Source organism: Pseudoalteromonas porphyrae (assembly GCF_001298125.1).
GTDB classification, from domain to species: domain Bacteria; phylum Pseudomonadota; class Gammaproteobacteria; order Enterobacterales; family Alteromonadaceae; genus Pseudoalteromonas; species Pseudoalteromonas neustonica.
Genome location: NZ_LHPH01000020.1, coordinates 1 through 90,814, shown reverse-complemented (window position 1 = coordinate 90,814; position 90,814 = coordinate 1). Strand labels below are relative to the sequence as shown.

The 90,814-nt window shown below is 39.5% G+C and carries 82 protein-coding genes; 60 read left to right on the top strand and 22 right to left on the bottom strand.

What is annotated here, in order from left to right; translation table 11 throughout:
• Nucleotides 1-51: 51 nt before the first annotated feature.
• The 4 genes from ADS77_RS15835 (at nucleotide 52) to ADS77_RS15820 (ending at nucleotide 3,180) form a co-directional block, all read left to right on the top strand.
• Nucleotides 52-1,026 (top strand): hypothetical protein, encoded by a 975-nt coding sequence (locus tag ADS77_RS15835; RefSeq protein WP_054455304.1) that lies wholly within the window; start codon nucleotides 52-54, stop codon nucleotides 1,024-1,026.
• Between the two features lie 231 nt (nucleotides 1,027-1,257).
• Complete coding sequence (locus ADS77_RS15830) at nucleotides 1,258-1,731, top strand: DUF4410 domain-containing protein (RefSeq protein ID WP_054455302.1); 474 nt, start codon at nucleotides 1,258-1,260, stop codon at nucleotides 1,729-1,731.
• A 112-nt stretch (nucleotides 1,732-1,843) separates the two neighbouring features.
• Nucleotides 1,844-2,656 carry a helix-turn-helix transcriptional regulator gene (locus tag ADS77_RS15825; protein ID WP_054206214.1) on the top strand — a complete coding sequence of 271 codons (813 nt, stop codon included), beginning with the start codon at nucleotides 1,844-1,846 and terminating at the stop codon, nucleotides 2,654-2,656.
• 155 nt (nucleotides 2,657-2,811) lie between these two features.
• Complete coding sequence (locus ADS77_RS15820; protein ID WP_054206213.1) at nucleotides 2,812-3,180, top strand: VOC family protein; 369 nt, start codon at nucleotides 2,812-2,814, stop codon at nucleotides 3,178-3,180.
• 250 nt (nucleotides 3,181-3,430) lie between these two features.
• Here the strand turns inward: ADS77_RS15820 and ADS77_RS15815 are convergent, their stop codons facing one another.
• The gene (locus tag ADS77_RS15815; RefSeq protein ID WP_054455300.1) at nucleotides 3,431-3,982 is read right to left on the bottom strand and encodes a YkvA family protein; all 552 of its coding nucleotides are present in this window, start codon (nucleotides 3,980-3,982) and stop codon (nucleotides 3,431-3,433) included.
• A gap of 217 nt (nucleotides 3,983-4,199) precedes the next feature.
• On the opposite strand from ADS77_RS15815, the gene ADS77_RS15810 reads away from it, so the two are divergent.
• Nucleotides 4,200-5,429, top strand: a complete 1,230-nt coding sequence (locus ADS77_RS15810; protein WP_082355704.1) for a DUF3667 domain-containing protein — start codon at nucleotides 4,200-4,202, stop codon at nucleotides 5,427-5,429.
• Between the two features lie 186 nt (nucleotides 5,430-5,615).
• On the opposite strand, the gene ADS77_RS15805 is transcribed toward ADS77_RS15810, so the two are convergent.
• Genes ADS77_RS15805 through ADS77_RS15795 form a run of 3 tightly spaced genes read right to left on the bottom strand, consistent with a single transcriptional unit; the run spans nucleotide 5,616 to nucleotide 9,809 of the window.
• A complete protein-coding gene (locus ADS77_RS15805) occupies nucleotides 5,616-8,042 on the bottom strand; it encodes an ABC transporter permease (RefSeq protein WP_054455296.1) in 2,427 nt (808 codons plus the stop codon).
• On the bottom strand, nucleotides 8,035-8,724 hold the full coding sequence (locus ADS77_RS15800) for an ABC transporter ATP-binding protein (protein ID WP_054206209.1): 690 nt from the start codon (nucleotides 8,722-8,724) through the stop codon (nucleotides 8,035-8,037). Before ADS77_RS15800 ends, ADS77_RS15805 begins: the two co-directional genes overlap by 8 nt.
• Before the next feature lie 11 nt (nucleotides 8,725-8,735).
• Nucleotides 8,736-9,809: an efflux RND transporter periplasmic adaptor subunit gene (locus ADS77_RS15795; protein ID WP_235575794.1), complete on the bottom strand. Its 1,074-nt coding sequence runs from the start codon at nucleotides 9,807-9,809 to the stop codon at nucleotides 8,736-8,738.
• A 347-nt stretch (nucleotides 9,810-10,156) separates the two neighbouring features.
• Here ADS77_RS15795 and ADS77_RS15790 point away from each other — a divergent pair, with 347 nt between their 5' ends.
• The 8 genes from ADS77_RS15790 (at nucleotide 10,157) to ADS77_RS15755 (ending at nucleotide 17,308) form a co-directional block, all read left to right on the top strand.
• On the top strand, nucleotides 10,157-11,527 hold the full coding sequence (locus tag ADS77_RS15790) for a sigma-54-dependent transcriptional regulator (RefSeq protein ID WP_054455294.1): 1,371 nt from the start codon (nucleotides 10,157-10,159) through the stop codon (nucleotides 11,525-11,527).
• Nucleotides 11,520-12,821 carry a sensor histidine kinase gene (locus ADS77_RS15785; RefSeq protein ID WP_054206206.1) on the top strand — a complete coding sequence of 434 codons (1,302 nt, stop codon included), beginning with the start codon at nucleotides 11,520-11,522 and terminating at the stop codon, nucleotides 12,819-12,821. The genes ADS77_RS15790 and ADS77_RS15785 overlap by 8 nt, the downstream gene beginning before the upstream one ends.
• 346 nt (nucleotides 12,822-13,167) lie before the next feature.
• Nucleotides 13,168-13,419, top strand: coding sequence for a hypothetical protein (locus ADS77_RS15780; RefSeq protein WP_054455292.1), 252 nt, complete (start codon nucleotides 13,168-13,170; stop codon nucleotides 13,417-13,419).
• 199 nt (nucleotides 13,420-13,618) lie between these two features.
• Entirely contained in the window at nucleotides 13,619-14,086 is a 468-nt protein-coding gene (locus ADS77_RS15775) for a GNAT family N-acetyltransferase (protein ID WP_054455290.1), read from the top strand.
• Between the two features lie 272 nt (nucleotides 14,087-14,358).
• Nucleotides 14,359-15,018, top strand: a complete 660-nt coding sequence (locus ADS77_RS15770) for an outer membrane beta-barrel protein (RefSeq protein WP_054206203.1) — start codon at nucleotides 14,359-14,361, stop codon at nucleotides 15,016-15,018.
• A 565-nt stretch (nucleotides 15,019-15,583) separates the two neighbouring features.
• The gene (locus ADS77_RS15765; protein ID WP_054455288.1) at nucleotides 15,584-16,585 is read left to right on the top strand and encodes a fatty acid desaturase; all 1,002 of its coding nucleotides are present in this window, start codon (nucleotides 15,584-15,586) and stop codon (nucleotides 16,583-16,585) included.
• A gap of 74 nt (nucleotides 16,586-16,659) precedes the next feature.
• Nucleotides 16,660-16,911, top strand: a complete 252-nt coding sequence (locus ADS77_RS15760; protein WP_054206201.1) for a TIGR03643 family protein — start codon at nucleotides 16,660-16,662, stop codon at nucleotides 16,909-16,911.
• 169 nt (nucleotides 16,912-17,080) lie between these two features.
• Nucleotides 17,081-17,308 carry a hypothetical protein gene (locus ADS77_RS15755; RefSeq protein WP_054455286.1) on the top strand — a complete coding sequence of 76 codons (228 nt, stop codon included), beginning with the start codon at nucleotides 17,081-17,083 and terminating at the stop codon, nucleotides 17,306-17,308.
• Here the strand turns inward: ADS77_RS15755 and ADS77_RS15750 are convergent.
• Nucleotides 17,286-18,491: an MFS transporter gene (locus ADS77_RS15750; protein WP_231659080.1), complete on the bottom strand. Its 1,206-nt coding sequence runs from the start codon at nucleotides 18,489-18,491 to the stop codon at nucleotides 17,286-17,288. The two genes, ADS77_RS15755 and ADS77_RS15750, sit on opposite strands and share 23 nt — an antisense overlap.
• A 184-nt stretch (nucleotides 18,492-18,675) precedes the next feature.
• Here ADS77_RS15750 and ADS77_RS15745 point away from each other — a divergent pair, with 184 nt between their 5' ends.
• The 8 genes from ADS77_RS15745 (at nucleotide 18,676) to ADS77_RS15715 (ending at nucleotide 25,143) form a co-directional block, all read left to right on the top strand.
• Nucleotides 18,676-20,430 (top strand): vWA domain-containing protein, encoded by a 1,755-nt coding sequence (locus tag ADS77_RS15745; protein WP_054455284.1) that lies wholly within the window; start codon nucleotides 18,676-18,678, stop codon nucleotides 20,428-20,430.
• A 327-nt stretch (nucleotides 20,431-20,757) separates the two neighbouring features.
• Nucleotides 20,758-21,390, top strand: a complete 633-nt coding sequence (locus ADS77_RS15740; RefSeq protein ID WP_054455281.1) for a sigma-70 family RNA polymerase sigma factor — start codon at nucleotides 20,758-20,760, stop codon at nucleotides 21,388-21,390.
• Nucleotides 21,383-21,958, top strand: a complete 576-nt coding sequence (locus ADS77_RS15735; protein WP_054455279.1) for a hypothetical protein — start codon at nucleotides 21,383-21,385, stop codon at nucleotides 21,956-21,958. Before ADS77_RS15740 ends, ADS77_RS15735 begins: the two co-directional genes overlap by 8 nt.
• A 268-nt stretch (nucleotides 21,959-22,226) precedes the next feature.
• Nucleotides 22,227-22,853 (top strand): hypothetical protein, encoded by a 627-nt coding sequence (locus ADS77_RS15730; protein WP_235575792.1) that lies wholly within the window; start codon nucleotides 22,227-22,229, stop codon nucleotides 22,851-22,853.
• Entirely contained in the window at nucleotides 22,846-23,568 is a 723-nt protein-coding gene (locus ADS77_RS15725) for an SDR family NAD(P)-dependent oxidoreductase (RefSeq protein WP_054206195.1), read from the top strand. The genes ADS77_RS15730 and ADS77_RS15725 overlap by 8 nt, the downstream gene beginning before the upstream one ends.
• Nucleotides 23,569-23,579: 11 nt before the next feature.
• Nucleotides 23,580-24,155, top strand: coding sequence for a hypothetical protein (locus tag ADS77_RS15720; RefSeq protein ID WP_054455276.1), 576 nt, complete (start codon nucleotides 23,580-23,582; stop codon nucleotides 24,153-24,155).
• 28 nt (nucleotides 24,156-24,183) lie between these two features.
• Nucleotides 24,184-24,369 carry a hypothetical protein gene (locus ADS77_RS22520; RefSeq protein WP_200909653.1) on the top strand — a complete coding sequence of 62 codons (186 nt, stop codon included), beginning with the start codon at nucleotides 24,184-24,186 and terminating at the stop codon, nucleotides 24,367-24,369.
• Nucleotides 24,370-24,405: 36 nt separating this feature from the next.
• Nucleotides 24,406-25,143: a helix-turn-helix domain-containing protein gene (locus ADS77_RS15715; RefSeq protein ID WP_200909652.1), complete on the top strand. Its 738-nt coding sequence runs from the start codon at nucleotides 24,406-24,408 to the stop codon at nucleotides 25,141-25,143.
• Between the two features lie 10 nt (nucleotides 25,144-25,153).
• On the opposite strand, the gene ADS77_RS15710 is transcribed toward ADS77_RS15715, so the two are convergent.
• On the bottom strand, nucleotides 25,154-25,822 hold the full coding sequence (locus ADS77_RS15710; protein ID WP_054455274.1) for a hypothetical protein: 669 nt from the start codon (nucleotides 25,820-25,822) through the stop codon (nucleotides 25,154-25,156).
• 396 nt (nucleotides 25,823-26,218) lie between these two features.
• Here ADS77_RS15710 and ADS77_RS15705 point away from each other — a divergent pair, with 396 nt between their 5' ends.
• Nucleotides 26,219-27,358, top strand: coding sequence for a Na/Pi symporter (locus ADS77_RS15705; RefSeq protein WP_054455272.1), 1,140 nt, complete (start codon nucleotides 26,219-26,221; stop codon nucleotides 27,356-27,358).
• Between the two features lie 123 nt (nucleotides 27,359-27,481).
• On the opposite strand, the gene ADS77_RS15700 is transcribed toward ADS77_RS15705, so the two are convergent.
• From ADS77_RS15700 to ADS77_RS15690, 3 genes are all read right to left on the bottom strand, one after another.
• Nucleotides 27,482-29,536: a TonB-dependent receptor gene (locus ADS77_RS15700; protein ID WP_054455270.1), complete on the bottom strand. Its 2,055-nt coding sequence runs from the start codon at nucleotides 29,534-29,536 to the stop codon at nucleotides 27,482-27,484.
• A gap of 65 nt (nucleotides 29,537-29,601) precedes the next feature.
• The gene (gene rhlP, locus ADS77_RS15695; protein WP_054455267.1) at nucleotides 29,602-30,438 is read right to left on the bottom strand and encodes a rhombotarget lipoprotein; all 837 of its coding nucleotides are present in this window, start codon (nucleotides 30,436-30,438) and stop codon (nucleotides 29,602-29,604) included.
• Nucleotides 30,439-30,549: 111 nt separating this feature from the next.
• Nucleotides 30,550-32,145, bottom strand: coding sequence for an ATP-binding cassette domain-containing protein (locus ADS77_RS15690; RefSeq protein WP_054455265.1), 1,596 nt, complete (start codon nucleotides 32,143-32,145; stop codon nucleotides 30,550-30,552).
• Nucleotides 32,146-32,528: 383 nt separating this feature from the next.
• Between ADS77_RS15690 and ADS77_RS15685 the strand changes: the two genes are divergently transcribed.
• The 3 genes from ADS77_RS15685 (at nucleotide 32,529) to ADS77_RS15675 (ending at nucleotide 34,974) form a co-directional block, all read left to right on the top strand.
• Nucleotides 32,529-33,053 (top strand): DUF2867 domain-containing protein, encoded by a 525-nt coding sequence (locus ADS77_RS15685; RefSeq protein WP_054206188.1) that lies wholly within the window; start codon nucleotides 32,529-32,531, stop codon nucleotides 33,051-33,053.
• 43 nt (nucleotides 33,054-33,096) lie between these two features.
• Nucleotides 33,097-33,480, top strand: coding sequence for a hypothetical protein (locus ADS77_RS15680; RefSeq protein WP_054455263.1), 384 nt, complete (start codon nucleotides 33,097-33,099; stop codon nucleotides 33,478-33,480).
• Nucleotides 33,481-33,900: 420 nt separating this feature from the next.
• Entirely contained in the window at nucleotides 33,901-34,974 is a 1,074-nt protein-coding gene (locus tag ADS77_RS15675; RefSeq protein WP_054455262.1) for an endonuclease/exonuclease/phosphatase family protein, read from the top strand.
• A gap of 150 nt (nucleotides 34,975-35,124) precedes the next feature.
• Here ADS77_RS15675 and ADS77_RS15670 read toward each other — a convergent pair whose 3' ends face one another.
• Nucleotides 35,125-36,498, bottom strand: coding sequence for an NAD-dependent succinate-semialdehyde dehydrogenase (locus tag ADS77_RS15670; protein ID WP_054455260.1), 1,374 nt, complete (start codon nucleotides 36,496-36,498; stop codon nucleotides 35,125-35,127).
• A 192-nt stretch (nucleotides 36,499-36,690) separates the two neighbouring features.
• Between ADS77_RS15670 and ADS77_RS15665 the strand changes: the two genes are divergently transcribed.
• Genes ADS77_RS15665 through ADS77_RS15655 form a run of 3 tightly spaced genes read left to right on the top strand, consistent with a single transcriptional unit; the run spans nucleotide 36,691 to nucleotide 38,854 of the window.
• Nucleotides 36,691-37,731, top strand: a complete 1,041-nt coding sequence (locus tag ADS77_RS15665; protein WP_054455258.1) for an NAD(P)H-dependent flavin oxidoreductase — start codon at nucleotides 36,691-36,693, stop codon at nucleotides 37,729-37,731.
• Nucleotides 37,732-38,298 (top strand): Crp/Fnr family transcriptional regulator, encoded by a 567-nt coding sequence (locus tag ADS77_RS15660; RefSeq protein WP_054455255.1) that lies wholly within the window; start codon nucleotides 37,732-37,734, stop codon nucleotides 38,296-38,298.
• A gap of 49 nt (nucleotides 38,299-38,347) precedes the next feature.
• Nucleotides 38,348-38,854 carry a YgjV family protein gene (locus ADS77_RS15655; protein ID WP_054206182.1) on the top strand — a complete coding sequence of 169 codons (507 nt, stop codon included), beginning with the start codon at nucleotides 38,348-38,350 and terminating at the stop codon, nucleotides 38,852-38,854.
• 24 nt (nucleotides 38,855-38,878) lie between these two features.
• Here the strand turns inward: ADS77_RS15655 and ADS77_RS15650 are convergent, their stop codons facing one another.
• On the bottom strand, nucleotides 38,879-39,391 hold the full coding sequence (locus ADS77_RS15650) for an NUDIX hydrolase (RefSeq protein WP_054206181.1): 513 nt from the start codon (nucleotides 39,389-39,391) through the stop codon (nucleotides 38,879-38,881).
• A gap of 167 nt (nucleotides 39,392-39,558) precedes the next feature.
• Here ADS77_RS15650 and ADS77_RS15645 point away from each other — a divergent pair, with 167 nt between their 5' ends.
• The 6 genes from ADS77_RS15645 (at nucleotide 39,559) to ADS77_RS15620 (ending at nucleotide 45,809) form a co-directional block, all read left to right on the top strand.
• The gene (locus tag ADS77_RS15645; protein ID WP_054206180.1) at nucleotides 39,559-40,899 is read left to right on the top strand and encodes a sigma-54-dependent transcriptional regulator; all 1,341 of its coding nucleotides are present in this window, start codon (nucleotides 39,559-39,561) and stop codon (nucleotides 40,897-40,899) included.
• Nucleotides 40,900-40,922: 23 nt separating this feature from the next.
• Nucleotides 40,923-41,123: a hypothetical protein gene (locus ADS77_RS15640; protein WP_054206179.1), complete on the top strand. Its 201-nt coding sequence runs from the start codon at nucleotides 40,923-40,925 to the stop codon at nucleotides 41,121-41,123.
• Between the two features lie 22 nt (nucleotides 41,124-41,145).
• Nucleotides 41,146-42,624, top strand: a complete 1,479-nt coding sequence (locus ADS77_RS15635; protein WP_082355702.1) for a sensor histidine kinase — start codon at nucleotides 41,146-41,148, stop codon at nucleotides 42,622-42,624.
• The gene (locus tag ADS77_RS15630; protein ID WP_054206177.1) at nucleotides 42,625-43,086 is read left to right on the top strand and encodes a response regulator; all 462 of its coding nucleotides are present in this window, start codon (nucleotides 42,625-42,627) and stop codon (nucleotides 43,084-43,086) included.
• Between the two features lie 128 nt (nucleotides 43,087-43,214).
• Nucleotides 43,215-45,176: a response regulator gene (locus ADS77_RS15625; RefSeq protein ID WP_054206176.1), complete on the top strand. Its 1,962-nt coding sequence runs from the start codon at nucleotides 43,215-43,217 to the stop codon at nucleotides 45,174-45,176.
• Between the two features lie 18 nt (nucleotides 45,177-45,194).
• A complete protein-coding gene (locus tag ADS77_RS15620; protein ID WP_054206175.1) occupies nucleotides 45,195-45,809 on the top strand; it encodes a fumarylacetoacetate hydrolase family protein in 615 nt (204 codons plus the stop codon).
• 77 nt (nucleotides 45,810-45,886) lie between these two features.
• On the opposite strand, the gene ADS77_RS15615 is transcribed toward ADS77_RS15620, so the two are convergent.
• Together ADS77_RS15615 and ADS77_RS15610 are read right to left on the bottom strand one after the other, a co-directional pair.
• The gene (locus ADS77_RS15615; RefSeq protein WP_054455251.1) at nucleotides 45,887-46,939 is read right to left on the bottom strand and encodes an aldo/keto reductase; all 1,053 of its coding nucleotides are present in this window, start codon (nucleotides 46,937-46,939) and stop codon (nucleotides 45,887-45,889) included.
• 20 nt (nucleotides 46,940-46,959) lie between these two features.
• Complete coding sequence (locus ADS77_RS15610) at nucleotides 46,960-47,388, bottom strand: acyl-CoA thioesterase (protein ID WP_054206173.1); 429 nt, start codon at nucleotides 47,386-47,388, stop codon at nucleotides 46,960-46,962.
• Nucleotides 47,389-47,531: 143 nt separating this feature from the next.
• Between ADS77_RS15610 and ADS77_RS15605 the strand changes: the two genes are divergently transcribed.
• From ADS77_RS15605 to ADS77_RS15590, 4 genes are all read left to right on the top strand, one after another.
• Nucleotides 47,532-47,738, top strand: a complete 207-nt coding sequence (locus tag ADS77_RS15605; protein WP_054206172.1) for a hypothetical protein — start codon at nucleotides 47,532-47,534, stop codon at nucleotides 47,736-47,738.
• A gap of 64 nt (nucleotides 47,739-47,802) precedes the next feature.
• Nucleotides 47,803-48,855, top strand: a complete 1,053-nt coding sequence (gene dinB, locus ADS77_RS15600) for a DNA polymerase IV (RefSeq protein WP_054206171.1) — start codon at nucleotides 47,803-47,805, stop codon at nucleotides 48,853-48,855.
• A gap of 127 nt (nucleotides 48,856-48,982) precedes the next feature.
• The gene (locus tag ADS77_RS15595; protein WP_054455249.1) at nucleotides 48,983-50,665 is read left to right on the top strand and encodes a carbon starvation protein A; all 1,683 of its coding nucleotides are present in this window, start codon (nucleotides 48,983-48,985) and stop codon (nucleotides 50,663-50,665) included.
• Between the two features lie 123 nt (nucleotides 50,666-50,788).
• The gene (locus ADS77_RS15590) at nucleotides 50,789-52,312 is read left to right on the top strand and encodes a M17 family metallopeptidase (protein WP_054206169.1); all 1,524 of its coding nucleotides are present in this window, start codon (nucleotides 50,789-50,791) and stop codon (nucleotides 52,310-52,312) included.
• 93 nt (nucleotides 52,313-52,405) lie between these two features.
• Here the strand turns inward: ADS77_RS15590 and ADS77_RS15585 are convergent, their stop codons facing one another.
• Both ADS77_RS15585 and ADS77_RS15580 read right to left on the bottom strand, forming a co-directional pair.
• Nucleotides 52,406-54,043 carry a methyl-accepting chemotaxis protein gene (locus ADS77_RS15585; RefSeq protein ID WP_054206168.1) on the bottom strand — a complete coding sequence of 546 codons (1,638 nt, stop codon included), beginning with the start codon at nucleotides 54,041-54,043 and terminating at the stop codon, nucleotides 52,406-52,408.
• 180 nt (nucleotides 54,044-54,223) lie between these two features.
• Complete coding sequence (locus ADS77_RS15580; protein WP_054455248.1) at nucleotides 54,224-56,449, bottom strand: S9 family peptidase; 2,226 nt, start codon at nucleotides 56,447-56,449, stop codon at nucleotides 54,224-54,226.
• Between the two features lie 116 nt (nucleotides 56,450-56,565).
• Here ADS77_RS15580 and ADS77_RS15575 point away from each other — a divergent pair, with 116 nt between their 5' ends.
• Together ADS77_RS15575 and ADS77_RS15570 are read left to right on the top strand one after the other, a co-directional pair.
• Nucleotides 56,566-56,961 (top strand): HIT domain-containing protein, encoded by a 396-nt coding sequence (locus ADS77_RS15575; RefSeq protein WP_054455245.1) that lies wholly within the window; start codon nucleotides 56,566-56,568, stop codon nucleotides 56,959-56,961.
• Nucleotides 56,962-56,969: 8 nt separating this feature from the next.
• The gene (locus tag ADS77_RS15570) at nucleotides 56,970-57,203 is read left to right on the top strand and encodes a hypothetical protein (RefSeq protein WP_054206165.1); all 234 of its coding nucleotides are present in this window, start codon (nucleotides 56,970-56,972) and stop codon (nucleotides 57,201-57,203) included.
• 111 nt (nucleotides 57,204-57,314) lie between these two features.
• Here the strand turns inward: ADS77_RS15570 and ADS77_RS15565 are convergent, their stop codons facing one another.
• Nucleotides 57,315-59,003, bottom strand: a complete 1,689-nt coding sequence (locus tag ADS77_RS15565) for a dipeptidyl-peptidase 3 family protein (RefSeq protein ID WP_054455243.1) — start codon at nucleotides 59,001-59,003, stop codon at nucleotides 57,315-57,317.
• Nucleotides 59,004-59,286: 283 nt separating this feature from the next.
• Between ADS77_RS15565 and ADS77_RS15560 the strand changes: the two genes are divergently transcribed.
• Nucleotides 59,287-60,126 carry an HDOD domain-containing protein gene (locus ADS77_RS15560; RefSeq protein ID WP_054206163.1) on the top strand — a complete coding sequence of 280 codons (840 nt, stop codon included), beginning with the start codon at nucleotides 59,287-59,289 and terminating at the stop codon, nucleotides 60,124-60,126.
• Between the two features lie 45 nt (nucleotides 60,127-60,171).
• Here ADS77_RS15560 and rdgC read toward each other — a convergent pair whose 3' ends face one another.
• On the bottom strand, nucleotides 60,172-61,083 hold the full coding sequence (gene rdgC / locus ADS77_RS15555) for a recombination-associated protein RdgC (protein ID WP_054206162.1): 912 nt from the start codon (nucleotides 61,081-61,083) through the stop codon (nucleotides 60,172-60,174).
• A 451-nt stretch (nucleotides 61,084-61,534) separates the two neighbouring features.
• The gene (locus tag ADS77_RS15550) at nucleotides 61,535-63,298 is read right to left on the bottom strand and encodes a sensor histidine kinase (protein ID WP_054206161.1); all 1,764 of its coding nucleotides are present in this window, start codon (nucleotides 63,296-63,298) and stop codon (nucleotides 61,535-61,537) included.
• A gap of 269 nt (nucleotides 63,299-63,567) precedes the next feature.
• Between ADS77_RS15550 and ADS77_RS15545 the strand changes: the two genes are divergently transcribed.
• The 14 genes from ADS77_RS15545 (at nucleotide 63,568) to ADS77_RS15480 (ending at nucleotide 80,125) form a co-directional block, all read left to right on the top strand.
• Nucleotides 63,568-63,933, top strand: coding sequence for a response regulator (locus ADS77_RS15545; protein ID WP_054206160.1), 366 nt, complete (start codon nucleotides 63,568-63,570; stop codon nucleotides 63,931-63,933).
• A 228-nt stretch (nucleotides 63,934-64,161) separates the two neighbouring features.
• The gene (gene thrA / locus ADS77_RS15540) at nucleotides 64,162-66,579 is read left to right on the top strand and encodes a bifunctional aspartate kinase/homoserine dehydrogenase I (protein WP_054455242.1); all 2,418 of its coding nucleotides are present in this window, start codon (nucleotides 64,162-64,164) and stop codon (nucleotides 66,577-66,579) included.
• 9 nt (nucleotides 66,580-66,588) lie between these two features.
• Nucleotides 66,589-67,515: a homoserine kinase gene (thrB, locus tag ADS77_RS15535; RefSeq protein WP_054206158.1), complete on the top strand. Its 927-nt coding sequence runs from the start codon at nucleotides 66,589-66,591 to the stop codon at nucleotides 67,513-67,515.
• An 18-nt stretch (nucleotides 67,516-67,533) separates the two neighbouring features.
• The gene (thrC, locus tag ADS77_RS15530) at nucleotides 67,534-68,817 is read left to right on the top strand and encodes a threonine synthase (RefSeq protein ID WP_054455240.1); all 1,284 of its coding nucleotides are present in this window, start codon (nucleotides 67,534-67,536) and stop codon (nucleotides 68,815-68,817) included.
• 720 nt (nucleotides 68,818-69,537) lie between these two features.
• Entirely contained in the window at nucleotides 69,538-70,794 is a 1,257-nt protein-coding gene (glyA, locus tag ADS77_RS15525) for a serine hydroxymethyltransferase (RefSeq protein WP_054206156.1), read from the top strand.
• A 102-nt stretch (nucleotides 70,795-70,896) separates the two neighbouring features.
• The gene (gene nrdR / locus ADS77_RS15520; protein WP_016708083.1) at nucleotides 70,897-71,346 is read left to right on the top strand and encodes a transcriptional regulator NrdR; all 450 of its coding nucleotides are present in this window, start codon (nucleotides 70,897-70,899) and stop codon (nucleotides 71,344-71,346) included.
• A 1-nt stretch (nucleotide 71,347) separates the two neighbouring features.
• Nucleotides 71,348-72,484, top strand: coding sequence for a bifunctional diaminohydroxyphosphoribosylaminopyrimidine deaminase/5-amino-6-(5-phosphoribosylamino)uracil reductase RibD (ribD, locus tag ADS77_RS15515; protein WP_054206155.1), 1,137 nt, complete (start codon nucleotides 71,348-71,350; stop codon nucleotides 72,482-72,484).
• 22 nt (nucleotides 72,485-72,506) lie between these two features.
• Nucleotides 72,507-73,160 (top strand): riboflavin synthase, encoded by a 654-nt coding sequence (locus tag ADS77_RS15510; RefSeq protein WP_054206154.1) that lies wholly within the window; start codon nucleotides 72,507-72,509, stop codon nucleotides 73,158-73,160.
• A 30-nt stretch (nucleotides 73,161-73,190) separates the two neighbouring features.
• Nucleotides 73,191-74,303: a bifunctional 3,4-dihydroxy-2-butanone-4-phosphate synthase/GTP cyclohydrolase II gene (gene ribBA / locus ADS77_RS15505; protein WP_054206153.1), complete on the top strand. Its 1,113-nt coding sequence runs from the start codon at nucleotides 73,191-73,193 to the stop codon at nucleotides 74,301-74,303.
• A 146-nt stretch (nucleotides 74,304-74,449) separates the two neighbouring features.
• Entirely contained in the window at nucleotides 74,450-74,914 is a 465-nt protein-coding gene (gene ribE / locus ADS77_RS15500; RefSeq protein WP_016708079.1) for a 6,7-dimethyl-8-ribityllumazine synthase, read from the top strand.
• 15 nt (nucleotides 74,915-74,929) lie between these two features.
• Nucleotides 74,930-75,340, top strand: coding sequence for a transcription antitermination factor NusB (gene nusB, locus ADS77_RS15495; RefSeq protein ID WP_054206152.1), 411 nt, complete (start codon nucleotides 74,930-74,932; stop codon nucleotides 75,338-75,340).
• Between the two features lie 45 nt (nucleotides 75,341-75,385).
• Nucleotides 75,386-76,360, top strand: coding sequence for a thiamine-phosphate kinase (thiL, locus tag ADS77_RS15490; RefSeq protein WP_054206151.1), 975 nt, complete (start codon nucleotides 75,386-75,388; stop codon nucleotides 76,358-76,360).
• On the top strand, nucleotides 76,357-76,842 hold the full coding sequence (locus ADS77_RS15485; RefSeq protein WP_054206150.1) for a phosphatidylglycerophosphatase A: 486 nt from the start codon (nucleotides 76,357-76,359) through the stop codon (nucleotides 76,840-76,842). Before thiL ends, ADS77_RS15485 begins: the two co-directional genes overlap by 4 nt.
• 196 nt (nucleotides 76,843-77,038) lie before the next feature.
• Nucleotides 77,039-80,125: a ligand-binding sensor domain-containing diguanylate cyclase gene (locus ADS77_RS15480; protein WP_054455238.1), complete on the top strand. Its 3,087-nt coding sequence runs from the start codon at nucleotides 77,039-77,041 to the stop codon at nucleotides 80,123-80,125.
• Nucleotides 80,126-80,200: 75 nt separating this feature from the next.
• On the opposite strand, the gene dxs is transcribed toward ADS77_RS15480, so the two are convergent.
• From dxs to ADS77_RS15465, 3 genes are all read right to left on the bottom strand, one after another.
• Nucleotides 80,201-82,063 (bottom strand): 1-deoxy-D-xylulose-5-phosphate synthase, encoded by a 1,863-nt coding sequence (dxs, locus tag ADS77_RS15475; protein WP_054455237.1) that lies wholly within the window; start codon nucleotides 82,061-82,063, stop codon nucleotides 80,201-80,203.
• A gap of 104 nt (nucleotides 82,064-82,167) precedes the next feature.
• Complete coding sequence (gene ispA / locus ADS77_RS15470) at nucleotides 82,168-83,055, bottom strand: (2E,6E)-farnesyl diphosphate synthase (protein ID WP_054206147.1); 888 nt, start codon at nucleotides 83,053-83,055, stop codon at nucleotides 82,168-82,170.
• Nucleotides 83,056-83,058: 3 nt separating this feature from the next.
• The gene (locus ADS77_RS15465) at nucleotides 83,059-83,301 is read right to left on the bottom strand and encodes an exodeoxyribonuclease VII small subunit (RefSeq protein ID WP_054455235.1); all 243 of its coding nucleotides are present in this window, start codon (nucleotides 83,299-83,301) and stop codon (nucleotides 83,059-83,061) included.
• A gap of 302 nt (nucleotides 83,302-83,603) precedes the next feature.
• On the opposite strand from ADS77_RS15465, the gene pomA reads away from it, so the two are divergent.
• From pomA to ADS77_RS15445, 4 genes are all read left to right on the top strand, one after another.
• Nucleotides 83,604-84,371, top strand: a complete 768-nt coding sequence (pomA, locus tag ADS77_RS15460) for a flagellar motor protein PomA (protein ID WP_054206145.1) — start codon at nucleotides 83,604-83,606, stop codon at nucleotides 84,369-84,371.
• Nucleotides 84,372-84,373: 2 nt separating this feature from the next.
• Nucleotides 84,374-85,294: a flagellar motor protein MotB gene (locus tag ADS77_RS15455; protein WP_054206144.1), complete on the top strand. Its 921-nt coding sequence runs from the start codon at nucleotides 84,374-84,376 to the stop codon at nucleotides 85,292-85,294.
• Between the two features lie 154 nt (nucleotides 85,295-85,448).
• Nucleotides 85,449-85,937 carry a hypothetical protein gene (locus tag ADS77_RS15450; RefSeq protein ID WP_054206143.1) on the top strand — a complete coding sequence of 163 codons (489 nt, stop codon included), beginning with the start codon at nucleotides 85,449-85,451 and terminating at the stop codon, nucleotides 85,935-85,937.
• 67 nt (nucleotides 85,938-86,004) lie between these two features.
• A complete protein-coding gene (locus ADS77_RS15445; protein WP_054455233.1) occupies nucleotides 86,005-87,915 on the top strand; it encodes a DNA topoisomerase III in 1,911 nt (636 codons plus the stop codon).
• Nucleotides 87,916-87,917: 2 nt separating this feature from the next.
• Here the strand turns inward: ADS77_RS15445 and ADS77_RS15440 are convergent, their stop codons facing one another.
• Nucleotides 87,918-89,228 carry a M20 family metallopeptidase gene (locus tag ADS77_RS15440; protein ID WP_054206141.1) on the bottom strand — a complete coding sequence of 437 codons (1,311 nt, stop codon included), beginning with the start codon at nucleotides 89,226-89,228 and terminating at the stop codon, nucleotides 87,918-87,920.
• 86 nt (nucleotides 89,229-89,314) lie between these two features.
• Between ADS77_RS15440 and ADS77_RS15435 the strand changes: the two genes are divergently transcribed.
• Nucleotides 89,315-90,172, top strand: coding sequence for a tetratricopeptide repeat protein (locus tag ADS77_RS15435; RefSeq protein ID WP_054206140.1), 858 nt, complete (start codon nucleotides 89,315-89,317; stop codon nucleotides 90,170-90,172).
• Nucleotides 90,173-90,814: the final 642 nt, after the last annotated feature.

The window sequence follows — 90,814 nt, the reverse complement described above, 5'->3', positions numbered from 1 at the left end:
CTATATTTTGCACTAACTTTTAATTAGTGCAAAAAACAAACAGGGTGTAATATGGCAATCGCAAGAAAGCGTCAAATAAGTTTGGTTGATACAAAATACTATCATTGTATTTCTCGCTGTGTACGCCAAGCATTTTTATGCGGTGAAGACTGTTTTACAGGGAAGTCTTATGAGCACCGCAGAGGGTGGGTTGAAGAGAAGCTACTGAGTCTAGCCAAGGTATTTTGTATTGATGTGTGTGCTTATGCAGTAATGAGTAACCACACGCACTTAGTGCTCTATGTTGATGATAAAAAAGCAAAGAGGCTGAATGATAAAGCCATTATTATCCGCTGGCATAAACTCTGTAAGGGCACTTTGCTTACTCAAAAATACATGCAAGGTGAAAAGCTAAGTAAAACAGAGAGCATGTTTTTTAACCAAACGGTTGAGCAATATCGAGAGCGCTTAGCAAGCATCAGTTGGTTTATGCGACTATTAAATGAAGACATTGCGCGTAAAGCTAATAAAGAAGATGGTTGTACAGGCCGATTCTGGGAGGGAAGATTCAAATCACACGCATTATTAGATGAAGCCGCCATAGCTGCTTGCATGGCTTATGTCGATCTAAACCCCATCAGAGCCAAAATGGCGAATATCCCTGAAGAGTCAGCCCGCACCAGCGTACAAAAACGCATTGAAAGTGCAAAGGAAGGCAAACAATCCAAACAACTACTGCGCTTTGCAGGCATGCCCAGACAACAAATGGCAAAAGGATTACCGTTTGAGTTAAAATCTTATCTTGAATTAGTAGAGCTCACAGGGCGATGCTTGCGTGAAGATAAGCGCGGCCACATTGAAGAGGCAAACTTACCACTTTTAGATCGCATCAATATCTCCCCAGAAAACTGGTTAAAACTCACTACACACTTTACCCGCGTATTTCATGGTGCAGTTGGTAGACCGTCATCACACACAAGTTACTGTGAAAATTTAAACAGAAAACGACGCAGCAACCTCAGCAACTGCGAAAAACTTCTGGCGTAGTGTTCACACTCATTTAAAACTTAAAATTGCTCTTCAAGGGAAAAGCGTATGTGCCCGCAATGTAGACTCCTGCATTTTTGAATTTAGTCAAATTCATTGAAACTGTGTTTAAATCGTGATTATGTCGAAAATGTTCACTTACTAATGACTTCAAGCGATGTGTTTATTGTTTTGCTTCCAATAAATAATTAAGATGGGTGTCAACTTAAGTTCTGTTTACCATGAGAAATTATGAAAAACGTTAGATTTTTAGTGACTATATTAAGCTTTGTTGTATTAACAGGTTGTTCAAGTACAAAATTAATAGTTGAACGTAGTTACACCTACCAATTGTCAGATGTATTTACTCAAGAGGTTATTGATGAAGCGAGCGTTCCAGAAAAAGGGATGTCTCTATTCAAAGCAAGGCTAGAAGCACAAATGAGTCAATTTGGACTAAGCACTAGTAATGATGCTAATAAGAAAATTGAAATTACCTTCATTGATTATAAAATGAGGCATGGCGCAGCCAGAGCGTTAGGCGGTTTCATGGCTGGCACAGATAATATTTCAACGATAGTTGTTATTAAGGATGTAAAAAGCGATGAAACTATCGCTAGGTTAAAGGTTACGTCAAGAAATAAAGCTGCGGTAGGGACATCAAAGGGACTTATTGAGGATCATGCAGATAAAATCGTAACATATATTAAAACAGGGAAGTATTAAGTCGGAGGTCTTTTTATATGTTGTGTAAAAACATTAAAAGTCACCAGAAAGATCTGATACATATGGCATGTTAGTATACTCAGTGTAAATTTCGTACTGATTTGGATGGCTTATGGATTACAAAACATTTTTACCAAGTAAAGATATAGCCTCTTTTGTTAATTTTTTCTGGACACTCGAGGTCTCTCCAGAAGAAAATTCAGAAAAGCAGAGAATTGTACCTGATGGAAGTATTGAATTGGCTTTCATTTTAGGTGATGACATTAAAAGGTACACTTCAGGTAATCATTATATAATTCAACCACGTGCAATGGTACTTGGGCAAACCGTTTCCCCTTTTTATATTCAACCGACAGGTTATGTTCATACCTTTGCTGCCAGCTTTTTACCTTATGCTTTTTCTAATTTCGTTTCTGAACCCATCAATAATCTAAAAAATAAAGAAACATCAATTTATGAATTGTTTGAAAGCAATGAATCAGAGGAGCTAGAAAAAAGTATTATTAAAGCTCTAAACACAAGTGAAAGAATTGAAATACTTGAAGCATTTCTTTTTTCAAAACTTAGTAATCCGCGAACTATTGAAAATGTTGTAAAAGCAACCGTTGAGATTCTCTTTTCGAACAATGGCAATATACCCATTAACAAAATTATAAATTCAGATCCCAATCAAAAACGACAATTAGAAAGAAAATTTTTAGATATAGTTGGAGTTAGCCCTAAGAAGTTGAGTAAGCTTATTCGCTTACAAACTGCTTTGAAGTTATTAATTAATCATGACGAAAGCCTTACTAATATAGCGTACAAATGCAATTACTATGATCAATCTCATTTTATTAAAGACTTTAAAGAGTTTACAGGGGTAAAGCCGCGTAACTTTCTTGGTGACAAAAGTATGGCTCTTTCTTTGCTTTTCTATAAATAAACGGCCCTGTCGTTTTTTTACAATTTATTATGCTTTCCTATGCCTATATTGAAAATGTGGTCGTTCGAAGAAATACGAGTGAGAACGTTCCCATCAATAATAGTGTTAGTGACTCGGTTTACTGACTGTAAAACGTAAATAATAAGGAGAGTGAAATGCAAAGTTTGGCATCGATTTTTGAGATCCCTGCGACCGATTTAGATCGCGCTGTAAAATTTTATAGCAACATTTTTACTTTAACCATCGAAACTATGGATATTCCAGGAATGAAGATGGGGTTATTTCCATATAAGGATCAATCTACGGTTGGTATCATTATTCAAGGAGAAGGTTATTTACCCTCTACTGCTGGCCTTACATTGTATTTAAATGCAGGTGAAGACCTACAAGTCGTTCTATCTAAGGTTGAAGTGTATGGCGGGAAAGTACTTGTATCCAAAACATCCCATGCGGACGAAAGTGGCTTTTTCGCATTGTTTATAGATACCGAAGGAAATAGACTTGGTTTACATTCACCTAACTAAGTAGCTCATATTTTAGACTGTTTAAATTTGATAAGGGCATTAAGAAGATGACGTTAAGAAAGTGGAGCAAAAAAGCCTCCCACTTTTAATGCTGTAAATTTAGATATTTAATTCGGGGAATGGCTTTATGCTGTGTGTACAAAGCGTATCTATTATCAATAAATATTAGGGCTGGGTGCGTTACTATAATTGGAATTAAAGGCAATAAAAGAGCTTAAATCACCTTTTATTGCCTTGTAGTTGGTCGTGCTTAAAACACTGAGCGAAATGAAGAGCGTCCAGATGAGCGACGCTCATTGCGACGACTACGCATGCGGCTGTGTAGTTCGCGACGTTTTGCGTCTAGCCATTCATCACGAGTAACGTTTGCGTTACCATTGCGGCTTTCTTCACGGCTACGATAAGCGCAAAACTCTTCAAATGCTTCAACATCGTCACTAAACTCGCCAGCAACCAGTTCAATCATAATCGCGTCATCTAAAAAGCCTAGTACGGGAATATGATCAGGCACTAAATCTTCAGGATCACTAAAGTAAGCCAAGGCACTTAATATTTCTACGCGTTCTTCTTCAGGGATTTGCCATTCAGTATCTTCAATCATTGCGACAAATGTTTCTAATTTTTGGATGCGAAGGCGAACAAACTCAGGCACATTGTCTATTATATTTGAGCTGATTTTTTTAGCATTATTAATTATTACCTGCTCACTTAGTAATTTAGCGCCCTGTTGTGCTTTACGCATTACATCGCGAAAGTGCTCTAAATCGGTATCTGATAATTCAAACTTAACTTCAAACGCCATTATAATTCTCCTGTATTGGCTATATGGTCACAGTAAATAATCGCTATGACAGACAACATTAACATTAGCTTATTGTCATTGTTGAATTTAGCAGATCCTTTGGCAGGCAGCACGTTTAATAGTTGGTTTTTTATAAATTATTTGTAATTTACATGTTACATCGTGCTATTGTTTTATGTATTACTTAATTGATAGTTTAAATAGTCATAGTGAGCTTATGTCTCAAGAAAATCAGGTAGTGAATATAAATAGTTCACTTTCTTCACAAGAAGAAGTCTCCGTTATTAATGATAGTGAGGCGGTGGCTCAAACGCTTTGTGATAATTGCCACCAATCAGTTGAGGGGGCATTTTGCTCTAACTGCGGGCAGTCGCTCGACTCCACGTTAAAGTATTTTTGGGTGGTTATTTTACATTTACTCGATGATATTTTTAGCTTTGACTCCCGTGCCAGTCGTACTTTATGGCCGTTAATATTTCGCCCCGGTTTTTTAACTAATGAGTATTTTGCTGGTAGGCGAGTGCATTACGTGCCGCCACTGCGCTTATATTTATTCATTAGTATTGTGTTTTTTTTAACTCTAAAATTAACTGTTTCTGGAGAAGACCAACAAACGATTGAAATGAATAATAACAAAGCTGCTATTACTCAAGTTACAGAGCATATTAAAACGCTTAATGAAAAAAAATTACAAGCTCAGCCGACACCAGATAATAAAAATATAGCGAGCATTGATGCCGATTTAGCGAGGTTTAATCGCTACCTTGATGATTTAAAGCTTGATATTTCTATTGCTGAAAATGCCAAACTGGTGAGTACGACTCGACAGCTTGCTACCATAGAACTTGAGCGCGTTAAGTTAGGCACAGATGACAAAAGCAATAGTATTACTATTTCAAATAGTGCTGATGGTAGTTTGTCATTTGATTTTTTATCAGATGAAAGTAATAAGAAGCTTGATGATTCTGCTAAAAAACTAGCAGAAAAAGCGAAGAAAACGTTTACCACGGATACTAATCGTTTAATCAATGAAGTATTAGGAAAACTACCACAATTAATGTTTGTACTTTTGCCTATATTTGCGCTGTTACTTAAGGTGATTTTTATCTTCTCAAAGCGTCTTTATATGGAGCACTTAACTGTGGCACTGCATAGTCATAGCTTTATTTTTGTCAGTTCATTATCAATTGATCTGTTAGATGTAGCACATGATCATGTTAAGGCGCTGGGTGGCGGGTTTGCTACTGTTGCGGCGAGTATTTTAGGGTTCATTGGATTTGCTTTGCTGATATGGATACCTATTTACTTGTTTATAATGCAAAAACGTATTTACAAACAAGGTTATATATTAGCTTTTTTCACTTATGGTTTTGTCGGTATTATCTACTTTATATTAATGGCATTAACGACGGTTGTGGCAATTGTTTGGGGTTTAACCGAAATTTAGACTTTAAAATAAATAATAAAAAGAACCGGTGTAATCTTTGTGCACTTAGTATTATTAACCCTAATACCACTTAATTGCGCGTGTTTTAGGCGAGCAATCAGTGGTAAAGGTAAATACACACAAGCTTTAGCTATCTTAGAAAGTAACTTGTAGCCTCGAAATATGGCTAATTTTTATAACCTTATATTACTCATATCGCAGTGCGTTAATTGGTCTTTCCTTAGCTGCAATGGCTGATAGCGAGCCAACTGTTACCCATGCAATCACGAATGCTAATAATGCTGCTAACACAAACGGGAATATCGACAAATCAACACGGTATACAAAATTATTTAACCATTGCTGCATGATGAGGTAAGCGATAGGCCAAGCTATAACGTTGGCGATTAATACCTGCTTTGAAAACTCTTTATTAATCAGCATTACAATATCAAATACCGAGGCGCCTAATACTTTACGAATGCCAATTTCTTTAGTCCTACGCTGGGTTGTAAAAGACGCCAGACCAAACAACCCTAAACACGCAATAAATATGGCGAGTAATGAGAACAGGTTAAATACAATAAATTCTTTGTCTTCTTGTTGGTACATTTGTTCGAATGTCTCTTCTAAATAAGCAAGTGATATAGGTTGCTCAGGGATTAAAGTTGCCCACGTTTGCTCAATAAAGTCGCGAACTTGAGTTGCATTTTTGTCGTACTTAATTGACATTGAATAGCCCGCGTCGCTATTTAATAAATGATAAGTGGGGCTAATCTCAGTTTTTAGCGATGAGAAGTAATAATCAGTTGATACACCCACAATCGTTGCAATACTTTCCTTGCCGTGGCGTCCGGCGAGTACTTTAAATTGCTTACCTACCGCTTCTTGCGCACTAAATCCTAAACTTTTTGCCGCCATTTGGTTTACTACTACAGAAAAGGCGGGGGTTGGATTTTCGTCACTTGGTTGCTGGTATTTATCTGCAGGAAAATCAAGACTAAAGCTGCGACCGCTTATAATATTGATGTTGTAACCAGTAAAGTAATCTTCATCTACCGATAATACTGGCATCATCTGAAATACATTTGTGATTGGGTTTATAAGACCAAAAGAGTCGGTTAATGTGCCTGTAGGAAAACGTGAGCTGGCAGTTACATTAATAATGTTGGGGTGTGATTGCAGCTGAGTTTTTAATGCATCACGTTTACTGCTCGCTTCGTTAGTATATAAACCTCTTATTACAAAGGTGTTCGACTTATCATAGCCAAGCTCGATGTTACGTGCGTAGTTTAGCTGTGAACTGGCAACTGTGGTCGCAACAATTAAAATAATTGCCACACTAAACTGAAATACTACTAGCCCTTGGCGAAGGAGTGCCCCAGCTTTACCTTGAGTTACTTCGCCTTTGAGTACCTTTGCAGGTTTAAACGCACTTAAATAAAATGCGGGGTAGGCGCCAGAAATAACTCCAATCACAAGACCCAATAATAATAAAGTGAGTAGGAGTGTGCCATCTAAATAATTAAAGCTCAGTGTTTTGCCAATAAAGCTCGCAAACATGGGTAAGCTTGCTTCAACTAACGCCATTGCAATAAATAGCGCAATATAACAAAGCATGATTGCTTCAATCATAAACTGCGCAACCAGGCTATATTTTTTAGCGCCTAAGGTTTTACGAACCCCGACTTCTTTGGCGCGTTTGGTTGCGGTTGCAGTAGAGAGGTTCATAAAATTAACGCAGGCAATTAATAGGATCAGTGCCGCGATAATACTGAACGAATAGACGATATTTATATCACCATTGTTTTTAAGTTCAGAATACAAATTTGATTTTAGGTAAATATCAGTCACAGGTATTAAGGTGTAATGCAAAGAGTCACTGGTGTTAGCCCGAATGTGATTGTCTAAAAAATCAGGGATTTTTGCTTCAAGTGCTGCTACATCAGTAAGTGGCGCTAACTTAAAATAGGTCGAATAGTTAAAGCTTGGGTTTTGATCCCAGTTTGGATTATTCAAAAATGCAGGCGCTGTGCTCATACTAATGAGTGCAAATACATCTAAGTGGGTACGTTTAGGTAAATCCTTGATAACACCCGTTACTTTAAGTGAAATACGGTTTGCTAATATTAATGTCTCACCTACCGCATTTTGATTTGAAAAATGTTTCTGGGCGGCAGATTCAGTTAGAACAATTGAATTAGGTGCGCTTAATGCTGTAGCACTGTCCCCTTGGAGTAATTCTAATGAGAAAAAATCAAGGGTATTACTATCAGCCAGTAGTATGCCGTCATCGCTAAAGTGCTGGGTGCCGTAACCTAAGGTTGCACCTATTTCGCGAAGGCGAGCAGCTTCAATTATCTCATCAAAATAAGCACTAAAACGCTCAGCGTTATACACAGAGCCCGGAGCAAAATTTTGCTCTGGGGAGCCCGGTACGGTTAATTTTAACGAAGTACGGTAAATGTTGTTATGATCTTCAATAAAGGTGTCGTAGCCAAGCTCCGACTCCACAAAAATAGCCATGCTAATACAAATAGCAAGGCCGATTGCTAAACCTAAAATATTAATACTTGAATATAGCTTTTGTTTTAAAAGGCTTCGATAAGCGATGGTTAAGTAATTACTAAGCACTACGCGCCTCCTGCATATTCTGAGATACAATATGGCCGTCTAATACGTTGATCACGCGGTGTGCATAATTAGCATGATGATCTGAGTGAGTGACCATGACGATGGTGACTCCTTCACGGTTTAATTGCGCTAAAAGTTGCATCACTTCTTCGCCGTTTTTAGAGTCTAAATTGCCAGTTGGCTCATCGGCAAGCAGCATTTTTTGCTCAGCAACTATCGCTCGTCCTACTGCAACTCTTTGTTGTTGTCCCCCTGATAACTGCTGCGGGTAATGATCTTTACGATGGGCAATATTTACTTTTTCTAAAATAGCTAATACGCGTTGTTCGCGTTCTTTTTTGCTAATTCTTTGGTAGACCAAAGGGAGTTCAACATTTTCAAATACGGTAAGTTCGTCAATTAAGTTAAAACTTTGGAAGATAAAGCCAATGTTGTCTTTGCGAATATCAGCTAATTTGTTTTCGGTAAACCCACTGATGTCCTTGTCGTCAAAAATATACTCACCTTGGTCTATGTGGTCTAACATACCGACAATGTTCAGTAAGGTTGATTTACCCGAACCAGACTGGCCCATAATAGCTACAAACTCACCGCGTTCAACGGTTAAAGATACACTGTCTAGGGCGTAGGTTTCGACCGATTCCGTTCTAAATATTTTGCTGATGTTGTTAAGGTTGATCATGGCAATTGCCCTTAATTTGTTAATTTGATTGATTCTATGTTTTTATAATTGCTGTAGCTTGAGGTGATCACGCGATCTCCTACATTTAAGCCCGACAGCACTTCAATGAATTTATTATTTATTTGGCCAAATTTTACCTGTTTTTTAACAGCCACTTGGCCACCTTCTTCAATGACAAATACCCACTTGCCCGCAGTATCTTGGTAAAAACCACCATTTGAAAGCATTGTGGCAGGCTTTGCATCAGCGAGTAATAACTCCATTTGCAAGCTTTGCCCTCGACGAATACGCTGTGGTAATAAGTCATTAAAAGTTAAATCTACTTCAAAGCGACCATTTGATACTTCAGCGTAAACCTTGCTCAGGGTTAAGGTATAGGCTTGTCCAAGATGAGTAAGCGTGGCAGTTTGCCCCGCAAAAACTCTGCCAAGGTAGAATTCATCAATAAAAGCGGTGACTTTATATTCATTCATAATGTCGACTTGGCCAAGGCGTGAACCGCGTGCTTTAGATTCTCCTAATTCGGCATTAAACGAGGTCAGTTGGCCATCAATAGGGGCTTTGATTATCAAGTTTTCAAGGTTTTTACGTGCAAAGCGTAGATTTTTATTTAGCTGGCTCACACTGTCTTCAAGTTGTGCTATTTGCGTCGTTCTTATTATTTCATCCTGATCTTGTTGTTCTACCACAAGCGTACGGCGATCTTTTAAATACAGTGTTCTATCAATCACTGTTTTTAGCTCATCTTGTGAAACAAGGTTGTTTGCTACCAGTTTTTTGTGTTGCGCCATTTTTCGCTCGCTTTGCTTAATTTCAAAGTCTAGTTCTAACAAATTACGCTTTAGGTTTAGCCTATTTTGGTCAATAGCTAATCGGGTATTGTGCAAGTTGTTTAGCTGCTCTGAGATTTGTGCTTCACGGGAAATTACATCTAGCTGTAAACCTGTGTTACTCAAAGCGAGGAGCTTATCGCCTTTTTTAACGATTGCTCCTTCTTCAACAAAGCGTTGCTCTACACGGCCGCCTTCAATGGCATCAAGAAAAACTGATTTACTGGGGGTGATATTACCCCGTAATGGGATCATATCGCTAAATTCGCCTTTTATCACAGTGCTAACTTTTACCTTGTCGCTTGCAACGTTATACCGACTACCACTGCCACTGACTGTATTGCTTAACAGGAAGTAGCTAATTGCCACTGCTGGTAAGGCTAACTACCAGAGTTTAAAAGTGCGCTTTTTTGTAATCAACTTATCCATAACTATCCATCTAAAACTCAACGTTGGTATAGATATAACAAGTTGTGTGCCAAAAAATATAACTCTTATAAAACATGTTGTTACTGTTTTTTTTACTAATTTAAAAAATAAAGGTGTAAAAAAATTAAACACTTGATGTACGATATCGTACAGTTCGATTGAAGGAATAACCCATGAGCCTCTCAGATAAAGCAATTTTAGTGGTAGACGATAATGCCGAAATTTTAATAGCTACTAAAATGCTATTAAAACAGCACTATAAAAAAGTAATGACGCTGGATAACCCTCACGATATTGCGCAAGCTTTTGCCAAACAGTCTTTTTCTTTGGTTCTGCTTGATATGAACTTCACCCGTGACTCAACCTCAGGCGCAGAAGGCTTTTACTGGTTGAAACAAATTAAAGCGCTTGATGAAGATGCCGTGGTTGTGCTGTTTACCGCCTTTGGAGATATGTCGATGGCAGTTGAGGCTATTAAGCTAGGCGCTAGTGACTTTGTACTTAAGCCTTGGCAAAATGAAAAGTTACTGGCGACGGTGGCCAATTGTATTGACTTAAGTACACAGCGACAAAAAACTAAAAAGCTTAATCAAATAGCCCAATTGTCGCTTGCAGCACAGAATCGCCCATTTGAAAACCTGATTGCAGCAAGTCCCGCTATGGAGCAGGTTTTTACAACCATCGAAAAAGCAGCAAAAACAGATGCTAACGTATTGATTTTAGGTGAAAGCGGCACAGGTAAAGAGGTGATTGCACGGGAGTTTCATAAACATTCATTGAGAGCAAAAGACACATTTTTATCAGTTGATATGGGGACTATCGCAAGCTCGCTTTTTGAGAGTGAGTTGTTTGGGCATACCAAGGGGGCTTTCACTGACGCCAAAGAGAACAAACAAGGGCGATTTGAATTGGCCGATATGGGGACTTTGTTTTTAGATGAAATAGCTAACACTCCCTTAGAATTACAAGGCAAACTGTTAACAGCCATTCAAAATAGAGTGATCACTCCCGTTGGTGGCAGTAAACAAATAGAGATAGATATTAGGCTTATTACTGCCACTAACGTGAACCTTTACGATAGGGTGCGCGAAGGTAGCTTTCGACAAGATTTGCTCTATCGAATCAATACCGTTGAGATCACACTTCCGCCACTGAGAGATAGGCCACAAGACATTCCATTGCTGGTTGAGTTTTATACTCACTTATATAGTGAAAAATATAAGCTTCCTGTAAAGAGTATTAGTGATAACACCTTAGATGAATTATTTACCTATGCATGGCCTGGTAACATTCGAGAGTTGCAACATTTAGTTGAGCGGGCGGTTATTTTATCAGATGGTAATCAATTACATTTTCAGCTTGCAAATACACAACACAGCGAAGCAATAGCACTTAAACCGATTACTTATAATTTAGCGGAGATTGAACAAATAACTATCGAGCAGGCGCTTGCTGATTTTAAAGGCAACATCAGTCATACAGCTAAAGCACTGGGGATCACCCGTCCTTCTTTATATCGAAAAATGGAGAAGTACGGTGTTTAATAAAACCAGCTATCATGTATTAACACTATTTATTGTTGCATTAATATTCAGTTGCTTAGGTTTGTATGGTGTGTTTTTTAGTCATGCAATATTACTCAGTACCATCTCCTTTATGGCTGCGTTAATTTGTGTGGGCTTGACCTTAAAAATATTTTATAAACAACAGGCGCAATTTAATGAAGTTATCAATGCGCTTAAGTATCAAGATAGCAGTTTTAGACTGAGTGCAGAGCATACACTGGGCGCTAAAGAGCAAGCAATTTGCAACGATCTCATTCAGCGTGTTCAAGCCGATAAATTCCAACAAGCCGAACAAGTCGCGCTTTTTGAGACCATGCTGCAACACGTTGATGCAGGTGTTATCCTCACTAAAAATCAGCGCGATATAGTGGTGTGTAATAATAGTGCAAAGCAAGCATTGGACATTCGTAATACCAACACGGTCAACGAACTTATGGCATCACTGCCTGTTCTCGAGCTGGCAAAGCAGGGAGAGAGTGTTGCAAATGATATGTTGTTTAAATACCTTGCCTTTACCTATCATAATAACCAATATGAATTATGGCTGTTTACGGCCATTTCTCAACAAATAGAAAGTACCCAAATAGACGCTTGGCAAAAGCTGATTCGCGTTCTTATTCATGAAATAGGTAATTCAGTTGCACCAATACATTCATTAGCAAACACGCTTGTCACTATCACTGAGCAGCAGCTCGTCCATGAATTGGCAGATAAAGATTTAGTAGATGACTATCTACAAAGCCTTAATGCGATTGGTATTCGTAGCCAATCTTTGTTGGGTTTTGTGGAAGACTACCGGAAGTTGACCCATGTACCGCATTTAGATTTACAGCCAATATTGGTTCAGGACCTTTTTGACGATTTGCAGCCTTTGATTAATGCTCAGTTATTCGACTGTGATATTACATGCAACTTTGAAATTGAACCTAAGCAGCTTAGTATCTCGGTTGATAAAAAAATGTTAGAGCAAGTGCTTATTAACCTGCTAAGTAACGCAGTAGAGGCCCTAAAGCTGAGTTGTAAGCCTGAAAAAACAATATCGATTTCGGCAAAAATTAATCGCTATGGCAAAAGTGAGATTAAAATTAACGATAATGGCGATGGCATAGAATCAAGTGCATTAGAGAAAATTTTTATCCCCTTTTTCACCACCAAAAAAAAAGGCTCAGGAATTGGGTTGGCGTTGAGCCAACAAATAATCCATCGTCATAAAGGACGGATAAAGGTCGAGTCTGAAGTTGGTTTGGGGGCTAGTTTTACGTTGATTTTATAATGGGGGATTATACCCAAAACGCATCTTGAGGTGGCTTGGTATATAGGTCGATCATTTAGATGACGATCATTGAGATAGTAACCATCTCAGATGCTGTAATAGTGATAAGTATTGAATCTGCACTCTTCAAATAAAAAGCTTACCTAAAACATTCAAGCGACAGCTTTTTTAACCTCAAAAACTAACGCTTATAGTGCGATAAGGCAATTCTCAACGGCGATAATGACTATAAAAGTAGAAAACGACTAAACGATTGAACCAAAATAGGAACTCGGCTATGGTTGATGCATCAATAAAAATAAATTTAAAAACGAGCAACTTCATTGGCTCGTTATTGGTACATTAAATGAAAACGGTCGATAAAAAGTCACGTCTTATAGCGCGCATTTTTGGTTTAGCTTTTAGTTTTCTTTTATATAATTTATTAGTTGTTGGTGCGCTTTCTTACAACTCTATGGGGCGTGAAATTACAATCACAGCAAGTAGCAACCCCGTCAAATTTTACTTTGGTATAGTTTGGTGTTTCGTTATGGTTTTGGTATATGTTTATTTCGGTATTATTGCAAAATTAAAAACCGAAGAGTCATGTAGTAAATAGTTATAGGTGGTGTATCTAGTATTGAAGCGTCTTGAACCTAATGTTATAAACGTTGCTTTATTTATGATAAACAGTCATCTAAGCGCTAGAATTCAAGTTTGAATGGATTGTACATAGGCACAACCACAGTTAAGAATTTAAAACACCTGAATGGATTGTTGTATTTAACTAAAGTAAGTGGCAATAGGGATTTAAGTAAATGATTGCAAAGTTAGATAGCGCCAATGATGCAGTGGCAAAGCAAATTTATACTATTTTTCAACGTTCTTATACAATTGAAGCGCAGCTAATCGGGTCGCTTAACTTTCCTCCATTATCTCGCACCGTTAATAATATAAAAAATTCGACAACAGTTTTTTATGGTTATTTTGCAGAAGAGTGCCTTGCGGGTGTAATTGAACTAGCGATAACGAGTAAGCAGTTAGAAATAAATAGTTTAACGGTAGGCCCCGATCATTTTAGAAAGGGTATCGCAGATAAATTAATAGACTATGTGTTAAACAGCTTTGTAGCCCCAACCAACATAACAACCGCAGTCGTTGAAACTGCCGTGCTGAATGGGCCTGCTATTAAGCTGTGTAAAAAACATGGCTTTGTTGAGTTTAAAAGGTGGATGCCAGATCACGGTATAGAAAAGTTAGCAATGCTGGCAGAAAACCTGAATTAATAACCTGAAACCTCAATAATAAGTTTAATAAAAATAGTTATTTCATTATTCAAGTACTTGAATTTAAATATTACTTTTTATTTAAAGTGTAACGTTTTTTTAGTTACAAAAACCAGAATCCAATCTTGACGCGGGGCTGTACTAGGTAATTGAATTATGTCACAAGTAAAGTAATGCTGTTTTATTAATCGGAACTAAATTGTCCGGTAGTCTGGTTTATTTTATGTTAAGTGTTTATTATATTTAACAATTACATTAACTTTGAGACTTAAATGAAAAAAATTATAATAGGAGGAGCTCTTTGTGTACTTCCTTTATTCTCTCACGCAGAAACAAAAATAATAACAGAAGTTTTAATTGGTAAATCGAGTAACGATATTTACTCTTTAACGGAATCAGAAAGCGCTAAAAAGCATTACTCATCCAAGCAAAATACGAATTCTACCGGTTTTAGGGTAGGTTTAAATTTTACAGATTACTTAACCGTTGAATTATCGAAACATAAACATGGTAGTAGTGATAATATCGCTACAGTAATTATGCCTGAGCAACATGGTTTTTTAGAGCACCGTTTCGAGGCTGAGATTCCAATAGATATAGAATCGATACGATTTGGTGTCAAAGGCGAGCTTGAATTATTTGATGATTTTTCAGTTAACGGGCGGTTTGGCCTTGCTCATTGGAATTATACTGGGAGCACCCCTTTAAAACTTTCTCATCCTTCATCGCATTATGATATTGGCAAAAGTGGTAACGCTCCATATGCTTCACTTGGGTTTGATTACAAATTAACAAAAAATTTGTATGTAGGTTTAGAGTATTCACTATTTAAAGCGAAAGACAAAGCAGAGGTAACTGACCTTGGTGTTGCCACTCATTCATATGAACATAAAGTAAAAGACTTATTATTAGTTGTTGGTTGGAAGTTTTAATTACTATACCAAAGCCACCTCAAGATGCAGAATTCAGCGTTTCACAGGGGCTTAATATCAAGGCGTTACTTTGCAAGAATGGCCATCCCTTTTAAGAAGTAACAACGCTGATAGTAAGTGCCTGTGAAACGCCCAACGGGTTGGTTTAAAAGCGATTTATACTGCGTTACTCTTATAAGGGATTGATTTTAACAATAGAACCACTATTATTTGCAATCAATGCCTTGCCTAAATCGCTTTTAATTCCAACTGAAACTCGCATTTTGAGGTGGTTTGGGTAGAAAGCAAGATAACTTGATTTCAAAAACAACCCATTTGAAGCGCAAGATAACTTGATTTCAAAAACAACCCATTTGAAGCGCAAAATGGGTTGTTTCTTACTTTTTTCTTTTAGGCATTAATACATCGGATTAAATAGCTTCTCTTCATATTTTGCTGAACTATTAATACTTTTAAGTGCAGTGCTTATTTCATCAGGGGCGGGGGCACGTATCCGCTGATCACTATGGAAGGTTTATCTTGATTCGGGTATCATCTGTGCAACTTTGATTCTCAGTTGCTATTTATGACCACGTTAAGTGCCAAGGAAAACATTCAAGCCATTGTTAAGGCTATTAAAAGTGAAGAAGCACGGCTTCGTCAAAAACACCCACTGTTAACCCACCAAAATACCTTAGGGTTAATTATTTTGCTCTTATCGCTTAGTGCATTTATTGGTGTGGGGACTTTATATTACTTTGCAATCATCCCTGCGTGGTTGTGTATTATTTTAGCTGCTATTGCCGCGTCGATTTCGCATGAGCTAGAACACGATCTTATTCATAAGCAATATTTTAGTAATCAGCCATTTATGCATAATTTTATGATGCTGACAGTATGGCTTATGCGACCTAATACGGTTAACCCGTGGTATCGCCGTAAAATGCACTTACATCATCATAAGGTGTCCGGCACAGAGCAAGACCTCGAAGAGCGTTTAGTCGGTAATGGTATTAAAAACCCATTCTTACGCGTATTAGTGATTGTTGATGGGTTACTTGGATTATTAATTAACGCTAAGCGCTTTAGTAAAGAAATCAAAGGCTTTAGTTTCTTAAACGTATTTAATGCAGGTTTTCCTGTCACAACGGTGTATTTTGCTATTTTATACAGTGTGATTGTGTTTCATGGGGTTAACGTATTTATGCCGCTTGAACAAAGTTCACCGGTGTGGCTTTTGGATATTATGGCTGTGTTTGAGTTTTTAATGGTGGTATTAATCGTGCCTAACATTATTCGCTCAAGCTCACTTAACTTTGTTACCTCATCAATGCATTACTACGGGGGAGTGAATAACATGCTTGAACAAACACATGTGTTAACTAGTCGTGTGTTTATGCCATTTAACCTGTTTTGTTTTAACTTTGGTCATACCCATACTATTCATCACTTTGTGCCTAATCAGCCGTTTTATTTACGCCAAATGATCAGCAAAAAAATCCTTGAAGTAATGAAGCATCACGGTGTGCGATTCAATGATTTTGCTAGTATAAAGCAAGCTAATCTGTACCAAGCAAATAATACGTAAGGCGTTCGTATTTCTTTAGCACTTTATTGCACCGAAATTGACGCTACTGCGTATAAAATCAATTTAGGTGCAATATGCAGTTCAGTGATAGTCAAAAATCTCGAATTATTGAAATGGCGTGGGAAGATCGCACGCCATTTGAAGCGATAGAAAACCTATATAGTTTAAATCACTCCCAGTTAGTTGGCTTTATGCGCAGCAATGTATCTGCGGGTTCGTTTAAAGTATGGCGTAAACGCCATGCAGGGCGAACAACAAAGCATCTTAAGTTACGCGATCCCGCCATTATGCGAAGCCATTGCAAAACACAATATAAAAATCGTTAAAGCTTTTGTTGCTTGAATTCAAGTATTAAGTAACACTAAATCACACAGCGCTAAAAGAGCTGAGACTGTTTTGCTCATTATCAAATCGTTATTTTAATGATGCTTGAAATAAAAACACATCACGCCATGTCTTCTATATAAGTAATGCGAGTTATTTGGAGATAATAATATGTGTTCATCAGTGAAAAGTAGCCGAGCAGTAAAAAAATCGCAGATAAACTTTGATAACGAATTAAGTGATCAGCAGCGACTAAGCTTTGCCGCTAAAGCTAACTTGGCGCAAGTGCGCCGTGAGCAGCGTGAGGCTATTAATAAAAAGTGGGCGCAAAAGCATGCTGTAAAATCGCCCACTCATTTTAGTGTACTACAATGGTTTAAACGTTATTTGGCATGGTGACATTACGTCCACCGAGGTAGCCAAATATGGCACATAAGCCGCTGGCGAGCGCGCATAACCACAACGTGGTTGACCAGCTACCAAAGTGGCTATGTAACGAGCCAGCTAAAATAGGCCCTGATGCGGCAAGTAAGTAACCAAAACATTGCGCCATACCTGAGAGCGAAGTCGCTTGGCGAGAATCATGCGTGCGTAAACTTATAAACGACAGCCCCAAAATAAAGCATGCCCCAGAGCAAAACCCTAATGTGATTGACCAAATAGATGCAAACTCAGGCAAGTATAGTAGCCCCAGTGAGCAGCAAGCTGCTAATAATGCCAATATACAGGTAAGTAAGCGTTGATCTTTTAATTTTGCCAATAAAGGAATTAGTATGATACCTGGTATCGCTGATGCTACCTGAAAGCTCCCTTGCAGTGCCCCAGCTTGCTGTGCACAGTGGCCACCTTCAATTAAAATACTGGGTAACCAACCAATCATTATGTAAGTAAAAAACGAATTTAACCCGAGTAGTAAAGTAATTTGCCACGCCAGCGGCTGACGCCATACTTTTATGCTGTTGGTATTATTGAGTAGTGCTTTATCAGGTTTTGTATGTAGCTTTAATTGCGGCAACCAAATGACAAGACTTACAATCGTGAGTAAGCCATAGCAGGCTAGCGCCAGTTGCCATCCCATATTTTTGTAGTCGGCCAAAGGGATAATTAATGCTGAATAACTGCCACCAAAAATACCCATGGCAAGTACGTAAGAAGAGGTCATCACAGCGACTTTATGAGGAAAATCACGTTTAATTAAGCTTGGTAAGAGTACATTGCCAATGGCTATACCCACTCCAATAATCGCTGTACCGAAGTAAAGAGCGGAAGCAGAGTCAATTAATCGAGAGCTAAGGCCTGCACCAATAAGTAAAAGCGCAATAAAAAGAGAGATTTCAAGCCCTTGCTTTTTGGCTAAGCTTGCTGCCATTGGGCTGGCTAAAGCGAATGCAATTAAAGGTAACGTGGTGAGCATACCGGCTTGTGTTGGCGTTAAGCTAAACGCCAAAATGATTTGATCAAGTACCGGTGCAATTCCTGTGACAGGTGCGCGTAAATTGGCGGCAATAAAAAAAATACCAAGAATTAAAATAGCAGAAGAAAATAAAGTGCGATTAGCTGGAGTGGAATACAAAACTAACATCATCAATTATGAAAAACGTAGCCCTATGGTAACTAATCGTCAGAGAACTTGGTAATAAATGAGGTGAAAGTAATAAATTTGGAGGAATAAAATATTATTTAATTTATTAGTTAAAAATTTAACCCCACTTCTAAAGGTCATCCGTTAATAGCATTAGTAGCAGTGTATTAAACAAGGTGACTCTATGAACAACTCTTCAAAAAAAATTAATGGTATAAAATGTAACTATCGTTTAGCAACAATTAGCTTTAGTGTTTTGTTAGGGCTAACGGCCTGTAACCAAAGCTCAAATAAAATGAGCGAAAAGGCAAATGATGAGAAAAAACAGCAGTCTGAGGCAATTGTAATAATTCAAAGCAAACAAGAAACTAATGCACGAGTCAATGATGCAATACAAGCAGATGTGCAAACAAGGCGACGTCTGGCTCCTGTTAGTTATGCCGCGCAGTCACAAGGGTTAATGCTTTCAAACGTTATGATAGAAAAACGCCCTGATCCAAGTAATCATATTGTATTTTCGACAGAGCAAGATCGTGAAAAATACATAAAGTCACAACAAAACCCCGTTAAACAGGCTGCTATTGAGCCTGTTTCTACTTTTTCGGTGGATGTGGATACAGGCAGTTACAGTAATGTTCGTCGTATACTAAATGCAGGTAAGTTACCACCAGTTGATGCAGTGCGAGAAGAAGCGTTTATTAATTATTTTAGCTACGATTACAGCGCGCCTACAAGTATAGACACGCCCTTTAACGTGCATACTGAACTGGGTATTGCACCGTGGGATGAACGTAGGCAGCTTGTAAAAATTGGTATTAAAGGATTTGAAATTGAAAAAGCAGATTTAAAAGCTGCTAATTTGGTTTTTTTATTGGATGTATCGGGTTCAATGAATACGCCAGACAAACTGCCTTTATTAAAAACCAGTTTAGCCATGTTGACTAAACAACTCGATGAAAATGACTCCGTGGCAATCGTTGTATATGCCGGCGCAGCTGGTGTTGTGTTGCCTGCCACTAAAGGTAATGATCATCAGGCAATAACCACCGCGCTAAAACAATTAGCTGCGGGAGGCTCAACCAATGGTGAGCAAGGCATTGAGCTTGCGTATCAAATAGCACAGCAAAACTTTAAAAAAGAAGGTGTGAACCGAGTGATTTTAGCCACCGATGGCGATTTTAACGTCGGCTTACAATCGACCGAGGCGCTTAAAGCGCTGGTGGCCGACAAACGTAAAACAGGGATTGCGTTAACTACGCTGGGTTTTGGTCAAGGCAACTATAACGATGGTTTGATGGAACAATTAGCCAACATTGGCAATGGACAACATGCTTACATTGATAACATTAACGAGGCACGTAAAGTACTGGTTGATGAGCTAAGTAGTACGATGCAAATTATTGCCAAAGACGTAAAAATTCAGGTGGAATTTAACCCGCAGCAGGTGGCTGAATATCGCTTGATTGGCTACCAAAATAGGCTACTTGCAATGGAAGACTTTAATAACGATAAAGTTGATGCAGCAGAGCTTGGCGCGGGGCACACGGTAACAGCCCTTTATGAAATTACACTTGCAAACTCGCCTAATAAACGTATTGATGACTTACGTTATAAAACCACACAGCACAAAAGCAACGATAGCCAAGAGCTTGCGTTTGTTAAAGTGCGTTATAAACAACCAAATAGTGAGCGCAGTGAATTAATCAGCACTCCAGTATTTATGCCAAAAAACGATAGTGACTGGTTAGATACAAGTACAGATTTTAAATTTGCGACTGCGGTTGCTGGGTTTGCTCAGTTACTTAAAGGTGCAAAATACACCAGCGACTGGCACTATGAAGATTGCACTAAATTAGCGATAAAAAATAAGGGGAATGACCCGTTTGGCTATCGTAGTGAGTTTATTCAGCTGGTAAAAACTGCTGATGTCCTTCACTAAAATATAAAGTACTAGGGCGTGTTGACCTTTGTGGATTGAAATTTGTTCAACCTAGGGGCGATTTAATCGCGGCGCGAGGTTTGTAACCTAGCGGGCTAAGTAAAAACCGAGCAACAAAGAGTCAATCGCCCCTAGGAAGAACCCTTTGGGCAGCGCATGTTTGGCATTTATACTGCGTTATCGCCTATTTATGGGGAACAACCACACAGCATAGGCGCTGCCTTGCCTAAATACCAAACATGCTGCTGCAAAATTAATCACGAAAGGTCAACACGCCCTAATGTAAGAGGCTAATATATAAAAATCAGCCATTCATAAAGGGGCGCCATGAAAGACGAGAAAAACGTAGCAGATGAAACGCTAATGCTTAAATATGGCCAAGGTGATGTGCAAGCATTTACACTTTTGTACACACGGCACAAAAGCAGCCTTTATCGCTATTTTGTTCGTCAGTGCTCATCGGTAGCGCTAGCCGAAGAGCTCTTTCAGGAGGTGTGGAATAAACTGATTAAAGCGCGTTCAAATTATCAAGTCAGCGCAAAGTTTACGACTTGGTTGTATCGGATCGCCCATAATGAGCTTGTCGATTATTACCGCCGTAATGCCACCCATAGTAAGGTAATCGCAGCGAATGATGACTACAGTATTGATGATAAATCAGTGAGTAGTTTGGAGTATATCCCAAGTGAATGTGTGTCGAGTGAGCATGCAAGTATTCAGCGTGAGCATGATGAAGCGCTTTATTTATCGCAACAAGCACATTACTTAAAAGCATGCTTAGCTCAATTACCACGCCAGCAAAAAGAGGCCTTTTTATTAAAGCATGAAGCAAGTTTTACATTAGATGAAATTGCTGAGTTGGTAGGGGAGTCCGCTCATAATATTAAAAGTAGGATACGTTATGGATTGGCCAAACTAAAACAGTGCATCATGCATAAAATGGTGGGAATAGATGACTGATAAATTCACTAGTAATAAGATTGCTTCGCTTTATCGTGATGGTGCAACAGAGCAACCAAGTTCAGCGCTGGATCAACAAATATTGCAAAACGCAGTGAATGCAGTGCAGCCCAAAGTAAAATCAAAACGTTTTTATCAAACGTGGTATGGGCGGCTATCAACAGCAGCATCGTTAATGTTAGTTAGTTTGCTGTATTGGCAAAATACAGATCAATTTACCTCTGTAAATGACTTGCCAGCTCTCGAACCTGACGCGAACATTAATTCAACGCCATTCATTAAGCGAAGTGAGCGTGCAGCCCCAGCCTCGTTACTCGCAGAACCAATGGCTGATGAGCTAAAGCTTGAAGTGCAAACAGAGTTACTGCGTAGTCGTAGCATGAAAAAGCAAGCACCTGCGAATGACTTTGCTGTTACGTTAAAGCAGGTTGATATGTTTCTTGCTAAAGGCCAGCCTGAAGAGGCCAAGTTATTGCTAATTGAGTTATTGGAAAAATACCCCGAACAAAAAGTACAGTTAGCGCCTAAATATAAAGAACTGCTTGGCAATAATATGGGTTTAAAATAATAAATAGCAGATAACTTAAAGGCTACTTATACCCAAACCACCTCAGTTTGGGTATAGCTTCACAATTGTGATAAATGTGGCGTAAATATTCAATAATAACGTTAGCTCAACAGGTAATGTGACTGCATATATTTTATGTATTTACCTATTGATAAAGTGAGACGTTATTTTGAATTTAGCAAATCAGCCCCAAGCTCTTTCTACCACGGCAAAGGTGTTTAATCTTAAACACCAAAGTACACGAGTTACATTTGAATATGAGATCTCAATGCAGTTGCGCAAAGATGGCTTATTTGAAGCTAAACGAGTGTGGCAGGGGAATACGTTACCATGTGAAAAGTCACCTTATATTGCCATGGAAACAGCACTTTGGAGCCCTGAAGCAGGACTGCTACAGGCTACAATGCATCAACCACACCTTGATGAATCGGCTAGTTTAGACATTAATCACGATAGCAGCACCAGTGTGCTAAACAGCAAAAAAACGAACTATCAACAAAACATCAAGCAACTAACTTTTACACGCCGACCATGCACTTTACTGAGTATATTATTTGAAATTACACATCATTGGACGCCGCTTTTAGCGGGGGAGGTTGTGTCATTTGATTATGCTGTACTAAAAGTTCAAGCACATACGGGGGTTAGCCTTCGTATGCAAAAACAAGGAGCTTACCGTGTAGTGAGTGTGACTCCCAATAACTGGTTTTGGCGTATGTTATTTGGCTCAACCAACTATTATTTTCAAGGCGATGTCCCTGCACTTGTTAAAATAGAGGGCTTGCTTGAGCCTAGGGATCGTAATTTGCGCGGTAAATATGTGGAGTATTTAGGCCGATCAATTTTTGATAATCCCGTCGACCTTTCTATTTTTAAGGAGTACGGCAATGAATAAAACAGTGTTGATCACCGGCGGAACGAGAGGCATTGGTCGAGCTTTAGTTAAGCAGTATTTAGCGGCGGGTTACAGCGTTTATGCAACGGGTAGTAATGAAAACAGTGTGGCTAAAAGTAACCTAGAACTTCCTGATGTGCAGTGGCTAGTATGTAATCTAATGAGTGTTAAAAGCATAGAAAACTTAGCGTCTTCTATTATTAATAGGTCGTTTGATGTTGTGATCCATAATGCCGCAGTGCAGCAAAAAAGAGATTTATTTACGGCTAATAACGAACTTATTAGTATTGAAAACGAAACCATGATTAATTTTACCGCGCCCATTTTATTAACTCGTTTATTATTTTCAAACGTGCAGAAAGTGGCGGGTACGTGGGTATTTATTACAACTGGCTTGGCTGTATCGCCTAAGCAAAGTTCGCCAATATATTGTGCGAACAAAGCCGGTATTCGAGCGTTTTGTAAATCATTTAATGGTCAGGTTACACGCCATAAAAGCGGTATAACCGTGTGTGAAGCAATATTGCCTATGGTTGAAACTGACATGACAAATGGCTATGGCCGAGGAAAAATAAGTCCTGCACAAGCAGCGCGCGAAATCATAAAAGGTGCAGCAAAGGGCCAAAAAGAGATTCATGTTGGTAAGGTGCGTATATTAATGAAAGTACGGGCTTTATTTCCTAATTTGATCGAAAACGTTATGATTAAGCTATAAAAGGGACGAACATGAAAAAGCAGCAGTCCGTTTCAAGAAGAGTTATAGCATGGATAGGTAAAAATGGTGCTAAGCCTAATGCGATCCCTACATTGGCATTTGTCTCCGTAGGTGATTTTTTTATACCTGCATTACCGACGCAAACATCCGTTATATTACTGGCATGGCTACAACCTAAAAAGGCGGCGTTGACAGCACTGGCGTTTGCCAGTGCTGCTGCAGTTGGGGCGTGCATTTTACTGTTTTTAGTAACGGTTTTAGATAGTTACTTACAATTAATTGTTCCAACGCAAGATAGCAAAATGTATTCACGGTGGGTGGAATTGCAAGGTTATATAAAAGAGTATGGCTTTATTGCATTGGCAGCTATGTCGTTATTGCCCACTCCGCCACGATTGATGGTGGTACTGAGTTTTTTAAGTGGTTTAGGTGTACCTACCATTATAAGCACTGTTTTTATTGGTAAGTTGGTTTGGTTTTTCAGTGTTGTAAGCGTCATAAAAATAGCACCAAATTGGTTAATGAAACTTCCTATAATAGGAAAGAAAATAGAAAAGCTGATTAGCCCCAAATTACAGAGCGATTAAGTTTATATAAAATAGGGAACGATTAAGTATGGTGGCGATGCTCATTAATGAAAAAAGTAATTCAAACGCGTTTGCTAGCAAAGCCATGCTTAATATTTTATGTGCTGGGTTGGACATATTATTGGAAAAAGCGAATGAGCACCCACCACTACAATCCAATGCACATATCCCCTTAGCGACTAAGCGGGCGTTTATAAATGCAGTGAGTGAGTAATATGGGCTTGCTGCGTTATTAAAGATAGGCGCAGGGGTGACTAAATTTGTAGATTCGCCCATAGGGCAAGCGCTACTGCATGATAAGGACCCGTTGCTGCTTTTAAAGAAGTGGCAGCGGCTGGAGCGTTATGTTCATAGCCAGCATTTTGTTGAATTCGAATTTTTTGAAAACTGTGTACAGGTAAAGCACAAATCCACAGCAATAGAGCAACCTAGCCTTGAGGAAGACTTAGTTGTTTTAGGTGTGTTATGTGCATTGTTGCATGAAACCTCGGCGCACACTGTTTACTTAAGTCGCAGCGAGTCAGTAAATACAGGAATGTTTAGCTATCCTGCATTAGCATGTGACCAAGCTGAATTAAATTCAGATGAGCCTTGGTATATTCACTGGAGTACATCAATAAATACGAGTGTTACGAGCCATGTTGCACAGGGAAAGCAGGCATCATCTCAGGCTATTGTTGATAACACTAAACAGGCAATCATCGCACTGGGTCTGTTAGATATTGAGTTAGATAAAGTGGCACGTTATTTAGCACTCTCACAGCGCTCGTTACAGCGACATTTAAGTGCTCAAGGCCATAGCTTTGCTAAGTTATTGCAAGAAGTTAGGGTAAATAGCGCTAGCCACTATTTACTAGAACAGTCATCGTGCGCAGCTGAAATTGGCTTTATTTGTGGTTTTGCTGATCAGGCGCATTTTTCGAGAATATTTAAGTTATGGACGGGCATGACACCAAAGCAGTATGCCCAACTTTCTATGCAAAAATAACATTAAGCCTTTACCATAAAATAGTGTTTTCAATTTTTGCTATCGGGTAACTTACTTTAGAAGAGGCTGTCATATTTAAGTAGCTCATTTTACCCGATAGGGATGAGGGGGCTGGTGTAATGCCTTTATAAGCTAATACATAAGTAGCATCGTTATTTAAAATCAATTCAATATTATCCATAAAAAACCACATACCAAAAGACCCTGGACCAATATTAACAATTAGTTGTTCTGGGGTTTGTGATAACAAAGTTACTTTGAAAGGCGCTAGTTTTTTAGCTTTTAAAACAGGACCTACACAGGTAATGGATTGCTCTTTTTTAAGTTCGGTTAAATTAGCGCGAATAAACTCAGCAAAAAGCTCAGGTAAACACACTTTATTATCTAACCTATCATCTTGCCAAAGCGGCTCACCTAACTCATTAAAAGCACTGACCGAATTGCGATTTATAACTATTTTACCGCGCTGAGTTTGATGTCCAACGCTAACGTTAAGTACAACATCGGATGCACTCCACTGTGTATTAGCATGATAAAGTAAATGGTCGTTTTTTATAATTTTAAGCTGGTGGCTATTAGGTTTAACTAATGTATTTATGGTCACGCTATTACTTGCTGTTGTAACAAAGCTAATACTGAACAGTGCAAACAAACTGAGCGATTTTAATTGTGGATTCATAGTGCTGCTTTTCGTGTATTGGATTTGGATATAAGCATAATGTTTTGTAATGAACAAAAATTGTAGATTCACGCCATTTAATATTTATTTTGATTCGCTAAATCATATTGCTGTAATGAGGTTGAGATAATCGTTATAGCGTCTATTTTGACTGTAAACGAATGTAAAACACTCTGTATGATCTATTTATCTTTAGTGTTTTTTAATTCATTGAATTTGATTGCTTTTTTGATGATGTAAAATTTCATCCAGTATTTTCATTGTTTATTAAACGTGATTAATCTGCGTGTTAATCTGACTGAAATATTTCTGTAATATTTGAGTGTTCTAATGCGTCGTGAAACAAAAACGTCATCAAAATGCCATAATTGGTAAGACAAAAACCGAGATTTAAACATGAGTGAATCAAACCAGAACACGCTATTAATGAAAACGCTTAATTGGGCTGCCATTGCCTTTTTAGTTTATTTAGTACTTGTTGCAGTGGGTAGTGTAAGTGGTGGTTTTAAACTAGCGTCGGGCGGTACACAGGGCGCACAAGAAATTTTTGCTTTTGCAACTAACCCATTTGTGGCGCTGTTACTTGGCGCACTAGCAACCGCATTAGTGCAATCATCTTCAACGGTTACGTCGGTTATTGTGGGTTTGGTCGCAGGTGGTTTACCGCTTAGTATTGCAATTCCAATGGTAATGGGTGCAAATATTGGTACCACGATTACCAACACTCTCGTATCGATTGGTCATATTCGCTCTAAAGAAGAGTTTCAGCGTGCATTTGCAGCGTCTACAGTACATGATTTTTTTAACTTACTCGCGGTTGCTATATTTTTACCGTTAGAAATCATGTTTGGTTTATTACAAAAGATGTCGGCGAGTCTATCGCACTTATTTGTTGGCGATGCTGATTTGTCATTAAAGAGCTATAACTTTATCAAGCCACTTGTAAAGCCTGCAGTGGGCTTGATTAAAGATGCGTTTAGTTTTTTAGACACTAAAATGCTTGGTGTAGCCATGGTACTGGCTGGTATCGGTTTGATTTTATTTGCAGTAACAGCATTGGGTAAGTTACTGAAAAAAGCACTTGTTGGTAAAGCTAAAAACATATTACATGGCGCTATTGGTCGCGGTCCTATCGCGGGTATTACCTCTGGTGCGGCAATGACAGTCATGGTGCAATCATCGTCAACAACAACCAGTTTAATGATTCCACTGGCCGGCAGCGGTGTATTCACGACACGTCAAATTTATCCATTTACGCTAGGTGCTAACATTGGTACAACAATAACAGCATTACTTGCTGCAACCTCAATTACAGGTCCAATGGCTGAAGTGGCGCTAACAATTGCTTTGGTGCATGTCATGTTTAACGTATTTGCAGTGGCATTAATTTACGGCACACCCGTATTAAGAGAAATTCCAATTACGCTTGCTGAAAAATTAGCTAAAGTGGGTGCAAATAATAAGTCTGCGGCGCTGGGTTATGTATTAGGATCTTTCTTTATAGTACCAGGATTAATCATGTTAGCGGTACGTTAGTCAATATCATTTGAGCGAATATAATAATTAAAAAGCGCTATTTTGAATTTTCAAAATAGCGCTTTTTAATACCCAAACAATATGCGAGCGTCGTTGGAATTAAAAGCAGCATCAATGGCGTTATTACCACGTATAACTAGCTGAGAGCATAAAGCTGCGAGGTTTTCCTGGAAAATAACGCTCACCACTAAAGCTCGTGTAGTCAGCTCGTTCTGCGTAAGCTTTGTTGGTAAGGTTAGTAATGCGTGCTGCGAGAGTTAGTTGTGGTGTTAGCTGCCAAGCACTTCGCAAATTGAATAGATGATGACCCGTATATTCATGACGATTTTCAGGATCAGTAAAATAACGGCTGACATGATGCCATTCTAAAGCGAGTTGTGTTGTATCCGTTGGCTGGTAGTTTATTTGCATGTTAGCGAGGGTACGCGGTGCGGTGTCTATATCATTCCCGTTAATATTAATGTCGTTTAAAATTTGGTTATAGCTGTAACTGTGTTTAGCATGTGTGGCAGCAAGAGCCAATTGTATCGATTTACTGAGTGCGTAATTAAGTTCGACCTCGACTCCCCTATGGTGTGACTTGCCGTCATTCACAGTAAAAAAATCACTGTCACGAAATATACTGTGTTGTTTGTTCATCGCATATGCTGAAAGCACATAATGCAACTGTTGATAGTGGCCTTTTAGCCCAAGCTCTAAGTTATCAGCGGTTTCTGATTTTAGTTCAGCTATTTCTTGATCTCGTTGTAATTGATATAACTCTGCGGCTTGCGGTGCGCGGTAACCTTGTGACACGTTCGCGTAGATATAGTGATTGTTATTTAATTGATAACTTAGCCCCAGTTTAGGCGATAAATTGCTAAAGCTATTTTTGCTGCTCGCAGGACGGGAGTAACGACAGCCACCTTTTTCGCATACTGTGCCATCATCACGAGTGCGGCCAGCTAGCATGTTATTGTCGTAATCATAACGTATATGTTCAAAGCGAGCGCCTGCGCTTATGGTAAGCGCCTTAACGTGCCAATTAACACTAATAAAAGGCGCGTAAAGCGTGCTATTTACATCGTAATCATAATGCTTGCCTTGGGGGACTGTTGCGACTAAGAACGCAGATCCTTGTGTTGGCTCGTTCTGGTTTTGTAAAAAATCAGCCGCGGTGTATTCAGTATCAAAACCAAGGTGAATACGAATGTCGTTATTGTAGTTATGCTGCCATAAAGACTGAATACCAAAGCCTGTTTGTGCATTTTTTTCAAGCGGTGTGCCGGGTAAAAAATGTTTTAAAAAGTCCATACTTTGATTACGAAAATAGGGCGTAATAGTGACGATATTATTACTTGATTGCCACTGTGCTTTTGACCAAGCACGAAATGAACGCGCTTTACGAAATGCGTCTGGGTTGAGGTTAGCTTGTGCAAGGTTTTGATCTTTGTAGCTTTCAAAGCCAGTAATAAACCCAGCAGTTTGCTGGTCTAAATGAGTGTAAGTAAGCCCAGAGGTGAGTAGCAGATCGTTACTCTCAAAGCGATAACGAAGGTTGAGTTTTTCTTGATTTACACTTTCATCATCTCTATAACCACTATCGCGAGTGATGCTGGCATTAAAGCCTATTCCTTGTGTGCCAAAGTCTTTACCGCTGCGTAATTTTAGGCGTTTATAGCCGTACGAACCGGTATCAATACCCAGTAAACTATCGCCGTAAGTGGTATCAGGGGTGATGACATTAATGACACCATGCACAGCGTTTGAGCCATATAGCGCAGAGCCTGGGCCTTTTAAAACCTCAATACGCTCTGCCATTTCGGTGTGCGTTTCAAATAGCTCGTTGATATTACAAAACCCAGCAGCGCGTAAAGGAATGCCATCCTCAGCACTAAGTAAGCTGGCGCAGGCACCAGCACCAGTTAAAACCGCAGAGCGTAACGCGGGTAAATATTCTTGGCCATTGCCGTGCTGAATATTCGCACCTGCTATTTGCTTTAATACTTGCTCAATATGGGTCGGGGCAATGAGGGCTAGTTGTTGCTCACTGATAGTGCTTACTACGACAGGCAGCGGATCAGCTAATGTTTCTGTGCGCGATGCGGTGGTTGTTATGCGTTCAATTGGGCTTTGTGTGGCAAATGAATTAAAAGCCAGTGGTGTAATTATTACCATGCTCAGTAAGCGATATAACATGAAAACCCTTTACCTAATTAATTCTAAAGCTAAAGGGTATATAACTTTTTAGTTGTTACAAAGCTTTAGTCTTTAATATTTGAAATAAACCATTTGCGTTGCTTGATTAGAAATACGCCACTGAGCAAAGCGAGTAGCCAAAAAATGCTTCCGCCACTACTGCCATTTTTGTGGGTTACTTTGGCAATTTTTTCTTCTTTAACGCGTGTTTTAAAACGGCCAAGCTCTGCGTCTAAATTAGCCGCCATATCATCAACCGCTAAGTTAAAACTGTGCTGAGATTGCGTATTTAAAGTATCATCAATACCAACGGCAGTGCTTCGCTTGTCAACTTTATTAATACCAGGGGCGCGAAATAACATTTTTTTACTTTTTACATCAAACACGGCTGTATCAACAAAGGTTTGTACCGTATTTTCATTACCCGGAATGACGTATAAACCGACGATGGTGAGATATAAAAAAGCGGCATTATTTTCCAGCGTTTGAGCCACCTGGTCGTACGACACAAGCGCCATAATGTCGACATCATACAAGCGAGATACTTGCTCAAGGGTTGTGAATCCTTGACCTCCCTTTAAATAGCTACTTGGAATAATTTCAATCCGGTCAATATAGTCATACTGCATAAATTGGTTTTTAACTTTTTCAAGTAAGGCTATTTCATCATTGCTGCGTATACCAGAATCATATTTGTTTGGAATAAACGCAATACCTACTGTTGCAGGAAGATTCAGCGTTGGCATACTGGGTAGATGTGCCTGACGGCTTTGCTCATCTGGGTATAAAAAATCGACTAAACTGCTAGAGCGAGTTTTTTGATTCGTATTTTGGCTGAAAAAAGTGCTACAGCCTGCTAAAGAGGTGATGATAATCACCAATATTAATTGCTGAACTTTCATATTATTCCTTATTATTCATTATTATAATGAACTAATGCGAGGTAATTTAACCCCACATTGGTGTGATAAGCGATCCGATAAGTTTGAACGTAAAATACCTAAAAAGTTCTGTTAGTCTAGGCTTAAGTCGATTTCAGCCGTGACATTACATTGCAAAATAAACTCCTCATCGTGGCTTACCAGCATAAAGCTGCCTTTAAACTCGGATAAGCAGTTGGCGAGTAACTGCTTATTATCAAGGTCTAAATGGTTGTCGGGCTCATCAAGTAACAGTAAATACGCTTGTGCGTTGTGGGCTGCTATTAACATTGCTAGTTGCATTTTTTCACCGCCGCTTAATTGACTTATAGGGCGGTAAATATCATCGCCCTTAAAACCAATATTTGCCAGTAAATGACGCATGTGCTGCATGTCGAGGTTACTACAATATACCTCTAATGCATTAACTAAATTTTGTGATGATGTTAAAAATGCGCAGTGTTGATCAATATAAAGTATCTTGCTATTTAATTGTACTGCGCCTGAAAACGAACGTGACGGGGGGTTAGCTGAGTTACTTATAAGATGTAATAAGGTTGATTTTCCACAGCCATTTGGGCCTTTAATATGCAGCTTATCATTGTTAAATACGCTAAATGTTATCGGCGATGCAGATTTAAAAGGAAGCACTAACTGTTCAACAAATAGCAGCCGTTTATGTGTTGTTTGTAGGTTAAATTGCAGCTTCATGATGCTACTTGTGGGCAGTTGCTCTTTCAACGCTTGGCGTTTATCTATTATGGCTTGGTGTTTTGCTGTTGCTAAACGTTCGCTATTACCTTTACTGGCTTGTGCATTATTTTTTTTAAAATCCAACATCATTTTTGGCTGACTAGCATTGTTACGGATTTTATTACCTTGTGCTGCGCGCTGTTGGGCTTTTTCGTGATTTAGCTGTGTTTGCTGTTGGTGCTTTTTTTGATCTTTTTCAAGGTGATTAATCTGTTTTATTAACGCGGTTTGTTGCAGCGCTTTTTGCTCGCTAAAATGTTGGTAATTACCCGTCATATAATGAGCACCTTGTGAATTTAGCTCAATAATTGCATCACATTCATTAAGCAGTTGCCGATCATGGCTTACTATAATTACCAGCCCTTTAAATGCGTGTAATTGTGCTATTAGCCAGCGCTTTGCTGGGATATCGAGGTGATTACTTGGTTCATCTAAAATAAGTAAATCTGGCGCAGCTTGTAATGCGCAATATAGCAGTAAGCGCCTTTGTTGGCCGCCGCTTAATTCAGTCAGCTTGTGCTTTAGTGGTGCATCAATACCGAGGGTTAAAAGTTCTTGTTGGTAGCGTTGCTCGCACAACCAATCATCATTAACAGCGTTAAAGTCAGCTTCACAGCTGCTGCCTTGTGCAATACGCGTAAGTGCAGCCAGTTTTTTATCTATAGCGAGTAATTGTGCAATTGTTTGCGAAGCTGCGCTTTTGGGCTGCTCATTTACCTGTTGCTGTGAAATGAGTAACACATTGGCGCTAAATTCAACACTCCCAGCTGTTGGTTGGATCTTATTAGCTAGTATGTTTGCCAATAATGATTTACCGCTGCCATTAGCGCCGATGATTGCAGTGAGCTTTTCAGTGACTGAAAAATTAAGCTGCTTGAATTGGTTGTGACCATCAGGGTATTGAAAACCCAAATTGTGAACGTGTAATGTATGCATAATGCCTCTGGATAGTGCAGGGCATGGCGCGCAAAAATAGTATTTTTATACTGTGATAGGTCGAAATATGACGAATTTTGCGCCCACTAACCCTGTAAATTCAAATAAATAAAACGAATTTCAACAGGTGTTAGTTATTCATTAATGCGCAAACTCCATTAGGAAAGTGCGATTATCTTAAACAATAAAGGATAAGGTTGTCACGCTTTTATTTTTTAGAGGTGGTTTTAGCATATTAATAGTTTAGATAATCAACTGTTTATATTGAGACTATAGGGTATGATTATTGAAAGTGGCAGCTAGAGATGCAGGGATTCGTGAGGTATATTCAATTGTTTTGATTACTTGGTGATTAAGGTTTAATAGTAAAGGAGTGTTAAGTCGTGTCCGTAGATATTGTGAAAACGCAGGTGCCAGATAATAGTCAAATATCAAAAGTATTGCATGACGCTTATTTTTTTGATGTGTATTCATTTCACTCACATATTAAAAATAGAAGCTCACTGCAAGTGTGGTTAGATCATGCAGCTACCACACCTGCTTGGGTTAATTTTTTAATGGCAACTCGCAATAGAGTTGTTGGCCTTTTTGGTCTGAAAAACCTGGGTGCTTTAGGAGGTTTCGATTCAAGTAAACCAAAGAGTGATTATAAAGTTGGTGATAGGGTTGGTATATTTACCTTACTTTATTTAAGTGATGAAGAAGTTGTTTTAGGTGATTCAGATAAACATTTAGACGTGCAAGTTTCTATTTTTAGGGATGAGATACAAGGTAATTTCATTTCAATTTCGACAGTGGTTCATGTGCATAATTTTTTAGGTAAGCTTTATATGTTGTTTGTAAAACCAATGCATAAAATGATAGTACCGGCATCGATTAAAAGAGCCGAGCCCACGTCGGATAGTTAGGTTTGTAAACAGGTGGTTTATATTTTCAAGATACGGAATATTTATGCGTTATATTTTTACTTTGTTATTTTTTATAATCTCATACAGCGCGCATAGTGAAGAGATTAAGCCTTTTACGTCAGATGGGTGCAGCGCTTTTCCTGATGGTACGTTTGAGCAAAAAGAGCTATGGCTAAATTGTTGTACAGAGCATGATTATGCTTATTGGCAGGGGGGCACGTATGAGCAGCGTTTAACAGCTGTTCAGCAGTTACAACACTGTGTGGCTCAAGTTGGCGAACCTGCAATAGCACAGCTTATGTTAGCGGGTGTTCGAGTGGGAGGGAGTCCTTATTTACCAACATCATTTAGGTGGGGATATGGCTGGTCCTATCCACGCTGGTATCAGCCGTTAACCGATGATGAAAAACAGCAAATAAAACGATAAAAATAATGTTAATAGATAGAGAAACTCTTATATTTCTTCATCTTTAATTCAGATGATCTTGCTAGGCTAATAAATTTAATGAACAGCCTGTACTGTATATTATTAGTTAAAATGGCTTTATACCCAAGCCAGCTCAAAATGCAGAATTCAGCGTTTCACAGGGGCTTAATATCAAGGCGTTGCTTTGCAACAATGGCAATCCCTTTTAAGAAGGAACAACGATGAGAGTAAGTGACTGTGAAACGCCCAATGGGTTGGTTTAAAAGCGATTTATACTGCGTTATTTTTATAAGGGATTGATTTTAACAATAGAACCACTATTACTTGCAATCAATGCCTTGCCTAAATCGCTTTTAATTCCAACGACGATCACATCTTGAGGTGGCTTGGGTATATATTTAACCTAATTAAGGAACTAACGTGTTAATAGCAGAGATAATAATAACCACTATTTTATTTATTTTTACTGTATTACCTATGTCTTATAGCCAGCATTACTTAGTGAGAAGTTGTGATTTTGTTCGCCTGCAGGTTTTTTATTTGGCGTTGTTTAACCTTGTTATAGTCATGTCGATGCTCCTTATTTCTGGTGGAGATTATTTGTGGTGGGCAGCAGTAGCGGTGGCTAACAGTATTATTGTTAGTGTTCAAGGTTGGTGGATATTTCCTTACACATGGTGCGCTGCGCATGAGGTTAAAAGTGCCCAAAGTAACGCGCAGCATAGTATTCGTATTATGTCAGCCAATGTATTAATGTCGAACCATAATAGTGATGCATTGCTAAAGTTAGTTGATAAGCATCAGCCCGATTTACTGATCACGCTTGAGTCAGATGATTGGTGGCAGCAAAAGCTCAGTGTGCTCAAAAAAGACTACCCTTATACAATTGATTGTCCAAAAGATAATCGCTATGGCATGCATCTATTTAGTAAATACAAAATTAAACAGGCGCAAATTTGTGAGCTTGTTGAAAGTGATGTGCCTTCAATTCACATTTTGTTTGTTAATGATGATGGTTTAGAGATACAAGGTCACTTCATTCATCCAGCACCGCCGAGCCCAACAGAAGAAGATTCCTCTCGCCCGCGAGATAGTGAGTTGATAATGGTGGCCAAAGCGCTTAAAGATGCTACGCGCCCTGTGATTGTCGCTGGAGATTTAAACGATGTGGCTTGGTCTCGCAGTACTCGTTTATTTATGCAAGTAAGTGGCCTATTAGATCCACGTAAAGGGCGTGGCTTTTTTAATACATTTCATGCGAGTTACTTTTTTATGCGCTGGCCGCTGGACCATCTTTTTCATAGTACAGAGTTTACCGTCAAGCGCATTAAGCGTTTGGCCAAGTATGGCTCTGATCACTTTGCGTTACTAACTGAGTTGGTTTATGAAGATATTGAGCAGCATTCAAATCTTGATGAGAATACCGAGTTAGAAGAGGATGTTGATGCATTAATGATGGAGCATTTAGATAAAGGCCAAGTGCCTACATTTTAAAGGGTGTGTCATTGTAGCAAAGTAATGCCTTGATATTAAACACCTGTGGAACGCTGCATTTTGCATTGTGAGGTGGCTTGAGTATATACATTAAGGTGATGGATGCATAAAAAAAGGGCCAATAAAGGCCCTTTGCAATGATGTAATCAATTAGCTAATCATAATTGTTTTAATATTTACAAATTCTCGTATGCCAAAACCGCCGTGTTCACGGCCGTGACCACTGTCTTTTACTCCGCCAAATGGTAAATTTGGTTGCGCTAAACCATAGCCGTTTATATTGATCATACCGGTTTCAAAATGATTTTTAGCAAGCTCAATAGCTTTGTTTTCATCTTTTGAGAAGATACCACCACCTAAACCATAACGTGAGTCGTTAGCGATACGCATAGCGTCTTGGTTATCTTTAGCTTTAATTAACGATGCTACAGGGCCAAAAAGTTCATCATCGTATGCGGGCATACCTGGCGATAAGTTTTCAAGTAGCGTGGGCGGATAGTAAAAACCCGTTTGCTCTGGAATGTTGCCACCTGCGACGACAGTAGCCCCTTTTGCAACTGATTCTTGCACTTGCTGATGAATTTGATCGCGTAAATCCTCGCGCGCCATTGGCCCAAGGTTAGTCTCCTTATCCATCGGGTCGCCCATTTTCATGCTTTTAAGTTGCTCGCTGAGGGCATTTTTAAAGTCATCATAAAGGGCATCAACAACGACGAAGCGCTTAGCCGCCACACATGTTTGGCCATTATTTACCATTCGCCCTTGTAAGCAGGTTTTTACAGCAAGCGCTAAGTCTGCATCATCAAGGACTAAGTAGGCATCGTTACTTCCCAGTTCTAATACCGTTTTTTTAACGTATTTACCTGCACGTTCAGCTACTTTTTTACCTGTACCGTCACTGCCAGTAAAGGTCACGCCACGAATCGCTGGGTGGCTAATCAACTCGCTGGCAGTTTTACCGTCAATTAATAAATTAGTGAAGCAGTATTTTTCAAAGCCCGCTTCAATAAAGAGAGATTCGATTTTTTCAGCCATGCCAAATACATTACCGGCATGTTTAAGTACGGTAGTATTACCTGCCATTATGTTAGTTACAGCGTAGCGGATCACTTGATATAGTGGGAAGTTCCACGGTTGAATGCCCAATAAAACCCCGGTCGGTTGGTAAGTAATAATTGCTTTACCATTTTGCATTTGACGTGTTTCATCCGCTAACTGCGACGCGCCATTTTCAGCGGTATAACGACAAATTGCAGCGCATAGCTCGACTTCTTGTAAGCCTTGTGAATAGAGTTTACCCATTTCTAAAGTCATTAACTCGGCCAATTGTTGTTTATTTTTTTCAAATATACTGGCAAGATTATTGAGTAAATCAGCGCGTTCAGAAAATGATGTTTGGCGCCATTTTAAAAAGGTATCGTGGGTTTTATCCACGGCTTGCTGTGCTTGCTCCAATGTTAGTAATGTATACTGAGCAATGGTTTCTTCAGTTGCCGGATTGATAGTGGTTACTGTGTTAGTCATACTTATCTCCTTACAAATCATGTGCAGAAGATATTGCAAAGCTAACGCCACTTTATTTTTTAGCTAAATAAGCTTTTTAACCACTTGTTAATAATGGGGTTTGTGTTTTATTTGGTTTTATTTATATAAATTATTAAGTAGCTGTATTCTGTAAAAAATGCACGTAACAGAAAATGTTACAAGGAGAGTCTAATGATAAGGTCACTTTTTAATATTCCCCTTGCGCTTATTCAAGCGCCTATGGCCGGCGTGCAAGATGCAAAGCTTGCAGCAAGCGTGTGTGAAGCCGGTGGGCTTGGCTCATTACCATGTGCGATGTTAAGTGAGCAGCAACTTATAGCTCAATTAACTCAACTTACACAAATTACTAATAAACCTTATAACCTTAACTTTTTCTGTCATGCGCAATCAGATTATACGCCAATCCAAACACAGCAGTGGCATTGTCTTTTAGCTCCCTATTTTGCAGAGTATGGTGTTGATGAAAGAGCACTAAGTAGTGAGGCATCCCGACAGCCCATAACTCAAAAAATAGTCGATGTTATAGCCCCATTTAAGCCGCCTGTAGTGAGTTTTCATTTTGGTTTACCTGCAAATAATATAGTGCAACAAATCAAGAGTTGGGGGGGCAAAGTAATCTCAACCGCGACGACTCTCGACGAGGCTATTTGGCTTAATAACAATGGTGCGGATGCAATTATTGCGCAAGGTTTAGAAGCCGGAGGGCATCGTGGGCATTTTTTATCAATGGATTTGAATTTACATAAAACAACCACAGAGCTTGTTAAAGAATGTGTAGCTAACGTGAATGTTCCTATTATTGCTGCTGGCGGTATTGCTGATGCGGATGACGTACTGAATATGAAGCTACTAGGCGCCAGTGGTGTGCAGGTTGGTAGTGCTTATTTACTGTGTAATGAGGTAACAACATCTGCACTTCATCGTGATGCAATATTAAAGCAAGGCGATGGATCTACATCATTAACAACGTTGTTTTCAGGGCGTGTAGCCAGAGGCATTTGTAATCGTGTAATGAATGAACTCGGCTCAATACCTGAGCATGTTCCGCCATTTCCTTATGCAAGTATTGCAATCACGGCGCTTAGATCTAAAGCCGAGGAGCGTAAGGAAAGTGGTTTTTCACCGCTTTGGTGTGGGCAAAAGTATATTCCTCGAGTGAATGTGAGCGCAGCTGAAGTGTCGTTGGTATTAATGAGTAAGTGGTCTGTATAGATGCCACAATCACACATATTACCACTGGGCGATAGTAACCGTGAATTAGCGCATGCTTTGGCTGATAAATTAGCGGGGCGTTATCCGACAAAGCAATTTGAGCGTGATGACGTGTTAGTGCAGCAAGGGCAAAAACAATATTATGGGTATTTGTTACTTGATGGTGTGCTTGGGGCATTACATGCAACTGCTGATGGCGGCCAGAAGTGTAAAGAGTTTTATTTTAAAGACGAGTTTGCATTGCTATTTACTAATTGGCTAACGGATACTGATGCTTTTTATCAATTGAAAGTTATTAAATCTGCAAAAGTAATTGTTGTGCCACTTAGCCTTTTTACTCAGCCTGCATGGCAATGTTTAAAGCAGCAATTAATTACTCAACAGCTTATTTTTAAAGAAGCAAAAGAAGCATTTTTACTGCTCAATACACCTGAGCAGCGGTATTGTTATTTACTGAACGAAAAACCTCATTGGCTTGCTCAACTGAATTTAACTGAAGTCGCACTGTATATTGGGATATCGGCTATATCATTATCAAGAATTCGTAAGCGCCTTAACTTAAGTTAAGGGGAAACGACATAAAGCTAGTTAGACTGCTGTTTTTACAGGAGTCGCTATGTTCATACTTTCACAATGTTTGGTTGCAGTTGCCACACTTTTAGATTTAGCATCGTTTCAATTTAAGTCCCGAAAACTTATATTACTGTGCTTGTTTAGTTCGGTGCTTTTAACTGCCACTCATTTTTTCTTATTGAATAAAATGAGTGCCGCTTTATTGATGCTGATTGCCGCTACACGATACTTTTACTGTATTTTTAACCGTAGCCAATGGGCGATGTTAGGGTTTATGTTATTAAGCTGTGTTGCCGTGGCTCTAAGTTGGCAAGATTGGCTGAGCGGTTTGGCGTTAATCGCAACCTTGATACAAACATTTGCTTCATTTCGACAGCGGGATGTATTGTTGCGACTATTTATGGTGCTCGGTACTGCTTTTTGGATAAGTCACAACATATTGGTGGGTTCACCTGTTGCGGTATTAATGGAGTGTTTATTTTTAATGAGTAACCTGATTGGGTTGTTTCGTTTTTATGTGCTGCCTAAGGATATTAAACCTGCAAGTTAGCAGGTTTAATTTTTATTCAGAGCATTAAAGTTTTTTTACAATTTCTTTTAGTAAGTAAGTTTCGCGGATAATTGATAGCCCTTGTTTATCGCTGTTGGCCAGTGTGCGCTCGTTGTGGGCTATGGCCTCATGAATATCAACCCACTTAGCAACCATGCCATTTTGCTGCTCGTAATGCTCAAGCTGCGATTGTCCTAACTGCGCATCAATACTGCAAAAATAACAGTAAGATTTAATGTTTATAACGTCAAAGTCATCTTTGTACCAAGGCCTAAATTCTTCGTATAAACCAAACTCACCAAGTACTTTAATATTTTGGGCGCCGGTTTCTTCTTGTAGCTCGCGGATAAGCCCTTGCTCAATAGTTTCACCTTCGTCAATGCCGCCGCCGGGTAGGCTGTAATCTTCATAGCGTTTAGTAAACATAAGCAAAATAGTATTATCACGTAGGACAATTGCGCGACCCGTTAAGCGAGTAAACTGCGTTGAAGTTGCATTACTTATACTTGGGTGGATTGCTGTTTTTAATAAGCGCATAGAGTTCCTTGTTTAAATTTAAAAAAATACCTTATTAAGTAAACCAATTGTATCAGTTAAGCGTACATATGTAGTTAAGTGCGTGTTCTATGTCATAAGAGAAAGTCAGAGCCTTTTATTTATTTATTAGGGTGCGTAGAATAGGAAAAAAATCATAGGGATTTAAAATGTTAAACATACTTTTAGTCGATGATGACGCCGAGTTTAGTGATGTTGTATGCCATATAGTTGAATTTTTAGGTCATAACATTGATACCGCAGCCAATTTGGCAGAAGCAGAACAATGGTTTGTTAATAATACCTTTGACCATGTTTTTTTAGATTTTATGCTGCCAGATGGCAGCGGTTTGCATTTGGTTGAGCACTTAAAAAGTATTGGGCAAACTCCAAAGATCACGTTAATTTCTGGTCATCCTTCAGTTAAAGGTAAATTAGCTGAGATGTGTGAGCCTAACGTAGGGCATTTGGTTAAGCCTTTGCAGCGCGAAGATATTGAGCGAGTACTTAACCCTAAAAAGAAAGCAAATAAGAAAAAAGCAAAGCCGAGCATTGAAAAGCACTTTGGTACGCTAATCGGCGAATCTGAAGTGATGAAGAGTTTGTATACCATGATTGAACGCGTTGCGAATACAAGCGCAAATGTGATGTTAATGGGAGAAAGTGGTGCAGGTAAAGAGGTAGTCGCTCAGGCTATCCATAATGCCAGCCAATGTGAGGGGCCGCTTGTGGCAACCAACTGTGGTGCTTTATCAAAAGAACTAATAGGCAGCGAACTGTTTGGCCATGAAAAAGGGGCATTTACAGGGGCTATCGCCCGTAAAGAGGGGGTGTTTGAGCAAGCAGCAACAGGAACCTTATTTTTAGATGAAGTAACTGAAATGCCTATTGATATGCAGCCAAATTTACTGCGTGTTCTAGAAAGTAGAAAGGTTACACGAGTAGGTGGAAACCGTGAGCTACCTGTTGATTGTCGTGTTATATCAGCTACCAACCGTTCGTTAACTGATTTGGCGCAAAACAATGTTATTCGTGAGGATATTTACTTCAGGTTGGCTGTGTTCCCTATCGATATTCCTGCATTGCGCGAGCGCAAGGAAGATATAGAGCTACTTGCTAAAGCTTTTTTAGAACAGTTAAATGATGAAAATGGTACTGATTTCAACTGGCAAGCAAGCCAGTTAAAAGAGCTTGAAAGCTATGATTGGCCGGGTAATGTACGAGAATTACGCCATGCAATCCATCGTGCCTTTATAATGAGCGATCCAAAAGGGAAAGTAATTACGTTACCAGGTAATTTAGAATCGCCTTTTTCACGTGCAAATAAGCAAACCCAAGCTAATCAGGTTAGTGCCGGTCAAACTATTGAGGAAGTTGAGAAAGAACTGATCCACGCGACTTTAGATAAAGTACAAGGCAATAAGACTTTGGCGGCTCAAATGCTAGGGATCAGTACTAAAACACTTTATAACCGGCTAAATGCTTACGGCGGCATAGGTGAATACAAGTAAACAAGGTAATCATAGAGGGCAATATGAGTGATAAAGAACCTTTAAATAAATTAGTTCATGATGCGCGTGCACCACTTAATCGTATATCAATGAATGCAGAACTGATAAAGCTTGTGCTAGAAAATGACATGCCTAAAGATAAGGCAATTGCTGCACTAGATAAAATCATCAGTAATTGTCAGCAATGCAGTGATAGCTTGCAAAAAATTAGTGATACGCAATAAAGCATATAGGAAATAAATACGCGTGAAGAAACAGCAAGGAAAAACAAACATAGTATGGGCAAGTTTTATCGCTGTTGTGCTTTGTATTATTGTAGGTAATGCTTTTTTAGCATTGAACACAATTCAAAGTTTAACTAAAACACAAGGCAGTTTAGATAACACAAACTCATTGACAGCTGCAATAGAACAGCTTCATTTATCCGTTGTGCAAGCTGAATCCGGTCAGAGGGGTTACTTACTGACAGAGAAAGAAGATTACTTGCTTCCTTATTTTGATGCGATCACTCAGTTAGAGTCACAAACTGAGCATTTGAAGTCATTGCGATCAGAAATTGATGAGCAAGCTCAGCATATAGCTGAATTATTTTTATTGGTTGACGCTAAAATTAAGGAGCTAAAGCTTACTGTTAACTTGGCTCAAGATGATAAGGAGCGCCGTGCATTAGGTATACTTAATACTGATAGGGGCCGAGAACTTTATAAAGAAATTAGAGCGCTTGTAACAAAAATTCAAGATCGTGAAATTATTTTTAAAGCGCATTTATTTGCAAAGTTAAGGCAAATTAAAAATGAAGCAAAAATAACGTTTGCGATTACAGCGATTACGAGTGCTTTGTTAATTATCGGCATGTTTATTTTGACGCGGTTAAATTTGCGAAATGAAGCTAGGTATCGCTTAAAACTTGAACATCAAAATGAAACGCTCGCAAACAAAGTTAACGAGCGCACGCAAGAGCTTACGTTGTACTCAGATGAGTTGAGTCGCAGTAATCGAGAGCTTGAAGACTTTGCATTTGTGGCAAGTCATGATTTGCAAGAACCCCTGCGAAAAATTCAGGCATTCAGCGACCGCTTGGAAACAATGTATAAAGACGAGTTAGGTGAAAAAGGCATTGATTACATTGGCAGAATGAAAAATGCGGCGCAGCGTATGTCAAATCTAATCAACGATTTGCTAGAGTTTTCACGTGTAACAACACGTGGTAAGGACTTTACAGACACTGACTTAAACATTGTGATGACTGAGATATTAAGTGATTTAGAAATTGCGATAAAAGAAAGTGATGCACAAGTTAGCGTAGCTGAAATGCCCATTATTAAGGCTGATCCAAGTCAAATGCAGCAGTTGTTTTTAAATTTAATATCTAATGCAGTTAAATTTAGGCGGCCAAATGAAGCGCCTGTAATCACTATTGAACATGAGCATTATAGTGAATTTAGCGATGACCATAATACTGAGTTATCGTGGCAAATTATTAGGGTTTCAGATAACGGCATTGGCTTTGATCCCGAATATACAGATAAGATTTTTGTGCCGTTTCAGCGTCTTCACGGGCGATCGCAATACAAAGGCACTGGTATTGGTTTATCTGTGTGTCGACGTATAGTTGAGCGCCATGGTGGCACAATAACTGCAAAAAGCGAAAGCGGCGAGGGTGCAACCTTCGTCATAAAATTACCTGTGGAAAGTGAGCTTTTCACACTGCAAGGAGAGGCGTAAATGCCATTCACTAAAGTAAAACCAATTACGATATTAATGGCTGATGACGATGAAGATGATCGTTTACTAGCACAGGATGCATTAGCCGAAAGCCGCGTACTTAACGAGCTATACTTTGTTGAAGATGGCGTTGAGCTTTTAGAGTACCTTGAGCGCAGAGGAAAGTTTGAAAGCAAAGAGTCGTCACCACGACCGGGCTTAATTTTATTAGACCTGAATATGCCTCGTATGGATGGTAGAGAAGCTTTACAAGCAATTAAGGCTAACCCTAATTTAAAAGGGATCCCAGTTGTTATTTTGACCACATCTAAGCAAGAAGAGGATATGGTAAAAGGTTATGATCTAGGTGCTGCTTCATACATTACTAAGCCTGTCACATTTGAGGGGTTGGTTGAATTAATGAAAACGTTAGGAAAATATTGGGTAGAGTTTGTTGAGCTGCCGAGTACTTTTAACGATTAATAATAGACACACCCAAACGCCTTAAAAAATAACCGCTTTGATTAAGAGTCGTAAATGTTGTTTTGAGGTGTTTAGGTTTGAGCCTACTTAGATATGTTTAAGTGGGCTTTTTAGCATAGGGAGATATTATGTTAACTAAAGCAACCAAATTGCTGCTTGTTGAAGATGATGAAGATGATTATATACTCACTTGTGATTATCTAGAGCAGTTAAGTGCGCATACGTTTGACATAGAGTGGATCAGTGATCCTCTGAGTGCTGTTGAAGTACTAAGCAAAAACGAACATGATATTTGCCTCCTTGACTACCGGTTAGGTGCATCAGATGGGTTAACAGTATTAAAACAAGCGGTAGAAAATGGGTTTGCTGGCCCAATAATCATGTTAACGGGGCAATCAGATGATGCGCTAGATTCAGCTGCACTTGATGCCGGAGCCGTTGACTACCTTGTAAAAAATGAGATGAGTAGTAGCCGGTTTGCACGTTCAATTCGTTACGCGTTAGCTCGACGTGATGTTGAAGATGAACGTTTAGAACGATTAAAAGCAGAGGCAGAAAACCGCTCGAAAGATCGCTTTTTAGCGCACTTAAGCCATGAATTACGTACGCCATTATCGTCTATTTTGGGGTACACTGAGTTACTTATGCAAAGTGACTTTAGTGAGCATGCGAATAACGAATTGGGGGTGATTTATCGTAACGGTAAGCACTTACTTAGTTTGTTAAATGATGTGCTTGATTTATCAAAAATAGCTGCAGATAAACTTGAACTCAGCTGCAGTAATGTAAACTTAGATAGCTTAATGGCTGATGTATTTACCTTGATGCGCGTATCGGCGTTGGATAAAGGGTTGTCTCTTCGATTTGAGTCACTGCAACCTCTGCCGTTGATTATTAATATTGATGCGACACGGTTTAGACAAATTCTGATTAATATTGTCAATAATGCTATTAAATTCACTGATGAGGGTGAAATTGTTGTTAGAGCCTGGACCGAGGTGGTTAATAATCGGGAAATGCTATTTTTTAGTATAAAAGATTCAGGAGTTGGTATAGCATCTGAAAAACAAGCCTTAATATTTAAACCATTTGAACAAATTGCGGATGTAGAGTCTAGATCTGTTGGTGGTGCAGGCTTGGGCTTGGCGATATGCTCTGAGTTATTAAGTAGAATGCAAGGAAGCATATCTTTGGAGTCCGCTATTGGTAATGGCTCTAAATTCACTATTTCTCTCTATCCTGGCAATATTGAGGGAGTTGAACGTGAGCTTCTTAAACTTGATTTAACGCCAAATATGCAGCATAAAACCGCGCCATGTCAGGTTACTGGTCGAGTATTAGTGGTTGATGATTTAAGAGATTTACGGGTTTTAGTTGGCCATATGATCTCCTCCGCAGGGGCTAAAGTAGACTATGCGGAACATGGAAAACAAGCGCTTGATAAGGTTAGTAAGGCGCAACAAAATGGCACCCCTTTCGACATTATATTTTTAGATATTCATATGCCAGTTATGGGTGGAAAAGAGGCAACAATAGAGCTCAGGAAAATGGGTTTTAAGGGAGCTATTATTGCTCTGACTGCCGCTACAATGAAAGGAATACACAGTGAGTTATCCGCATTAGGCTTTAATGATGTGATCGGTAAGCCAGTAGATTCAACTTTATTGTATCAGTGTTTGCAAGATAAGCTTATAAATAATAATCAACCCGAAGAAACAGCGATAAAGCATAAAGTAAGTGAAAGTAGTGCACGCTTTTTATTAGTTGAAGATGATGCTGATGCTGCGCAAATAACTCAACTATTACTGGAAAGCTTAGGAGTCGAAACGCTGATCGCATCAAGCTATGCTCATTGTCTTGCGGTTTTAAAAAGTGATAGCCAGTTTGATAAAGTACTGCTTGATATGCATTTACCAGATGGCAGCGGTTTGGAGCTGGCCAGCTATATAAAACAACATTATCCAAAAATACAGCGGGTAATTGTCAGTGGTATGGAGCCAGATCCTGTGAAAATTAAGCAGTTGGAAATAGAACAAGTACTGTTAAAGCCGATTAATTTATCGTTGTTAACAGACCTGATTAATGTTTGACATAAAGGAATATCTTTAATGAATACAATATTGTGTGCTACTGAGTCAATTAGTCCGAATAAAGTTGTTTGTGTAGGACGTAACTTTGCAGCTCATATCGCAGAGCTTGGCAATGAAACGCCCACTGAACTGTTACTTTTTATAAAACCAAATAGCGCAATTAGTACTAATTTAAAAAGCCACCATAACGATGATGAATTGCATTTTGAGACCGAACTGTGTTTTTTAGTACAAAATAATCGCCTTGCGGCAGTTGGAATTGGACTTGATTTAACAAAGCGCGATGTGCAAACACATTTAAAGAGTAAAGGGCTGCCATGGGAGAGAGCTAAAGCATTTGATGGTTCTGCTGTATTTAGTGAGTTTGTGCTAATAGATGACAGTAAAGCCGCATTTAGTTTTAGCTTGAACATCAATGGTCAGGTACAACAACAAGGTGATTGTGAGCTGATGATCACAAAACCAGATGCTATTTTTGCGCAAATTAGTGAGTTTATGACTTTGCAAGATGGCGATATTATAATGACTGGTACGCCTGCAGGTGTCGCAGTGGTAAATGCGGGATCTGAGTTTGTAGCTCAACTGTATTTATCGCAGCAGTTATTATTAGAGCAGCGCTGGTTAGCCGTTTAAATTTACCTTGAGTATAGGACTGAGATGGTTTTAGCATAACAAAAGCCCAATGATTTATTGGGCTTTTTAGTGGCTGTTTAAAATGGCATTGGGTATTGTCTAAAAACAGTGCCTATATCGGTAAGCGCTTGTTCGCTTAGTTCGATATTAAATGCAGCAATGTTATCTTTTAGCTGGGCCATAGTTGTTGCGCCAATAATTGATGACGATACACCATCCACTTGGTCGCACCATGCTAGCGCCAATTGTGCCGCTGACATTTTATATGTTTTAGCGATTTCAACATATTGGCTTATTGCCTGTTGTGATTGTGGGGTATCACGAAATAAGCCATTGCGTTGCATTAGCGTCCAGCGGCTTCCCTCTGGGCGTGCGCCATTAAGGTATTTACCGCTAAGCATGCCGCCAGCCAGCGGTGACCATGGTAGGTATGCAATATCTTCATGAATACATTGCTCTATTAGATAGGGCCAATCTTTTGCGTGGAGTAGGCTAAATTCATTTTGAATAGAGGCCATGCGCGGTAGGTTATGCTCTTCGCTTAAACGTAAAAACTGACTAATGCCCCACGGTGTGTCGTCAGAAAGCCCACAATGCTTGATTTTACCTGCTTTTACACAGTCATTGAGCCCTTCTAAAATATCGAGCATACCGGCAGTGTGCTGCTCTGTATTGGCGTCACTAAAGCGGATCATACCGGGCCATTGTTTACTAAAATGGGGGGATTGTCTGTTTGGCCAATGTAGTTGGTATAAGTCAATTACGTCGGTTTGTAAGCGTTGTAACGAATTATCAACCGCATTAATGATTGCTTGGCGCGTAATGTCGCCGCCATCACGGACCCAAGAAAGACCGTTACCTGCAATTTTAGTTGCCAGTACAATGTCATCACGTTTACTTTTATTACGTGATAACCAGTCGCCAATTATTTGCTCTGTTTTACCGTATGTATCAGGAGTCGGCGGTACGGCATACATTTCAGCCGTATCGATAAAGTTAACGCCTTGCTCTAGAGCATAAGCAATCTGCTCATCCGCATCCGCTTGGGTGTTTTGTTCGCCCCAGGTCATGCTTCCTAAGCATACCCGTGACACATTGATACCACTGCGACCTAGTGGGCTGTAACGCATAATAAATCCTTATTTTTAATTTAATCTCGTGAATAAGTATGAAGTGCGGCCAATAATGGTTCACTCAATAGCGCTTTTTTACCCGTTTTAAAGTTAAACATGACAACTTGTGAAGAACCTAACGTGGTGACTGCATTTTGCTGTTGGCTAAATACGCTGTAATGCATCATAAAACGATCAGCCTGTATGTCACTAATGGTTACGCCAACCAGTACTGTATCAGGAAATGTTACTGGGCGTTTATACCGTGCATTGTTTTCACTTATTACAGGTCCAATTCCTGTGGTTTGCAAATCTTCTAATAAATTTATTTGATTAAAAAAATCAATGCGGGCAGTTTCGAAGTACCGAAAATAAACGACGTTATTAACATGTTGTAAGGCATCCATTTCACCCCAGGCGACATTAATTTGAGTATGAATAGGGTATTGTTTTATAAATGATTGCATTGACTATGACCCGTAAAAACTAAAAACCTAGGTTAACAATTGCCTGGCGGTAGCTCAAGATAATTAGAATAATGAGGGAAATGTGCTAAGTTTAATGACTAACGTTGACATAAAGAGTCTAGCTGAATTTAAAGGAGATAATAATGAATATACCTACCAACAAAGCTATAAAATGGTTAGCGCTATTGGCGGTAATTTGTTTAGCCTTCGTGTGTTATGCAATGGGGAATGCCTCAGGCGCAATTGCATTGGTGATCCTTGGTTTTGTACTTGAAGGTGCGTTTTGGTTGTTTGGCAGCCGTTTATTTAATCGTAAGAAATCGTCACAAGAAGAATCATCTCCCTCATGACTTGCTAATAGATCAAAGTTAATCAATAATGACTGTTTATTTATACAGTTGTTTGGTTGGGGAAATGAAAAAGTTTATTCATATCGACATGGATTGCTTTTATGCTGCCGTTGAAATGCGAGACAATCCTGCGCTTGCTAACGTGCCATTAGCGATTGGTGGTAATAGCCGCCGTGGCGTGCTTTCTACAGCAAACTATATAGCGCGTGAGTATGGTGTACGTTCAGCTATGTCAAACTACCGAGCCAAACAATTATGCCCAGATTTAGTGATTGTACCAGGACGAATGCACGTTTATAAACATGCTTCAGAGCAAATACGTGCCGTGTTTCAGCGTTATACAAACCTTATAGAACCTCTCTCTTTAGATGAAGCTTACCTTGATGTTACCGACAGCACGCCATGTCATGGCAGTGCGACTTTAATGGCGCAACAAATACGCGCTGATATTTATGCCGCCACGGGTTTAACTGCATCGGCTGGGATCGCTCCTATTAAATTTATTGCTAAAATTGCCAGTGATGAAAATAAACCAAACGGCCAATTTGTTGTATTACCAGATCAAGTTGATGCGTTTTTAGCTCAGTTACCACTGGGTAAAATACCGGGCGTGGGAAAAGTTACGCTGGAAAAGCTTAATTTAAAAGGCCTATATACAGGCGCCGATGTATGCGCTAAAGGCGTTAATTGGATGCAGCAACATGTGGGGAACTTTGGCGTTTCACTTTATCAAAAATGTGCAGGGCTTCACATTGGCTGTGTATCTACAAATCGTGTGCGTAAATCATTAAGTGTGGAACATACATATGAATATAACAAAACTAATCTACAAGAATGTCTTGAGCAGTTACCGTTATTGTTAGAAGAGTTAACGCGGCGCTTAACTAAGCAAGGTTTAGATCAGCGAATTAGTAAACTGAGTGTTAAAGTAAAGTTTGCCAATTTTGTCGTAACTTCTGCCGATCAAGCCTACCATCAATTAGATAGCAGCATTTTTACCGAGCTATTGAGTAAAGCTTATCAACGTGGTGTACAACAACCCGTTAGGTTACTAGGCATTGGTGTTGGAGTGAAAAGTGAGCCTCAACAGCATGTGCAATTGAGCATATTAGACTAAAGGTTTACAGTCAGCGTTGTTTAAATATTGTTAGTGTAGATGATGGGAGATAAAACATTGTTTTTAAATACGCAATAGTTTGGTTGCTTCCTAATTAATAATAATTTTAACTATAAGAGAGAAGGCTATGCAATCGGTTGTTATTGTACTGCTGGGTATGGTTGGGATGCTTTTTGGCTGGTTTGTTTATTCTAAATTTATCGCCGAGAAGATTTTCAAAATGGATGACAGCTTTGTCACGCCAGCCCATGAACTTGAAGATGGTGTGGACTATGTGCCCACTAATAAAGTCGTCCTTTGGGGACATCACTTTACCTCTGTTGCAGGTGCTGCACCTATTGTTGGTCCTGCTATTGCCGTTTACTGGGGTTGGGTGCCTGCGGTTTTATGGGTTGTTTTTGGAACAATATTCTTTGCGGGTGTGCACGATATGGGCGCACTTTGGGCAAGTGCGCGTAACAAAGGTAAATCAATGGGCGCATTGTCTGAAAGCGTGATTGGTAAGCGTACGCGTGCATTATTTATGATTGTGGTTTTTTTAGTGCTACTAATGGTTAACGCGGTATTTGGGGTGGTGATTGCTAAATCATTTATCAGTAGTCCTAATGCTGTTTTTCCTGCGTGGGCCGCAATTGTAGTGGCATTGGTTATTGGCCAGTTATTGCGTAAAAAAGTATCGCTAATACCGCTTTGCTTTATTGGTGTTGGAATTTTGTATTACACCATTTACCTGGGCAGCAGCATGCCAATTTCATTACCTGATGAATTATTTGGTTTAAGCGCAAATGCTAACTGGATTATAATTTTATTTGCTTATGCTGCAATTGCGTCATTGTTACCTGTATGGATGCTATTACAGCCTCGTGACTTTATTAATGGTATGCAACTGCTTGTAGGTTTAGTGTTGTTATATGGTGCAGTATTTATCTCTATGCCAGACATTACAGCGCCGGCATTTAATACCCAAGTTGCGATGGACACACCCAGTATAATCCCACTGTTATTTGTAACAATCGCGTGTGGCGCGGTATCAGGCTTTCACGGCATTGTGTCCTCTGGTACTAGCTCTAAACAGCTTAATAAAGACAAAGATGCCCGTTTTGTGGGTTACTTAGGGGCTGTTGGCGAAGGTATGCTTGCACTTATTACGTTAGTCGCTGTAAGTGGTGTTGCACTGGCTGTATCCCCTGAAGAGTGGCATGAAATATATAGTCACTTAGGAGCTGGCAGCGTAGGTGCATTTGTTAATGGTGGCGCAAACTTAATTGAAAGTGGCTGGGGTATCTCACACGAAATAGCGTCTACTTTACTAGCCGTTATGGTTGTACTTTTTGCTGGTACAACCATGGATTCTGGGGTTCGCTTACAGCGCTATATTATCCAAGAGTGGGGTGATATTTATAATATTAAGATTATAAAAAATGGCGTTATTGCAACGCTGTTAGCTGTCGTTTGCTGCTTGTTATTAGCATTTGGTGCTGGTGGCGCTGATGGAAGTGGCGGTATGATTATTTGGCCATTATTTGGATCAACTAATCAGATTCTTGCAAGCTTAACGTTATTAGTCATTTCTGTGATGCTTATTAAAGCAAACCGTCCAGCTAAGTACACATTGATCCCTATGAGTTTTGTATTAGTGATGGCCTTTTTTGCAGGTGTAATAAAGCTGGGCGAATACTATCAACAAGGTAATTGGTTGCTCGTGACGCTTGATGTTGTGGTATTGGTTATCAGTGTATTAGTGATGCTTGAGGCATGGTCTGTAATTGCTAAGCACCGAGCAGAGAGTAAATCAGCAAGTAGTGAATAGATGATTTATTTTACACTGTAACCACAAGTTGCCAGCGGCGTATTAGCTTGTCTCGCTTTGCTGGCAATGGGTACTTAAATAAATGATAATAAGGTCCTATTTTTTGACAACAGGACCTTTTTTATGGCATATCCTCACGCAGTTGCAGCAGCAACATTTGATGACGCAGCACATGATGCGTTAATTATTATCGGTAATGACTTCTCACACTTAGCTGATAGCTCATTAAGCCAGTCAATTGCAGCGCAGATGGCTGTAGATGCACGCATTGGCAAACAAGTTACCCTATTAGTAATCGATTCTAAGCGCGTTATTTTAGCCCCTACGGGTCCGCTTAATCGTGATTACGACGACGTACGCCGTTATTTTGATGCAGCGAAACTTGCGATTAATGAAGCTAAGGCATCAGGCTGCACACAGCCTGCTATTTATTTACCGCAAGCAAGTCAAGAAAGCCGTTATCAATATGCCCTTGAAGTTGCTTATTTAGGTGCTTGCCAAGCCTTGTGGCAACCACTTGAAGCGCGTGAGTTTCATGGTCAAAACATTGAACCAATTACTCAAATTACTTTAATTGGTGCAAATGAAAAAACGGCGAAAGCTGTTGATGCCATGGCCGCTGGCCAATATGCGGCTCGCGATCTATGTGGTACCGAGCCTGAGCGTATGGCGCCACCGCGCTTTGCTGACTACTGCGTTGATTTATTCAAAGGCAGTAATGTGAGTGTTGAAGTGATTTCTGATATCGCAAAAATTGATAAAGATTACCCAATGTTAAGTACTGTTGCGCGTGCATCTTATGCCGTTGAGCGTCATCATCCACGCGTGGTTAAACTTGAGTATATTCCGCAAGGTGATGTTACTCGTACGCTGATGTTTGTTGGTAAAGGCTTGGTTTACGATACAGGCGGTGCAGACTTAAAAGTAGGTGGTTACATGGCTGGTATGAGCCGTGACAAAGGTGGTGCAGCTTCTGTTGCTGGCCTTATGAAATCAGTTGCTGATTTTCAGCCTCAAGGCGTAAAAGTAATTGCCTACTTGGCCGTTGTACGTAATTCAATTGGCTCAGATTGTTTTGTACCAGATGAAATAATTACTAGCCGTGAAGGTGTACGTGTACGTATTGGTAATACGGATGCAGAAGGCCGCCTAGCAATGGGGGATTTACTCAGTGAAATGAAAGATTTAGCGAAAGGCGAAGTGAACCCTGAGTTATTCACTGTCGCCACGTTAACAGGCCACGCTGCACGTGCGATGGGCCCTTACAGCGCGTATGTTGAAAATGGACCAGCACGTGCTGCAAATGTGTCGCGCAAGCTAGCTGATTGTGGTGATTTATGGGCTGATGGCGCAGAAGTTTCGCGTAGTCGCCGTGAAGATTATGACTTTATCAAGCCACGTACACTCGCTGATGATGTGCTTTCAAGTAATAATGCAGCTTCAGCTGTCACAGCCCGTGGGCACCAGTTCCCGATGGCATTTTTAGCTGTTGTTGGTGGCCTTGATAAACACGGTACTGATTCTGCAGAGCCAATTCCATACGTTCACATGGATATTGCTGGCAGTGGTGTTGAAGGTGGTGACTGGCAGCATGGTAAACCAACTGCGGCGGGCTTAAGTAGCTTATTCGCACGCTATTGCCTATAACATTCACAATTATACAAAAAAGCCTCGTTTGATAATGTAACGGGGCTTTTTTGTGTCTATTTATTTAGAGGGAGTCCATATAAGAGCCTAGAACTAATCAAGTTTAAATCGGTTAACGACCTCGGTAAGAGCTTGACTGCTGCGCTTTAAGTTATCACTCGCGCCAGAGAGTTGCGATGTGTTAGCTAGAGATTGTTCAGTTGATTGCGATAATTCACCAATGCGTAAATTCACCTCATCTGCAGCACTTGATTGTTGCTCAGTAGCACGAGCGATCTGGCCGTTCATATCGGTGATCACTGATACTAAACGCTCAATCTCACTTAGCGATATGTTGGCTGTTTCTGCTTGCTGCACTGTATTTGTTGATAACTGCCGACTTGCGGTCACGGCATCAACAGCCGCTTGTGCGCCTGTTTGCAGTTTGGCTATCATAGCCTGAATCTCATCGGTACTTTTACCTGTGCGGCTAGCGAGAGTACGAACTTCATCGGCAACCACCGCAAAGCCACGACCTTGCTCTCCTGCGCGAGCTGCTTCAATTGCTGCATTTAAGGCAAGTAAATTGGTTTGTTCAGCAATTCCTCTGATCACATCAAGTACAGAGCCAATATTGTTAGTTTCTTGCGCTAAATCAGCAGTTACTTGGCTGACCGTTTCAATGTTTTTGGATAAAGTTTCGATGGCTTGGATTGTTTTAGCAACCACATTTTTACCGTCAGATGCGTTGCTTGCGGCTTGTGATGCTGCTTGCTCGGCAGCTTCCGCATTACGGCTTACATCATGTATTTGGTGGGTCATTTGCTCCATTGCAGTAGCAACTTGGGTTGAGCTATCGTTTTGTAACTCTATAAATGAGTGGTTTGTTTTACTGGCATCGTCTACGGTGTGAGCATGCTGGTTTACTTCATTTGCATTATGAGCGACTTGCTTGAGTGACTCGCGCATTTTTTTTGTATACAAGTTGAAGTAACGAGATAGGCGTGATACTTCATCATTGCCACTTTCATCCAGTGTTTGGGTTAAGTCGCCTTCACCTTGAGATATGTCTTTCATCATATCGGCTGCAAGCTGCGTAGGACGTAAAATGCTGCGACCAATAAAATAACTTAAACTAATTAACAATATAATAATGATGCTGGCATTAATAATCATTAGGCTTTTTAATGAAGCGAACGACTCATCAATTGTATCGATATACACACCCGATCCAATAATCCATTGCCAAGGCGTAAAGCCTTTTACATAAGCAATTTTATCAACGGGTTTATCTTTACCTGGTTTGGGCCATTTGTAAGGGACATAGCCACTGTCATGTTGTTTTACAATATTAACCATTTCAACAAACAGACGCGTACCATCAGGATCTTTTGTTTCAGATAGCGATTTACCGTTTAACTGTGGTTTTATTGGGTGCATAACCATCGCTGGTTGAAAGTCATTAATCCAGTAGTAGTTACTGTCGTCATAACGCATAGCAGCAATGGTTTCTAGTGCTCTAGCTTGTGCTTGAGATTCGCTCAGAGAGTTATTGAGCTGCAATGAGTGATAATGCACAATAATACTATGGGCAGTCTCGACTAGATTTTTAGTTTTTATATATTGCTCAGTTTTGAGCGAACTATATTGCTGAGCGAGGCTGGTGACACTTAATAGTATTAACCCAACGACTACGACACCGACAAGCATAGCCAAACGCTGAAAAATTGTAAAGCGACGTAGATACGACATAGTACTTCCTTAGTTAGGCCGCAATTATTGCGAGTACTATTAAGCGTAGTAAAAAAAGAGTAGAAATCTAGTTAAGGTATTCTTTTCTTAATCGAATCAAGGGTTTTATAGCGTTTATTATTAAGCATAAAAAAGGCTGATTTTGCAATCAGCCTTTAGTTATTAAATTACTAATACGTTTTATTTAACATCAAAATGACGATTAAAGAAGCTGGTAATGGTTTGGTGCAAATGTGTTTGCACATTTTTACCACGAAGGCTGTGTTTTGAGCCTGGGTAGGTCATCATTTCAAACTGCTTTTCGTTATCTTGTAATTGCTTAAATAACTTTGTTGCATGCGTAAACAGCACGTTGTCATCAGCCATACCGTGATAAATCATTAATGGACCTTTTAAGCCATCTGAATATGGGAATACAGCGCTGTCCGTGTAGCCTTTTGCATTAGTGTTTGGGTGACCTAAATAACGCTCAGTATAGTGAGTATCATATAATGCCCAATCAGTTACTGGCGCGCCCGATACACCTGCTTGAAAGTAATCACCGGCTTTAAACATGGTCATTAGCGCCATGTAGCCGCCGTAGCTGTGACCATAAATACCAATACGTTGTGGGTCTACATAATCAAGCGTTCGTAAAAATTCAACGCCTTTAATTTGGTCTGCCACTTCTACAACACCCAAGTTTTTATAAATAGCGTCTTCAAACTTTTTACCTCGATTGTACGAGCCTCGGTTGTCTAATTGAAAAATGACATAGCCTTGTTGCGCCATATATTGGAAATACAGGTTTTTACTGCGCCAGCTATTAGTAACACGCTGTGCATGGGGACCGCCGTACACATTAACAATAACAGGGTGTTTTTTGCCATTGCTAAGATCACTTGGTTTGAATAAGCGATAATGCATTATTTGGCCATCTTCAGCTTTTAATGTGCCGTATTCTGGCTCAGCAAGGTCAGCTAGGTAAGGTGTAAGGGGGTGGTTTTTATCAAGCTTATTTTCTTCAAGCCACGTAATAAACTCACCGTTTACTTTACGCAGTGCAGCAGAGTTTGGTTTATTTACAGACGAGCTATTATCAATAAAGGTTTTGTTGTCTTTTGCCAGTACAACTTTATGGTATGCACCTTGTTCAGTGATACGTTTAATATTACCTTTTTTAAATAATGGTACGCTGTATAAATGACTTTCAAGCGGCGTGTCTTTTCTGCCTGCAAAATACACGACACCTTTTTTTTCATCAACCCCTTTTAGTCCATCTATAACCCATTCGCCATCTGTAATTTGACGAACTAATTTACCGTTGGTACGGTACAAGTATAAATGTTTAAAGCCGTTACGCTCTGATGCCCATACAAAATGTTTTTTATCGTTTAAGAATTGCAGGTCAAAATGCAGGTTGATCCAGGTATCACTGGTCTCGGTCAATGCAACTTTTTGATTCTTGGTCTCGCTGTTATAAAAACGCAGTTCTAGTTTTTGCTGAGAACGATTTTGCCATTGGTAAGCAAGAGTTTTATCATCTTTTAGCCAATTAGCACGGGCGATATAAATATCTTCGTCTTTGCCTAAATCAATCCAATCAACGGCTTGATCATTGAGGGATACGACGCCCAATTGGATTTTAACGTTGTTAGTCCCTGTAAATGGGTAGCGTTGGTTAAACAACTTAACTTCTTCTGCGTAAATTTCGTTACGGATCGCTTCTTTTACTGGGCTTTCGTCAATGCGAGTAAATGCAATTTTAGATTCATCATCCGACCACCAGTAACCCGTCATACGGCTCATTTCTTCCTGCGCAACAAACTCAGCCATGCCGTTTTTGATTACGCCGCCGCCATCTTTACTAAGCTGAATTTCTTTACCTGATGTAAGATTTAACGCATACAAGTTTTGTTCACGAATAAAGGATACAAAATTACCTTTAGGCGAAAAGCGTGCGTCCGTTTCAAATGTATCGGTATCGGTTAATTTGCGGCTTTTTGCTGAGGCTAAATCATAGTAATACAAATCACCATTGAGTGGGAAAAGCAGCGCTTTACCATCTTTAGACCATTTATATTCTAATATACCTTTGCCAAAAATACGTTGACGTTCACGGCGTGCTTTTTCTTCATCAGAGAGGTTTTCTGGGCCTGAAAATAACTGTGCAGAGTCAACTAATACACGATTAGATTTATCTTTTAAATTGTATTCCCATAAATCGTAACGGTTGTAGTCATCTACCTTACCTTGCAAGTAAGTAACGCGACTGCCGTCAGGCGAGAATTTAAGTTGTACGGGCGCTTTGCCTGCTAAACTAGGGTCATCAAAGACACGTTCTAACGTCAGTGGTTCGGCCTGGACTGTAATGGCTGTTGCTACTAGAGGTAGCAAGTATGAGAGGTGTTTAATTTTTTTTAACACGTATTTACCTTCGCTCGAATAAAAACTGTAATGATGGTAAAGCCAAGCGTGGGCAACTGCAACTAAATGCTATAAAGTAGCGAAAATGCACTGTGTTTAATTTAAAAGGAATAAAAATGACGGTTGAATTTTCTTTGGCCCCAGAGTTTGTGCGCGATTGTATAGAGGTTGCTGATTGGCCATTGTGCAAAGTGTTGCTAATGAACGACAGCCAATACCCATGGTTTATTTTAGTGCCTCGTCAGGCTGGTTTAAAAGAAAGTATCGATTTGAGTGATGATGATCAAATTCTGCTGATGAAAGAATCAGCGAAACTTAGTCGCTTACTTCAAAGCATATTTAATCCAGATAAACTTAACGTTGCAGCGCTTGGTAATATGGTGCCACAACTACATATCCACCACATTGCACGTTTTAAAACAGACGTTGCGTGGCCTGCGCCTGTGTGGGGGAAGTTTTCAGCTGTGCCTTATAGTGATGCGCAAATTACACTCTTAAAAGAGCACTTTTAGGTGTTTTAGTGTTGCTTGTTATTTTGGTTGTTTTAATGATGGTAATGCTTGTTGCTAAGTATAAATATTATCAGTTAGTAGAAACGTTTGAACCAGCTATTTGGCAACAACTAGGTTCACCGCGTTGGCTGAAAGTGCCTTTCGTTTTTATTTCAAAACAGGGTAAACAGTATTTATCAGAAATTACTCACCCAAAGGTATGCCAGCGAGAAAAGCAGTATCGGATCACCCTTATTTGTTAATCACAGTGTTAACTATCAGCATGCTTTATTTTAAGTATGTGTAACAACGCAACTTGAGTTCTGGTTAAATATAAAACCGCCGCAGCGGTTTTATATTTACAAAGCCTAGGTTTAGTTTAACCCTAATACAGCTTTACCTTGTTTAAAGGTTACATCTACCGGGATATTTGCTTGGCTGAGTTTTTCTAAGTCTTTAGCAAGCTCAGTTTTGATATCACCGTGGGTCGCAATTAGCTGGTCCACTTTTTGGTAATCACCATCACCTTGCAGAGTTAAAATTAAGCTAGATAATTTGGCCATCGCCAGGCCCATTTTTTCCATGTTTACGCTATAAAGACCTTGCTCGTTTTTAGAAAATGCACCTTCTTGGGCGAAAAAGTTAAAACGGATCATATTGGCTTTACCGTGAGCGCTTGATGCACCAAAGCGTACTGAGCGGAAGATGCCAGCCATAAAGGTTGTGTAATAATCTTCTAAAGTCCCTTCAGTGATTTCGCCTTTTTTAAGTAACTGTTCAACCATATACAAACCTAGTATATCGGCTTTACCTTCTTCTAATGCGCTGGCGTGTTCTTGCAATGATTGGCGTACAGTGCCTTTATTTGTGATGGTGTTTTTTATGCCCAAACCATGTGCTACTTCATGGAACATTGTATTAGCAAAAAATGCATCAAAAGTAATGTGTTTACGCTGCTCAGGCACAATGAGTTGCTGTGCAATTGGTACTAATATTTTGTCGAATTTTGCACGCATTGCATTTTTAAGTTGCAGGCGACGCGTGCCTTTTTCTAGTTGCACTTGTTCGTCATTTGGTAAATTGATAGCAATTGTTTTACTGCCCGCATTGGAGTGGCCTGCGTAGTAAACAACGTCGTAGGCATTTAAGTCCGCGTCAGAGCCGGGTACTTCTTGCTTGTATTTAGCATCAACGGGTAAATCTTTTTGTAACTCAGGTAAAAATGCGGCAAATTTTGCTAGACGCTCAGACCATGCTAAATCTTTAACTAATACGTAAGACTCAAACGCTGCGCGAGAGCCAAATAATTGGTCTTCGTAGGTTTCAATTGGGCCGATAACGACATCAATCGGGTTATTCTTCATGTCCATCCAAGCAAAATCTGATGCTTGGTATTCATCATTTAAAAGGGCATCCGCACGTAAGTTGAGGTAGTTTGCAAATTCTTTGTCATCTGCAAGTTTACTTGCTTCACGTAATAAAGATGCTGTTTTTTCAAGTGCTTGTGCATACTCAATAGAGTAAGCGACGCTGTATAGCTTGCCATTTTCATCACGTTTAATGATTGAGTACAGGCCATTTTTGTCTGTAACGCTTGAGTTATTAAGCTCTTCTTTGGTCATATCGGCTGGGTAAAACTGTGCACCAGCACTCTTTTCTTCATAGCCAGATAGAAATACTTGGTCACCATTTAAACGATCCCATGGGCCATAGTTTATATCAGCAAATTTTTGTACTTTTGGGTCGTTTATTTTAGCTAAAAATACGGCTTTATCTTCACCAAAGGCTTGGCGCCAAAAAAGGTCATCCATAATTTTAGATGCATCAATTAGCTTTGCTACCATGGCTTGTTGATTTGTACTAAGGTGAGATAAGTCTGTGGTAAGCGTGAAATCAGTGTAGATATCTAAGCGATTTTCCTCAGCGTTAACTAACTGTGTTACATCAGCATGTGTTGTTTTGGTTTTTTCTGCTGTTTGTGTGGTTGTTGCTTGCTCAGAACATGCACCAATAAAAACGCTACTGGCGAGAATAAGTGCTTGGCTAATTTTATTGAGAGTCATTATGTTGCCCATTAAAAGTGTGTTTAATTTTTGTCTCTGCTAAAAGGAGACTAACGCTTACTTGTTATGTCAGCATTAAAGCAAACCTTGAGCGTAAATAGCAAGCTTACCGAATCATTCGCCGTTACTTCTGAAAGAGTAAAACCGCTAGAATAAATAAATTAAGATAATTTCTTTGTTTTTTCTTAACTTTAGCGGCAAGTTAGACAATACTGTATCTATAATAAACAAACATTCCATGGTTTAGATATATTAAAAACCAATACAGAAGGATGGCACATCTATGTCAACAGAAAACGCACTACTGACCATTTTGGTCGATCGAATAAATAATGACACCTTGGTTTTACCAACTTTGCCAGAGATTGCTGTACGTGTTCGTCAAGCTGCAGATAATCCGGATGTAAATTTAGCGCAAATGGCTGATGTAATATCTCATGATCCCGCTTTGGCTGCGCGGATGATAAAGGTTGCAAATAGTGCGTTTATGGGGCGTTCGGTTAAGGTTTCTAATATCAATCAGGCCGTTACTCGCATTGGTTTAAGACAAATTAAAAATATTGCGACAGCAATGGCAATGGAACAACTGTTTGTTTCAAACAATGAATTAATAAAAGGTTACATGGATAAAGCATGGCAAAAAACCTTAAAAGTTGCATGTCATTCAATTACGCTAATGGAGTTTTTTCTTAAAGAGAATAAGCAAACGTCATTAAATCGCGATACGATTACATTAGCGTCATTAGTTTATAATATTGGTGTATTGCCTATTTTAACAGAAGCTGAGCGTCACCCTGAAGTATTTGCTAATCCGAGTTTTTTAGCTCATGCAATCCAAAAACTCAGTGGTAAAGTCGGTGGTGCTATTATGCGCGCATGGGATTTTACAGATGAATTTGTTGAAGTGTCAGAAAGTTGGGCAAATCCTAATTATCGACCTGAAAACATAAGCTATGTAGATTTTATTCGCATTGGTGCGATCATGGAAGGGATTTTACAAGTGTCTGATAAATCAGCTGCTTTACAAATGTATATTGATAAAGGTGTTATTTCATCAACTGATATTTTCTCAAGTGATGACTATTATAAAATGCTTGATGATGTGAAATCTGTATTTAGTTAATTATTACGAAAAAAGCGCCTCGGCGCTTTTTTTGAAAATCAAACTCTAGGCTAAGTCTTCAACGTCGCCTAAACCTTGTGTTAGTTCTTCTAGTAGTAATTTAATTTCTTCTGAAGCAAGAATAAAATCAGCGTCTAGTTTTACTAACATATCTTCTTTTGGTATATCAGCATTTTCTTCTTTGAGTGTATCTGAGTAGCTTAAGCGTTTAATTGAACCGTCATTTTGTAACATGAATTTAAGACGTTCTTGCCAATCAAGCGCAAGCTTAGTGACACGCTTACCACTTTCTAAGTGTGATTTTACTTCATCACATGCAAGGTCGTGGCCTTTAAGTTTAACTTGTGCACCACTGTCATCTGCTTCTTCTAACTCGGCGTCTGAGCCAATTGCAAAGCCCTCAGGCGTACTAAAGTTGGTTAGCCAGTCAGTTAAAAACACATCTAAGTCATAGTTAGCAAAAGCAGGGACGACAGGTAATGTACCCAGAGACTTGCGAAGTAATGCTAATAGCTCTTCAGCTTTATTGAAACTGCCGCTGTTAACGACTACCCAACCATTTTCTTGGTCGATAAAGGCAAACTGTAAGCTCGATTTTTTAAATGCTTGCGGCAATAAGCTATGCAGGATATTTTCTTTGAGCTCATCTTTCTCTTTTTTCTTAACTGGGCGATTTTCTTCAGCTTCGATCAGCTCAATTTTTTCTGCAACCATATCGTTGATCACAGCGGCCGGAAGTACTTTTTCTTCACGCTTAGCGCAGACTAAAATACTTTTTTGCGAAAAGTGAGAAAGGGTGTCCCCGTGCTTACCAAAGGCTTTGGTCCAGCCAAATGTGCTTAAATCTTGGCTACCGCAAGGGCGAAATAGGTCCTGCTCTAACGCTTTGTCAAAGTCTTCTTGAGTATACGAAACGTCTTGTTTAAAGCGATAACAAATAAGGTTACTAAACCACATAGGTTGATTGATCCAATTGGTAAATTTGTTCAATCATAGCAATAAAAATCGGATGTCGAAATGACTGATTTAGCTAATGCTTAGCAATTGAGCAAAGCATTAGCTAAATATAAGAAGAAGTAACTTAAAAGGGTTTTAACTGAGGCCAGTTGACTTTTTAGGATTGAAATATGTTTAATCTACAGGCGATTTAATCTCAGTATGAGGTTTAACGGGCTAAGTAAAATAGAGCAAAGCTTCCTCGTTTGCTCATTTCCTTTACCTACATCCATTTAGGTAACAAAGAGTTAATCGCCTCTAGGAAGAACCCTTTGGGCAGCGCATGTTTGGAATTTATACTGCGTCGTTATCGCCTATTTATAAGGAACAACCACACAGCATAGGCGCTGCCTAGCCTAAATACCAAACATACTGGTGTAAAATTAATCACAAAAGGTCAACACGCCCTAATCTAATTACTAAAAATTGACAGTGGCTTTGGCATGTTTTTGGGGAAACTGATCACATAGCTTAAGCCATTACCCGGTGAGCTTGTTGCATCAATTTCACCACTGAGAGTCTGTTTTACTAAATTAAATGTAATGTGGGTACCTAAGCCGCTGCCACCTTGTTCACGTTTTGTTGTAAAGAAAGGGTCGAAAAGTTTTTCGAGTTGCTGTTCTGTAACGCCATTGCCGTTATCGTTAAAGTTGATAATTACATTATCGTCATCATCTTTAATATCAATATTAATAACGCCATTTGTAATGCCTTCAAACCCATGGATCAGGGAGTTCATTATTAAGTTTGTAAAAATTTGGCTGATCGCGCCTGCGGGTAAATTCAAGGTCAAGCTTTCTGGGCAATCTAAATTAATATGATGCGTGGTATTTTTAATTTTAGGATGCAAAGAGCGGATCACTTCACCTAAATACTCTTTAAAATTAATCGTCCTAACAGCTTCACTGGCTTGATCCACCGCGATTTGTTTAAAACTAGCCACTAATTCAGATGCGCGATCTAAATTAGTGGTTAATAAACTGGTGCTTTGCTTGGCATCATTAATGAACTCTTCAAGTGCTTTTGGCGAGAGGGTTTTATTTTTGTATGCATTTTCGATTTGTAATAACCGTTCTTGTAAAAAAGACGTGGCGGTTACACCAATCCCCACTGGTGTATTGATATCATGCGTGATCCCGGCAACTAAACCACCTAGCGCAGCCATTTTTTCAGAGCCTACTAGGCGCTCCTGAGCCATATTTAGTTCATCTACATAACGCTGTAATTCTGTTTGTTTGGTAAGTAACTCATGCTCGGTATGACGACGTAGATCAATTTCTTCGGTAAGTGTTAACTTTTGCTTTTCGAGTTCATATTTTTGCTGCTGTAAATCCATCATTGCTTGACTCAGGTTTGAAGTTTTACGTGCAACTTCTTGTTCAAGTTGTAGATTTTGCTGATCAAGTTTTTCGTTACTTAGAATGAGTTCTTTTTGTGTATGCTCGAGTTCTTGGCGATACTGCACAACTTTATCAATGAGTTTATTAAATGATTGCTCCATTACTTTTAGTTCATTGTGTTCTGTTGTTTCTATTTCAATATGTTGGCCTTCAAGATCGTTGAGTTCAAGGTCTTCAATTTGCTCTGTCAATTGCGCAAGTGGTTCGGTAAGCAATTTTCTAAATGCCATTAAAAACAAGATGATCAAAAAGGTTGTTTTGATCATTGCGTTGCCAATTAGAAAATAAATTGACAGCATAATACGGCTAAATACAACTTCGCGGCTGGAAAATAAAGTCACGTCGCCTACTTGCGTGGCTCGGCCTGAAAACTCAAAAATTAATGGGAAAGTGTACCCAAATAAACCGGATGGGGTGTCTTCAATAATTGCTTCTTCTTGAACCAGCTGCTGGCTGTATAATTCTCGGATATCAAGAGAACGACCTAATTGAGAAATAATCTCGCCGCTATCGTCACGCACTATAATGCCTTCAATCATAGGAATAGCGAGTAAACCTTCGGCTGTGGTGATTGTTTGTTTAGTGTTTAGCTCCCAGATAGCACGCGTTAAACTGCGACTAAATGTTTTTTGTAGCGTAGTCAGTTCATCACGAATGTAATCTTTAGTATTTACATATTCAGCAATTACTTGTCCGCATGTGACAACAAAAGTCAGCAAAAAATAGACGGATAAAACGCTTGTTAGCAGCTTTTTAGATAGGCTTTTTTGTAGCATGGATTTCCCATAGCTCCTTTATTCATCATTTAATACCCAAGCAGCGAGTACATTCATCTGTAAAGTTAGCTAATAAACGCCTAAAAATAAATAAAATAATCTACTTTTCCTCAACAAATTTATTCATTTTTCTTTTTTTAGCAAAAACTTATGTTTATTTCACAGGAATGATTGTGTTATAAAATCACTATATTGCTGTTAGAGTAATGTTTCTTAGTTACTGAGAACCCACCCGTCATTTATAACCATGTGAGCTAGTAGTTAATAGTATGAATTTCTCTGTATTAGTATGTGATGATTCAACAGTAGCACGTAAACAAGTCGTGCGATGTATAAATGAATGCCTAAGCGCAAATATTATGCAGGCAAAAAATGGCCGAGAGGCATTGGAATTAATGCAAATTCATAGCTTTGATTTATTGTGTCTTGATTTAACTATGCCAGAAGTTGACGGTGTTCAGGTGCTTGAGTGCATTAAACAAAGCAGTATTGAATGTTTTGTTCTCGTTATATCTGCGGATATTCAGGCTGAAATGAAACAGCGAGTCGCTAATTTAGGGGCTATCGATTTTATAAATAAGCCAATAGATAAAGTAAGGCTTAATGAAATATTGCATAAATTTGGCATTCATTAGAGCTCTTTATAACTAAATGGCATAATTTATCTTTTAATGTGGGGTTGACAGAATAGCCTTGTTTAAGGCAGTCTAAAGGCTATGAAAATAAATACAAACGTACTGACCATTATTATTACAACCACCATTCTTACTGGATAGTGGCATAGGTCGGTGCAACAAATTTAAAGGCCTGTGTTCACAACGAACACAGGCCTTTTTTCGTTTTATGGGATGAGGAACATAAAAATGCGAGTATTAAAATTTGGCGGGTCATCACTTGCCGACTTGGCATGTTTACAGCAGGTAGCTCAGTTAGTTAAAGCACAGTTAAAAGATGAAATGTTATTGGTACTTTCAGCGCCAGGTGGAATGACTGATTCGTTAGTCGCACTTGCAAGTAGCGCTGAACAGGGATTTGATTATAGCGAACAGTGGGATGCACTCGCGTCTCGTTGTGACAGCTTAAAAGTAGCTGTTGAAGCTGAATGTGGGCAAGTACAAAATTGGCCTGATTTAGATGAGCTGAAAAATAAACTTGCTGGTGTCAAATTAATCCAATGCTGTCCTGATCAGGTTCGTGCTTATATTATTAGTTTTGGTGAGCGCGTGAGTGTGGCACTGATGCAGTGTTTGCTAAGCTCGCACAACGCTCGTTACCTTGAAGCAACTGATTGCATCGCATCAACCAATGGCCACATTGATGCGGAAGCTGATTTAGTAGCGAGCAAAATTCGCTTCCAAGCGGCTTTAAAAGTGAGCCCTGCAACTATTTATATTATGCCGGGTTTTACAGCTAGCAATGAACAAGGTCAGTTAACTACACTCGGGCGCAATGGTTCTGATTATTCAGCCGCAATTGCAGCAGCGTGTTTAGAAGCAGAAGTTTGCCAAATCTGGACTGACGTGGACGGCGTATACAGTGCAGATCCTCGTTATATCAAAAAAGCCACTAAGGTTGATTTTTTATCATATAAAGAAGCGATGGAGCTTTCTTACTTTGGTGCCAAAGTTCTTCACCCTAAAACAATTTTACCGTGTGCTAAAGCGGGCGTGCCATGTGAAATTAAAAATACTCATAACCCAGAGGCGCAAGGCTCATTGATCAGTAACGATAATGTATCATCGGAGCCAGTTAAAGCGTTATCCAGTTTACAAAACCTTGCGATGCTAACAGTTTCAGGCCCAGGCATGAAAGGTAAGGTAGGCATGGCATCAAAAGTATTTAATGCCCTTGCTCATGATAATGTATCGATTGTACTTATTACTCAGTCGTCATGTGAATTTAGTATTAGCTTTTGTGTTCATGAATCGGACTTACCATTAGCGCTTGATGCACTGCAAACAGCGTTTGAGCTTGAATCACAAGCAGGGCTTATTGAGCCTGTGCAAGTACAACGTAACTTAGCCATTGTTACGTTAGTGGGTGATAACATGCGTGCTCATAAAGGCTTGGCCGCTAAGTTTTTTGCATCGCTTGCTCAAGCGCAAGTGAATATTGTTGCTATTGCACAAGATTCAACTGAAAGTGCTATTTCCGCGGTGATCGACGGTGAACTGTGTAATGATGCTGTAAAAGTGTGTCACGAAAATTTCTTTACTCATATCCCATCAATTGACGTGTTTTTATTAGGCTGCGGCTTAGTTGGTCAAGAACTTATAAAGCAATTAGAGCGCCAGCAAACGTGGCTGGAAAAGCGCAATATTAAGTTAAATCTATACGGTGTTGCTAACTCTCGTCAATTACACCTAGATGGCGAAGGTATTGCTTTTGATGATTGGCAGCAAAAATTAGCTGCATCTGAACAAGCTTTTGATTTAAAACTGGTTGAGCAATTTGTTAGGCAAAACCATTTAATCAACCCAGTATTAGTTGATTGCACCTCATCAGATGCATTGGCTGCGCAATACGTTGACTTTTTAAATGCGGGTTTTCACGTTGTGGCTGCAAATAAAAAAGCGACAACGAGTTCATATGCTTATTACCAAGACCTGATTGCAGCAACCCAAAAGAATAACCGTAAGTTTTTATACGAAACAAATGTAGGAGCAGGGCTTCCGGTAATAGATAACTTACAATCGCTGTTTGGTGCAGGCGATGAGTTGCTTGAGTTCAGTGGTATTTTATCTGGTTCATTGTCTTATATATTCGGTGCCTTGCAAGATGGTTTATCGTTATCTGAAGCAACCATTAAAGCAAAAGAGAGTGGTTTTACTGAGCCAGACCCTAGAGATGATTTATCGGGAACAGATGTTGCGCGTAAATTACTGATCATTGCCCGTGAGGCTGGCATGAAGTTAGAGCTTAGTGATATTGAAGTTGAATCGGTCCTGCCTGTTGGTTTTGCACAAGGTGATGATGTTGCAGAGTTTATGGCTAAACTACCGAGTTTAGATGCCGCATTTAGTGATCGCATTCAAAGTGCAGCCAGTGAAGATAAAGTATTGCGTTATGTGGGCACAATCAATGCGGGTCACTGCAAAGTCGGTATTGAAGCGGTTGATACAAAACATGCATTGGCAGTTATTCGTGATGGTGAAAATGCCTTAGCAATCTTGAGTGAATATTACCAACCACGTCCATTTGTAATTCGTGGTTATGGTGCAGGATCTGCAGTGACTGCTGCGGGTGTATTTGCTGATATCTTAAAAACGTTATCGCGCTAGGAGGGGACAATGATTGAAGTATATGCTCCAGCGTCTATTGGGAATTTTGCCGTTGGTTTTGATTCATTAGGCGCTGCACTTGCGCCTATTGATGGCACATTATTAGGCGACATTGTTGCAGTAAGTCCTGCAACAAGAGATGAGTTTATTTGCTCGGGCGAGTATGCACATAAATTGCCAAGTGACGCTAATGAAAACTTAGCGTATCAGTGTTTAGTGCATTTTCGTACACATGTTGCGCCAAGTATGCCATGCGTAAAATTAGAGCTTAAAAAGAATTTACCGATTGGTTCAGGGCTCGGTTCTAGTGCGTGCTCAGTTGTAGCGACCTTTGCGGCACTTGATCAATTTGCAGGCACTGCGCTTAGCCAAGTAGAGCTGATTGAATTAATGGCTGATTTTGAAGCTATTGTAAGTGGTGGTCGTCATTACGATAACATCACACCTTGTTACTTAGGTGGTTTACAGTTGACGGGTGATTTGATCCCAGATAAGTCGATTAGCTTACCGGTAGATAAAAACTGGTACTACGTAGCCGCTTTTCCTGGTTTTTCGCTTAATACCGCAAAAGCGCGTTCAGTACTACCAAGGCAGCTAAGCATGCATGCCAGTGTTGAATTTGCACAGCGCTTATCAGCGTTTAGTACATTGTTGTTAACCGGTCGTTTTGATAACGCGTTATCAATTATGAGTGATGAAATAGCAGAACCATATCGCGCACCGCTTATTACCGGGTTTAGTGAAGCGAAAGCGGCACTGCCGGAGCTAGGTGCTGAAATAGTCAGTATTTCTGGTGCAGGCCCTACTTTATTTACCGTGTGTAAAACGCTTGAAGCTGCACAGCAATGCGCACAGTGGCTTGAACAAAATTATATCAATGAACAAGGCTTTTGCCACATTTGTAAGCTTGATAACGCCGGCACGCGTCAGTTATAAGAATTTAAGGAATAAATAATGCAATTACATAATTTAAAAGATGATTCACAAAAAGTGTCGTTTGTTGATGCAGTTAAAACAGGTTTAGGCCGAAACCAAGGCGTATTCTTTCCTGAATCCCTAGCGCCACTGGCGGACATTGATGCTTTACTTGATATGGACTTTGTTAGTCGTAGTAGTAAAATTTTATCGCATTTAATTGGCGATGAGTTGCCCGCAGATACTGTTGCGCAAATGGTGCAAAATGCGTTTAACTTTCCGGTAAAACTGGTTGAAGTAGAAGAAAATATTTATTGTTTGGAATTGTTCCACGGTCCAACACTTGCCTTTAAAGACTTTGGTGGCCGCTTTATGGCTGAGTGCTTAGCACAATTTAGCCAAGGTGAAAAAACTACAATACTAACAGCAACCTCTGGTGACACAGGTGCAGCTGTTGCTCATGCGTTTTATAATAAACCAAATATTGATGTGGTGATCCTTTATCCAAAAGGGAAAATTTCTCTAGCGCAGCAAAAACTGTTCACTACATTGGGGAATAACATTCATTGTTATGCAGTTGATGGTAGTTTTGATGATTGCCAAGCGATGGTAAAAAATGCATTTTTAGATGATGAAATTAAATCTCGACTAGGTTTAAACTCGGCTAATTCAATTAATATCAGCCGTTTAGTTGCACAAGTTTGTTACTACTTTGAAGCAATTGCACAATTACCGAAAGAAAAACGTGCTAACGCGCATATCTCTGTGCCAAGTGGTAATTTTGGTAACGTGTGTGCGGCAATGATCGGTGCTGTTATTGGTTTGCCTGTCGCTAAACTCAGTGCAACAACGAATCAGAATGATACTGTACCGCGCTTTATCCATGATAAAAACTGGGCACCTAATGCGACGATAGAATCACTTTCAAACGCAATGGACGTGAGCAAACCTAATAACTGGCCACGAGTGCAAACCATGTTAGATAATAATTGGTTTAGTTATGATGACTTTTATTCAACCAGCGTTGATGAAAGCAATACACAAACAGTGATGAAAAAAATTCAACAAACGGGCTATGTTGCAGAGCCTCACACAGCAATAGCTTATCAGGGACTTAAAGCTAATTTAGCACAAGGAACGGCAGGGGTGTTCTTAGCTACAGCGCATCCAGCTAAGTTTAAAGATAGCGTAGAAGAGATTTTAAATATAGAGCTCGATATGCCAAAACCATTAGCGGATGCATTAGCTAAGCCATGTTTGGCTGAAGATATTGCAGATGACTACAGTGTGCTTCGCGATATTTTATTAGCTAAATTAGGCTAATTTTTATAATTAGATAAAGTTAAAACAAAAAAGCGATAATACATTACGTATATCGCTTTTTTATTGTAAAAATATTTAAATTTAAACCATGGACCGTGAACGACGATTTAAAATACGTAAACATAAAATTAAAATGCCAATCAAACAGATCATCGCGCCAGCAAGTGTAACGAGTTGATTGGGTACCCGACTAACTAGAATTAGACCAGTAAGCAACAGAATGAAGGGCTTAAATTCATAATAATAATAGTGTTTCCTTACTTTTTTTCGGTTTACTTTATGATCTATACGGCGCGCATTAGATCGCAGACGCCAAATGTTTGCGCCATTTAAGAACAAAGCAATGCCGATAGCCGTCGGCAATAGGGTAGTCGAGAAAAGAATGCAAAACCCACCAAAAATAAAATAGCAGTAGGGAATAAATTCGTAAATAGGTTTAGCTAACATAATAAGCCTATGATCATCCATGATTACATTTCGTACAATAGTAGTGTAAATAGAAACAAATGCAATAAATTAACACATTAAAAATACAAATATTTAGTTGTTTTATTTATTAGTATTATTTATGTTTCTATAAAAAAATATCATTACAAAAACACTGTGAATTAAATTCAATCCCTGTTTAAATATGTTCATCTTTACACCGTAGTCAAATTGACGTTTTCAGCGTACAATATTGCCTTTAAAAACACCATACACGTTGCCCTAGGAGCCCCCATGTTAGAACGTAGCATGAATATTTCGGATTTTGATCCAGAGTTATTTGACGCAATCAACAAAGAGACTGCTCGTCAAGAAGAACACATTGAGCTTATCGCATCTGAAAACTACTGTAGCCCACGCGTACTAGAAGCGCAGGGTTCACAGTTAACAAATAAATATGCTGAAGGTTATCCGGGCAAGCGTTATTACGGTGGTTGTGAGCACGTTGACGTGGTTGAGCAACTAGCGATTGACCGTGCAAATGAATTGTTTGGTTCTGAATACGCAAACGTTCAGCCTCATGCTGGCTCACAAGCAAATGCCGCTGTATTTTTAGCGCTATTAGATGCTGGCGATACGGTACTTGGTATGAGCTTAGCTCATGGTGGTCACTTAACGCATGGTTCACATGTGAGCTTCTCTGGTAAGCTTTATAATGCAATCCAATACGGACTTGACGAAGCAACGGGCGAAATTGATTACGCACAAGTTGAAGCGCTAGCACTTGAGCATAAACCAAAAATGATCATCGGTGGTTTCTCAGCATACTCAGGTATTGTTGATTGGGCTAAATTCCGTGAAATCGCTGATAAAGTAGGCGCTTACTTGTTCGTAGATATGGCTCACGTTGCTGGTCTTATTGCTGCAGGCGTTTACCCAAGCCCAGTACCACATGCACACGTTGTAACTACTACTACGCATAAAACATTAGCAGGTCCACGTGGCGGTTTGATTATTTCAGCCTGTGGCGACGAAGCTATTTATAAAAAGCTTAATAGCGCTGTTTTCCCAGGTGGCCAAGGTGGTCCTTTATGTCATGTTATTGCTGCAAAAGCAGTGGCATTTAAAGAAGCACTACAACCAGAGTTTAAAGTATACCAAACTCAAGTTGTTAAAAATGCCCAAGCAATGGTTGCAGTAATGCAAGAGCGCGGCTACAAAATCGTGTCTGATAAAACAGAAAATCACTTGTTCTTACTTGATTTAATCAATAAAGACATCACTGGTAAAGATGCAGATGCAGCTCTGGGTAATGCGAATATTACAGTGAACAAAAACTCAGTACCAAACGATCCACGTTCACCATTTGTTACCTCTGGTCTGCGTATTGGTTCACCTGCAATCACACGCCGTGGTTTTAAAGAAGCTGAATCCAAAGAGCTAGCGGGCTGGATCTGTGACGTGCTAGACAACATCACTGATGAGTCTGTACAAGCACAAGTTAAAGAAAAAGTTAAAGCAATCTGTAAAAAATTACCTGTTTACGCTTAATTATTAAGCCCACTGTAATTTAGATCACAATAGCGACGTTTTTTGCTATTATAAAGGCCGCCTTAAAGCGGCCTTTTTTGTTTTTAATGGAAGCTGATACCTATGCATTGCCCATTTTGCACCGCAAAAGATACCAAAGTAATTGACTCGCGTTTAGTTGGTGGTGGCCACCAAGTTAGACGACGCCGTGAATGCAATGAGTGTCATGAACGCTTTACCACCTTTGAAGGTGCTGAACTTGTGATGCCTCGGGTAATTAAACAAGATGGCAGTCGCGAACCTTTCAACGAAGATAAACTTCTCAATGGTCTACACCGCGCATTAGAAAAACGTCCCGTTAGTACTGAGCAGGTTGACGAAGTTGTCAATATTATCAAATCTCAACTACGAGCAACGGGTGAGCGTGAGATATCCAGCCACTTAATTGGTGAGTGTATTATGGAAGCGCTTAAAAAACTCGATAAAGTCGCCTATGTACGTTTTGCTTCTGTGTATCGTTCGTTTGAAGATATCCGTGAATTTGGTGAAGAAATCGCCCGCTTAGGGGAGTAAAATGAGTCAAAACGTATTATTCACAGAGCAAGATCATCAATTTATGGCACGGGCTATTGAACTTGCCAAGCAAGGACGCTTTACAACAACACCAAATCCTAATGTTGGCTGTGTGCTAGTTAAAGGTGGTCAGATTATTGGTGAAGGCTTTCATCAATTAGCTGGGCAAGGTCATGCTGAAGTCAATGCGTTAGCAATGGCAGGTAGCCAAGCCAAAGGTGCCACTGCGTATGTCACACTTGAGCCTTGTAGTCATTTTGGTCGCACACCTCCGTGTGCCGAAGGCCTAAAAGCCGCGGGCGTGATAAAAGTGATTGCCGCGATGGTTGATCCAAATCCGCAAGTGGCAGGTAAAGGTCTCGCAATTTTAGCTGATGCAGGAATTGAGGTTGCATCAGGGCTATTAGAGCAACAAGCTAAACTATTAAACCGTGGCTTTTTAAAGCGTATGGAACAAGGCATGCCATTTATTACCTGTAAAATGGCGGCAAGTCTTGATGGTAAAACGGCTCTTAAAAATGGTCAAAGTAAATGGATTACGGGCTCTAAAGCTCGTCAAGATGTGCAACTTTATCGTGCACAAAGCTGCGCTATTTTAACGGGGGCAGATACCGTTTTAGTTGATGACGCCAAGCTTAATGTTCGTATTGATGAATTGCCAGAATCATTACCCACAGAGTTACCTTTGCGTCAGCCAGTAAGAATTATTATTGATTCACAAAATCGTTTAACTCCTGAACTGGCTTTGTTTAGTATAGAAAGTGAGATAATTATTCTTACCACTGAGCTTGATAAATCAAAGCAATGGCCTCATTACGTAAGCCATATTGTAGTGCCAAAACAAAATAATAAGGTTGATTTACTGGCCGCTCTCAAGCTTTTAGCACAACGCCAATTTAATCATATTTGGTTAGAGGCCGGTGCAACCCTTGCGGGAAAAATGACAGAGCAGGGGCTTATTGATGAATACATTATTTATTTCGCACCTAAATTGTTAGGTAACGATGCCAAAAGTTTATTAAATTTTGCAGAACAGACAAATATGCAAGATGTGGACAACTTAACAATTAGCGAATGTGCACTAATTGGTGATGATATTCGTATCACAGCTGCGCGGTGTTTAAATACAGCGCCTTAACCTACTATTGAAGAGCAACCTTATGTTTACTGGTATAATAGAAGCAACAGGCACAATTAGTAAATTAGAACAAAAACAAGGTGATTTAGCCATTCGCATTCAAAGTAGCAACCTTGATATGGCCGATGTGAATTTAGGTGACAGTATTGCAACCAACGGCGTATGTTTAACGGTTGTAGCAAAGCACAGTGATGGTTTTAGTGCTGACTTGTCAAACGAAACGATAAGCTTAACCGGGTTTGCTCATTATAAACAAGGGCAAACGGTTAACCTTGAAAAAGCCATGCAACCTGTATCTCGTTTAGGGGGGCACTTAGTCTCTGGGCACGTTGATGGTATTGCGACTATTACAGCTATTACGCCCAATGCGCGCGCTGTTGAATATTGGTTAAGCACAGATGCGCAACTGATGAAGTATATCCCGTATAAAGGCTCGGTATGTATTGATGGTATTAGCCTAACGGTTAATGCGATAGAAGATAACAAATTTAAACTGACTATCGTGCCGCATACGAGTGAACAAACAACCATTGCTGATTTTAAAATTGGCACCCAAGTGAATTTAGAAGTTGACCAAATTGCTCGTTATTTAGAGCGCTTGATCAAAGGGGCAGAACAACCTGCCGGTTCAGATATTTCGATGAATTTACTTGCCCAAGCGGGTTTTATTAAGTAGCCCCAACTCCACAACTTACACGAGCAGATTATGAATTTACACAGCGCACAAGAAATTATTGATGACATTAAAGCCGGTAAAATGGTTATTTTGATGGACGATGAAGATAGAGAAAATGAAGGCGATTTAATTATCGCAGCCGAACATATAAGTGCTGAAGCGATTAATTTTATGGCCACTCATGGCCGCGGCTTAATTTGTTTAACAATGACACAAGAACGTTGTGAGCAGCTTGATTTACCATTAATGGTTAAAAACAATGGTGCAGCATTTTCGACTAACTTTACAATGTCTATCGAGGCATCTAAAGGTGTTACCACGGGGATTTCTGCTGCAGATCGCGCGCGTACTGTACAAGCTGCGATAGCCAAAGGTGCTGTGCCAAGTGATATCGTGCAACCGGGTCATATTTTTCCAATTATGGCGCAACCGGGTGGGGTGTTAACCCGTGCAGGTCATACTGAAGCTGGTTGCGATTTAGCGCGTTTAGCTGGGCTTGAAGCATCGTCAGTAATTGTTGAAATTCTTAATGCCGATGGCACTATGGCGCGCCGTCCTGATTTAGAAATATTTGCCGAGCAACATAACATCAAAATTGGCACCATTGCTGATCTTATCGAATACCGTAACATTAACGAAACCACTATTGAACAAGTCGCGAAATGTAAATTGCCAACAGAGCATGGAGAGTTTGATTTAGTAACCTATAAAGATACTATTGACGGCCAGCTGCATTACGCACTATTAAACGGTGACGTTAAAGCGAATGAACCAACTTTAGTACGTGTTCATCTGCAAAGTACTTTTAATGATATTTTGTTATCAGATCGCAGTGCCGATAGAAGTTGGGGCTTATCAGATGCTATGGCCTATATTGCTAAGCACCAAGGTGTGTTAGTAATTCTTGGTAAGCAAGAATGCACTGATGAATTAGAAGCCACGGTTAAAGCGTTTGCAGCAGAAGATGCTGGCGAAACTGTTGCACACCGTAAGTTTCAAGGTACATCGCGTACTGTAGGTGTCGGCTCACAAATCTTGGCTGATCTGGGAATTGAAAAAATGCGCTTAATGAGTCGCCCTAAAAAGTACCATGCGCTGTCGGGCTTTCACCTTGAAGTAGTTGATTACGTAGAACCAGAATAAGCTCAGGCCTGTTTCTGGTTTTAGATTAATAAACTTTAATTATGAAAGGCAAACAGGCTCTAGGCTATTATTTTATTTATATGGTATGATGCGCAGCAATTTTTGCGCAATCGCAGCCGCTTAAACTTATTTTTTAGGGTTATCGAATGAAAATTATTGAAGGTAATAAATACGCTCCGGGTAAGAAATTCGCAATTGTTATTTCTCGCTTTAATGACTTTATTGGTAGCAGCCTTTTGGCAGGCGCTGTTGATGAATTGAAACGTACAGGTGGTGTATCTGATGATGATATTACCGTAGTTTATGTACCAGGTGCGGTAGAATTACCTTTAGCAGCGAAACGCGTTGCAGCAAAAAAAGAGTATGATGCAATCATCGCTTTAGGCGTCGTGATCAGAGGTGGTACGCCACATTTTGATCTTGTTGCTGGCGAATCAAATAAAGGCTTAGCGCAAGTGTCGCTTGAGTATGATATCCCGGTTGCATTTGGCGTATTAACCACAGAAAGCATTGAGCAAGCGATTGAACGCGCGGGCACTAAAATGGGCAACAAAGGCGGCGAAGCTGCTCTAGGTGCACTTGAAATGGTTAATGTGTTAGATAAAATTTAAGTTTAAGGAATTTTTGTGAAACCAGCAGCAAGGCGTAAAGCACGTATTTTAGCACTTCAAGCCGTTTATTCTTGGCAATTAAGTGGCAATGCAATTGCCGATATCGAACAACAAATGTTGATCGAAAATGATGTGACTAAAATTGATGTTGAATACTTTAAAGATCTTTCGCGTGGTGTTGCTATAAATCATAAGCAACTAGACGAAGCAGTCTCTCCACATTTAACGCGTCCTTTCGACGAGTTAGACCAAGTTGAACGCGCTATTTTACGTTTAAGCAGCTATGAGCTGAAATTCCGTGAAGATGTACCTTATAAAGTTGCTATCAACGAAGGTATTGAGCTTGCTAAAATCTTTGGCGCAGAAGACAGTCATAAGTTTGTTAATGGTGTACTAGATAAAGCAGTAAAGCATTTACGTAAGTAATGCGACTGCAAAGAGGAGAGCCGGCATAGGCCGGCTTTTTTGTGTATGAAGGAATTTGAATTAATTAATCGCTACTTTAAAGGTCGCGGTATAACTCGTCGCGATGTTAATTTAGGGATTGGTGACGACTGTGCTTTGGTGACTGTGCCGCAAAATTGCCAGTTAGCTATTACCACAGATACACTTGTTGCGGGCGTGCATTTTTTTGATGATATAGCTCCGCGCGCGCTAGGCCATCGTGTACTTGCTGTAAACTTAAGTGATCTAGCGGCAATGGGCGCTGAGCCGACCTGGGTTTCGGTTGCTTTAACATTGCCAAATATAGACGTCGAGTGGTTGGAAGAGTTCACCGAGGGCATGCATGAAATTGCTGAGTACTTTAATGTACAAATTATCGGTGGTGACACTACACAAGGCCCTTTAAGTATTACTATTTGCGCCAAAGGTATTGTGCCAGAAGGTAAAGCGCTACGTCGTAGTGGTGCTAAAATAGGTGATTGGATTTATGTTACTGGACCTCTAGGCGATGCGGGTTTGGCTATAGAGGCTCGAAAACAAGGTTTAAATATAGCGCCAGAACACCTAAGATATGTTAATCAACGGTTTGATTATCCAACTCCGCGCGTTGCTGCAGGTCAAGTTTTACGTGGTTTTGCATCTTCAGCGATAGATATTTCTGATGGTTTATTAGCTGATCTTGGCCATATAGTTGGTATGTCACAGGTCAATGCGAGCATTAATGTTAATAATATTCCAACCTCAGATGCAATGCGCGCTACTTTAAAGCGAGATCAACAGCTGCCTTTTATTCTTAATTATGGCGATGATTATGAGTTGTTATTTACTGTACCTGACAGTAATAAAAGCATGCTAGAAATGAAATTACGTCAATATGGTGTCGATGCGAGCTGTATTGGTCAAATAAAAAGTGGTGAAGGGCTAATTGAGCTAATGCTCGACGGTAATAAATTAGAATATGACCGTACAGGCTTTGAACACTTTACCAAGGAGTCGGTTTGAATAACCCCTCAAAATTTAATTTAAAACGTCCACATCAATTTTTTGGTTTGGGTTTTGGCTTAGGACTAGCACCTAAAGCCCCCGGTACTTTTGGCACGTTTGCAGCATTGCCGTTTATTTTTATCACTATGCATTATCCACTGTGGTTACAAATAGTTTTTGCTGTAGTTATAAGTGTTTTTGGGATATGGGCATGTGGCAAAACCGCAGATGACTTAGGTGTGCACGATCATCCTGCGATTGTGTGGGATGAAGTTGCCGGGTTTTACATTACCATGATTGGTGCTGCGCTGAGTTGGCAATCTCTGTTAGTTGGTTTTTTATTGTTTCGCTTTTTTGATATTTTTAAGCCTGGCCCTATTCGTTTACTTGATAAGCGTGTGCATGGTGGTTTTGGCATAATGGCTGATGATATTTTAGCGGGTATATTTTCATTAATTTGTGTTCAAGCATTGTTCAAATTGGGCTATTTACCGCTCTGATCGTCTTAGGTTTAAAGCTTTATATTAAATAGTTCATTAAACAAAGCAGCGTTGGCGTTTATAGAATCACATGGATGGGGAAATGGCGGTGCAGGAGCAATAGTCGAATTGTTTTAGGATTATTTTTTTGATCACTATAATCGACCACTTGCTTAATACAATTGGTATTCGTTCTTTGCAATAAGGTGTTGACGTTATGATGCGATTTTTATTGGTTGTTACCGTGCTGCTATGCAGTATGCCGAGCAAGGCATCAATTACAGACTATGTTGTAAAGCAATGGAATACACAAAATGGTTTGCCTTCACAATCACTTAAAAGTGTTGTGCAAGATGAGCAGGGTTATATGTGGTTGGGTACTCAATTTGGTCTGAGCCGCTTTGATGGTAACACCTTCACCAACTACAACACCTTAAATAGCCACTTTTTGCCAAGTAATGGTATTAATAAATTGTTAGTCGATAGCGATGGTTATTTATGGATTGGTACCAAAGATGGTATTGTTGTTATTGATCCAACCACCATGGCTGCGCAACAATTTAATGTTAAAGGCCCTGTACGAGATGTACTCGAAGATGGTAAAGGGAGCATCTGGATTGCTGCTAATGGCTTATATTATGTGCCTCGAAACCAAATTAGTTTAAGCCTAGATACAAGTAATCAAGTCTTAGCAGCAAACGCTACCCCTATCACACAAATTGTTGGTTCAGTCAGTAAAATGGCCTTGTCATCAGATGGGATATGGCTAGTAAATGAACGTCACTTATTACGGTTAACTAACTCATCCTCTGATTTTGCTAAATTACGCTTAGAACTTACTGCTAAAGTCTCCTTACCTGAACGATTAGCACAAACGATTATTCACGACTTAGCTTGGCTTGAAGGTAACTTGTATTTGGCATCCGAGTTAGGCGCTTACTTTTTAGACCTTGATGATGAACTAAGATCTTTTCCCCTCCCAAATGCAAATAATTCTGCTGTTTATAAATTTATGAGTGACTCTGATGGGGCGCTCTGGATTTCAACGTACGGACGTTTATTGTTTAGGGATAATTCGGGCGACTGGCAATGGGTTGAACCCAGTCAGCTTGACCAAAGTATTTGGTTTGCGGACTTATACCGTGATAAAGAAAACAACATTTGGCTTGCCAGCTTTAGTGAGGGGTTATGGCTTGCTCATGAAGGGAGGATTGAACGTCATTCTGCAATATCACAAATGACAGAAGCCGTTATGGCTATTAGCCAAGCACCGGATGGACGATTATGGGTCGCTAATCGAAGTGGCGTAGGCTACTTTGATTTAGATAAAAACTTTATAAATAAAATACCGAGCAATCAATATGGCCGCGCGGCAGTTCATGATTTACAGTTTGATGGCGATAGACTTTATATAGCGACAGGGCGAGGTGTTTTTTTCTATGAAAATAAAACCTTATACACAGTCCCTGGGCGAGCACTAAAAGATAACCCTGTATTTGCGATCAGTCGCTCCAACAAGGGAGGCTTTTGGATTGGGACAGGCCGAGGTATGTATAGATTGAGCTACGGTGGTTTAACACCCTTTGCTTACAATGCATTTTTAGGCAGTAAGTTTATTACTTATGTGCTCGATAAGGCAAACTTTGGCCTAATAGGAACAAGTAAAGGGGCGTATTATTTTACCGATCGTGGTATTGAAAAAATAGGTGATCAAACAAGCTTAGAAAGCGCCTATATTACGAGTATCTTACATATTGATGGTGTAGGTATATTAATAGGTTCGTTAAATGATGGGTTATTTTATCGCAGTACTCAAGGGCAGTGGCATCAACTTGATGCGTCAAATGGCTTACCATATGGGTCGATTTTTAGTTTGCGTTACGATGAAAAACTAAAGCGTATTTGGGTTAGCACCATGAAAGGTGTGTATCGAATGCCGGTTGAGCAATTTAGTGGCGACATTGAAAGTTTAAAAGTAGAGCAAGTGATATCTTCTTTTGATCGCCAATTAGATGGTAAAGCAAGTCAGTGTTGCACTGGTTTAGGTCATGATGCCGTTGCTGAATCGGGTAATTCAATGTGGTATCCGAGTTTACAGGGTGTTGTTGAAATACCTAAAGATATTGAACTCTTCGGTATTAAACCTTTACGTCCAAAAGTCGAAAGTTTAAATACAGGGTTACGTACACTCGCTACGGCAGCTTTAGGAGATAATCCTGAGCTTGAAACCGATGAGCGGGATATTACGCTTAAATACACAGCGATTGATTATTCTGCGCCGACGAGTATTGAATTTAGGTATCGACTTAGTGGTTTAGATAGTGATTGGCGTTATGCCAATACTCGTCGTGAAGCCATTTATACTAATTTACCGCCAGGGCCATTCTTATTTCAACTTGAAGCAAAGCGACAAGGTGAAGATTGGGTTAAGGCTCAAAGTACCGAATACGCGTTTGTAGTACCAAGACGTTTTGATGAAACCATTTATTTTAGGTTACTCATTACCAGCAGCTTTATTTTGTTATTCTACCTTGTGTTTTGGGTGTTTAGAAAGCAAGAACGACGTAAGCAAGCAGCTCTTGAAAGTCAGGTAACTGAGCGCACAACAGAGCTACGTGAAGCTAATGATAAGCTTAACCAAGTTAACTCCCAGCTAAAACTTGTAAGTCACTCAGATGAACTTACAGGGCTTAGGAGTCGTCGCTTTTTGTTTGATCAATTACCAAAAGATATTGAGCATTTCCAACGTAATTCTCAGTCGTTACAAGCGCAGGGGAAATCTTTAGTTTTACTTATTATTAATTTTGATAATTTTAGCCGCATAAATGATGCTTATGGCCCGTTAGGTGGAGATAGTTGTTTACAACAAATGGCTGCATTATTGAATACCCGTACACAGGGCTCTGATTATGTTGCTCGTTGGAGTGGTGATGAGTTTTTATTATTACTACGAGATTTCAAACGTGCATCAATTGATAGTTACGTATCAGAGTTGTGCAAAGCCGTTGCCTCTCATACCTTTAAATTACCCAATGGCAGTAATATAAATTTAACAGCATCAATCGGTTTTTCATTTTACCCATTACCACTTTTAGGTGGGCAAGTAATTGGCTGGGAAACCTCTGTCAATCTAGCAGATATTGCTCTACAGCAGGTCAAAAAGCGTGGTGGTGACGGGGCTGCTAATATTACGTTTGATGAACAGCTTGATGCATTTGAATTTGAACAAACTCATAATGTTGAACAACAACTCAGTGTTTTACAGGCAAATGGTCTCGCCGATATAAAAATTTGGATGCGATAAGGCAATTTAAAATATAAAAAAGGAGCCCTTAGGCTCCTTTTTTATTTCTGTGACATGAGGAAATTAATCAGGTAATTAATCAATAAACTGTTTAATTGCAGTGAGAATACCTTGCTCTCCTAGCCCCATTTCATCATGCATTTGCTCTTGTGTACCATGCTTGATGAATTCATCTGGAATACCTAAGTTTAAAATGTTAGCGGTTGCTTTCATAGCTGCTAAATATTCATTAACCGCAGACCCAGCACCACCGACAATCGCATTATCTTCAAGTGTAACGATAACATCATGCTCTGCTAATAATGTGTCTATTAAGACGGTATCAAGCGGTTTAACAAAGCGCATGTCAACGAGACTAGCACCTAGTTCATCTGCGGCTAATTGTGCATTTTCAAGTAACGTACCAAAAGATAAAATTGCGATTTTAGTCCCTTGTTTAATGACTCGGCCTTTACCAATCTCAAGTTCACTCATTTGCTCACTGATCTCAGTCGTGCCAGCACTACCACGAGGATAACGAACCGCAACAGGGCTGTTACAACGATAGCCGGTATACAACATTTGACGGCACTCATTGGTGTCACTAGGTGTCATGATAATCATATTTGGAATGCAACGCATGAAACTTAAATCGTATGCGCCTTGGTGGGTTTCACCATCAGCGCCAACAATACCCGCACGGTCTATAGCAAATAGTACAGGGAGATTTTGCAACGCAACATCGTGAATGAGCTGATCATACGCACGCTGTAAAAAACTAGAGTAAATTGCAACAACCGGTTTCAGCCCTTCGCATGCAAAACCAGCCGCTAAAGTAACAGCGTGTTGTTCAGCAATGGCAACATCAAAATATTGTTCCGGATACTCTTTTGAAAATCGAACCATGCCTGAACCTTCACGCATGGCCGGGGTAATTGCCATCAACTTTTCATCTTGGCTTGCCATATCACATAGCCAATCGCCAAATACTTTAGAGAACGTGGCTGCGCTTGGTTTTGATTTTGGTAGGCTTGAAATAGCAGGGTCAAACTTAGGTACGCCATGATAGCCAATAGGATCAGCTTCAGCTGGTTTATAGCCTTTGCCTTTTTGAGTTTTAATATGCAGTAACTGCGGGCCTTTTAAATTACGCATGTTACGTAGTGTATCAACCAGCATATTCACATCATGGCCATCAATTGGGCCAATATAGTTTAAACCGAGTTCTTCAAAGAAAGTTCCCGGGATAACCATGCCTTTAAGATGCTCTTCCATTCGACTGGCTAATTGCTTCACTGGTGGCACACCAGATAAAAGTTTTTTACTACCTTCGCGAATATTTGTATAAAAACTGCCAGATAAAATCCGTGCAAAATGATTAGTTAGTGCGCCAACATTTTCCGAAATCGACATTTCGTTGTCATTCAAAATGATCAACATGTCAGATTTAACATCACCTAGGTGATTCATTGCTTCAAATGCCATACCCGCAGTAATTGCCCCATCGCCAATAACAGCGACGGTTTTACGGCCTTTCCCTTCTTTTTGAGCAGCAATCGCCATTCCTAATGCTGCTGAGATTGAAGTACTTGAGTGACCAACACTAAAAGTATCGTATCGGCTTTCTTCGCGAAAAGGAAAAGGGTGTAAGCCATCTTTTTGACGAATGGTATGCATTTGGTCACGCCGACCAGTTAAAATTTTGTGCGGGTAGGCTTGATGGCCTACATCCCAGACTAAACGATCATCAGGTGTGTTATAAACATAATGAAGTGCTACTGTAAGTTCTACAGTGCCTAAGCCTGACGCAAGGTGGCCACTGCTTTGCGAGACTGAATTAAGTAAATATTCACGCAACTCATTGCTAAATGCAGGTAATTTTTCTTGCGCTAAATCACGCAGTTGGGCTGGTTCATCAACCAAACCTAATAATGGATACTTGCTACTATCAAGTGTCATGATTTTTAATACATCCTTCGCTAACCAGAGGTCATTATAGCGCAATGTTACTCTGATTTTTTAGTTATTTTGTACGTCATTGTTTACTCATTGTTGAGCTATATTTAATAATCGCGTTCAACAATATATTTTGCCAAGTTTTCGAGTTCACGTGTATCAGCATCAATTTCAGCTAGCGCATTGAGTGCTTGATTGAGTAATGATTGTGCTTTTTCTTTTGCGCCATCTAAGCCCAATATTGCAGGGTAAGTTGCTTTATTTGCTGCGATATCAGAGCCTTGTGGTTTTCCGAGTGTGTATGTATCGCCTTCAACGTCTAGGATATCGTCTTGTACCTGAAAAGCCAACCCAATTGCATTTCCAAAAATTCTTAGCTGTTGTAGTGTACGCTCATTTGTATTTATAGAACACATGGCACCTAGCGCTATAGCGCAGTTTAATAATGCACCTGTTTTTAAATTATGCATGCGTTCGAGTTCAGATAAGCTAATCACTTTATCCGTAGCAGCAATATCTAACGCTTGCCCACCAACCATACCCTCAATTCCAGATGCTTTAGCCAATACGGCAATCATTTTTAATTGTTGCTGAGCAGGCACTTTAAATTGATGATTGGCAATTAATTCAAATGCTAATGTTTGTAGTGCATCACCTGCCAATATAGCTTGTGCCTCACTATACATTATATGGCATGTTGGCCGACCACGGCGCAAGTCATCATCATCCATTGCAGGTAAATCATCATGTACAAGCGAATAACTATGAATACATTCTATGGCAGCTGCGAGAATATCAAGATCTTGTTTGTTTGCGCCTAGCATTTTCCCCGTGGCGTATACCAAAAATGGGCGTATACGTTTGCCACCATTTAAAACACCATAATGAGTTGCATTTTTAATGGTTTCGTCTGTATCTAGAGGCTGTTTAAAATACTGATTAAGGGTTGTTTCAACATCGTGTTGAGCCTGTTTTATTTGTTCTTTTAATGGCACCGATTAATCCAAATCATTATCAAAAGTTGTAAGCGATGATTGGTTATTATTACCCATTAGAATAGCTACTTTTTGCTCTGCTTGTTGTAGTTTATTCGATGATGCCCCCGCTAGTGAAATCCCACGTTCGAACTGTTTTAATGACTGCTCAAGAGATAACTCTCCTTGCTCCATTTGTGTGACGATTAATGAAAGTTCTTCGAGTGCTTGCTCAAAACTGAGGTTTTCTGGTTTTTTAGTCGCCATACAGAATTTAACTTAGATGATAGAAATTTGAGGCCAATTTTAGGGGGAATGCTAAACTAGGTCAAAGACTGATGTGTTTTTTTTAATTAATAATTGGTTTTGCTCGTAAATACATTGGAGTATAAGAATAGGTTAATGCGAGATTTACTGTAATACTTAATTAAATTGAACAAAATACAGCTCGATATTCTTAATTTATTTATATGAAATGATTTAAGTATTTCAATAAATTGCCGATAAGCGCTTAATAATAAAAATTTGTTGTCAGTGGCAGCAATGTATCGATTCCTCTGGAGGGATAAGTGGATTTAGCAACCATAATAGGTATTCTCGGAGCTATTGGCTTAATTGTCATGTCCATGTTTATGAGTAGTAGCGGTGAAATGGCGATGTTTTACAATACACCGTCAGTGGTTATCGTATTTGGCGGTTCACTGTTTATTGTTTTATCTAACTTTACAATGTCTCAGTTTCTTGGAATAGGTAAAGTTGTAACCAAAGCATTCATGTTTAAGATTGAATCTCCTGAAGAACTTATTGAAAAAGCAGTTGAACTTGCTGATTCAGCACGTAAAGGAGGGTTCTTAGCGCTTGAAGAGGCTGAAATCCCTAACGGATTTATGCGCAAAGGTGTCGATATGCTTGTAGATGGCCACGATGCTGATGTTGTGCGCGCTACATTACAAAAAGATATTTCTTTAACCCTTACTCGCCATGAAACGGGGGCCGGTTTATTTAAATCACTGGCTGATATAGGCCCTGCAATGGGTATGATTGGTACGCTCATTGGGTTAGTGGCAATGTTGTCAAACATGGATGATCCAAAAGCGATAGGACCTGCAATGGCGGTAGCGCTTTTGACCACATTATACGGCGCATTTTTAGCGAACGTTGTAGCAATTCCAATTCAAGTGAAATTAGAGCTGCGTAAAGAAGAAGAAGCAATGAACCAGCGTTTGATTCTAGATGCAGTTTTGGGTATTCAAGATGGCCAAAACCCAAAAGTAATAGAAGGTATTTTGAAAAACTACTTACCAGAATCAAAACGTAAAGTGGATACTGAGGAGTAAGCATGTCTGATCAAGAGTGCAAATGCCCACCACCTGGTCTGCCCGCATGGATGGGAACCTTTGCTGATTTAATGTCATTGTTGATGTGCTTCTTTGTACTTTTGCTCGCGTTTTCTGAAATGGATGTCCTCAAGTTTAAGCAAATTGCGGGTTCGATGAAGTTTGCTTTTGGTGTTCAAAATAAAATAGAAGTTAAAGATATTCCAAAAGGAACGTCCGTGATTGCCATGGAGTTTACCCCCGGTAAACCTGAGCCAACACCTATAGAGACTATTCAGCAACAAACCGTCGAAATGACACAGCAAATGCTAGAGTTTCAAGCGGGCGATGAAAGCTCTGCAGGTGGTCGTCAAGAGCAGCGCGGCGATAAGCGCGGTGGTGAATCTCAAAGTACTGCACAAGAGCAGTCATCAGAGCAATCAACAGCGGCGGCTGATCAAGAACAAGTAAATGAACTCGTTAAAAAAATTGCTCAACAGTTGGAGCAGCAAATCATAGATGGTGCAATAGAGCTTGAATCACTTGGTCAGCAAATTATTATTCGGATCCGTGAAAATGGTTCATTTCCTTCAGGTAGTGCATTTTTACAACCTAAATTTAAACCAATTATTCGTGATATTGCGACGTTATTAAAAGATGTGCCAGGTGAAATTACAGTCTCTGGGCATACCGATGATTTTCAAGTTTCTAATGAGTTATATACCAATAATTGGGACTTGTCATCTAAGCGTGCTGTTGCCGTTGCCACAGAAATGCAAAAAGCACAAGGGTTTGATAAAACAAGAATGATGGTTGTTGGTCACGCAGAAACCCGCCCATTAGTGCCAAATGAAACGGATACTGATAGACGCCGTAATCGGCGTGTTGAGATTTCTATAATGCAAGGTAAAGCGAAAGAATCAGATCCAATAGAAGTTCGTTAATGATACTTGGCAAAGTACTTTTTTTAGCATAAAGTAAATTTTCCTTAACAAGTGTAACGGAGTGACTTATGAGAAAAATAGACAAGTATAGCTATATGCCAGGTAATGGCGGTGGCAATGACGATGATGATAAGAAACCAGATAAAAAATAGCTATGGCTGATTGGTTTTTGAAGTTTATTTTAATTTTGGAAAATAGCTGGGTGTTTATTTTAAGCCCAGCTATTTTTGTTTTCTATTTACGTAAAGATTTTTTTGCACTTCGTTTTGTTTCGATAACCGCCGCTTTTTTTCTTTACGGTACGCTTATACACGATCCTTTAAAAAATTTAGATGACGGTATATATGTATATCGGTATGTCGTTTGGGCATTCAATGATCTAGCTTGGATGGCATTAATTGCATATCTAGCCATTAAAGATAAAGTGTATTTATGGCAAAGCATATTGGGGCAATTAGTGGTTTTAGGGGCCCCAATTTTACAGTTGTTTAGGCTGCTTGATCGCCACCTTTGGGATCTTTCATATAGTACTATGATGTATAAAACATTATTACCTATTATAAACATAGCTACGGTGGTTGTGTGTTATCTACCATTAATATATTTAGTTTTAAAAAAACGCGATATGACCTCACAGGCTTAATAATTCCCCATCTAATTTACCTGTGCTAAAATACTGTTTATATAAACAGTTGTTGTGGCGCGTTATTATGAAATTATACATTGCTGAAAAACCCTCACTTGGTCGTGCAATTGCCGATGCGTTGCCAAAACCCCATAAAAAACATGACGGCTATATTGAAGTTGCTAATGGTGATTGTGTTTCTTGGTGTATAGGCCATTTGCTAGAGCAAGCAGAACCAGATGATTATAACGAACAATATAAAAAATGGCGTTTTGATGACTTACCTATCATTCCACAGCAATGGCAGTTAAAGGCAAAACCTAAAACTCGTAAACAACTTACTGTACTTAAAAAATTAATCAAACAAGCTGAACAGCTTGTTCACGCTGGCGATCCGGACCGCGAAGGTCAGTTACTGGTGGATGAAGTAATCGAACAAGTAAAATTATCACAAACTAAAAAGCAGAGTATTCAACGCTTATTGATTAGTGATTTGAATGTGAGCGCAGTTAAAAAATCATTGCAAAATGTGCGCTCAAATCGAGATTTTATTCCGTTAAGTGTATCTGCTTTAGCCCGCTCTCGAGCTGATTGGCTGTTCGGTATGAACTTAACGCGTGCCTATACACTTGCAGGTCAAAAAGCAGGGTTTGGTAATGTATTATCGGTAGGTAGAGTACAAACGCCTATTTTAGGTTTAGTGGTAAATCGCGATAATGAAATAGCTAACTTTATAGCGAAGCCATTTTATGAAGTATTTGCCCACCTAAGCACAGAAAATAAAGAGACATTTTCTGCAAAGTGGCAACCAAGTAAAGCCTGTGAACCTTATCAAGATGAAGAGGGAAGAGTACTTCACCGTGGACTTGCTGAAAATGTTGCGTCACGTATTTCTAATCAACCTGGTGAAATCACAGCGCTTGAACAAAAGCAGAAAAAACAACAGGCCCCTTTGCCATATAATTTATCAGCATTACAAATAGATGCTGCCAAAGCATTTTCAATGCCTGCACAAAAGGTATTGGATATTTGCCAAAATTTATATGAGCGTCATAAGCTCATTACCTACCCCCGTTCAGATAATCGTTATTTACCTAAAGATCATCATCAAGAAGCTGCGAGTATAATAAAGGCAATTGTTATTAATGGTGGTCAAAGTGATGCAAATTGCCAAGGCGCTGATATTAGCAAACGCGGTAAGTGTTTTAACGACAGTAAAGTTGCGGCGCATCATGCCATTACTCCTACAGCTAAGCAGCTAAAGTCAGTAAGTTTGAATGCGGAAGAAAGTAAAGTGTATGGATTGATCTGTCGTCATTATCTAATCCAATTTTATCCTGACTATATTTATAACGAAACAAAAGCAGAAATAACAATTAATGGTGGTGTTTTTAAAGCTAACGCAAAGCAAGATGTGAGTTTAGGTTTCAAAGTACTGATGGGAAAAACAGCATTAAAAGATGAGCAGATCTTACCTCCTTTAAGAAAAGGTCAAAAGTTACATTGTGAGCGGGGCGAAGTTATCGATAAAATGACCAGCCCACCGGCCCATTTTAATGATGCTACATTGCTTGGCGCGATGACAGGCATTAGCCGTTATGTTAAAGATCCAGAGATTAAAAAAATATTAAAAGAAACGGATGGCTTAGGAACCGAAGCAACCAGAGCGGGTATTTTAGAATTGTTATTTAAAAGGCAATTTTTAAAGCGCCAAGGCAAACTTATTTTAGCAACTGATACAGGTAAGGCATTGATCAGTGCGTTGCCACACGGTTTAGCCAGTCCAGATTTAACTGCAAAATGGGAAGCGTCACTGAGTAATATTGCAGAACAACAAATGAGTTATCAACAATTTTTAAATCCTTTATTAGCTGATTTAGTAGGATTTGTTGAATTAGCCAAAAATTGTAACAGCAACGTGTTTGCGCAATTACCAAAAACGTCGCCAAAGCGACGTTTTAAAAGAAAAGCCAAACCAAAAGCCAAAACTGCATAAGTTTATTGGTTAAATAAAGCCACCGCTGCATTACTCATCGCGGTAATACCCGTTGGGATTGCAGTTTTATAGTCAGGAGCAAATTTACTGGAATGCAGAGAAGGTAAAGTTGCCCCTGATTTTTGAGCTGCTAGATAGTGGCCTTGCTCTACACCACCTAACCAAAATAAGGTAATAGGAATTTTTTTATCTGTGCGGCCATATAGGCCAAAATCTTCCCCAGCCATAACCGCTTCTGTTTCTAGTACATTACTCTGGCCAATTGCGGCGCTAATCGCACTGCGTACAAGATCAGTTTGAGCTGGATTATTATAAGTTGAAGGGATCGACTCATCTTCATGTACATAAACAACGGGTAATAACTCTTCAGTTAAGCCCGCACTAAACGCAATACCACTACTAATACGTTTGATCGCTGCAATTTGTTGCTCGCGAATTTTAGGATTATAACTACGTAATGTTAGTTGTAGTTTCACCTCATTTGAAATGACATTATGTTTTGATCCACCATGGATTGAGCCTACCGTAATTACTGATGGTTCAAGAGGAGATAATTCACGACTAGTAATTGTTTGCAGCGCCAAAATTATTCGTGATGCAATCACCACAGGGTCAACTGTCAAATGTGGATAAGCGCCATGACCACCTTTACCTTTGACAGTTATATCCACTGAATCTACACTTGCCATAGTATATTCATTCTTCATGCTTACTTTACCAGCAGGAACACCGGCACTAACATGTAAAGCAATTACATGATCAGGAGTAGGGTATTTGGTGAATAAACCTTCTTTAAGCATCGCTTTTGCGCCGCCACCTACTTCTTCTGCAGGTTGTGCCACCATCATCAAAGTACCTTGCCAAGCACCTTTATGCAGCATTAACTGTTGTGCAGTGCCGATAAACGAACTCATATGAATATCGTGACCACAACCATGCATTACTCCAACCTTAGCCCCTTCGTCATTTATTACTGTGACCTTTGATGCGTAAGCTTTGCCCGTTTGTTCTGTAATTGGCAAGCCATCGGTATCAGTACGGATCATAACTGTTGGGCCATCACCATTTTTATACATGCCAACGACACCGTAGCCGCCTATGTTATCGGTTACTTCAAAGCCAAGCGTCCGTAATCTCTTTGCAAGCTTAGCTCCCGTTTGTTGTTCATGGTATGAAAGTTCGGGTGATTGGTGTAAATCTAAGTAAAACTTTTCAATAGCAGGCATCGTTTTATCTAATTCCAGATCTAACGTTGTTGAGCTTGCAAGTGGACTAAGCAGTATAAGTGCAGCATATAGACTATGAAATTTCATAAAATACCTTTTTGGTTTATGGCTTGTAATTATTATGTTTGCCTCCATATAAAACCCTAAATAGTCTGATATGGCAATCAATCGCAATGAATAATATGGTAAATGTTAATCCGCAAAATCTTCAGCAAGTTCTGGGTGAAACATCACAACAAAAACTAGTTCTATTAAGCTTTTTCTCAGCACAAAGCCCTGAGTGTCAGTCTCAAGCTGCTATTTTACAAACAATAGCAAAAGATTATGGTGACTATATTTTGATCGCCACATTAGATTGTGATGCAGAGCAAGCACTCGCAGCACAACTAGCACAGCAAGTTGGGCTGCAAACGTTACCAACATTAGTATTATTGAAAGATTCAGCCCCAGTCGATGTATTAGCTGGTGCACAAGCTGAAACTCAAATAAGAGAAGCATTAAGTAAGCACTTACCACAACCTCACGAAATGTTGTTAGAACAAGCCAAGCAAGCACTCATTGCACAAGATTTAAATCAAGCGTTTAATTTTGCTAAGCAAGCGTATGAATTGGATAACACCAATGCGCGTATAAAATTAGTATTAGCAGATATCTGCATTCAAATACATAAGCTCGATGATGCACATGCATTATTAGGCTCGGTGGACGAAACAGACCGAGATGCATATTTTACAAATATTCAAGCAAAGTGTGAGCAAGCTCTTCAAGCACAAGAATCGCCAGAGCTAAAAGCACTTCAAGCGAAAGTTGAAAAATACCCTAATGATCTTGAATTAAAAGTAGAGTTAAGTGCAGCATACGATCAAGCTGGCAAGAAAGAGCCTGCATTAGAATTACTCTTTACTGTATTGAAAAGAGATTTGAACTTTGCCGATGCCAAAGTAAGTTACTTAGCTATTATAGCCTCTTTACCCGATGGTGATAGTTTGGCTGCTAAATACAGAAGAAAGCTATACAGTATCTTATATTAATCAATTTATAGCTGAATTTTAGAAAGCGCCAAAGTGGATGGCGCTTTTTTGTATTAAAAACTTGCGAAATACTAATAATCGACAATACTGAAGATCCTCTTTGAGAACGTTGGTATGTATTTTATACAGATAACTTAGGGTTTTATGCTGTTTAGCTCATAAACTGAACGAACGGTGCGTTGTTTCAAGTTTTCTTTAAAAAACGCTTGCGTAAAATCAACCGCGCCCTATAATGCGACCCCACTGAGACGGCAGACAGCAACGCTTAGCGGGGCAAGAGTTAATCAGTGAGTCGAGTAAAACTTGAGTTTGAATTTTTATAAAGTTTAAATTTAAGTGTTGACAAAAAAATAGGAAAGCGTAATATGCGCAGCCCTAGCGAGATAAAGTTTAACTTTAATCGCAACGTTCTTTAACAATATAAAGCAATCATCTGTGTGGGCACTCGTACAGATTGAGTTCTAACAGCCGAACTTAACTTTCTTTTTAGATAGGTAAGCAAGGCAAAAAATTTAGAGTCTCAATGTGATTTCTCGAAAGAGAAACTGAGTGACCAACAGAATAGTTATTTTTAATAATTATTCGGCACAGTCAATTCAATATCGAAAGATATTAAATAAATTCAGAATTCATTGAGCAGGT

Coding starts and splice junctions, on each gene's coding strand:
- ADS77_RS15650 (WP_054206181.1), bottom strand. CDS start 39,391: ATGCGCTTATTAAAAACAGCAATCCACCCAAGTATAAGTAATGCAACT.
- thrA (WP_054455242.1), top strand. CDS start 64,162: ATGCGAGTATTAAAATTTGGCGGGTCATCACTTGCCGACTTGGCATGT.
- ribE (WP_016708079.1), top strand. CDS start 74,450: ATGAAAATTATTGAAGGTAATAAATACGCTCCGGGTAAGAAATTCGCA.
- ADS77_RS15575 (WP_054455245.1), top strand. CDS start 56,566: ATGACGGTTGAATTTTCTTTGGCCCCAGAGTTTGTGCGCGATTGTATA.
- ADS77_RS15740 (WP_054455281.1), top strand. CDS start 20,758: ATGAAAGACGAGAAAAACGTAGCAGATGAAACGCTAATGCTTAAATAT.
- ADS77_RS15565 (WP_054455243.1), bottom strand. CDS start 59,003: ATGACTCTCAATAAAATTAGCCAAGCACTTATTCTCGCCAGTAGCGTT.
- ADS77_RS15710 (WP_054455274.1), bottom strand. CDS start 25,822: ATGAATCCACAATTAAAATCGCTCAGTTTGTTTGCACTGTTCAGTATT.
- glyA (WP_054206156.1), top strand. CDS start 69,538: ATGTTAGAACGTAGCATGAATATTTCGGATTTTGATCCAGAGTTATTT.
- ADS77_RS15455 (WP_054206144.1), top strand. CDS start 84,374: ATGTCTGATCAAGAGTGCAAATGCCCACCACCTGGTCTGCCCGCATGG.
- ADS77_RS15440 (WP_054206141.1), bottom strand. CDS start 89,228: ATGAAATTTCATAGTCTATATGCTGCACTTATACTGCTTAGTCCACTT.
- ADS77_RS15610 (WP_054206173.1), bottom strand. CDS start 47,388: ATGCAATCATTTATAAAACAATACCCTATTCATACTCAAATTAATGTC.
- ADS77_RS15775 (WP_054455290.1), top strand. CDS start 13,619: ATGATTGCAAAGTTAGATAGCGCCAATGATGCAGTGGCAAAGCAAATT.
- ADS77_RS15450 (WP_054206143.1), top strand. CDS start 85,449: ATGGCTGATTGGTTTTTGAAGTTTATTTTAATTTTGGAAAATAGCTGG.
- ADS77_RS15750 (WP_231659080.1), bottom strand. CDS start 18,491: ATGTTAGTTTTGTATTCCACTCCAGCTAATCGCACTTTATTTTCTTCT.
- ADS77_RS15835 (WP_054455304.1), top strand. CDS start 52: ATGGCAATCGCAAGAAAGCGTCAAATAAGTTTGGTTGATACAAAATAC.
- ADS77_RS15735 (WP_054455279.1), top strand. CDS start 21,383: ATGACTGATAAATTCACTAGTAATAAGATTGCTTCGCTTTATCGTGAT.
- ADS77_RS15720 (WP_054455276.1), top strand. CDS start 23,580: ATGAAAAAGCAGCAGTCCGTTTCAAGAAGAGTTATAGCATGGATAGGT.
- ADS77_RS15640 (WP_054206179.1), top strand. CDS start 40,923: ATGAGTGATAAAGAACCTTTAAATAAATTAGTTCATGATGCGCGTGCA.
- ADS77_RS15810 (WP_082355704.1), top strand. CDS start 4,200: ATGTCTCAAGAAAATCAGGTAGTGAATATAAATAGTTCACTTTCTTCA.
- ADS77_RS15815 (WP_054455300.1), bottom strand. CDS start 3,982: ATGGCGTTTGAAGTTAAGTTTGAATTATCAGATACCGATTTAGAGCAC.
- ADS77_RS15480 (WP_054455238.1), top strand. CDS start 77,039: ATGATGCGATTTTTATTGGTTGTTACCGTGCTGCTATGCAGTATGCCG.
- ADS77_RS15510 (WP_054206154.1), top strand. CDS start 72,507: ATGTTTACTGGTATAATAGAAGCAACAGGCACAATTAGTAAATTAGAA.
- ADS77_RS15590 (WP_054206169.1), top strand. CDS start 50,789: ATGGCATATCCTCACGCAGTTGCAGCAGCAACATTTGATGACGCAGCA.
- ADS77_RS15790 (WP_054455294.1), top strand. CDS start 10,157: ATGAGCCTCTCAGATAAAGCAATTTTAGTGGTAGACGATAATGCCGAA.
- ADS77_RS15630 (WP_054206177.1), top strand. CDS start 42,625: ATGCCATTCACTAAAGTAAAACCAATTACGATATTAATGGCTGATGAC.
- rdgC (WP_054206162.1), bottom strand. CDS start 61,083: ATGTGGTTTAGTAACCTTATTTGTTATCGCTTTAAACAAGACGTTTCG.
- ADS77_RS15655 (WP_054206182.1), top strand. CDS start 38,348: ATGTTCATACTTTCACAATGTTTGGTTGCAGTTGCCACACTTTTAGAT.
- ADS77_RS15745 (WP_054455284.1), top strand. CDS start 18,676: ATGAACAACTCTTCAAAAAAAATTAATGGTATAAAATGTAACTATCGT.
- thrC (WP_054455240.1), top strand. CDS start 67,534: ATGCAATTACATAATTTAAAAGATGATTCACAAAAAGTGTCGTTTGTT.
- dinB (WP_054206171.1), top strand. CDS start 47,803: ATGAAAAAGTTTATTCATATCGACATGGATTGCTTTTATGCTGCCGTT.
- ADS77_RS15625 (WP_054206176.1), top strand. CDS start 43,215: ATGTTAACTAAAGCAACCAAATTGCTGCTTGTTGAAGATGATGAAGAT.
- ADS77_RS15595 (WP_054455249.1), top strand. CDS start 48,983: ATGCAATCGGTTGTTATTGTACTGCTGGGTATGGTTGGGATGCTTTTT.
- ADS77_RS15605 (WP_054206172.1), top strand. CDS start 47,532: ATGAATATACCTACCAACAAAGCTATAAAATGGTTAGCGCTATTGGCG.
- dxs (WP_054455237.1), bottom strand. CDS start 82,063: ATGACACTTGATAGTAGCAAGTATCCATTATTAGGTTTGGTTGATGAA.
- ADS77_RS15795 (WP_235575794.1), bottom strand. CDS start 9,809: ATGATCCCATTACGGGGTAATATCACCCCCAGTAAATCAGTTTTTCTT.
- ADS77_RS15800 (WP_054206209.1), bottom strand. CDS start 8,724: ATGATCAACCTTAACAACATCAGCAAAATATTTAGAACGGAATCGGTC.
- ADS77_RS15770 (WP_054206203.1), top strand. CDS start 14,359: ATGAAAAAAATTATAATAGGAGGAGCTCTTTGTGTACTTCCTTTATTC.
- ADS77_RS15700 (WP_054455270.1), bottom strand. CDS start 29,536: ATGTTATATCGCTTACTGAGCATGGTAATAATTACACCACTGGCTTTT.
- ADS77_RS15780 (WP_054455292.1), top strand. CDS start 13,168: ATGAAAACGGTCGATAAAAAGTCACGTCTTATAGCGCGCATTTTTGGT.
- ADS77_RS15765 (WP_054455288.1), top strand. CDS start 15,584: ATGACCACGTTAAGTGCCAAGGAAAACATTCAAGCCATTGTTAAGGCT.
- ADS77_RS15825 (WP_054206214.1), top strand. CDS start 1,844: ATGGATTACAAAACATTTTTACCAAGTAAAGATATAGCCTCTTTTGTT.
- ADS77_RS15680 (WP_054455263.1), top strand. CDS start 33,097: ATGCGTTATATTTTTACTTTGTTATTTTTTATAATCTCATACAGCGCG.
- ADS77_RS15760 (WP_054206201.1), top strand. CDS start 16,660: ATGCAGTTCAGTGATAGTCAAAAATCTCGAATTATTGAAATGGCGTGG.
- ribBA (WP_054206153.1), top strand. CDS start 73,191: ATGAATTTACACAGCGCACAAGAAATTATTGATGACATTAAAGCCGGT.
- ADS77_RS15620 (WP_054206175.1), top strand. CDS start 45,195: ATGAATACAATATTGTGTGCTACTGAGTCAATTAGTCCGAATAAAGTT.
- ADS77_RS15690 (WP_054455265.1), bottom strand. CDS start 32,145: ATGCATACATTACACGTTCACAATTTGGGTTTTCAATACCCTGATGGT.
- ADS77_RS15615 (WP_054455251.1), bottom strand. CDS start 46,939: ATGCGTTACAGCCCACTAGGTCGCAGTGGTATCAATGTGTCACGGGTA.
- ADS77_RS15585 (WP_054206168.1), bottom strand. CDS start 54,043: ATGTCGTATCTACGTCGCTTTACAATTTTTCAGCGTTTGGCTATGCTT.
- ADS77_RS15755 (WP_054455286.1), top strand. CDS start 17,081: ATGTGTTCATCAGTGAAAAGTAGCCGAGCAGTAAAAAAATCGCAGATA.
- ADS77_RS15665 (WP_054455258.1), top strand. CDS start 36,691: ATGATAAGGTCACTTTTTAATATTCCCCTTGCGCTTATTCAAGCGCCT.
- ADS77_RS15730 (WP_235575792.1), top strand. CDS start 22,227: ATGCAGTTGCGCAAAGATGGCTTATTTGAAGCTAAACGAGTGTGGCAG.
- rhlP (WP_054455267.1), bottom strand. CDS start 30,438: ATGAAAGTTCAGCAATTAATATTGGTGATTATCATCACCTCTTTAGCA.
- ADS77_RS15725 (WP_054206195.1), top strand. CDS start 22,846: ATGAATAAAACAGTGTTGATCACCGGCGGAACGAGAGGCATTGGTCGA.
- ADS77_RS22520 (WP_200909653.1), top strand. CDS start 24,184: ATGGTGGCGATGCTCATTAATGAAAAAAGTAATTCAAACGCGTTTGCT.
- ADS77_RS15660 (WP_054455255.1), top strand. CDS start 37,732: ATGCCACAATCACACATATTACCACTGGGCGATAGTAACCGTGAATTA.
- ADS77_RS15445 (WP_054455233.1), top strand. CDS start 86,005: ATGAAATTATACATTGCTGAAAAACCCTCACTTGGTCGTGCAATTGCC.
- ADS77_RS15560 (WP_054206163.1), top strand. CDS start 59,287: ATGTCAACAGAAAACGCACTACTGACCATTTTGGTCGATCGAATAAAT.
- ribD (WP_054206155.1), top strand. CDS start 71,348: ATGAGTCAAAACGTATTATTCACAGAGCAAGATCATCAATTTATGGCA.
- ADS77_RS15830 (WP_054455302.1), top strand. CDS start 1,258: ATGAAAAACGTTAGATTTTTAGTGACTATATTAAGCTTTGTTGTATTA.
- ADS77_RS15465 (WP_054455235.1), bottom strand. CDS start 83,301: ATGGCGACTAAAAAACCAGAAAACCTCAGTTTTGAGCAAGCACTCGAA.
- thrB (WP_054206158.1), top strand. CDS start 66,589: ATGATTGAAGTATATGCTCCAGCGTCTATTGGGAATTTTGCCGTTGGT.
- ADS77_RS15670 (WP_054455260.1), bottom strand. CDS start 36,498: ATGACTAACACAGTAACCACTATCAATCCGGCAACTGAAGAAACCATT.
- thiL (WP_054206151.1), top strand. CDS start 75,386: ATGAAGGAATTTGAATTAATTAATCGCTACTTTAAAGGTCGCGGTATA.
- ADS77_RS15820 (WP_054206213.1), top strand. CDS start 2,812: ATGCAAAGTTTGGCATCGATTTTTGAGATCCCTGCGACCGATTTAGAT.
- ADS77_RS15435 (WP_054206140.1), top strand. CDS start 89,315: ATGAATAATATGGTAAATGTTAATCCGCAAAATCTTCAGCAAGTTCTG.
- ADS77_RS15550 (WP_054206161.1), bottom strand. CDS start 63,298: ATGCTACAAAAAAGCCTATCTAAAAAGCTGCTAACAAGCGTTTTATCC.
- ADS77_RS15545 (WP_054206160.1), top strand. CDS start 63,568: ATGAATTTCTCTGTATTAGTATGTGATGATTCAACAGTAGCACGTAAA.
- nrdR (WP_016708083.1), top strand. CDS start 70,897: ATGCATTGCCCATTTTGCACCGCAAAAGATACCAAAGTAATTGACTCG.
- ADS77_RS15645 (WP_054206180.1), top strand. CDS start 39,559: ATGTTAAACATACTTTTAGTCGATGATGACGCCGAGTTTAGTGATGTT.
- ADS77_RS15705 (WP_054455272.1), top strand. CDS start 26,219: ATGAGTGAATCAAACCAGAACACGCTATTAATGAAAACGCTTAATTGG.